Genomic DNA, 112,369 nt, shown 5'->3' on the forward strand with positions numbered 1-112,369 from the left:
CGCCTGAGACACCCGAGACGTCTGAGGCACCCGACGCCCCTGACGCACCTGACGCACCTGAGACATGCAAGGCATCTGCGGCTCCGGACGCTCCCTCTTCTCATCCCGTACGCCCCCGAAAGGACCCCCTTCCTTGGACACCATGCGTGATCGTTTCGCCCCCGTCATGACGCGGCTGCTCGACGAGGACCCTCGGGTCGCGGTCGTCCTCGCCGAGATCGGCAAGGACGGTTTCACGGAAGGCCGGCGCAGGCATCCCGATCGGGTGATCAACGTCGGGATCCGTGAACAGCTCCTGGTCGGGGCGGGCGCGGGCCTGGCGCTGACCGGTCTGCGGCCCGTCGTGCACACCTTCGCCAGCTTCCTCGTCGAGCGGCCGTTCGAGCAGGTCAAGCTGGACCTCGGACACCAGGACGTGGGCGCGGTGCTGGTGAGCGCGGCCGCGTCCTTCGACTGGCCCGCTGGAGGCTTCACTCACATGGCACCCGGCGACGTGGCCCTGCTCGACACGCTGGACGGCTGGACCGTGCACGTTCCCGGCCATCCGGACGAGGCCGAGCAGCTGCTGCGGCGGGCGGTCGCCGCCGGGGACGACAAGGTGTACGTGCGGTTGTCCGTGCAGTCCAACGCGCAGGGCCTGCCGGTCGACGGAGCCCGCTTCCGTACCGTCCGGGAAGGACGCGCAGGGGTCGTCGTCGCCGTCGGACCGATGCTCGACGCCGTACTCGCCGCCACGGAGGGACTCGACGTCACCGTCCTGTACGCGGCCACCGTGAGGCCCTTCGACGGGCAGACCCTGCGCCGCGCCACGGAGGCGGCGGGCACCGACGTCGTCCTCGTGGAGCCGTATCTGGCCGGTACGTCCACGGCCGCCGCGGGCGACGCGCTCGCCGACGTACCCCACCGTGTCCTCGGCCTCGGCGTGCGCCGACGTGAGCTGCGCCGGTACGGAACCGTCGACGAGCACCTGACCGCGCACGGCCTCGACGCGGGATCCCTCCGGGAGCGGATCGGCGGCTTCCTGAGCGCCTCGGGCCGACCGCGCCCCTGAGTCCGCCCCCCGTGCGGACACGCGCGGCCCCGTGCGGACCCGCGTGTCAGTGGCCCTTCGGAAGTCCCAGCTCCGGGTAGGCGTCGAGCAGCCGGGGCGGAGCCGCCTGGCGCCAGGAGTCGGCCAGGATGTCGCGGAGTTCGTCGCCGTCCTCCAGGGCGGCGAGCCGGACCCTGACCCAGGCGAAACCCGCTTCGTGGTCGGCGATCCAGAACTTGCCGGGCTCCGCCAGGACGAGTTCGTCGCGCTCCTCCTTCGGGCAGCGCACCGCGATGGACGTCTCCTCCTCGGGCAGCGTGGCGAACATCTTCCCCGCGACCCGGAAGGTGGGCATGCTCCAGGCGATCTTCTCCGTGGTGTCCGGCAGGGAGAGGGCGGTACGGCGTACATCGTCGGCATCCGGCATGGGAGGCACGGTAGCCAAAGACACTGACATCGACGGGGGTCGGCGGGTTCGGGCGCTCCCGGCTCCCCGCCCGAGATGGTCGATGATTGAACCAGCTGCAATCGGATCGATACTGACCGTAATATTTTTCGAGCACCGGCTGCACGTTCGGGTCAGCCCGAACGCTTCATGGGTGGAGGCGGATGGTGCCTCTGGTGCCGGGGTGGGGACACGGCACCTTCGATCAGCACAGGTACTGGGGAGGACCCCGTGCAGCAGAGCGCTGCCGCGTGGTTGTTCGAGATCGCGCTTGGCATGAGGGTGTTCGGCCCGGACGTCGTCCGCGGCTGCCGTCGGCTCCTGACGGCCGGCGTACGGATCGGCATCACCGGACTGACCGGCACCCGCGCCCCGTCCCGCGCCGCCGGGTCGACCCGGGACGTCCCGTGAACGGCGACGGCGGGCCGGAGGAGACCGGCGGGGCCGTCGGCGCACCGCGGGTGGTACCCATCGACCAGTGGGACCCCACCGTGCAGATGGCGTACTGGGGTTTCCACCACCAGCGCCGCCAGGACTACATGCGCTACGCCTATCTCCAGCTCGGCTCCGACGCCGACGCGGAGGAGGCCGTGGACCTGACCTTCGACCAGGTCATGGACCGCTGGCCGCGGATGCTGCGGATGGAGAACCTGGAGGGCTACGCCTGGACGATCCTCAAGCGCCGCATCATCGACATGCACCGCAAGCGCCGGCGCCGCCCGGAGCTGATGGAGATCGCCGCCTTCGAGGCGGCGCTCGCCGATCCGGCCGAGGATCCGTACGACACGCTCACCGACGCCATCGCCCTGTATGTCGCGGTCGGCTCCCTGAGCGAGCGGCAGCGGGACGCGATCCTCCTCTACTACGGCATAGGTTTCACGGCCGCCGAAGCCGCCGTACTCATGGGCAACGAGGAGGCCACCGTCCGCTCCCAGCTCCGCACCGGCCGGCGGCGCCTCGCCACCCTGCTCAAAGTCCGCTGCCCGGAGCACTCCGACGGGAAGAACCCCTGATGAGCACCCTGCCGTCCGACCGCCGCACCGTCGACGACCTGTTGGCCAAAGCGCGTACGCAGGATCGTTACGCCGACTACGACCTCGCGGCCTCCGAAGCCCGTCTGCGCAGTCGTCAGGCGGCCCGGCACCGCCCGCGCAACCCCGATGCCGCGCTCGTCAGAGCCGTGTGGACCACCCCCGAGGACGACCGCACCCCGGACGCGGACCGCGCCTGGTGGGACCTGAACGCCGTGAGCCTGCTGGTGCTGTTCGGGCCGGACGCCGACCGTCATCTGAGCGAGTTCATCGACAGCCAGTACGCGGACAAGACCGGCGCTCTGGTCTTCGCGTGTCTGCTGCACGTGGCGGGCGACAGCAGCGGGGCGCGCTTCTGGTGGCGCTTCGCGGCCGGGGTCGGCCACCAGGTCGCCGAGTACTGCCTGTTCCTCGAACACGCCCACAGCGGTGAGTACCACGACGCCGACCACTGGCGCATCCAGCTGGTACGCGAGCACTTCGAACCCACCTACATGTGCGGCGACCGCGTCACCGCGCCGTTGGTCGATCCGGCGTTCATCGACCACGTCCACCCGCACATCGCCCGCCTGCACCACCCGGAGATCGGCATCGTCCCGCTCCCCAGGCCACCTCTCGTGAAGGAGCTGCGCCACCTGACCTCCCTGTTGTAGCCGCGGAGGGAGCGACGGGCTCTTCACACGCCGGGGACCGTCGCTCCCACCCGCTTGTAGAAGATCGTCGTCGGGCGCAGCTCGCCCGACGGCGTCGCCGCGTAGTCGGGTATCGCCCCGAGCCGGGTCCAGCCCGCGGAGCGGTAGAGGGACTCGGCGGGGCTGTCGGTCTCGGTGTCCAGGTGCAGGAGGGTGATTCCGGCGGTGGCGGCCGCGTGCTCGGCGGTGGTCAAAAGGCCCCGGCCGAGGCCCTGTCCGCGGCCGTCGCGGTGCACCATCAGCTTCACCAGCTCGGCGCGGTGGCGGCTGTTGGGTTTGTCGGGGAAGACGAGGCTGACGGTGCCCAGGATCCGGTCCGCGGTGTGCGCCACCCACACGGCGAGGCGTCCGGCCGACACCGCGTCCACGCGCTCCTCCCACCAGGCGACGGCCGTCGCCGGCGCCAACGGGGCGAGGAAGCCGATCGAGGCCCCATCCTCCACGGTGTCGATCAGCAGCTCGGCCAACTCGCCCACCGAGGCGCGAAGGCGCGGAGCGTCCAGCCGGGAGACGGTGATCACGGCAGCACCACCAGCAGCGCGTACCGTGCGCCCTCGGGGCCGGGACACCGGAAGCGGGTGGGCCCCCACACCCGCAGCCTCAGACAGTCCCCGGCGTCTAGCCGGTGTTCGACGTCCTGCACGGTCACCTCCAGCGTTCCGTCGAGGACCCAGATGTGCTGCTCAAGGCCGGGCACGGGAGGCCGGTCGTAGGCGATGTCGGCGCCGGCCCCAAGGCGCCCCTCGACCAGTTCGCCGCGCAGCCCGGCGTGCGGCGGGGACACCGATCGCCGTACGAATCCGGAGGCTTCGTCGGCCCAGACCGTCTGGTCGGCCGCCCGCACCACCGGGGCGGGCTCCGCCTCGACCTCGCTGAGCAGCTGCGACATGGTGCGTCCGTACACGGCGCACAGCCGGTTCAGGAGCGAGGCCGTGGGGCTGATCTCGGCCCGCTCGGCGCGGGACAGCGTGGAGCGGCTCACCCCGCTGCGCTCCGCCAACTCACCGAGGGACCAGCCACGTTCGGAGCGCAGCTCGGCCAGCCGGGCCCCGAGCCGGACATCGACGACATCGAGCTCCCCATCGTTTCCCATATTCGGGATATTATCTCAGATACGAGAACAGGGGGCCTCGCCGACCGCTCCCCTCCGACCACTCCCCTCAGTCCACCGTCGCGGCCTCCGCCAGCGCATCCAGCACCGGGCGGATCAGCGGATGCCCCTCCGCGCCCCGGCGTACGGCGGCGAAGACCCGGCGCGTGGGCGCGACGCCGTCGACCGGTCGGACCTGCACGCCCGTGAGGTCCATGCCGCGCAGGGCGGAGCGAGGCACCAGGGCCACACCCGCGTCGGCCGAGGCGAGGGCGACGACAGCCCGGAAGTCGTCGGAGGAGTGTTCGAGACGGGGTTGGAATCCGGCGTTCTCGCAGGCCAGGACGACCACGTCATGACAGGGGTTGCCGGGGTACGGGCCGATCCACGGGTCCTTGGCCAGCTCGGCGAGCGGGACCTCGGCGGCGTCGGCGAGCCGGTGGCCGAGCGGGACGACCGCGTCGAAGGGCTCGGCGTACAGGGCTACGGGGGTCAGGCGCGGGTCGTCCGCGTCCGGGGCGCCCCGGTACTCGACGGCGACCGCGATGTCGACCTGCCGGTCGAGCACCATGGGCAGGCTGGCGTCGCCCTCGGCGTCCTGGACGCGGACGTGGATGCCGGGTGCCGTGCGGGCGAGCCGGGCCAGCGCGGGGGCCACCACCAGGCCGATGCCGGTCGCGAAGGAGGCGACGGTGACCGTGCCCGCCGAGCCCGCACTGTATGCGGCCAACTCCGCCTCGGCACGCTCGAGTTGAGCCAGCACCTCGTTGGTGTGGCTGAGCAGGATCTCGCCGGCCGGAGTCAGCCGTACGCCCTTGGCGCCGCGCTCGACGAGACGGTGGCCGGTCTCCTGCTCCAGCGCGGTCAGCTGCTGGGAGACGGCCGAGGGGGTGAGATAGAGCGCGGCGGCCGCCGCCGTGACCGTGCGGTGGTCGGCCACCGCACGGAGGATGTGGAGCCGCCGCGCTTCGATCATGCGACCGATTCTCTCAGGTCACAGGCGTCTTTCAGCCCTCGAGCTCCGCGCGGGCCGACACGAACGCGTCCACCGCCCGGTTCACGTCCTGCGTCGAGTGCGCGGCCGAGAGCTGGACCCGGATGCGGGCCTGGCCCTGCGGGACGACCGGGTAGGAGAAGCCGATCACGTAGACGCCGCGTTCCAGGAGGAGCTCCGCCATGCGTCCGGCGACGGACGCGTCGCCGATCATGACGGGGGCGATCGCGTGGTCACCGGGGAGGATGTCGAAGCCCTCCGCGGTCATCCGGGAACGGAACAGCGCGGTGTTCTCGGCGAGGCGGATGCGCAGGTCGTCGGCCGACTCCAGCAGGTCGAGCACCTTCAGGGAGGCCGCCGCGATCACCGGTGCGAGCGTGTTCGAGAAGAGGTACGGGCGGGAGCGCTGGCGCAGCAGCGCGACGATCTCGGCGCGGGCGGCGACATAGCCGCCGGAGGCGCCGCCCAGCGCCTTGCCGAGGGTGCCGGTGATGATGTCGACGCGGTCCATGACGCCGTGCAGCTCGGGGGTGCCACGGCCGCCGGGGCCGACGAAGCCGACGGCGTGCGAGTCGTCGACCATGACCATGGCGTCGTAGCGGTCGGCGAGGTCGCAGATCTCCTTCAGGGGCGCGACATAGCCGTCCATCGAGAAGACGCCGTCGGTGACGATCAGCCGGCGGCGCGCGTCGGACGCCTCCTTGAGCTGGGCCTCCAGGTCGGCCATGTCGCGGTTGGCGTACCGGAAGCGGCGCGCCTTGGAGAGGCGGATGCCGTCGATGATCGAGGCGTGGTTGAGGGCGTCGGAGATGACCGCGTCCTCGGCGCCGAGGAGGGTCTCGAAGACGCCGCCGTTGGCGTCGAAGCAGGAGGAGTAGAGGATCGTGTCCTCCTGGCCGAGGAACGCGGACAGGCGCGCTTCCAGCTCCTTGTGCACCTCCTGCGTACCGCAGATGAAGCGGACGGACGCCATGCCGTAGCCCCAGCGGTCGAGGGCCGCGTGGGCGGCGGCGACGACCTCGGGGTGGTCGGCGAGGCCGAGGTAGTTGTTCGCGCAGAAGTTGAGGACCTCGCCGGGGCGGCCGCCCGCGGTGACGCTCACGGTCGCGGACTGCGGGGTGCCGATGACGCGCTCGGGCTTGTGCAGACCGGCGGCGCGGATCTCGTCGAGGGTGGTGCGGAGGTCGTCGCGCACGGAGTCGAACATGGAGGGGCTCCTAGGGGGTTACGCGGTTCGGAGTGGCTCTTGCGGACGCTCACGCGCTCCAGTCGAGGATGACCTTGCCGCCACGGCCGCTCGCGGCGTCCGCGAAGGCCGCCTCGTAGTCGCGGTAGCCGTAGCGGCCGGTGATGACCGGCGCGAGGTCGAGGCCGCCTTCGAGGAGGACGGACATCGCGTACCAGGTCTCGAACATCTCACGGCCATAGATGCCCTTGATCGTGATCATGGACGTGACGATCCGGGACCAGTCGACCGGGAACTCCTCGGCGGGCAGGCCGAGCATCGCGATCCGGCCGCCGTGCGTCATGTTGGCGATCATGTCGCGCATCGCCTCGGGGCGGCCGGACATCTCCAGGCCGATGTCGAAGCCCTCGCGCAGGCCGAGGGCGCGCTGCCCGTCGGCGATGGTCGACTCCGCGACGTTCAGCGCGAGGCTGGCGCCGATCTTGCGGGCGAGGTCGAGGCGCTCCTCGCTGACGTCGGTGATGACGACGTTGCGGGCACCCGCGTGCCGGGCCACGGCCGCGGCCATCAGACCGATCGGGCCCGCGCCCGTGATGAGGACGTCCTCGCCGACCAGGGGGAAGGACAGCGCCGTGTGCACCGCGTTGCCGAACGGGTCGAAGATCGCGGCGACGTCGAGGTCGACCGGGACGCGGTGCACCCACACGTTGGCGGCGGGCAGAGCCACGTACTCGGCGAACGCGCCGTCGCGGCCGACGCCCAGGCCGACCGTGGCGCGGCACAGGTGACGGCGCCCGGCCAGGCAGTTGCGGCACTTGCCGCACACAAGGTGCCCCTCGCCGCTCACGCGGTCGCCCGCCTTGATGTCGGCGACGTCGCGGCCGGTCTCGACGACCTCTCCGACGAACTCGTGACCGAGGACGAGCGGCGTGCGGATGGCCTGCTGCGCCCAGCCGTCCCAGTTGCGGATGTGCAGGTCGGTGCCGCAGATCCCGGTCCTGAGGACCTTGATCAGTACGTCGCCGTGGCCGATCGCCGGTTCCGGGACGTCCGTCAGCCAGAGCCCGGGCTCCGCCTTCTCCTTGACCAGCGCCTTCAAGCTGCGGCTCCCGTGGTGAGGTCCCGGAGCAGGGCACGCCGAAGGGGCCCGTACCGGGGAGAGGGGTGATTTCCCGGAGAAATCTGCCGCACGGGGGCGCCGTTGGTCCATCGAGGATTTCTTAAGCGCGGCCGCAGCTTTCCTTCACGCCTCCGGCCGCGGGCGTCAGATCCCCCCGGTGTCCGCCCTGCGCTCGATCCGCTCGACCAGTTCCGCCGCCATCGACTTGATGGTCTCCAGGCCCGCCTTCCCCCACGGGCGCGGTTCGAGGTCGACGACGCAGATCGTCCCGAGGGCGATGCCGGTGTGGTCGATGAGCGGGGCCCCCAGGTAGGAACGGACGCCGATCTCGTCGACGACCGGGTTGCCGGCGAACCGCGGGTAGTCGCAGACGTCCTCCAGGACCAGCGCCTTGCGGCGGACCACCACATGGGGGCAGAACCCGTAGTCGCGGGTCATGTAGCGCCCGACGACCTTCACGGTGCCGTCCGGGGCGGCCCGGAGCGGCCGGGCGACCGAGACGTTTCCGTCCGGGGTGTGCAGGCCCGCGAAGAACTGCCGGTTCTCGTCGATGAAGTTGACCATCGAGTACGGCACCGCGGCGACCTCGGCGAGCCGGTCCGCGAAGGCGTCGAAGGCGGGTTCCGTGTGCTCCCCCAGACCCAGTCGGCGCAGCCGGCCGACCCGGGCGGGGGCGTCCTTGTCCTCCGGGGTCAGCAGCAGACGACCGGCCGGGCGCGGCGGGTCGTAACTCATCTACGGGCTCCCTGGTGTGGGGCGGGCGTCATGGTGTGTGGGCTCCGTGGCGGGGGACGTGGGACGGGTGCGGGCTCAGCGGTCGAAGGCGTACGCCGGTTGCGGGCTCAGCGGATGGGTGCGTGCGTCGGTGCGTGGGCGAGGAGGTGGCGGACCAGGGTGAGCAGGGTCTGCACGCCGGAACTGGAGATCCGGGCGTCACAGCACACGATGGGGATCTCGGGGTCGAGGTCGATGGCCGCGCGCACCTCCTCGGGGTCGTAGCGGAAGGCACCGTCGAACTCGTTGACGGCGACGATGAAGCCGAGACCGCGCTGCTCGAAGAAGTCGACGGCCGCGAAACAGTCCTCCAGGCGACGGGTGTCGGCGAGGATCACCGCACCGAGGGCGCCCTCGGACAGCTCGTCCCACATGAACCAGAACCGCTGCTGCCCGGGTGTGCCGAACAGGTACAGGACATGTTCCGGATCGAGGGTGATGCGGCCGAAGTCCATCGCCACGGTGGTCTCGACCTTGTTCTCGATGCCGTCGAGATTGTCGGTCGCGGCGCTGACCGTGGTGAGCAGCTCCTCCGTGCTGAGCGGCGCGATCTCGCTCACCGCGCCCACGAAGGTCGTCTTGCCGACCCCGAACCCTCCGGCCACCAGGATCTTCAGCGCGGTGGGGAAGGGATCAGAGCTGTCGTCGTAGTCCATCGAGCACTGCCTCCAGAAGAGACCGGTCAGTGGGGTTGTGGTGGAACTCGGGCGGCTTGGTGGTCAGTGCCCCGCAGTCGACGAGGTCGGAGAGCAGCACCTTGGTGACCGCCGCGGGCAGCTTCAGGTGTGCGGCGATCTCCGCGACCGAGACGGGCGCCCGGCACAGTTCGAGTGCCTGGGTGTGCTCGGGGCCCAGGTAGCCCAGAGGTGTTGCCCCGGTGGCCATCACCTGCGACAGCAGGTCGAGGGCGGTGGTCGGCCGGGTCCGGCCGTTGCTGACCGTGTAAGGGCGCACCAGCCGTCCGGCCGCGTCGTCGAGCCAGGGCCCGTCGCCGGCCGCGGCCACGCTCAAGGCCTCATCGCCGGCGGTTCCACGGCGGCCTGCCGGGGCGCGGTCATCAGATACGGACGGACGCTCTTGACCAGCATGGCCATCTCGTAGCCGAGCACCGCCGCGTCGGCCTCGCGGCCGGCGAGCACGGCGAGACAGGTGCCGGAGCCCGCGGTGGAGACGAACAGCAGGGTCGAGTCGAGTTCGACGACGACCTGGCGTACGTCACCGCCGTCGCCGAAGCGCACGCCCGCACTGCGGCCGAGCGAGTAGAGGCCGGAGGCGAGCGCCGCCATGTGGTCGGCGCTGTCCGGGTCGAGTCCGTGGACCGACTTCACGAGTCCGTCGCAGGAGAGGAGTACCGCGCTGTTCGTGTGCGGTACGCGCTGTACGAGGCCGCTCATCAGCCAGTCGAGATCGGATACATGGGCGTGGGCGGTCGGCGCGTCGCTCGCCATGGTGGATCGACTCCTTGAAGTACGAAGGTCTGCCGGAGCGGAGGGTGTGGGGGTGCGGAAGGGCGTGCGGGTGGGGGTCGTCAGGGGGGTGGTCATCCGGCCGTTGTGCTCCCGTCGTGCCGGGCCGTGTGGTCGTGTCCGGGCGCGGGTGCGTTGTCGCGGGTCCCGTGCGCCTCGTGCGGGGCGGGCGCGTGCGCCGCGCGGGTGTCGGCTATGCGGGGCGCGCCGCCCGTGGACGTCTGGTCGACGCGGATCACATCCAGCGGCGGCAACGGGTCCAGGTGCCGCAGGTCCGGGTGCGGCGGGTCCCGGTGCAGCAGGTCGGGGTGCGGCAGATCGGGGTGCGGCCGCTCCATGTGCGGTGCTCCGCTGTGCGGTGCCTCCGTGCGCCGTTCCTCGGCGTGCTGGGCCTCCGCGAGCCCGATCCCCCGCTGGAACGCCGCCATCAGGCCGGGGTCGTGGCCGACGACCTGCTCCGGGTCCTGGCGGGGCACGGGCCCGTCGCGCAGTTGGGGTGCGATGTGCTCCTGGGCGCGTCGTCTGGGCAGTTGGGGCTTGCCCATGGTGCCGCGCACCGCGCCGTTGCGGGGGGTGGGCGGCATCGCCGCGTTCTCCGCGACCACGGGCCGGTCGCCGGGGCGGATACCGGGCAGGGCCTCGGCCGGGTTGGGCCGCTCCGCTCGGGCGCCGCGCACGGGGAGCGGCGCCGGGCCGCTGCCGCCCGTGCCCAGCGCTGCGGGCGGCAGCTGGTCCCGCTGCGCCTGCCGCGGCACGGAGGCCACCGTCGCACCGGCGGACGGCACGAGCGCGGTCGGCCCTGCCTGTGGTCCGGCGGGCGGACGCGGACCGCCGGCCTTGGGTTGCTGGGCCTGCTGGGCCTGCTGGGCCTGCTGGGACGGTGCTTGCGATACGTCGCCGACGGCGCCCGGCGCCGCGCCCAACAGCGCCTGCGGTACGACGAGTACGGCCTGGACACCACCGTAGATGTTGCTCTGGAGCCGTACGTGGATGCCGTGCCGCCGGGCGAGCTGGGACACCACGAACAGACCGATCCGGCCGTCCTGGAGGAGGCTGGCGACATTCACCTGATCGGGGTCGGTGAGCAGCGCGTTCATCTTGTTCTGTTCGCCCAGGGGCATGCCGAGGCCCCGGTCCTCGACCTCGACCGCGAGGCCGGAGGTGACGAGATTGACGCGCAGCAGGACTTGGGTGTGCGGGGCGGAGAACACCGTGGCGTTCTCGACGAGTTCGGCCAGCAGGTGGATGACGTCGGCGACGGCGTGCCCGCGCAGGGTGCCGTCGATCGGGGGCACCAGTTTGACCCGCGAGTACTGCTCGACCTCGGCGATCGCGGACCGCAGCACCTCGGTCATGGAGACGGGGTTGCTCCACTGGCGGCGTGAGACGGCGCCGCCGAGCACGGCGAGGTTCTCGGCGTGCCGGCGGATGCGGGTGGCGAGGTGGTCGACGTGGAAGAGGCCCTTGAGCAGATCCGGGTCCTCGATCTCGTTCTCCAGCTCGTCGAGGATCGAGATCTCGCGGTGCACGAGGGACTGAAGCCGCCGCGCGAGATTGACGAAGACCTCGACCTTCTGCTCGCTGCCCGCCTGGCTGGAGAGTTGAGCTGCCTGCACGACGGCGGTGACGGCGCCGTCGTGCGCGCGGGAGAGGTCGGCGGCGAGCAGCTCGAACTCGTCGGCGTCCGGCTCGGGCCGTCGGCGCGGCTTGGGCGTGGGAGGGCTCTCGCCCCGGCGCAGGCCCTCGACGACGGCGCGCAGGTCGGCCTCGGTACGCGCGCTGCCACGGCGCAGGGCGCCGATGCGCTCCCGCACGGACGTGGCGGCCCGCTCGGCGCCCACGGCGGCGATCAGGATGCCCGCGAGGGCCACGCACCCGGCGCCGGCGAGCACCGCCCACAGGACTACGCCGGGGCGTGCGCCGGTGGAGCGGACGGTGAACAGCACGGCCGCACAGCCGCTGAGCGCCACCGCGATCGGCGGCAGGACCGCCAGGCGCAGCAACTGGGGCCGTAGCCGGGCCTCGGGCTGCGGGTGGACCGTGCGGGCGACCGGCCGCCCGTGCCGCCCGCCCTCACGGCGGTCTGCGCGTGCGGCCGGTGCGCGGAGGTGAGACATCTGCGTCCTCGTACTGGTGCGTCGGGGGCCACGGGGGGCTCCCGCGGGTCTGCGCGACTCGGGCGTGCGCCATCGCGATGCCGGTCGAGAGAGCCGAAAAATTCGGCCCCGCGTCGCCCGACGGCAACTGACAGTAGTCGCCAAGCCATCATGTGCGGTGGGCAGTTGACAAACTCCCCCGGAAGGCGTCCCGCTCTGGTATGAGGCCTCGCACGGCAGACCGATATCCCCGTCGGACGCTTGTTCCCTTGCGTCACCGATCCGATCAGAGCTGGTCAGAACCGGTCGCGAACAAACGGCGAGGGCCGGGGAGCAGCTCGCTCCCCGGCCCTCGCCGTCGATCGGACATTCAGGAAATTCAGCTCGCTGGCACCGTCTCCGGCTCTCCGGTGCCTTCGGAAGCTTCACCCACGACATCACCCGGAGTGCTGGAAACGGAGGCATTCGCTCCGGATTTTTCGACGACGGGCCAGCCACCCCTCGGCAGCACGGCCACACCGCGCCACCAGGGCTCGGCCGGGACGGTCTCCGCGGTGGGCTCGAAGGGCTGGCCGGGGCGGGGAAGCGCGACACGGGCGCCCACCGCGTGCGCGGCTGCCATCGTGCCCTCGCCGGGCTCCACCCACGGGTGGGTCGCCAGGTTGAACGTGGCCCAGTGGATGGGCAGCATCACACCGGTGGGCCGCCCGCCCTGGAGGTCCAGGTGGGTACACATGCCCTCCTCGGGCGTCATGTGGATGTCGGGCCAGAACTCGCTGTACGCCCCGATCTGGATCATCGTGATGTCGAACGGGCCGTGCTCGGCGCCGATGTCCTTGAAGCCCTCGAAGTAGCCGGTGTCCCCGCTGTGGTAGATCCGGTGCTCGTCACCCGTCACCACCCAGGAGGCCCAGAGCGTGTGCTGGGTGTTGCGCAGGCCGCGGCCGCAGAAGTGCCGGGCGGGTGTCGCGGTCAGGGAGATGCCGCCGACCTTGGTGCTCTCGTTCCAGTCCAGCTCGCGCACGCGGTCGGGCGAGACGCCCCAGTGCTCCAGGTGAGCGCCGACGCCGAGCGGCACCGCGAAGACCGTGTCCGTGTCGGCCAGGGCCTTGTTGGTGGGCAGGTCGAGGTGGTCGTAGTGGTCGTGCGAGATGACGACGACGTCGACCGGGCCGAGCGCGGCGAGCGGCAGGGGCACCGGGTGCAGCCGCTTGGGCCCGACGAAGTTGAAGGGGGAACAGCGCTCGCCCCATACGGGATCGAACAGCACCCGGTGCCCGTCTATCTCGGCGAGCACACTGGAGTGCCCCATCCAGGTGATCCGCAACCCGCTCGCCGCGGGCTTGGCGAGGTCGGCGAGCGTCGTGGGATACACCGGCACCGTGCCCGCGGGGGCGCGGTGAGCGCGCTCCTCCTTGCGAAAGAAGACCTTCGCGAACTCGAGCATGGAGCCGTCGGGGCGGGTCCGGGCACTCACCGGGTTCTGGAAGACACCGTCCGCGAAATTCGGAGATCTGCGGATACGCTCCATGCGCTCACCGCCGGGGTCCGCGCCGAAGGCGGCGGGCTGCAACGCGCGGAGCCCGGAGCTCAACGTACGGAAACCGGTCACGGTACCTCCAAGTGGAGTCGGTCAGGCCTCCCATTATGGTCGGCCCCTCTGACAGCGCCGGGTCGACGGTGTCACAGCGCGATGTCCCCGGTACACACCGCGAGGTCCGGTCCGGGCCGCCCTGGTGCGAGCCGCCTGGGGGTGACATACCTGGGGCCCGGAGTCACATCAGGCGGCCCCCATGACCCGCAATTCCCTAACCCCGCGGCGCACGCTCTTCTTCCGCTCCATGGAGTGACAGTCGAAGCGCCCCTGCGGGAAGGACCTCGCCGGCCCTCGCCCCCAGGCTCACTACTGATGATCCGTTCAGTAAATTGACAGACTTCGGGGTCCCTCCCGATACTGAATGGCCATTCAGTAAAGAAACCGGTGGGTCTTCGGTCGCGCCGCTCATTCCGCACCTGGAGGCACCATGGAGGCCGACCTGAGCACCGACCTGCGCACGGACTCGCGCACCGGCGTGCTCACCGGTGGCGAAGCCCTCGTCCGGGCGCTCGCCGCGCATGGCGTGACACAGGCGTTCGGCATCCCCGGCACGCACAACCTGGAGATCTACCGGCACCTGGCGTCGTACGGCGTCCGGCACGCGACCCCGCGCCACGAACAGGGCGCCGGGTACGCCGCCGACGGGTACGCGCGCGTGACGGGCCGCCCCGGTGTCGTGATCACGACCACCGGTCCCGCGCTCCTCAACGTCACGGCCGCCGTCGGGCAGGCCTACTCGGACAGCGTGCCCCTGCTGGTCGTCTCCCCGGGTATGCCGCTGCGCCACCCCCGGCTGTCGACCGGGCTGCTGCACGAGATGCGCAGTCAGACCGAGGCGCTGCGGGGCGTCGCCGCGTTCAGCCACCGGGTCTCCTCGGTGGCCGAGATCGGCGCCGCCGTGGCGCGCGCGTTCACCCTCTTCCGTACGCGGCGACCGCGCCCGGTGCACCTCGAGGTGCCGCTGGACCTGCTGACGGCGGCCGAGACCGCCGGGCCGGTGCGGCTCGCCCCGGCCGGCGCGCCGACCCTGCCGGACGCCGAGGCCGTACGACGGGCCGCGCGTGCCCTGCGGGAGGCGCGGCGGCCCGCACTGGTGCTCGGCGGTGGCGCGCGCGGCGCCGCGACCGCCTGTCTCACTCTCGCGGAGGCGTGCGGCGCGCCCGTCGTGACGACCGCCAACGGCAAGGGCGTCGTACCCGAGCGGCATCCGCTCTCGCTCGGCGTCTCGCTGCACACTGAGTCAGTGCAGAAGTGGCTGGCGGGTCGTGATGTCGTCCTCGCCGTGGGCACGGAGCTGGCCGAGTCCGATTTCTGGTCGCCGCCGACCGCCCTCGGGGGCACGCTCGTCCGGGCCGACCTCGACCCGGACCAGATGCACTCCGGACTGCCCACGGACATCGCGCTCGTCGGCGACGCGCGGGCCTCCCTGGAGGGGCTGTTGTCGGAAATGGGCCTCCACGCGCGCGTGCGACACGACATCCCCGAACCACGAGGCGGCATCGACGTCGACGAGGTCGCCGCGGTGCGGGACGCGCGGTACGCCGGGAGCGCCGCGCGCGACGCACGCTGGATCCCGTACCTGCGGGCGATCCGCGCCGTCCTGGCCGACGACGCGGTCATCACCTCGGACAGTGCCCAGTGCTGCTACTACGGCGCGCTCCCGCACCTCCCGCTGGGCCCGGCGGGACGTTATCTTCACCCGACCGGCTTCGGCACGCTCGGCTACGCGCTGCCCGCGGCGCTCGGCGCCAAGGTGGCGTGCCCGGAGCGCCAGGTGGTGGCGCTGAGCGGGGACGGCGGCCTCCAGTTCACGGTGCAGGAGCTGGCGACCGCCGCGCAGCTGCGACTCCCGCTGCCCGTCGTCGTGTTCGACAACGGCGGCTACGGAGAGATCCGCGACGAGATGGCCGCCCGTGGCGACCGCCCGACCGCGGTGGACCTCGCTCCGGTCGATCTGCCCGCCCTGGCCCGCGCCTTCGGAGGACAGGGCACACGCGTGTGCCACCCCGACGAGCTGGCCCTCGCCCTCACCGAGGCGCTGCGCACGCCTGGTCCCACCCTGATCGCCGTCCCCGAGGAGACCCCATGACCACGCCCGTGACCGCGCCCATGACCACACCTATGACCACGCCCCCGACCGCACCGTCGGCCGCGCCGCTCACCCCGCCTTCGACCGCACCCCTGATCACGCTCACCTGGACCGACCACGTCACGGGCAGACCGGGCTATCTCGTGGTCGACCGGCTCGTCCGCGGCGTCTCCAGCGGCGGCCTGCGGATGCGCGCGGGCTGCACCCTGGACGAGGTCGCCGGGCTCGCCCGCGGGATGACGATGAAGGAGGCCCTGCACTACAACCCCGAGGGCCGCTACATCCCGCTGGGCGGCGCCAAGGGCGGCATCGACTGCGATCCCCAGGACCCGGCGGCGTACGGCCTGCTGGTGCGCTATCTGCGCGCCATGCGCCCCTACATCGAGAGCTTCTGGACCACGGGTGAGGACCTCGGGCTCACCCAGGACCTGGTCGACCGGGCCGCCGAGGAGGCGGGGCTCGTCTCGTCCATCCAGGCCGTGTACCCGCTGCTCGACGACGAGACGACGGCCCGTCGGCGGCTCGCGGACGCCTTCGCGGTCGACGTGGACGGGATCGGGCTCGACGAACTGGTCGGCGGCTGCGGTGTCGCCGAGTCGGTGCTCGCGGCCCTGGACCGGGCCGGCGTGGCACACGCGGGGACCCGTGTGGCCGTGCAGGGCCTGGGCACCATGGGCGGAGCCACGGCCCGCTTCCTCTCCCGCGCGGGCCTCGCCATCGTCGCCGTCGCGGACGTCAAGGGCACGATCGCGAACCCGGACGGGCTGGACATCGACGCGCTGCTCGCGGCGCGGGACGCCTACGGGACGGTCGACCGCGGCGCGCTGCGCCCGGCCGACCAGGAACTCCCGGGCGACGCCTGGCTGTCCATGGACGCGGAGGTGCTGGTTCCCGCGGCGGTCTCGTACGCCATCGACACCGACAACCAGCGGCAGATCGGCGCCCGCTGGATCGTCGAGGCGGCCAACATGCCCGTACTGCCCGAGGCGGAGGAGCTGCTCGCCGTGCGCGGGGTCGTCGTGCTGCCGGACGTCGTGGTCAACTCCGGGACGAACGCCTGGTGGTGGTGGACGCTCTTCGGCGACATCGGCGCGGACGCGGACGAGGCGTTCGCGTACACCCGGCGTTCCATGCGCGACCTGATCGACCGGATGCTGGCCCGCGCGGAGGCCGACAGGACGACACCACGGGCAGCGGCGCACGCCATCGTCGCCGACCGGCTGCCGGTGATCGCGGAGCGGTTCGGGTGGTACCGCTGACGGGCACCCGTCTCGCGGCCCTCCCGGCATTCGTCTCGCGGCCCTCCCGGCATTCCTCCTGGGGAATTGAGGCGCGGGGCCGGTGACAGCAGAGTCGGTGCAGCGAGGGCGCGCGAGCGCGAGTGACCGCCCCTCCCCACACGATGTCCGACTCGTACCGGGAGCAACCATGCCCACCATCGACCCGCAGGACCTGATAGAGCGCTACATCGGCGTCTGGAACGAGCCCGATCCCGGGATCCGCCGCAAGACCGTGGACGAACTCTGGGCTCAGGACGGTCTGCACGTCCTCCGGCCGCCCCAGCAGATGCGGGACACCGCGGTGGGCCTCGGCTTCCCCACCGCCGTCCTGGAGGCCCGTGGCCACGACGAACTGCACACGCGCGTGACCCGCGCCCACGACGAATTCGTCGCCCCGGGGACCTACGTCTTCCGCATCCAGGAACCCGCCCAGCAGCTGCGGGACGTCATCACGTTCCGCTGGGAGTCCTTCCACACCGGGGAGGGCCGGGCCACGGGCGGTGGCCGGGAGTTCCTGGTCCTCGACGAGGACGGCCGCATCCGGTTTGACTACCAGTTCGTCGACTGACCCCGTCGAGCATTAGGGTTACCGCGTGGCGAGGGTGCGGTTGAGCGTGGCGGAACGGCGCGAGGAGTTGCTGCGCGCCGCCATCGAGCAGATCGAGGCGCGGGGCGTGGCGGCGGTGCGGATCGCCGACGTGGCCTCGGTGCTCGGGGTGAGCAACGCGTTGGTGCTGTACCACTTCTCCACCAAGGAGAAGCTGGTCGCCGCCGCGTTCACCTACGCGGCCGAGGACGACCTCGCCCATCTGCGCAAGCTGCTCGGCCGTCGTACGTCGGCGCTGCGCAGGCTGCGCGCCGCCGTGCGCTGGTACGCGCCGACCGGTCAGGCCAAGGGCTGGCGACTGTGGATCGAGGGCTGGGCGGCCGCGCTGCGCGAGCCCGCGCTTCAAGAGGTCACGCGTGATCTCGACAAGCAGTGGAAGGCCGCGATCACCGAGGTGATCGCGGAGGGAGTGGCGGCCGGCGAGTTCGAGTGCCCGGATCCCACGGGTGCCGCTCTGCGGCTGACGGCGCTGCTCGACGGGCTCGCCGTGCAGATGACCGCCTACACGGGAGCGGTGTCGCGGGCGCGGGCCCAGGAGTGGGTGGACGAGGCGCTCGCCCGGGAACTGGGGCTCGCGCGCGAGGCGTTGACGGCTGCGGTGCGCTGAGGCGCACGCCGGGGCACGCGCCTGGACGGTTCGGTCGGCAGCCGTCGCTGCACCGCTCACCGAGCGGATCGGTCCGGCTGCGGCCGGCCCATCGCCGAGCCACTGGCGAGGCGTGTACGGGCACGGCCGCCCGACCCGGCGACCGTCGCCGTGTCGACGCACAACGACACCGCACAACAACACCGCACGACGCCGCCGCGCCACAGGGGCCGCAGGCGCGGCGGCGAGTCCGGCCCGAACCCGCGCCCCCTCGCTCCGAGCCACCGGCACGTCGGAGACCCGTCGTTCAGGCCACGGACTCGATCCGCATCTTGATGTCGTCCGGCGAGAGGCTGCCCTTGGCGGCCACGTGGTCGCCGGAGGACTCCCCGCGCAGTCGGCGCCCGATCCACGGGACGAGGTACTCGCGTGCCCAGTGGATGTCGTCGCGCCGGACCTCGAGCGTGCCGCGGGGCGGCAGCGGAGGCCAGGGCTGGTCGGGGTCCGCGGGCACTTCGAGGCCGAGGACCTGGCCGGCGCGCAGCGCGACCCGGGTGTGGCCCTCGGGCGAGAGGTGCAGCCGGTCGCCGTCCCAGGCACGGCGGTCCTGGATGGTCTTCAGGGACCACAGGTCGAGGACCGGACAGCCGTACCGGTCCGCGATGGCCCTCACGTGCCCGTTGTACGTGGCTATCTTGCCGCGCAGATGCTTCAGTACGGGGACGGTACGGGTGTCGAAGCCGGTCGTCACCATGACGGTGCCGACGGCGGAGGTGAGGTCGGCTATCGCGCGCTCGAAGCGCTCGGCGACCTCGTCGGGGTCGGTGCCCGGCCGGATGATGTCGTTGCCGCCCGCGCAGAAGGAGACCAGGTCGGGGGCGAGCTCCTTGGCGCCCCGGAGCTGGTCCTCGACGATCTGGTCGAGCAGCTTTCCGCGTACGGCGAGGTTGGTGTAGGTGAAGTCGCCTTCGGGCCGCCGGTCGGCGAGGAGCACCGCGAACCGGTCGGCCCACCCGACGAAGGCCCCGTCGGGGCCGGGGTCGCCCACGCCTTCGGTGAAGCTGTCCCCCACCGCCACGTACGACCCGATCACTGATCTTTTGTCACTCTTCGAATCGTCTGCCACATCGGCCCATGATTCACCTTTCGATGTGAGCTACGCGACCGTAGGAAGGGGTTGACGGGTGGTGAGATAAGCCACTCGTAAAGTGTGACCGAATCCGGAATAAGGCTCTGTCAGGAGTGGTTGAACAGCCGCCACACCTGGAAGCCCTCGATCCGGAAGTGGCTCCATGTGGTCCGGAACGCGAAGTGCCCGCTCGTGTACGGCTCCGGATCGACGTAGTCGAAAACGAGCCGTCCATTGTTCCACCAGCGGACCGTGGAGCCCTCCGAGACGATCCGGACACGATGCGGCTGGTTGGCCGTGAGCAGCGGCTCCGTGTAGTCGTAGACGAGCGGGCGGACGCCCGGCTCCCCCACGTACCGGCGCAGCCGCGTGGTCGTGTTGGTGTTGGCGCCGTATCCGACGTAGTACGTCTTCAGGTAGTCGTATTCGGCCAGGGCGCCGCCCCGGGGTGTGGCGAAGAGGTCGTCCGGGGAGCGGACGTCGACGGCGTTCCAGAAGTTGTTGAGGTCGGAGACCCGGTCGTTGACGCCCCCCTCGGAGACCGGTGTGGCGGTGTACTCGATGACGTAGGGCCCTTCGAGCCGCTGCTTGAACCAGACCGTCGCACCGCTCGGTACGTCGATGTCCAGGACGCCGTGCGAGGCGGTGACCGTGCCGCCGTCCTGCAGTTCGGTGACCCACTGGCCGAGGCCGCGGCGGAAGCCGTCGTGGGCGATGAGCCGGCCACGACGATGGCGCGGCGAGGCGCTCGCGGTGGTGGCCGGGACGAGCGTCGACAGGGCGGCACCGGCGGCGAGGGTCGTGAAGGCTCTGCGGGTGGTCATGAGGTTCCTTCCGTACGAGCGGCGGCGGTGGTGATGGCGGGCTTCGGCACCCGCCGGGTCTCGGTGCCCAGGTAGTAGTCCGTGTACGTCGACTGGAGATAGCCGCGCACGGTCCGGCTGAGGCGGTAGCCGGGGTTCCGGGCGAGTGTGTAGATACGGGTCTTCGTCGGTTCGGTGGTGGTGCAGTACCAGGGAAACCTCGATACGACGCCCAGTTCGGACTGCTGGATCGCGCAGCCCTCCAGGCCGGGCCGGTCGGGGTCGAGGTCGGCGATGTCGAAACGGTCGCCGTGTCCGGCGCCGCCGACGACGTAGCGCAGCGTGCCGTCGCTGTCCACGACGTAGTTGCCGTCGGCGATCTCGTCCTTGCCGTCCTGGTCGACGTCGACGGTCCGGACCTGGTGGAAGCTGGTGGCGCCACTTCCGGCCGGGACGACGTACTTCCAACGCCGGTTCAGATCGGTGCCGTTGAAGTCCCAGGTCTGGAAGAGGATCCGGAAGGCGCCGCGTCCGGCGCCGACCCGGGTGACCAACTTCGTGACGAGGCTGGGGTGTACGCCGTCGGGGTGGGCGATGCCGAGGTGCCCGCCGGAGGGGCCGTCGGCGACGAGGTCGTCGGGCACGGGCTGCCGGGTGCGCTCGGTGCCGACCTCGGCCTTGCCGTCGCCGTCGAGGTCGTACACGGTGACGTTGTCGTCGTTGCGGTGGCCGCCGATCGGCGTCGAGCCGCTGATCGCGGCGGGCGCGGGGTCGTTGGCGCCGTTCCCGCCGACCTGGGTGTACGAGCCCGGGCCGAGGTCGACGTGCCACAGCCGCGCGCCGGTGAGCGTGTACGCCTCCAGGAGGTCGGGCTTGTCGCGGGTCTGCGCGAGCCGGCTGACGACGAATTCGTAGCGTCCGTCGCCGTCGAGGTCGCCGGGCCAGGCGTGTTGCACGGTGTATCCGTCGGCGGCGGCCGGCGGAATCCCGGCGTAGCCCCGCGCGAAGTCGAGCGCCGCCGAACTCGGCTTCCGCTCATGGCCGTTGACGACGGCACGCACGGTGCAGGTGCCGGTGCCCCGGCTGTCGTCCTGGTACGTGGTCGACCGGGTGACCGGCGCCTGGTTGAGCCGCCGTCCGCCGAGCGCGTACTCCGTGCCGAGTAACCGCCGGCTCAGGAAGGTGCCCTTGCCCGAGGGGACGGCGACCAGGCCGCGGTCCAGGTTCTCCACGATCCGGCGCGGCGGCGGATGCTGTTCGGTGGCGTGCGAGGGCGCGGCGACCAGACCGGCCGGCAGCGCGGCGGCGGTGCCGACGCCGAGTCTTCGAGGTCTCACGATGGCGTGCTCCTTGCGGTGGCGACGACGGCCGCGATGCCACCGCCGAAGGCGCAGAAAGCGCTTACGGAGATCACTGTGCAGTCACTCTCGCACCGTGTCGAGACCTCGTGCGCGGGTGCCACAAGACCGCAATGTGCCGATCATGAAAGGACCACGCCGGACGTGTGGACAAACGTCGAGGGCCGGACACCGCGATCGCGGTGTCCGGCCCTCGAAGACGTGACTCGAAGACGTGAGAGGCGCGGCAGGTGTCAGCCGACGGTGACACCGTGCGAGCGCAGGTACGCGACCGGGTCCATGTCCGAGCCGTAGTTCGGGGTGGTGCGGATCTCGAAGTGCAGGTGCGGACCGGTGACGTTGCCGGTCGCGCCGGAGAGACCGATCTGCTGGCTCTCGGTCACGGTCTGGCCCGCCGAGACGGACAGGGCGGACATGTGGGCGTACTGCGAGAACCGGCCGTCGGCGTGCTGGATGACGACCTGGTTGCCGTACGCGCCGCCCCAGCCGGCCGATACGACGGTGCCGGCGGCGACGGCCTTGATGGTGGTGCCGGTCGGGACCACGAAGTCCACGCCGGTGTGATAGCCGCTGGACCACATGCTTCCGGCGACCTTGTAGCCGGTGCCGATGGTGGCGCCCCCGACCGGCAGGGTGTAACCGGTGCCGGTGGCCCGGGGGGCGGCGGCCTCGCTCTTGGGCGCGTACTCCGCGCCGGACGACCCGGCGGCCGACTGCGCCGACGACCGCGTGGACGTCTTGGCGGACGAGTATATGGACGGCTTGGTCGACGGCTCGGTGTCGTCGGTCGACGCGGCCCTCTCGCCGATCGTGAGCTTCAGGCCGGGGTGGATCAGCGAGGGGTCGCTGCCGATGGCCTGGCGGTTGTCGGAGTAGAGCTTCTGCCAGCCGCCGCTGACGTGCTGCCGCTCGGCGATCCTGGAGAGCCAGTCGCCGACCTTCACCGAATAGGTTTTCGTCGAGACCGTGGACGTCGTCGCCGTCTTTTCCGAAACCGTCACGGTCTTTTCCGAAACCGCCGCGCCGTAAATGGACGCGGTCTTTTCCGGAGTGGACGAGACCGCGGCCGTCGGCGTCGCGGCATGGGCACCCGCGGCCCCCATCAGCGGCAGCGCGAGGGCGGCGCCACCGGTTCCGGCCACGGCGATCGAGCGTGAGAAACGCTGGGACTTGGGTCGGCGGTGCTTACCCTTCGCGGGCATGAAGAATTCCTCTCCGGCGCCTGCGAGGTGAGCTGTCGGGTGCGGGCTGGAGATGCCCGGCCACGCGGCTGCGCGGCTATACCCCTAGCCGTTCCGGAGACCGGAACAGGCGTGGTACCTGTGGGTCCCCCGCTCCTGCCGGTTACCGGTGGGTGTGCGGATACCGGGCGGCGGCAGGATTGGGCGTCCGTCCGGATTGAGGGCGAACGTAAGCGAGATGGGGGCGCATCGCCAACCATGTGGCTTTTCTGTGCGCGTGCCTTTCTTGATCCGGGCCTGAATTCCGGTCACCCTCCGTGGACAATGATCTCCGCCGATTCTCGATCCGCCCGGGAATGCGGGCGGATCGAGAAAGCGGGCCCGCAACGCATCGTCACGAATATGACGCTGCTCACGCAGGTCACACCACGGCCCTTTATTCCAGGGCCAGCTGGAATTAAGGTACCAATACGGACAGATCACTCACATACGGCATAGCCTGACAATTGCCGCATCGAAGTCCCCGCGCAGCCCTGTCCTCAGCCCGTGATGCAGCAGCACCGCACCTCGGTGAATTTCGCCCGTTTCGCGGCATTCGTACGCGGCGCTCGGATCGAGCCCGCGCAACCGGAGCGGGGCGACCGGCTCACCGTGATGCTGGGCCTGGAGCAGGGCGAGGACGACGGTCTCGTCGCCGTGGACGTACTGCACGGCGCTCAGCCCGCCCTCCGGAGGCCGCAGCCGATAGAGGTCGCCGCGCTGCACGACCGGCCGGATCTCCTTGTAGAGCTCCACCCACTCCCGCGCCTCGACGAGGTCCGCCTCGCTCCAGTCGGCCAGGTCACCGCCGACCCCCAGCACCCCGGCCATGGCGCTGACGAACCGGAAGCGCAGCGAACTGATCCGACCGTTGAGCTGCGCGTTCGGACTGTCGGTGACCCAGGCGGCCATGATCCGGGCCGGGTGGATCTGGCTGAAGCCGTGCTGGATGGCGAGCCGGTCGAGCGGGTCGGTGTTGTCGGAGGTCCACACCTGATCCGTACGCGCCATGACGCCGAGGTCGATCCGGCCGCCACCGCCCGAGCAGGACTCGAAGGCGACCCCGGGGTGCTCGGCGCGCAGCCGGTCCAGGAGCCCGTACAGGGCCTCCACGTGCTCGACCCACAGCTTCTGCGGGTACGGCTCACCGGGCCATCCGGCGTCCGTGAAGCAGCGGTTGAAGTCCCACTTCACATAGTCGATCGGGGCGCTCGAGAGCAGACCGTCGAGCTGCTCCCACAGGTACTCCTGGACATCCGGTCGGGCGAGGTTGAGTACGAGCTGGTTGCGGAACTCCGTCCTGGTCCGCCCCGGCTGGAACTGCACCCAGTCGGGGTGCGCGCGGTACAGCTCGCTGTCCGGGTTGACCATCTCCGGCTCGACCCAGATCCCGAACTGCATGCCCAGCGCGTGCACGTCGTCGGCGAGCGGCTTCAGTCCCTGCGGGAAACGGTCCGGGTTGGGGGCCCAGTCACCGAGCCCGGCGCGGTCGCTCGTCCGTGCCCCGAACCAGCCGTCGTCGACGACGAACAGCTCGACGCCCATCTCCGCGGCCCGCCGGGCCAGCTCCCGCTGCCGCTCCTCGGAGATGTCGAAGTGGGTGGCCTCCCAGGAGTTGAAGAGCACCGGCCGGTCCTGGTCCGCGTCCGGGATCACGAACGCCCGCTGGTACGCGTGCCACGTCCGGCTCGCCGCGCCGAAGCCGCCGTCGCTCCACAGCCCCGCGAAGACCGGGGTGGTGAACGACTCCCCCGGCTCCAGACGCAGCAGTCCGGAGTCGTCGTACCCCGCGCCGCCGGAGATCTGCACGCGCGCGTCGGGGAGTTGGGCCACGCAGATCCGCCACGAGCCCGACCAGCCGAGCGCGCACCCGTAGACCTCGCCGCTCTCCTCACTCGCCCCGCTGTCCAGCGCGACCCACGGCAGGTGCTGGTGCCCGGTGTGCCCGCGGCGGCTGCCGATGACCTTCTCACCGTAGGTGAGGGGGGAGCGCGCGAGCCGGGACTCGGCCGCCCACCGCCCGTGCAGCTGGGAGAGGCGCCAACCGTCGCGCTCGGGCAGCGTCCAGGTCGCGGAGTCCGCGCGCAGCAGCTCCAGGGAAGGTCCTTCGTTGGCCAGGGTCACCCAGCGCTCGACGACGTCGCCGCGCATCCGGTAGTGCAGGGTGATGCCGAGCCCGTCGTCCGCGAAGCGCAGCCGCAGTTCGTCGCCGTCGGCGTTTTGCTCCACGAAAGACGTCTCGAAACGCCACTCGGTGCCGCGCCGCTCCTGCGTCCGCACGGACAGCGCCGGGCGTACGAAGCGGGGGCCGCCCTCGACGGGATACTCCTCGCGCCCGTCGAGCCGGGACTCGAAGGGCCGGTACGGCGGGCCGGGCAGGGCGGCCAGCGACTCGGCGTCGGCGAGGGTGATCCGTGGCCCCCAGTGGAGATGGAGCAGTTCGTCGAGGTCGGTCAGCCGTAGGGCGTAGCTGCTCGTGGGACCCGAAAGAAGCCACGTACGACCATCTTCGCCGATTTCGATCATCAAACCCTCACAGATTCGAACATCCGCACTCAATCACCAACATCATCAACGGCGTCTCACCCGGGAGGCAACGGCTGTGGACAACTTCATTGCCTGAGGAACCCATGTCGTATCGTCGAAAGCGCGATTCCCGTCGGCGAGCGTCGCCGAGCAGCGCCGGCGGTCCAATGGGAGGAGCCCCCGTGACGCAGCAGGTGCCGTCGACCGAGCCGGAGCTGGCCGGAGTGCGCAACTTCCGAGACGTGGGCGGCCTGCCCACCGTGGACGGCCGGCGAGTGCGCTACGGACGGCTGTTCCGCAGTGGACATCTCGCGCACGCCACCGAGGAGGACGCCGCGTTCCTCTCCTCTCTCGGGCTGCACACGATCTTCGACTTCCGCAATGCCGCGGACCAGAAGCTGGAGGGGTCGGACGTCGAGCTGCCGGGTGTACGGAACGTGAACCTTCCGCTCACCGACCCTGCCGACGGCGGCGAGTTCTGGAAGATGGTCCGTGACGGTGACGTCGAACAGCTGCGCGGGCACCTCGGCGACGGCAAGGCGGCCAACCGGATGATCGGTTCCTACCGCACGATCATCAAGGAGCGCACGGCCGAGCACTCCCACGTGCTGCACGCCCTGGCCGAGGACAGCGTTCCCGCGCTGATGCACTGCGCGGCGGGCAAGGACCGCGCGGGCCTGTCCATAGCCGTGACGCTCCTCGCCCTCGACGTCGAGCGCGACGCGATCGTGGCCGACTACCTGGAGTCGAACGCGAAGCACCGCCGCTACAAGGTGCGCCGCAACGGCTCATCGGAAGCGGCCCGCTCCCCCGAGGTCATGGAGCTGCTCAGTCCCCTGTTCGACGCCCGCGCCGAGTATCTGACCGCGGCCTTCGACACGATCGAGGAGACCTGGGGCGGCATCGACACCTACCTGGAGCAGGGGCTGGGGGTCACGCCCGAGCAGCGTGAGCGGCTGCGCGAGCGCCTGCTGGACTGAACCCTGGGCTACTGGTTCTGTCCGCCCAGCTCGAACAGCAGATAGATGAAGGCCGCGAAGAGGTGGCCGACGGCGATGTAGATGAAGAGACGTACCCACAGGGCACGGGGGAACTTCTCGACCATGCGCCGCCGAGTGGCGGGGTCGGCCGATTCCGTGGACTCCGGGGGTTGCGTGGATTCCGTCATGACAGCTCTCCCATGGTCGGGTGTCCTGCCGCCGGGCCGAGGCACAGCGCGGCGGTGGGGCTCTGCAGCAGGGTGTGTACGAAGAGGAGGTCGGCCCCCGACTGATCGGCGGCCGCGATGCGGTGCGGGGTCAGCGAGTCGAAGTGCGCGCTGTCCCCGGGCGCGAGCACCTGCGCGGTGTCCCCGAGGCGCAGCCGCAGCCGCCCCTGGAGGACGTAGAGCCACTCCTCACCGGGATGGACGCGCACGATGTCGCCCTGCGAGCCATAGGGGACGTGCACCCGCAGGGCCTGCATTCCGCGACCCGGGGCACCGGCCTGCCAGTAGGTCCAGCCGCCCGCCTTCGTCGGCTCCATGTCGGCGGACCGGACGATCGCGTCCCGTTCGGCGACCGTCTCGCCCAGCAGCTCCGAGACCGTCGTACCGTAGATACGAGCGAGTGCGAGCAGCATCGGCAGCGAGGGCTGGCGCTGTCCCGTCTCCAGTCGGGAGAGGTGGGCAGCCGAAAGGCCGGCGGCGCCGGCCGCGGCCTCCAGGGTCAGCGAGGCCCGGCGGCGCAGCGCACGCAGCTGCGGTGCGACGGCGGGCAGCGCCTCGGCTGCTGCGGACTCGGGCGGTGTGGCGGCCGCCCCCGACTCGACAGGGCTCATGCACTCCATTGAGCCGCATCCTTGCCTCTCGGGCAAATTTCTTGCCCCAGAGGCAAAACCATCGGCCCTGGTCGGGGCGGGCCCGCACTTCGAGCCCGCCTCGATCCGGGCGGCCCCTGCTTCGAGCCCGCCCCGCCTCTGCGCGCCGCGGGGCTAGCGGTTGGCGACCGCCTGCTTGACCAGGGTTTTTCCGAAGTCCCACATCAGGCCGCCGCCGCTGTGGGCGTCGTCCATCACGGCGGTGAAGGCCTCCACGAACCGGTCCACGTCCCGTTCGCCGATGATCAGCGGCGGGATCAGCTTGATCACCTCCAGGTGGTCGCCGGAGACCTGGGTGAGGATGCGGTGCCGCTGGAGCAGCGGGACGACGACCATCTGCGCGAACAGTCCCTTGCGCGCGGCCTGCAGCATGGTCCAACGACTGCGCAGCTTGATCGACTTGGGCCGGCCGAACTCGATGCCGATCATCAGGCCCCGGCCGCGTACGTCGCTCAGCAGCTCGTACTTGTCGATGAGCGCCGCGAGCCGGGACCTGAGTTGTTCTCCCGTGGCCCGGGCGCCCGCGACGATCTGTTCGTTCTCCATCACGGAGAGCACGGCGAGGCCCGCTGCCATGGCCTGCGCGTTGGAGCCGAAGCTCGCCGAGTGCACGAGGACCCGGTCCATGGACGAGTAGACCTTCTTGAAGATCCAGTCCTTGCCGAGCGTCGCGCCGACCGGCACATAGCCGCCGGACAGCGCCTTCGCCACGCACACCAGGTCCGGTTCGACGCCCTCCTCGTGCTGGTAGGCGTAGAAGTCCCCGGTCCGCCCGAGGCCCGTCTGCACCTCGTCCGCGATGAGCAGCGCCTTGTGCCGGTGCAGCAGCTCCTGCGCGGCACGCAGATATCCGGCTGGGGCCTCGTGCACGCCCTTGCCCTGGATGGGCTCGACGATCAGCCCGGCGACATCCCCCTTCTTCAGCTCCCGGGCCAGAGCGTCCAGGTCGCCGAGCGGAACGGGGGTGTCGGGCAGCAGCGGGGCGAAGCCGTCGCGGAAGCCGTCCTCGCCGTTGACGGACAGCGAGCCGGTGGTCAGCCCGTGGAAGGCGTGGGAGCAGTAGAGGATCCTCGGCCTCCCGGTGGCGTACCGGGCGAACTTGAGCGCGGTCTCCACCGCCTCCGTACCGCTGTTGCCGAAGAACACCCGGTCCAGGTGCGGACTGTGGGCGAGCAGCCTCTCGGCGAGGAGCCCGGGCAGCGGCTGGCAGTCGAAGCGGGTGAGGTCGGCGAGCGAGGCGTCCAGGACGTCGTGCAGCGCCTTGCGGACGACGGGGTGGTGGCGGCCCAGGCCCATCACCCCGAACCCGGCGAGCATGTCCAGGTAGTCGTTGCCGTCCGCGTCCCAGAAGTGCGCGCCCTCGGCCCGCTCGTACACCTTGTCGAAGCCGATGGTGTGCAGCATGCGCGGGAGCTGGTGGTTCAGGTACTTGGTGTGCAGCTCGTAGCGCTCGGCTCCGCGCTCGGCGAGGAGCGCGCCGAGGTCGAACTCCCCCTTCTCCGCAGGGTCGGTCATTCCTGTTTCTCCTTGGACAACTCATCCTCGAACGGCGCGTCCTTCGACAGCGCGTCCTTGACGGCCAGGCCGGCACTGATCCGCCCGGCGATCTCGACGGGCGTGAGACCTATGTCGGCCAGCACTTCCCCGCGCTTGGCGTGCGCGAGGAACTGCTCGGGGATGCCGAAGCGCCGTACGGGCACGTCGACCTCGGCGTCCCCGAGCGCCAGTGCGACCGCCGCGCCGACGCCGGCCGCCCGGCTGTTGTCCTCGACGACCGCGACGAGCCGGTGCTCGGCCGCGAGGCCGGGCAACGCCGGGTCGACGGGTTTGACCCAGCGCGGGTCGACGACCGTGCAGCCGACCCCACGGGCCTCCAGCAGCTCGGCCGCCTGGAGGCAGACCGGCGCCATCACGCCGACGGCGACCAGAAGGACCTGCGGGGTGTCGTCGGAGCGGTGCAGGACGTCGAGTCCGCCCAGGTGGTCGACCGCCGGGATCTCGGGGCCCACCGACTCCTTCGGGAAGCGGATCAGCGTCGGCGCGTCGTCGACGGCGACCGCCTCCCGCAGCTGGGCCCGCAGCTGGTCGGCGTCGCGCGGCGCGGCGATCCTCAGGCCCGGCACGACCTGGAGGATCGACATGTCCCACATGCCGTTGTGCGAGGCCCCGTCGACACCGGTGACCCCCGCCCGGTCCAGCACGAAGGTCACTCCGCAGCGGTGCAGCGCGACGTCCATGAGGAGCTGGTCGAAGGCCCGGTTGAGGAAGGTCGCGTAGACGGCGACGACCGGGTGGAGACCGCCGGTGGCGAGCCCGGCCGCCGACACCGTGGCGTGCTGTTCGGCTATCCCGACGTCCCACACCCGGTCGGGGAACCGCTCGGCGAACTTCCCCAGCCCCACCGGGTGCAGCATGGCCGCCGTGATCGCCACGACGTCGTCCCGCTCCTCGCCGATCCGGAGGATCTCGTCCCCGAACACCGAGGTCCAGGACGGCCCGCCCGAGGGCGCGAGCGGCTCGCACGTCAGCGGATCCATCACACCGACCGTGTGGAAGTGGTCCTCCTCGTGCGCGAGCGCGGGCTCGTAACCGCGCCCCTTCTCGGTCAGGCAGTGCACCAGAACCGGCCCGTGGAAACGCTTCGCGCGGCGCAGCGCGGACTCCACGGCGCCGACGTCGTGCCCGTCGATCGGCCCGACGTACTTGAGCCCGAGGTCCTCGAACATGCCCTGCGGCGCGAAGGCGTCCTTGAACCCCTTCTTCGCGCCGTGCAGCGACTCGTAGATCGTGTGCCCGACGACGGGGGTGCGCAGCAGTACGTCCTTGCCCCAGGCGAGGACCTTCTCGTAACTGTCGGTCGTCCGCAGGGTCGCGAGGTGGTTGGCGAGGCCACCGATGGTCGGCGCGTACGAGCGTTCGTTGTCGTTGACGACGATGATCAGCGGGCGGTCCTTGGCGGCGGCGATGTTGTTCAGCGCCTCCCACGCCATGCCGCCGGTCAGCGCGCCGTCGCCGATGACCGCGACGACATGGCCCTTCTCGCCCTGCACCTGATGGGCCTTGGCGAGCCCGTCCGCCCAGCCGAGCGCCGTGGAGGCGTGGCTGTTCTCGATGATGTCGTGCTCGGACTCCTCACGCGAGGGATAGCCGGACAGGCCACCTTTTCCGCGCAGCTTGGAGAAGTCCTGGCGTCCCGTCAGCAACTTGTGTACGTAGCTCTGGTGGCCGGTGTCCCACAGGATGCGGTCGACGGGTGACTCGAAGACCCGGTGGAGCGCGATGGAGAGTTCCACCACCCCCAGATTGGGTCCGAGGTGACCGCCGGTCCTGGCCACCGCGTGCACCAGGAACTCCCTGATCTCATCCGCCAGTTCACCGACGTCCGCCTCGGACAGCGCCTTCAGGTCGCGTGGTCCCCGGATGCTCTCCAGAATCGTCACGCTCGGGCCCCCTCTCGGTCCGTGCTGATCAGCTCACGGTGACGGCGGGTTCGCCGGAGGCGACGCCGTCCTTCTCCATCTGCTCGGCGATCTTCATCGCTTCCTCGATGAGGGTCTCGACGATCTTCGACTCGGGCACGGTCTTGATGACCTCGCCCTTGACGAAGATCTGCCCCTTGCCGTTGCCGGAGGCGACCCCCAGGTCCGCCTCCCGCGCCTCGCCGGGGCCGTTGACGACGCAGCCCATGACCGCGACGCGCAACGGGACCTCCATCCCCTCCAGACCGGCCGTTACCTCGTCGGCCAGCTTGTAGACGTCCACCTGGGCGCGCCCGCAGGACGGACACGAGACGATCTCCAGGCGGCGCTGCTTCAGGTTCAGCGACTCCAGGATCTGGAGGCCGACCTTGACCTCCTCGGCGGGCGGGGCGCTCAGGGAGACCCGGATGGTGTCCCCGATGCCCTCGCTGAGCAGCGCCCCGAAGGCGACGGCGGACTTGATCGTGCCCTGGAACGCCGGACCGGCCTCCGTCACACCGAGGTGCAGCGGGTAGTCGCACTGGGCGGCGAGCTGCCGGTAGGCGTTGACCATCACGACCGGGTCGTTGTGCTTCACCGAGATCTTGATGTCCCGGAACCCGTGCTCCTCGAAGAGGGACGCCTCCCACAGCGCCGACTCGACCAGCGCCTCGGGGGTCGCCCTGCCGTACTTCTGCAGCAGCCGCCGGTCGAGCGACCCGGCGTTGACCCCGATCCGGATCGGGGTCCCGGCGTCCGAGGCGGCCCGTGCGATCTCGCGGACCTTGTCGTCGAACTGCTTGATGTTGCCCGGGTTCACCCGCACCGCCGCACAGCCCGCGTCGATGGCCGCGAACACGTACTTGGGCTGGAAGTGGATGTCCGCGATCACCGGGATCTGGGACTTGCGGGCGATGGTCGCGAGGGCGTCCGCGTCGTCCTGCGTGGGGCAGGCGACGCGCACGATCTGGCAGCCGGACGCGGTGAGTTCCGCGATCTGCTGCAGGGTGGCACCGATGTCCGACGTACGCGTCGTCGTCATCGACTGCACCGAAACGGGTGCTCCGCCCCCGACCGCCACCGCTCCGACCTGGATCCGCCGCGACACACGGCGTTCGGCGATCGGTCGGACCGGCACCTCGGGGAGGCCCAAGGAAACGGCGGTCATGTCGTCACCCGCGGCTTTCCGTGAAGGTCTCGCGGGCGGCGCGCAGCGACTCCTTGAGGGAGCCCATCGTGGCGAGGACGGCGGTCGGCTCGTAGCCGCAGTGCGCCATGCAGTTCGCGCACCGCTCGTCCTTGCCGCGCCCGTAGGAGTCCCAGTCGGTGTCCTCCAGGAGCTGCTTGTACGTCTGCACGTACCCGTCGCTCATCAGGTAGCAGGGCCGCTGCCAGCCGAAGAGCGAGTAGCTGGGGATCGCCCACGCGGTGCACGGGAAGTCGACCTTGCCTTCCAGGAAGTCCAGGAAGAGCGGGCTCTGGTTGAGCCGCCAGCGGCGCCGGTTGCCGCCCGAGAAGGCCTTCTTGAACAGCTCCCGGGTCTGCTGGACGCCGAGGAAGTGCTCCTGGTCGGGCGCCTTCTCGTAGGCGTAGGCGGGCGAGAGCATCATCTCGTCCACCTTCAGGTCGTCATTGAGGAAGTTGAGGACCTCGATGACGGTCTGCGGGGTGTCGGTGTTGAAGAAGGTCGAGTTGGTGGTGACCCGGAAGCCGCGCCGCTTGGCCTCCTTGATGGCCGCGACCGCCTCGTCGAAGGTGCCCTCCTTGGCCACCGACTCGTCGTGCCGCTCGCGCAGCCCGTCGATGTGCACGGCCCAGGCGAAATACGGCGAGGGCTTGAACTTGTCCATCTTCTTGCGCATCAACAGCGCGTTCGTGCACAGGAAGACGAATTTCTTCTTGGCCACCAACTGCCGTACGATCTCGTCGATCTGCGGGTGCATCAGCGGCTCGCCGCCGGCGATGGACACCATCGGCGCGCCGGATTCGAGGACCGCTCCTACGGCTTGGGCAACGGGCATGCGCTGCTTGAGCACTCCCGCCGGGTGCTGGATCTTGCCGCAGCCCTCGCATTTGAGGTTGCAGGCGAAGAGGGGTTCCAACTCGACCAGCAGCGCGAACTTGTCCCGCTTCCTGAGCTTCTGTTCAAACAGGTACGCAGCGACCTTCATGGACTGCCGAAGCGGCATGGCCATCTGGCTCACCTCCGGGGGAGCAACAAAGAACGGTGCCATTCAAAGAAAGCGGGGAGAACGGCACGAAGAACACGGAAAGCTGATATTCCACCGCGTACTGTGCCGATCCGGACGAGTTCATGTTCTGGAGCGTCCACGACCACCCGTACGGCCGCAACCGGGCGCACGCCCGCCCGCACGGCGCTGTGGAGCGTGGCCGCGGATTCCATGTCGACCGCGATCGCGCCGGTCGCGAGCAGGTCCGACCGCTCGTGACCTCGGACGACGTGATCGGAGCCGGTCAGTGGCCCGGTGTGGACGGTGCGCCCGGGCACGGTGCGCAGTAGTTCCTTGACGAGTAGTTCGGTGCCCACGCACGGGGTGCTGCCGCGTGGGTCCCGGGTCTCCTCGGCGACCACCAGATCACCGGGGTGCATGCCCGGGGCGAGCCCCGCGCAGAAGCCCGTGGCCAGGACGGCGGCCTCGCTCAGCGCCGGGTCGGCGAGGATCCGGGTGAGCGAGCGTTCGGCGGCCTTGGGCCCCATGCCGGTGCGCAGCACGGTGACGGGCCCGTCGGCCCCGGTGCGGTCGCCGCTGCGCAGGGCGAGGTGCTCGATGCCGAGCGCGCAGGCGATCAGCAGCGGGGCCGGATCGGGCTTTGTGCTCATCAACCCCCCTTGACCTCGGCGAACGACTCGCCGTGGACGAAGCTCGGTTCGCCGTGGACATAGCGGCCGAGCGCGGTGAGCGGGAAGACCTGCCGGTAGAGGTGGTAGTTGATCGAGAAGTCCCACGGGAACCCGGTGCCGGTGAAGTACGGCTCGTCCCAGGAGCCGTCCGCCAGCTGGGTCTCCGCGAGCCAGGCGATCCCGCGTTCCACCGCCTTGGAGTCGCGCTCCCCCGCGGCCAGCAGGGCGAGCAGCGCCCAGCCGGTCTGGGAGGCGGTCGAGGCGCCGCGTCCGCTCCACTCGGCGACCTCGTGGTAGGAGCGCAGGTCCTCGCCCCAGCCGCCGTCGTCGTTCTGGACGGTTTCCAGCCAGGCGACGGCCCGGCGGATCGCCGGATGCGAGGCGGGGAGCCCGGCGGCCACGAGCGCCGGGAGCACCGACCCCGTTCCGTAGACGTAGTTGACGCCCCAGCGCCCGAACCACGAGCCGTCCGGCTCCTGGTGGGCGAGCAGCCACTCGATGCCCCGGCGGGTGCGCGGGTCGTGCGAGAGTCCCTCGACCGCGAGCATCTCCACCACATGGGCGGTGACGTCGGCGGACGGCGGGTCGATGACCTCCCCGAAGTCGCAGAACGGGAGCCGGTTGGGGAAGGCGCTGGTGTTGTCGACGTCGAAGGCGCCCCAGCCGCCGTCCTTGGACTGCATACCGAGGTTCCAGCGCACCCCGCGCCCGATGGCGTGCTCGACGCGCTCCGGGTCGTGGTGGCGGACCCGGCGCAGCGCGAGGGCGACCTCGGCGGTGTCGTCGATGTCGGGGTAGTTGTCGTTGTGGAACTCGAAGGCCCAACCCCCGGGCGGAAGGTGGGGCCGCTTCACCGCCCAGTCCCCGGGCCGCACGATCTCCTCGCCGAGCATCCAGTCCGCGGCCTTCACCAGCTGCGGATGGTCGGCGGGCAGGCCCGCGTCGGCGAGTGCGATGGTGGCGAGGCAGGTGTCCCAGACCGGTGACTGACAGGCCTCGATCATCCGGGCGCCGTCCTCGCGCCAGACGGCGAACCGGTCCAGCGACGCCAACCCCTCGCGCATGACGGGGTGTTGGAGGTCGTAGCCGAGCAGGTGCAGCGCGATGACCGAGTACACCGCGGGTGGCTGGATGCCGCCCCAGCACCCGTCGTTCTCCTGCCGTTCGATGATCCAGCGCGCCGCCGTGTTCATCGCGGCCCGGCGCAACCTGCGCGGGACGACCTTGCGGTACTGGTGCAGGGCCTTGTCGAGACGCTGGAAGGCCCCGTCCCAACTCGCCACGGGAGCAAGGGGTTTGACCGGGTTGGGGTTGCTGGCATCGGTGTGCAGCTCGTCGAGCGGGAACGGCGCGGGCCGCACCGGGCGCTTCGCCGAGACGATGGTCAGCGGCACGATCGTCTGCCGCGCCCAGCAGCCGAAGTCGTAGATGTTGAGCGGCATCCACTTCGGGAAGTAGATGAGTTCCGGCGGGAGTTCGGGCAGGTCGTCCCACTTCCACCAGCCGAACAGGGCGAGCCAGATCCGGGTGAAGACGCGGGCCGAGGCGATGCCGCCCCGCTCGCGGATCCAGGCGGCCGCCCTCGCCATGTGCGGCTCGTCCGGGCCGTCCCCGGCCAGCCGCAGGGCGACGTACGCCTCGATGGTGGTGGAGAGTTCGCCGGGGCCGCCGTAGAAGGTGGCCCAGGTGCCGTCCTCGCGCTGCTCGCCGCGGATGAACAGTCCGGCGGCGCGTGTGGTCGTCTCGTCGCGGATTCCCAGGAACTGACGGAGGAGCAGGTCCTCGGCGTCCATCGTGACGTTCGTCTCGAGGTCGCCCTTCCACCAGCCCTCCGCGTCCTGCCGTGAGAGCAGGAGATCGGTGGCGCGCTGTATGGCGTGCGCGGCGACGTCTCGGGTCTCGACTGTCCCGGCCGCCACGGGAGTCGTCTCTGGGTGGATTTCGCTGGCCGCGGCAGCGCGGGGCGGCAGTGCCCCGGTGCTTCCGTCGGTCGTCGCTGTCATGGCTTCCCCTTCGTGCAGTGGTACGACTCTGCTGGGTCCGCCGTCGGCCGGTGCGTCTGTCTCAAGGGGGTCCCACCCTGCTCGAACGGAGTTGAGAGCTTGGGGGAGGCACCGGCCGGCGACTACGCGAGGTTTATTCGACCGATAGTGATCATCTCTTCCGTACGACGACGAAGTCGGCGAGCGCCACGAGCTGGGCCCGCACCTGGTCGGGCATCTCCACGGCGTCCAGGGCCTCGATGGCGATGGTGTGCTGGCGGCGTGCCTCCTGGGCGGTCCACTCGCGGCCGCCCGCCTCCTCGATGAGCGCGGCACGCACGGCGAACTCCTCCTCGGAGAAGTTCTCGAAGTCGCTGGCCTTGGCGTCCTCGGCGAGCAGTTCGCCGAGCCGCTCGGAGGCGGGCCCGCCCGCGGCGAGCGCCGCCACGACCGGCAGGGACTTCTTGCGCTGGCGCAGATCGCTCCAGGTCTGCTTGCCGGTGGCCTCCGGGTCGCCCCAGATGCCGAGGAGGTCGTCGACGGCCTGGAAGGCCAGGCCGAGGTGGTAGCCGTACTTCTCCAGGGTGTCCGCGGTGCGGTCGTCCGCGCCGCCGAGGACCGCGCCGATGGAGCAGGCGCAGGCGAGCAGGGCGCCCGTCTTGTTGCCCTCCATCTCCAGGCACTCCTCGACGCTGACGCGGTCGCGGTGCTCGTAGGAGATGTCCTGGGCCTGGCCGTCGATGAGGGCGCGGGTGGCGCTGGTCAGCCGGCGGGTGGCGCGGCCGGCCTCGACGGTGCCGAGTTCGAGGAGGATCTCGTTGGCCAGCGCGAACAGGGCGTCGCCGACGAGGATCGCCTGGGCGGGGCCGTGCACCTTCCAGACGGTGTCGCGGTGGCGGCGCTGTTCGTCGCCGTCCATCAGGTCGTCGTGCAGCAGGGAGAAGTTGTGCACCAGCTCGACCGCGACCGCGCCGGGCACGCCGACCTCGGGGGCGGCACCGGCGGCCTGCGCGGAGAGCACGGCCAGCGCGGGACGTACGGCTTTGCCGCCGTCGCCGTCCGCGGGGTTGCCCTGGGCGTCGATCCAGCCGAAGTGGTAGGCGGCGACGGTGTCCATGGGCGACGCCAGGCGGTCGACGGCCGCCTTCAGCACCGGTGTGGCCAGGGTCCGGCCGCGCTCCAGGAGCGCGGTCACGTCCACCGCGTCGGCAGCCTTGTCGGCCGGGGGCACAGTGGGCACAGTCTCTCCTCTTGTTGCGGTACCGGGGGTGCGGGGGTCTGCCGCGCGCTCGTCGAGCATCAGGCCGCCTCCTCGAATGCGAGGAGGTGGTCGCGGGGCCGGCCCAGGGCGCCCAGTGCGGCTCGCGCCGCACCGGCGCCGCTGCGGACCGCACTCTCCATGGTCGCGGGCCACCCGGTGGCGGTCCACGCGCCGGCCAGATACAGGCCGGGGGCTCTGGTGCGGGCGCCGGGCCGCAGCCGCCCGACGCCCGGGGCGGGGGCGAACGTCGCGGTGCGCTCCCTGGTCACGAAGAAGTCCTTCACCTCCGCGCCGCGCGCGGTGGGCAGCAGCCGCTCCAGCTCCGGCAGATAGCGCTCGCGCAGGACGGCGACGGGTTCGTCGATCTCGTCCTGGGCGGCCGACTGCGACAGGGCGAGGTACTGCCCTTCCCGCAGTCCGGACGCGTCGGTCCGGTCGAAGACCCACTGCACCGGGGAGCCGAGGGCGGCGAAGAACGGTCGCGCGAGCACCTTCCGGTCGTAGACGACATGGACGTTGAGGATCGGCGCGGTGCCGATCTCCAGCAGCTGTTCAGGCGCGTCGAGCGCTCCCTCGGGCAGCAGATCGTGCGCCTCGCGCTGAGGTACGGCGAGGACGACGGTGTCGGCGTCGAGCGTCTCGCCGGGAACCTGAACGCTCCAACGCCCGTTCTCGTTAAGGGAGATGGAGGTGACGCGTGTACGGACTTCGGTACGCACGCCCGCGGAGTCGAGCGCCTTGCGGGCCAGCGTGTCGTGCAGTTCGCCCAGCGGGACGCGTGCCCAGCCGATGTCGGCCGCGCCCGGGTCGGACAGCAGACCGGTCTTGAACACCACCGCGGCGAGCCCGAGCGAGGAGTCGCCGGCCACCGCGTTGAGGGTGGCGACCCCCACCAGGTCCCACAGTGCCTCGACGGCACGCTCCGACTGACCGTGATCGGCGAGCCATCGGCCGAAGTTCTGGTCGTCGAGGGCCGGATCGTCGAGATCGAGCGCTTTGAGCGCCAGTGCGGCACGGCCGACCTTGGCGCGCTCGGCGAGCGACAGATGCTGATAGGTCGCCAGGCTGCGCGCGAGATGCAGAGGTACGGGCAGCGCGCTGCGGCCGATTCTCCCGAGCCGCCGCCCGGGTTTCGCCTCGGCGTCGAGAACGGGCACGTCGAGACGATCCTGCAGGGGCGCGAGCGAGGCCCCGTCGATGCGGTCGAGGAACCAGCGGTAGGCGGTGCAGCAGCGCAGATACACATGCTGTCCGTTGTCCACGGTGAGTTCGCCGCGCTGGAAGGAGAAGGCGAGCCCGCCGAGCCGCGGCCGGCCTTCGAGCAGGGTGACACGCACCCCGGCGTCGGCCAGGGCGAGCGCGGCGGTGATTCCGGCCAGCCCGCCGCCGATCACTACGGCGCCTGCCCCTTCCGGGCGGTCCGAAGCCCCCGTGGGCTGCGTGTCCTCGCTCATCGTGCACCCTCCCCAGCGGCCGTGCCGCGGTGATTGAACGGTGCACGGCAGGCCATCGCAGTCAGGGACGCCACCCGGTGCCGGAGGGTTGCGTGCCGCTTTTCGCCGGTGGAATCACCTTGGCCCATATTGTCCATCAGGTACGCCTCCTGACGGTACGCCGGGAGACATGCCGGGCGTCCAGTCCGGAGAGGCCACGCACAGCGACGTACGCCTTCTCGCGCCCCGGCAGCGAGACGCGGCCGCGCAGCACGGCCTCCGGCTCGCGCTCGATGCGGTCGAGGAGCCGCCGGTAGATGCCGGCCATGGCCGCGACACAGGCGCCGCTGCGCCGGTCGAGCATGGGCAGCAGCCGGTAGCCCTCGGCGAAAAGGGTGCGCGCCCGTCGCACTTCGAAGTGGACGAGGCCCGCGAAATCGGAGCCCTCGGGCGGGGTCGGGCCGTTGAACCCGGCCGAGCAGCCGAACTTCGCGAGGTCGTCGGCGGGCAGATAGGTGCGCCCGCCGGCGGCGTCCTCCCGTACGTCCCGAAGGATGTTGGTGAGCTGGAGCGCGAGCCCGAGCGTGTCCGCATACTCCGGCGCGCGCTCGGCGCCGCGCGCCCCCGGTTCCGTACCGAACACGCCGAGCGAGAGCCGCCCGATCGCCCCGGCCACGCACCGGCAGTACACCTTCAGGTCGTCCCAGGTCTCGTACGTCTCACCGCGTACGTCCATCAGGACGCCGTCGATGAGTTCGTCGAGGCCGCCCAGCGGCACCGGGAAGTACGCGGCGGTGTGGCTGAGGGCGACCGCGACCGGGTCGGTGTCGTCCTCGTCGACCCGGCCCTCGCGGACCCGGGCGAGCAGAGCCCGGGTGTCCTCGAGCCGCGCCGCCTTCACGTCCGTCGGCAGCGCGCCGTCGCCGATGTCGTCGACACGCCGTGAGAACGCGTAGAGCGCCGACATCGCACGACGCTTGGGCGTCGGCAGAAGTCTGATGCCATAGGCGAAATTACGAGCCTGCTGACCGGTCACTGCCTCGCAGTAGCTGTATGCGGCGAGTACCGGTGCGGACACGTGTTGTTCCGACTCCACGGTCCGGATCACCCCTCTCCTCGCAGAGTCACTCCCACCTCGCGCAGCAGCTGGAGCTTGCCGGGCTTGGGCGGGCCGGGAAGTACGTCGTATTCGGCGGCGACGATCGCTCGGATCGCCGCCCTTCCCCCTGCCACGAACCCCGCGAGCAGCAGCTTCAACCTGCCGTGGACGCTACCCACGAGGGGGGTGCCTTCATTCAGGAGGTGGAGCGCGCGTTCTGCTTCGTATGCGACCAGCGCGCGCACCGATGCGCCCGCGGTGGCCGTGGCGAGGTCCGCCTCCTGGACATGGAAGCGCTTCATGTCCTCGGCCGGCAGGTAGATGCGGTCGCGGCCGAGGTCCTCGGCGACGTCCTGGAGGTGCTCGACGATCTGCAGCGCCGTGCACACCGCGTCCGAGCGGCGGATCCGCTCGGGCGTGGAGGTGCCGGTCACGGACAGCACCAGGCGGCCGACGGGGTTGGCGGACAGCTCGCAGTAGGCCACGAGGTCGTCATAGGTCTCGTAGCGCTTGATCAGCTGGTCCTGGCGGTTGGCCGCGATCAGGCCGAGGAAGGGTTCGGGGGTGAGGTCCGCGCGGCGGACCGTGGGCTGCAGGCGGCGCAGCAGCGGGTGGTGCGGTGTCGAGTCGAACACGCGGTGCAGATCGGCCTCGAAGGCGTCCAGGAGTACGAGACGGTCCTCGGCCTCTTCGGGCGACACGCCGAGCAGCCTGGCGTCCGCGCCGCCCGGGGCGAGGTCGCCGTCACCGATGTCGTCGACGAGGCGGGCGAAGCCGTAGACGGCCATCAGGTCGTCGCGCCAGGCCTGGGGCAGGAAAAAGGGTGCCACCGGGAAGTTCTCGCCCGCGGCCTTGTCGAGCGTTCCGCGCTCCGTCTCACCAGTGCGCGCCGTACCGGCTTGGGTCACCGCTCGCCGCCCGGCGCGGGGACGGCACACGCGTCGCGGAGCTGGAGAGTTTCCGTAGCCATTGCCGTCACATCTCCCGTTCTACACTGCCGACCCAATAGTGCCCTTTTCGGACACGCCGCCCGGGACTCCGCGCGGCGCGCCGGTGCCGGGTGTCGCGCAGTATCGCCCCACTTGCCGCGATTCAGCACCGGTACAGCTTACGTTGTACAACGCAGCAAGGTTCGTCGGGGTGTCCTGCACATCACAACAACACACCGATTGGTGTCAAGATTCCTAAGGCCAGCAGGAGTTGGCGTTTCCTTTGCAGACGCAGGGCCCCGCCGAATCGTTGCGGCGGGGCCCCGGCTACTACGAGCTACTTGCCCGTGAACTTCTCGTACTCCTTGAGAACCTCTTCGGTCGGACCGTCCATCCGCAGCTCACCGCGCTCCAGCCAGAGCACGCGGTCACAGGTGTCGCGGATCGACTTGTTGTTGTGGCTGACCAGAAACACCGTGCCCGCGCTCTTGCGCAGTTCGCGGATCCGCTGCTCGGAGCGCTTCTGGAAGGAGCGGTCTCCGGTGGCGAGGGCCTCGTCGATCATGAGGACGTCGTGGTCCTTGGCGGCCGCGATGGAGAAGCGCAGCCGCGCCGCCATGCCGGAGGAGTAGGTGCGCATCGGCAGGGTGATGAAGTCGCCCTTCTCGTTGATGCCCGAGAAGTCGACGATCTCCTGGTAGCGCTCCCTGATCTGCTCGCGGGACATGCCCATCGCGAGCCCGCCCAATATGACGTTGCGTTCGCCCGTGAGGTCGTTCATCAGGGCGGCGTTCACGCCGAGCAGCGAGGGCTGGCCGTCGGTGTAGACCTTGCCCTTCTCGGCGGGCAGCAGACCGGCGATGGCACGCAGGAGCGTGGACTTGCCGGAGCCGTTGGAGCCGATCAGGCCGATGGCCTCGCCGCGGTAGGCCGTGAAGGAGACGCCCCTGACGGCGTGCACCTTGCGTACGCCCCGCTCCTCGCCGCGCTTGATGATGCGGCTGAGGGCGGCGGTGGCGCTGCCCTTGCCGGTCTTGGCGCCGTTCACGCGGTAGACGATGTGCAGCTCGTCCGCGATCACGGTCGGGATGTGGGATGTCTGCTCAGCCACGGCCGTACCTCTCTTCCGCCTTCCAGAAGTACACGAACCCGCCGGCTGCGACGACCACGGCCCAGAAGGTGGCGATGGCCCACACATGAGGCGGCAGGTGCGAGGCGCCGTAGCCGTCGATGAGGGCGAAGCGCATCAGGTCCATGTAGATCGCGGCCGGGTTCACCTGGAGCGCGCGGATGAACCACTCGGGCCGTCCGACGAGCATGTTGCTGATGGAGAACATGACGCCCGAGGTGTACATCCAGGTGCGCAGGATGAACGGCATCAGCTGGGCGAGGTCCGGCGTCTTGGCGCCCATGCGCGCCACGATCAGCGCGAGGCCGGTGTTGAAGAGGAACTGCAGCACCAGCACCGGGACGATCAGCAGCCAGGACAGACCCGGCACGCTGCCGAAACCGATCACCACGACGAACAGCACGATCATCGAGAACAGCAGCTGCTGGAGCTGCTGGAGCGCGAAGGAGATGGGCAGCGAGGCGCGCGGGAAGTGCAGCGCGCGCACCAGCCCCAGGTTGCCCGAGATCGCACGGACGCCCGCCATGATCGAGCTCTGCGTGAACGTGAAGACGAACACACCGGTCACCAGGAACGGGATGTAGGTGTCGTGCGACATGCCCCGGCTGGCCTTGAGGATCACGCCGAAGATGAAGTAGTACACGGCCGCGTTCAGCAGCGGCGTCGCCACCTGCCACAGCTGGCCGAGCTTGGCCTGGCTGTACTGCGCGGTGAGTTTCGCCTGCGAGAAGGCGAGGATGAAGTGCCGCCGCCCCCACAGCTGACGCACGTACTCGACGAGTCCGGGCCGGGCGCCGCTCACCGCGAGCCCGTACTTGTCGGCCAGGTCGGCCGCGGAGAGCCCGTCATCGGGGGACGGACGGTCGCTCACCGCGACAGCTCCGTCATGCGTTGTCTCACTCACAAATGGAAACTTTCGTCTTCATGATGCGCACGGCCTGGTCGGGCAGGGGCTGAGGGCACGGGACACCGGGGTACGGCGAACGTGCTCCCGGGAACGAGCTTGTCAGATGGCGTAGCCGCTTGTCAGATGACAGGAGGACGACCGAGGCGGGTCAGCCGCCACACCGTACGCCACTTCATCGGGCGCCGAGGCCCGCAGGAACTGGTCCAGCCCTCCTTGAAACCGCCGAACCACGCCTTCAGGGCAGGTCCCGAGGGACGGCGGGCCAGCGTCAGGAGCATCCAGACGCCGAGGTAGACGGGGACGAGCGGCGCCGGAAGGTTTCGGCGCGCGAGCCAGACGCGGTTGCGGGCCACCATGCGGTGGTACACCGCATGCCGCGAAGGAGCGGTCGTGGGGTGGTACAGCACCATGTCGGACCGGTAGTCGATCATCCAGCCCGCGTCGAGGGCCCGCCAGGCGAGGTCGGTTTCCTCGTGGGCGTAGAAGAACTCGTCCGGAAGCCCGCCGACCTCGGCGAAGACCTTCGTACGGACCGCGTTGGCGCCACCGAGGAAGGTGGTCACGCGCGAGGAGCGCATCGGGTCGGAGGCGCGCAGCCGCGGTACGTGGCGGCGCTGGGTCTCCTTGGTCTCGGGGTCCGCGATCCGGAAGCTGATGATGCCGAGCTCGGGGTCGGCCGCGAAGGCCCGGCGGCACAGCTCGGCGGTGTCGTGGGTGGCGAGGAGGCCGTCGTCGTCGAGGAAGAGCAGGACGTCGACGTCCGTGCCACCGGGGCCGAAGGCCTCGATGCCCACGTTGCGGCCGCCGGGTATGCCGAGGTTCTCGGGCAGCTCGACCGTGCGTACACCGTCGGGAACGTCCGGGACGGGCGAGCCGTTGCCGACCACGACCACCTCGACCCGGTCGCCGTCCTGCTTGGCGACGGAGTCCAGCAGGGCTCGGAGCTCGTCGGGGCGGTTGCCCATGGTGATGATGACCGCGCCGACCTTCATCGCCGTACTCACTTCAGCCTGCTGGAGGCGAGGATGGACACGAGGTGCAGCACGGTCTGGAGGAGGGCGATGCCGGCCAGGACCGCGACGCCGAGGCGGGTGAAGAACAGGTCCCCGCGCACCGAGTCCACGATGGCCAGCACCAGGATCAGCAGGGACGCCTCGATGCCGAGGACCAGCCGGTGGAACTTCAGCGCGGCGGCGGCCTTGCGGGCCAGCGCCATGCCGGAGGAGCGCGGCTCGGACGCCGACTCCTTGACCGGCGGCAGGCCGCCCTGGTGGCGGGCGACACCGACGAGGTCGGTCTCGGCCTTGATCAGGATCGCGCCGAGGGCCGCCAGGGTGCCGAGGAAGGCCCAGAGCCAGTCGATCCGCCCGGAACCCCAGGGATCGGCGGCGCGCAGGCCGAAGCCCACGAGCACCGCGGCGTCGGTCAGATAGGCACCGACCCGGTCCAGGTAGACCCCGCCGAGCGAGAACTGCTTCTTCCAGCGCGCCACCTCACCGTCGACACAGTCGAGCAGCAGGTAGAGCTGGACCATGATCACGCCGAGCACGGCGCCCGGGATCCCCGGCACCAGCAGGGCCGGGGCGGCGAGCACGCCGAAGACAGTCATCAGGTACGTGAGCTGGTTGGGCGTGATCCTGGTGTTCACCAGGTAGCGGTCGCAGCGCAGCGAGATCTCTCGCATGTACAGGCGTCCCGCCCAATGCTCACCGCTGCGCCGGTCCTTCACCCCTGCGGGATGAACGACGGGGCGGAGTTCAGCTACTGATGGCCTTGGCATAGTCGGAGTAGATGTCCTTGATCTGGTTGGTTTTCAGGTCGAGGTGTTCGAGGATCGTGTACCGGCCCGGCCGGGTCTGCGGAGCGAACTCCACGACCTGTACGAACTCGTCCACGGTGAACCCGATCTCCTCGGGCAGCACCGGCAGCCCGTGCCGGTGCAGCACCTCGGCCATGTACGCCGACTCCTCGTGCGCCCCCCGCAGGTACATCGCGAAGGCCGCGCCAAGACCGCACTGCTCGCCGTGGCTGGCCGCGCGCTTGGGGAAGAGGAGGTCGAAGGCGTGGTTGATCTCGTGACAGGCGCCCGACGAGGGCCGTGAGTCGCCCGACACCGACATGGCGATCCCGCTGAGGACCAGTGCCTCGGCGAGCACCTGGAGGAAGTCGTTGTCGCCGATGCCGCCGGGGTGGCGCAGTACGGCCTCTCCGGCCTGGCGTGCCATCGCGGCCGCGAGACCGTCGATCTTCTCGCCGTTGACGCGATTGGCCAGCTCCCAGTCCGCGATGGCGGAGATGTTGGAGACGGCGTCGCCGATGCCGGAGCGCACGAACCGTACGGGGGCCTCACGGATCACATCGAGGTCGATGACGACCGCGATCGGGTTCGGCACACCGTAGGAGCCGCGGCCCGCGTCGTTGTCGAGGGTCGCGACGGGCGAGCACAGGCCGTCGTGCGCGAGGTTGGTGGGCACGGCGACCAGCGGGAGGCCGACGCGCGCCGCGGCGAACTTCGCGCAGTCGATGATCTTGCCGCCGCCCAGGCCCACGACCGCGTCGTAGTGGCCGGCCTTGATGGCACCGGCCAGCCGGATCGCGTCGTCGAGGGTGCCGCCGCCGACCTCGTACCAGGTGGCGCCGGGCAGGGCCGGGGCGATCCGCTCGCGCAGCTTCGCGCCGGAGCCGTTGCTCACGGCGACGGCCAGCTTCCCGGAGTGCGAGATCCGCTGGTCGGAGAGCACGCTCGCCAGGTCGTCCAGGGCACCCGCGCGGATGTCGACGACAACCGGGGAGGGGATGAGCCTTGTCAGTACTGGCACGCGATCTCCCGTCCCTTGGCGAGGTCGTCGTGGTTGTCGATCTCGACCCACTTGACGTCGCCGATCGGCGCCACGTCGATCTTGAAGCCGCGGTTGACGAGCTCCTGGTAGCCGTGCTCGTAGAACTGCTGCGGGTCCGTCTCCCACACCGTCTTCAGGGCGTCGGTCAGGTCGGCGGCGGCGTCGCCCTCGATGAGGGTGACACCGATGTACTCGCCGGTGGCCTCGGCGGGCTCCATCAGCTTGGTGATCTTCCGGACGCCCTTGTCGGGGTCCACGACGACCTTCATCTCCTCGTCGGCGAGCTTCTTCACCGTGTCGAGGGCGAGGATGATCCGCTTGCCGTCGCCGCGGGCGGCCAGCAGCGTCTTCTCGACGGAGACCGGGTGCACGGTGTCGCCGTTGGCGAGGATCACACCGTCCTTGAGGGCGTCACGGCCGCACCACAGGGAGTAGGCGTTGTTCCACTCCTCGGCCTTGTCGTTGTCGATGAGGGTGATCTTGAGGCCGTACTTGGCCTCCAGGGCGTCCTTGCGGTCGTACACGGCTTCCTTGCGGTAGCCGACGATGATCCCGACCTCGGTCAGACCGATCTCGGCGAAGTTGCCGAGGGTCAGGTCCAGGACCGTGATGCTGTCCTCTATGCCCGCGGGGCCCACCGGCACGAGAGCCTTTGGGAGGCTGTCGGTGTAGGGACGCAGACGCCGTCCGGCGCCGGCCGCCAGCACGAGGCCGATCATGCGGGTTCTCCTTCGTCGTGTACGGCGGGGGCCCCGGAGGACACCCAGAAGCGGATGCTCTCCACGAGCACCAGCAGCGCCACGGCCACGGCGAGCGCCGTGAGCGCGACCTTGAACTGTGCGGCGGTGAGCAGCGCGGCCAGGACGGTGACCAGCAGCGTCCTGCCTTCGTGCCCGCCGATCGCCCGCACCAGCCAGTGCGGGGGGGCTCCGGCGTTGCCGCGGATGCGGTACACCGTGTCGTAGTGATGGTAGGCGACGGCGGCCACCAGGCCGAAAGCCGCAGGAAGCGCTCCGTTCACATCGGCTTTGGCGGCCAGTACCAGAACGGTGAGGTATTCGGCGGCGCGGAAGAAGGGGGGCACCAGCCAGTCGAGGGCGCCCTTGAGGGGGCGGACGACGGCGAGGGCGGACAGGAGCACATAGCCGACGGCGCACAGGACGGTCTGCCAGCCGGCGCCCCAGAGCAGGGCCGAGGTCACCACGAGGACGCCGCCGACGGCGGCACTGACGGGCGCCGCGACACGGACCGTGCCGCGCGCGAGGCGCGTCAGCAGTTCGACGAGCGGTCCGCTGTCCGCGAGATCCGCCAGCGCCTGCGCCGCCCGGTCCGTGCGCCGGGCCTTGCGGGTGAGCGAGCGCAGTACGCGGCCCGCTGTGGTGTACGTCGCGGCGAACGCGCAGCCGACGAGCAACACGTAGAAGGTGATGCGGGGGGTCGTCAGCGCCGTGAGGACGGCGATCATCGCCCATCGTTCGCCGATGGGCAGGACTATCATCCGGCGCACCCAGACCGTCCAGCCGACGCTGTCGAGCTTGTCCGAGAGGGCGGCGGTGGGGCTGGTGTTGGCGGTGGCGTCGTGGTTCGCCTCGTTGAAGGAGAAGTCCACGACGTGCCGGCAGGTCTGGAGGATCATCGCGCCGAGCGCCAGGGCCCATACGTCGTCGCCGCCGCGGGCGGCTCCGAGGGCGAGGCCCGCGTAGTAGGCGTACTCCTTGGCGCGGTCGAAGGTCGCGTCCAGCCAGGCGCCGAGCGTCGAGTACTGGAGCGAGTAGCGGGCGAGCTGCCCGTCCGTGCAGTCCAGGACGAAGGAGAACAGGAGCAGCAGCCCGGCCGCGACGAATCCGGCGCGGGTGCCGGTGGCGGCGCAGCCCGCGGCGATCAGCGCGGTGAGCAGGGAGGCGGTGGTGACCTGGTTCGGGGTCAGACCGCGACGCGCGCACCAGCGGGCGATGTAGCGCGAGTACGGGCTGATGCAGTACGTGGTGAAGAAGCCGTCGCGGGCCTTGACCGCGCTGCGCAGGCGTACGGCCTCGTCGTCCACGGCGGACACGGCCTGCCGGACCTCGTTGCGCTCCTGCGGGTCGGTGGGGACCGCGGCGACGAGCGTGCCGAGCTCGGGGCGGAACACGGCGACGCCGTCCGCGTCGAGGGCCGCGGTGAGCCGCTCGGCGAGGTTGTCGGTGGCGACGGCGAGGCCGCCGGAGGCGGAGCTCTCACGGGCCACGGCACGGGTCAGCGCCCGGCGGGCCTCGGGCTGTACCGATACGGCGCCGGGCAGCGCGGAGGCCGCGAACCGTGGGTCCGTGAGGCCGAGGCGCAGCGCGTGCAGGTGCCCCACGAAGCGGGCGTCGACGACGGCGACCCGCTGGTCCGCCGGTACGGCGGCCAGCAGTGTCTCGGCGTCACCCGCTTCCCCGGCGAGCCGCACGTCGAAGCCGAGCGACCGCAGATCGCTCTCGAGCGACGATCCGGGGACCGGCTGGCCGGTGAGGATGGCGGTCGACAGCGAACTCACTCCCTGGGTGCCGACGCGGCCTCGCGCCGGGCGTGTACGTGGTGGGAAGGCCCCGGCCCCAGGCCCGAGAGGGCTCAGGCCGCTGGGCGGCATGTCGGCAGAGGCTATCGGATGATGAGAAGCAGGCGTTCACCGCCCGTTCACTGCGCGATCAACCACATCTGCGTACCGCCTCCGCCGCGATCATCATCCGTGATCCGGGGGCCCTGCCACAAACCCGCACTCGCAGAACGCATAATTCGCGTCATTGGTCACAACACCCCTCCAGACCGTTCCGTAGCGGGGCAGGGCGGTCGGATCGGCGGCCGGCAGCGGCGCCACCGGCGGCGGACCGACATAGGGTGGTCGTCCATGACATGGCTGATCACAGGCGGGGCCGGATACATCGGGGCACACGTGGCGCGGGCGATGGCGGAGGCCGGGGAGCGCGTCGTCGCCCTCGACGACCTCTCGGCCGGGGTTCCCCACCGGCTCCCGGAGAGCATTCCGCTGGTACAGGGCTCGTCGCTGGACGGGGACCTGCTCAAGCGGGTCCTCGCGGAGCACGCGGTGACGGGTGTGGTGCATCTCGCCGCACGCAAGCAGGTCGGCGAGTCCGTGGCCCAGCCGACGCGCTACTACCAGGAGAACGTCGGCGGGCTCGCGACGCTTCTGGAGGCGGTCGCCGGGGCCGGCGTCAAGCGCTTCGTCTTCTCCTCGTCCGCCGCCGTCTACGGAAACCCGGATGTGGACCTCATCACGGAGGACACCCCCTGTGCGCCGATGAGCCCGTACGGCGAGACGAAGCTCGCCGGGGAGTGGCTGGTCCGCGCGGCGGGCCGGGCCCACGGCATCGCGACCGTGTGCCTGCGCTACTTCAACGTCGCGGGTGCGGCCACGCCCGAGCTGGCCGACACCGGCGTGTTCAACGTGATCCCGATGGTGTTCGACCGCCTCACCCGCGACGAGGCCCCGCGGATCTTCGGCGACGACTACCCGACGCCGGACGGCACCTGTGTCCGTGACTACATCCACGTCGCCGACCTCGCCGAGGCACACCTCGCGGCGGCCCGGCGGCTGGCCGGCGGCGCGACGGGCGACCTCACGGCGAACATCGGCCGCGGCGAGGGTGTCTCGGTACGTGATCTGCTCACGCTGATCGGCGAGGTCAGCGGGGACACCCGGCGACCGGTCGTCGAGCCGCGCCGGCCCGGGGACGCGCCGCGCGCGGTCGCCTCGGCCGACCTGGCCGCGCGGGAACTCGACTGGAGCGCGCGGCGCGGGGTCCGGGAGATGGTGGAGTCGGCGTGGCAGGGGTGGGTGCTGCATCACTCCCGGACCCTGGATCAACGATCTTGACCACGCTCTGACCTGCGGATCGTTTCCGCAGGTCAGAGCATATGACAACGGTGTTCAGTGCCGCGTTGCCCGATACCCCCCACCCGTAGTTCACTGTGGTCCCGGGCAGAGCACAGGAGGCGGCTTCCATGGGGGCTGGACACGATCACGGGCACGCCCACGGCGCGCCCACCACCGGCACGGCGGCAGCCGCGTACCGCGGGAGACTGCGGGTCGCGCTGTCCATCACGCTCACCGTGATGGTGGTCGAGATCGTCGGCGGCCTCATGGCCGACTCCCTCGCGCTCGTGGCCGACGCGGCGCACATGGCGACGGACGCGGTGGGGCTGGGCATGGCGCTCCTCGCGATCCACTTCGCCAACCGGCCGCCCAGCGGCAACCGCACGTTCGGCTACGCGCGGGCCGAGATCCTCGCCGCGCTCGCCAACTGCCTGCTGCTGCTCGGTGTCGGCGGCTACGTCCTGTACGAGGCGATCCACCGCTTCGTGACACCCGCGGACACCGAGGGCGGTCTGACCATCGTCTTCGGTCTGATCGGTCTGGTCGCGAACACGATCTCGCTGACGCTGCTGCTGCGCGGCCAGAAGGAGAGCCTGAACGTGCGCGGCGCCTTCCTGGAGGTGGTCGCGGACGCGCTGGGTTCGGTGGCGGTGATCATCTCCGCCGTGGTGATCATGACCACCGGCTGGCAGGCGGCCGACCCGATCGCCTCGATCCTCATCAGCATCATGATCGTCCCGCGCACCTGGAAGCTGCTCCACGAGACGCTCGAGGTGCTCCTGGAGGCGGCGCCCAAGAACGTCGACATGACGGAGGTGCGCGCCCACATCCTGGCTCTGCCCGGCGTCGAGGACGTGCACGACCTGCACGCCTGGACCATCACGTCGGGCATGCCGGTCCTCTCCGCCCATGTGGTCGTCAGTTCCGACGTCCTGAACGCCATCGGCCACGAGAAGATGCTCCACGAGCTCCAGGGTTGTCTGGGCCACCACTTCGACGTGGAGCACTGCACCTTCCAGCTGGAACCGAGCGGGCACGCGGAGCACGAGGCGAAGCTCTGCCACTGAAAGGCTCCGGCGGGAGGCTCTCAATTCGCGGGTGCGGCCGGCGGCTCCGGTGCTAGCGTGGCCACCGATCCGAGGAAGAGGTGGGTTGATGACTGTCGCGTTCGGTGCCGCTGCGCGCGGCGATAGGTGCGTCCCCATCCTCCGGGTCCACGGCTGACCCACGCCGAGCGGCGTGCGCGGCGGCCCGGGCCCCCGCATCCAAAGGTTTCCCACGTTGTCCGAACATCACGACTTGTCCGAGCATCACGACTCGTCCGACCGCGACGCCCGCCACGAGGCCTTCTTCACCCTGCGCCACCGACTGCCCCGGCAGGGCCCCGGCTCCGACGCCACCACCCGTCACCTCCTCTCACTCGCGGGCCCGCTGCCCGCCCGTCCCCGCGTGCTCGACCTGGGCTGCGGCCCCGGCCGCTCGGCGCTGCTCCTGGCCGCCGAGGCCGCGGCCGAGGTGACGGCCGTCGACCTGCATGAACCGTTCCTCGACGAACTGCGGAGGGCCGCCGAGGCCCGGGGTCTCAGCGCCTCGATCGACACCGTCAACGGGGACATGGGAGATCTCACCCACCCCGACGGCTCGTTCGACCTGGTCTGGGCCGAGGGCTCGGCCTATCTGATCGGTTTCGACACCGCCCTGCGCCGCTGGCGGCGACTGCTCGCCCCCGGCGGCACGCTGGTCCTCACCCACTGCGTGTGGACCACCGACACGCCGTCCGACCGGGCCCGCGCGTTCTGGGAGGACGAGTCGTTGCGCACGACCGACCAGGACACCCGGGTCGCGCGCGACGCCGGGTACTCCGTACTGGGGGTGTACCTCCAGCCGGAGTCCGACTGGGACGAGTACTACGACGCGCTCGGCGTCCACGCCGACGTGGCTGATGTCACCCGGCCCGGCATGGCCGAGGCGGTGGCGGGCGCCCGGGCGGAGATCGCCGTGCGCCGCGCGCACAGGAGGGAGTACGGCTACGTGGGCTATGTCCTGCGCCCGGTCACCGTCGGCGTCTGACGCGCCCCGCCCCGCCCGGTGCCCGCGTCGGCGCCTGCGTCCGACGCCGTACCGCGGGTGCGCCGCGCACCGGGGTGAACCGACCGCTGACTACGGCATCCGGCCCGGGTCCGACGGGCCGGACGCGCACCGGCTCCGGGGGTCCTCGCGAACATCTGATGGCCCCTGTCCTGGACGGTTCCCCGTCCGTGGCACCGGGCACGATCAAGTGTCCGGCCGCTTTCGGTGACCGACGGACGTCGGCCGCGTGTCCCGCTCCGGGCTATCGGAGCGGGACATGCGGGGAGCCGCGAAGTGCCGGGAGTGCCGGTTTCGTACGGCAGACTTGGGGCTCGAAGACCGATGCGAAGGATGGGTATGCCGATCACACCTGCCACCGCGACGCACAGTTCGTCGAACGGCACCGTTGAAGCGATCTTGCTCGAGTTGGTCGACGAGGACGGCAACACGATCGGCACGGCGGAGAAGCTCGCCGCCCATCAGCCACCGGGACAGCTGCACCGGGCCTTCTCCGTGTTCCTCTTCGACGAGCACGGCAGGCTGCTGCTCCAGCAGCGCGCCCTGGGCAAGTACCACTCCCCCGGTGTCTGGTCCAACACCTGCTGCGGCCACCCCTACCCCGCCGAGGCGCCCTTCGCGGCGGCGGCCCGGCGGACGTACGAGGAGCTCGGCGTCTCGCCCTCGCTCCTCGCGGAGGCGGGCACGGTCCGCTACAACCACCCGGACCCGGAGTCGGGCCTGGTGGAGCAGGAGTACAACCACCTCTTCGTCGGCATGGTGCAGTCGTCGCTGCACCCCGATCCGGAGGAGGTCGGGGACACCGCGTTCGTGACCGCCGCCGAGCTCATGGAGCGGCACGCGAAGGACCCCTTCTCGGCGTGGTTCATGACGGTCCTGGACGCGGCCCGTCCGGCGATCAGGGAGCTGACGGGCCCGTCCGCCGGCTGGTGACGGACCCGTCCTCGCGAAGACTCCCCGAGAGCGCCAAGCCCTAGACGATGCTCACAGTGAGCGGCAGGGCGGCCCAGATCACCTTGCCGCCACTCGCCGTGTGCTCGACGTCGCACACCCCGCCCGACTCCCTGGCGACCTCCCGCACCAGCAGCAGCCCCCGGCCGCCGGTCTGACCGTGGTCGGCCTCCAGGGCGGTGGGACGGTAGGGGTGGTTGTCCTCCACCGAGACCCGCACCCACTCGGCTCCTACGGCCACCTCCACGGCGAGCATCGGGGACAGCAGTGCCGCGTGCCGCACCGCGTTCGTGACCAGTTCGGAGACGATCAGCAACAGCCCGTGGACGAGGTCGTCCGAAACGGGCACTTGTTGACGGAAGAGCAGGTCACGAACGGCGTGTCGTGCCTGCGGAACCGAGGCGTCGATGGCGGGAGCGGTGAACCGCCACACCCCCTCGTACGGCAGCGGACCCGGCGGTCTCCGATCAGGAGGCACATCCCCGGCGCCTTCAGGGCGGGAGTCGAACCCCCGCCCGTGGTTCTCCATCGTCCGGTCGCCACCCTTGCGCTCGATTGTCACCACACGTCGAGTGTTGGTAACGCGCTGGTCCGGACCGCATCCCTGAACAGAAGTCAGCGACTATCGACGGCTTCCGACCGTTGGCGCATGGCATGGTCGGCCGCGCGACCGTTCCTGCCCGTGTGGTGTCCGCTTCGAGAACTATTCGGGTTGTACGGGTTGGGCGCCGGGCTCCCCCGTTTCGTCCGTCAGTGGCCGCGCCCCGAGACCAGATGTACGATGCGCCGCCCGCCGAAGCCGGTGGCGATCAGGCCCAGCCCGTCGAAGAGCAGCGCGAGCGAGAAGAAGCAGCCGATGACGTACTTGCTGCTGCTCGGCCAGTTGTCCAGCACCAGGATGCCGAGGAGCAGGTCGAAGGCGCCCTGCAGCAGGGTCCAGCCGAACTGCGCACCGCGCACCACGAGACTGCCGACCACCCGGAACACCCCGCCGGTCAGGAACAGCAGGGCCGCGAACATGGTGAGCGCCTCGGCCGCCGCGTCCGGGCGGCGGATCACCACCACTCCGGCCGCGATGTTCAGGGCCGCGACCACCACGCCGAGCCAGAAGAAGTTGGTGCCGCGGGCCTGAACGGCGTGCAGCAGTCCGACCGCGCCGCCGATCAGCAGCAGCCAGCCGAACAGGATCATCGAGGTCAGGGTCGCCACGCCGGTGTAGACGAGCCCGACGAGCCCCGCGAGCACCAGGATCACGCCGAACGCGGCGGTCCAGCTGAGGCCGCGGGTCAGATTCGTGGTCGCGTCGCTCGGCGCCCTGTCCTTGGTCCTCGCCATCAGCGCCTCCTCGCGCCCGGCCCCTTCTTGATCGTACGTTCGAGGGTTGCAGATAGCATCCGGCGTATGGAGCCGCAGCTGCTGCACAGCGTGGGCGACGGGGTCGCCACCGTCGTCATTCACCACCCGGCCAAGCGCAACGCCATGACGGCCGACATGTGGAGGGCGCTGCCGCCCCTGCTCGACGGGCTCGCCGCCGACCCGGACGTCCGCGTCCTCGTGCTCACCGGCGAGGGCGGCACCTTCTGCGCGGGGGCCGACATCTCGACGCTGCGGGGCTCCTCGGACGAGGCGCAGGGGCTCGCCGCGAACGCCGAGTACGCGCTCGCCGCGTTCCCCAAACCGACGCTCGCGGCGATCCGCGGGTTCTGCGTCGGCGGCGGGTCCCAGCTCGCTGCGGCCTGCGATCTGCGGTTCGCGGAGGAGGGCGCGCGGTTCGGAGTGACGCCGGCGAAGCTGGGGATCGTCTACGCGGCCTCGGCCACCCGGCGGCTGGTGTCGCTGGTGGGTCCGGCGACCGCCAAGTACCTGCTGTTCTCGGGCGAGCTGATCGACACCGAACGGGCGTTGCGCACGGGTCTGGTGGACGAGGTGCTGCCCGAGGGCGAACTCGACAAGCGGGTCGGGGAGTTCACCCGCGTCCTGGCCGCACGGTCGTTGCTGACGCAGGCGTCCGCCAAGGAATTCGCCCAGGGACGGACCGACCGGGACGCGTACTGGGCCGAGCAGGCGCGCGGGAGCGACGACACCGCGGAGGGCGTCGCCGCGTTCCTGGAGCGCCGGCCGCCGCGCTTCACCTGGACCACGCCGGCCTCCACCGCGACCACTCGGTCCTCCACCGCGACTACTCCATGATGAAGCGGCTCTTCGCCCGCAACTCCGCCACGAGATGTGCGGGAGCCTTCTGGGGGGACCCGGCGTCGTAGGGCGGCTGCGGGTCGTACTCCGTCAGCAGCTGTACGGCCTGTGCGTGTTCGTCGCCCGCGATCCGTCCGAGCAGGGCGAGCCCCATGTCGATGCCGGACGACACGCCGGCCGCTGTGACGTACTTCCCGTCGAACACCACCCGCTCTGCGGTCGGCTCGGCGCCGAAGCGTTCGAGGTGGTCGAGGGCCAGCCAGTGCGAGGTGGCCCGGCGGCCCTCGATCAGCCCCGCGGCGGCCAGCAGCAGGGAGCCGGTGCACACGGAGGTCGTCCAGGTGCTCGTGGCGTCGGCGGCGCGCAGCCAGTCCAGCAGGACCCGGTTGTCCATCTGCGGGGTCTGGCCCGGTCCGCCGGGGACCACGACGATGTCCGGGTGCGGCACCTCGGCCAGGGTCCTGTCGGCGGTCAGGGCCAGGTTGCCGCTCTCGTTGCGGACGGGGCCGGTGTCCTCGGCGACGAAGACGGTCTCCGCGTCGGGCAGGCGGCCGAGGGTCTCGTAGGGGCCCACGGCGTCCAGGGCGGTGAAGCGGTCGAAGAGGACGATGGCGATCTGCATCGGGTTCCTTTCCACGGCTGGGTGGGGCAGGGACGTCAGGTACGGGCCGGCCGACGGGTGGGGGCCCGCCATCGGGTGGAGGCGGGGCGGAAGCGGCGTCGGTACTCCGCCGGTGCCGTGCCGAGCGTCTTCACGAAGGCGCGGCGCATCGCCTCGGGGGTGCCGTAGCCGCAGGCGCGGGAGATCTCCTCGACTCCGTCGGCGGTGTCCTCCAGGAGGCGCCGGGCGTGTTCGAGGCGGACGCGGTCGACGTACCGGCCCGGGGTCATGCCCGTCTCGGTCTGGAAGGCGCGGGCGAAGTGCCGGGGCGAGAGCCGGGCGCGGGCGGCGAGCGACTCGACGGACAGGTCGGCGCCGGGGTGCTCGGTGATCCACTGCTGGACCTCGCGGAGCGGTTCGCGCCGCGCCGTCTGCGCGGCCAGCTGGGCGCTGAACTGGGCCTGGTTGCCCGGGCGCCGCAGGAAGACGACGAGGTGGCGGGCGACCGTCAGAGCGGCCTCCCGGCCGAGGTCCTCCTCCACGAGCGCGAGGGCGAGGTCGATGCCGGAGGTGACGCCCGCCGAGGTGGACACCTGTCCGTCCCGCACGTAGATGGGGTCGGGGTCGACCTCGACGGCCGGGTGGTCGCGGGCGAGCTTGTCGCAGTACGCCCAGTGGGTCGTAGCGCGGCGACCGTCCAGGAGGCCCGCCTCGGCGAGCGGGATGGCGCCGGTACAGACGGAGACCAGACGCTCGGCGCGCGGCCCGTGCGCGCGCAGCCAGTCGGTCAGCCGGGGGTCGGGGCGCCGGGTGCCCCGGCCGCCCGGGACCAGCAGGGTGTGCGGGGCGGGCGCGTCGGCGAGGGTGTGGTCCGGAACGAGGGTGAGGCCGCTGGTGGTACGCACGGGTGCGCCGTCCAGGGAGGCGGTGTGGATGCGGTACGAGCCGCCGCGGAAGGCCTCGGCGCCCGCGAAGACCTCCACGGGACCCGTGACGTCGAGGCTCTGCACTTCGTCGAAGAGGACGACCAGGACGGTTCGCATGCTCTCGATTCTTGGCGGACGGGGTGATGGCCGCAATGACGGGTACCCCACCTTTCCTGCCATCACCTCTCCCGCCTTCCCCGCGTACCGACCAGTCGGTAACCTTCGGACATGACCACACCTCTGCCGGAGCGCGCCGGGCGGCGCTGCCACAACGTCCTCAACCCGCTGCACTCGACGCACTACTTCTCGCCGGACCTGGGCCGGGAGCTGGCCGCAGTCGGGATCGAGGACAGCAGCGGCGCGTACTTCGCCGTACGGGCCGCCGCCATGGGGCCGGTGGGTCCCGGCACGGTGACGGCGACGTTCTACAACTTCCGCCACGAGCTGGTGGCCCGGCATGTGCCCGAGGTGTGGAGGAAGGCGTCCCCGGAGACCGTCCTCGCGGCCCGCGCGCGTGCCGTCGACGCGACCTGGCGACGGCTCCTCGGCGAGGACGTCCTCGCCTCCAAGGAGATGGCCGAGGCCGCGGAGCTCGCCCTGCGGGCGGCCGAGGCCTGCGCCAGGACCGCGCGCCCGCTGTACTCCGCCCACGCGGACCTGCCCGTGCCCGACGCGCCGCACCTCGCCCTCTGGCACGGCGCCACGCTGCTGCGCGAGCACCGGGGCGACGGTCACCTCGCGGCGCTGCTCGACGCGGAACTCGACCCGGTCGAGGCTCTGGTGAGCCACACCGCGACCGGCAAGGGCATGGCCCCGAAGTGGGCACTGGGCACGCGCGGCTGGTCACGGGCGCACTGGGACGCGGCGGTCGAACGACTGCGCGAGCGCGGACTGCTCGATTCGGACGGAGAGTTGACCGAGGCAGGGGTGGCCCTGCGCCAGGAGATCGAGGACCGCACGGACCGGCTGGACCGTGCCCCGTACGAGCATCTGGGCGCCGCGGGCGTGGAGCGCCTCACCGAGCTGGCACGGGGCATCCTGATGCGGGCACTGGCGGCCGGCGCGTTCCCCGAGGGCATGACCGGCAAGGGCTGACCGCGCCGATCGGCGCCCTGATCCCCCGTTGTCGGTGCCACCTGCCACAATTGCCGCGCAACCTCAGTGGAGAAGGCGGTACGGGATCGTGACGACACCCCTCGTAGGGTCCATCGAAAGCAGGATCGCCGAGGAGCTCGGCGTACGGGAGCGGCAGGTCAAGGCCGCCGTCGACTTGCTCGACGGCGGGTCGACGGTGCCCTTCATCGCCCGCTACCGCAAGGAAGCGACCGAGATGCTCGACGATGCGCAGCTGCGCACCCTCGAGGAACGGCTGCGCTATCTGCGGGAGCTGGAGGAGCGGCGCACGGCGATCCTCGAATCGGTGCGCGAGCAGGGCAAGCTCACCGAGGAGGTCGAGGCGCAGATCCGGGGCGCCGAGACGAAGGCGCGGCTCGAGGACATCTATCTGCCGTTCAAGCCGAAGCGGCGCACGAAGGCGCAGATCGCGCGCGAGGCGGGCCTGGAGCCGCTGGCCGAGGGCCTGCTCGGCGACCCGTCGGTCGACCCGCTCGCCGCGGCGACGGCGTTCGTCGACGCGGACAAGGGCGTCGCCGACCCGCAGGCCGCGCTGGACGGCGCCCGGTCGATCCTCACGGAGCGGTTCTCGGAGGACGCCGACCTGATCGGCGAGCTGCGCGAGCGCATGTGGGTGCGCGGGCGCCTGGCCGCCAAGGTGCGGGACGGCAAGGAGGAGGCGGGCGCCAAGTTCGCCGACTACTTCGACTTCGCCGAGCCCTTCAAGGAGCTGCCCTCGCACCGCGTCCTCGCCATGCTCCGCGGTGAGAAGGAGGAGGTCCTCGACCTCGTCCTGGAGCCCGAGGAGCCCTCCGAGCAGCCCGGTCCCTCCTCGTACGAGGGGATCGTCGCCCACCGCTTCCAGATCGCCGAGCGCGGTCGTCCCGGCGACAAGTGGCTCACGGACACCGTCCGCTGGGCCTGGCGGACCCGCATCCTCGTGCACCTCGGCATCGACCTGCGCCTTCGGCTGCGTACGGCCGCCGAGGACGAGGCGGTGAACGTCTTCGCGGCGAACCTGCGGGACCTGCTGCTCGCCGCCCCGGCGGGCACCCGCGCGACGCTGGGCCTCGACCCCGGTTTCCGTACGGGTGTCAAGGTCGCCGTGGTCGACGCGACCGGCAAGGTCGTGGCCACGGACGTCATCTACCCGCACGTCCCGGCCAACAAGTGGGACGAGGCCATCGCCAAGCTCGCCCGCCTCGCCAAGGAGCACGCGGTCGAGCTGATCGCGATCGGCAACGGCACGGCGTCCCGCGAGACCGACAAGCTCGCCGGTGAACTCATCACCAAGCACCCGGAGTTGAACCTCACCAAGGTGATGGTGTCCGAGGCGGGGGCGTCGGTGTACTCGGCGTCCGCGTTCGCCTCGCAGGAGCTGCCCGACATGGACGTGTCGCTGCGCGGCGCCGTCTCCATCGCTCGCCGCCTCCAGGACCCGCTGGCCGAGCTGGTGAAGATCGACCCGAAGTCCATCGGCGTCGGGCAGTACCAGCACGACCTGTCCGAGGTGAAGCTCTCCCGGTCCCTGGACGCGGTGGTCGAGGACTGTGTGAACGGCGTGGGCGTGGACGTGAACACGGCCTCCGCCCCGCTGCTCGCCCGCGTCTCCGGCATCACCTCCGGGCTCGCGGAGAACATCGTGGCGCACCGCGACGCCAACGGCCCCTTCACGTCCCGTACCACCCTCAAGAAGGTGGCCCGGCTCGGCCCGAAGGCGTACGAGCAGTGCGCGGGCTTCCTGCGCATCCGGGGCGGGGACGACCCGCTGGACGCGTCCAGCGTGCACCCGGAGGCGTACCCCGTGGTGCGGCGGATGGTGAAGACGGCGGGCAGCGAGGTCGCCTCCCTGATCGGCAACACCGGTGTGCTGCGCTCGCTCAGGCCGACCGACTTCGTGGACGAGACGTTCGGTCTGCCGACCGTCACGGACATCCTGAAGGAGCTGGAGAAGCCCGGGCGCGACCCGCGGCCCGCCTTCAAGACGGCCACCTTCAAGGAGGGCGTCGAGAAGATCTCCGACCTGGCCTCCGGGATGGTGCTCGAAGGGGTCGTCACGAACGTGGCCGCGTTCGGGGCCTTCGTGGACATCGGCGTCCACCAGGACGGTCTGGTGCATGTCTCGGCGATGTCGAAGACGTTCGTGAAGGACCCGCGCGATGTGGTGAAGCCGGGTGACATCGTCAAGGTCAAGGTGCTCGAGATCGACATCCCGCGCAAGCGGATCTCTCTCACGCTGCGGCTCGACGACGAGGCGACCAGGTCGGACGAGCAGGGTGAGGGTGGGCGTCCGCAGCGGGGCGGGCGGCCTCCGCAGCAGCGCCAGCAGCAGCGTCAGCAGCGGGGCGGGGCGGGCGGAGGCGGTGGTGGCGGCGGTTCGCGGCAGGCCGCTCCGCCGCCGGCCAACAGTGCGATGGCCGACGCACTACGCCGCGCGGGCTTGGTGGACCCGAAGAAGGGCCGCCGTTGAGCTGCGGGTAAGTCGTGGCTGGTCGCGCAGCTCCCCGCGCCCCCGAAGGGGCGCGGCCCTGGGCCCCCGCTCCTAGAGTGACCGTATGGTCGGCTCGCGTGTCATCACCTGGGAAGTCACTGAGAGCAAGGGGCTCGAGACCTCTTGGATCACGTCCGGCGCCCGTTCGTTGCGGGCGCGCGGGCGTGCCGTCGGGAAGGTTCCCGAGCCGTACTGGATCTCTTACGAGCTCGACACCGTCGACGGGTTCGTGACCCGGCGGCTGTGTGTGAGCGCCGAGACGGCCTCGGGCACCCGCTCGCTGGACCTGCGGCACGACGGTGAGGGGCACTGGACGGCGGACGGGGACTGGCTGCCCGACCTCGGTGGCGCCCTCGACTGCGACCTGGGCCTGTGCCCGCTCACCAACACGATGCCGGTGCTGCGCCACGGGCTGCATCTCGGGCCGGGTGAGCGGGAGTTCCTGATGGCCCGGGTGTCGGTGCCGGACCTGTCCGTGCGGGCGTCGCAGCAGACGTACACGCATCTCGGGCGCGCCGGGGACGGCGGGCGCGTGCGTTTCTCGTCCGGTGACCACCGCAGCGATCTGGAGTTCGACGCGGAGGGGTACGTCGTGGACTACCCCACGATGGCGCGACGGCTGGCCACGGCGTAGGTCAGCGCTCCGTCACCTTGCCCGCCGCCACTTCCAGCCGGCGCGTGGTGTGGACCGCGTCGAGCATGCGGCGGTCGTGGGTCACGAGCAGCAGGGTGCCCTCGTACGTGTCGAGCGCCGCCTCCAGCTGTTCGATCGCGGGGAGGTCGAGGTGGTTGGTCGGCTCGTCGAGGACGAGGAGGTTGACGCCACGGCCCTGGAGGAGGGCGAGGGCCGAGCGGGTGCGCTCGCCGGGCGAGAGGGTGGCCGCCGGGCGCAGGACGTGTTCCGCCTTGAGGCCGAACTTGGCCAGCAGGGTGCGGACCTCGGCCGGTTCGGTGTCGGGGACGGCGGCGCTGAACGCGTCGAGCAGGGACTCGGAGCCGTGGAAGAGTTTGCGGGCCTGGTCGACCTCGCCGACGACGACGCCGGAGCCGAGGGTCGCGTGACCGGCGTCCAGCGGGACCCGGCCGAGCAGGGCGCCGAGCAGGGTCGACTTGCCCGCGCCGTTGGCGCCCGTGACGGCGACCCGGTCCGCCCAGTCGATCTGGAGGGTCGCGGGGCCGAAGGTGAAGTCGCCGCGCCGTACCTCGGCGTCACGCAGGGTGGCGACGACGGCGCCGGAGCGCGGTGCGGCCGCGATCTCCATCCGCAGCTCCCACTCCTTGCGCGGCTCGTCGACGACGTCCAGGCGCTCGATCATGCGCTGGGTCTGCCGGGCCTTGGCGGCCTGCTTCTCGCTGGCCTCGCTGCGGAACTTGCGGCCGATCTTGTCGTTGTCGTTGTTCGCCTTGCGCCGGGCGTTCTTCACTCCCTTGTCCATCCAGGAGCGCTGCATCTGGGCGCGGCCTTCGAGGGCGGAGCGCTTGTCGGCGTACTCCTCGTAGTCCTCGCGGGCGTGCCGGCGGGCGGTGTCGCGCTCCTCCAGGTAGGCCTCGTAGCCGCCGCCGTAGAGGGTGATCTGCTGCTGGGCGAGGTCGAGTTCGAGCACCTTGGTGACCGTGCGGGTCAGGAACTCGCGGTCGTGGCTGACGACGACGGTGCCCGCGCGCAGCCCGGAGACGAAGCGTTCGAGCCGCTCCAGGCCCTCCAGGTCCAGGTCGTTGGTGGGCTCGTCGAGCAGGAAGACGTCGTAGCGGGACAGGAGCAGGGAGGCGAGTCCGGCGCGGGCCGCCTGGCCGCCGGACAGGGACGCCATCGGCTGGTCGAGGTCGACGCCGAGCCCGAGGGTGTCGGCGACCTCCTCGGCACGCTCGTCGAGGTCGGCGCCGCCCAGGTCGAGCCAGCGCTCCAGGCTCTCCGCGTACGCGTCGTCCGCGCCCGGCGCGCCGTCGACGAGTGCCTGCGTCGCCTCGTCCATGACACGCTGGGCCTCGGCCACACCGGTGCGCCGGGCCAGGAACTCCCGGACGCTCTCGCCCTCCCGCCGCTCCGGCTCCTGCGGCAGATGGCCGACGCTCGCCGACGGCGGGGACAGCCGCAGCTCCCCCTCCTCGGGCGTGAGCAGTCCGGCGAGCATCCGCAGCAGGGTGGACTTGCCCGCGCCGTTGGCACCGACGAGTCCGATCACATCGCCGGGCGCGACCACGAGGTCGAGCCCGGAGAAGAGCGAGCGGTCGCCGTGTCCGGCGGCGAGGTTCTTGGCGACGAGGGTGGCAGTCATCAGGAGGCCGATCCTAACGGCCCGGCCGCCCCGCCTGCGCCTCCGTTTCCGTGCGGGGCCACGTCCCGGTTTCCGTGCCGGGCCGTACCCCCGTGTCCGTGCGGCCCGCTCAGTGGGCCATCGCCTCCACCAGCACACCCCCCGAGGTCCGCGCCACGAGGAAGGACTCCCCCTTCACGGCCTTGGCGTCCAGGGCGATCCGGTGTCTGCCCGCCTCCAGGATCCCGTCGAAGACCTCCTGCGTGTGCGTGCGGTACAGCCGGTCGAGGCGGTACGCGGTGATCTGGACCCGGCAGGTGGAAATAACCTCGATGCCCGCCTCGCCGTCGGCGGCGACCAGGCGGGTGAGGCGGCGCAGCTCGTGGGGACTGCGGTCCAGGGCGTTCTCGATCTGCGCGACGAGGAGCGGGACGACGGGGGCCAGGCCGTCGACGTAGGCGACCTCGACCCCGGCCCGCTCGAAGGACCGCCGTACGGCGGCGCGCTCCTGTTCGCCGACGGCGCGCCCGAAGGCCACCGCGCCGTATCCGCGGAGTTCCTCGGCCGGGACGTCGGTGGCGTCGCGGGTGATGTCGGCGCCGATGCCGATGGTGCGCAGGGCGGCGGCGAGCTTGGCGAGCACGGCGACCCTGGCGCCGATGAGCAGGACCCGGCGGCGCGCCCCGGCCTCACCCAGGAGCAGCGAGTTCAGGGCGCTGCGGTACTCGGCGCCCTGGAAGCGGAACGGCCCTATCCCGTGGTAGCCGTTGAGCTCCAGATCGGCGTGTTCGCCGGTCTGCCAGGCGAAGTCGCGCCACACGTAGTCGTCGCAGGAGTCGTCCTTCTCGATGACGGCGGTCACGGCACCGCATTCGATGCCCTCGCACTCGGGACAGCCGTAGATCACGTAGCGGCCGTCGTCGAGCGGCGCCTCGGCCTCCAGGAGGAGGCTTCGGACCTGGGCGGTGAAGATGGCGGGTGGTACGTCGGAGGCGAGCGGGGACACCGCGTCGAGGTCGGAGAGCTGGTACAGCAGCGGGCGGCCGTCGACGATGAAGTCGACGAAGTCCCGGTGCACTTGGTAGTCACCGTTGGCGAGGACTCCACCGGCACGCATCGCCGGTGCCAGGCCGAAGGTCGCGTACTCGGCAGACATGCTGTGAGTATCCCCAGACTGGGAGTGATGTGAGCACGGCATGACATATTCCGCTAACGTCCCGGCATGGACAACGCGCCCAGCGGTGACGTGATCGTGATCGGAAGCGGTGTCGTCGGGTTGACGACGGCGATCGTCCTGGCCGAGCGCGGCCGGCGGGTACGGGTGTGGGCGCGGGAGTCCGGCGAGCTGACCACCTCGGCCGTTGCCGGCGCGCTGTGGTGGCCGTACCGCATCCGGCCGAAGGCGCTCGCGGGCGAATGGGCCCTGCAATCACTCTCCGTGTACGAGGAGTTGGCCGCCCGGCCCCAGGAGACGGGCGTACGCGTGGTCGAGGGCGTACAGGGCGAGACGCGACTGGACGCGCTGGAGCCGTGGGCCGCCCGGGTGCCGGGGCTGCGCGTGGCGACGGCCGAGGAGTACGCGGGTACGGGGCTGTGGGCGCGGCTGCCGCTGATCGACATGCCGGTGCATCTGCGCTGGCTGCGCGAGCGGTTCCTGCGGGCGGGCGGAGCCTTCGAGACACGGACAGTGACGGATCTCGCGGAGGTCCAGGCGCCGGTCGTCGTCAACTGCACGGGGCTGGGCGCCCACACGCTCGTACCGGATCCGGCCGTACGGCCCGTGCGCGGGCAGCTCGTGATCATGGAGAACCCCGGGGTCCGTACCTGGCTCGTGTCGACGGACAGGGACGCCGGGACGACCACCTATGTCTTCCCGCACCCGGACCGGCTCGTGCTGGGTGGCACGACCGACGACGATGACTGGTCGCTCACGCCGGATCCGGCGGCGGCCGAAGCGATCGTCGAACGGTGTGTGGCGCTGCGGCCGGAAATCGCCGGGGCGCGCGTGCTGGGCCATCGGGTGGGGCTGCGGCCGGTGCGTGACACGGTCCGGCTGGAGCGTGAAGTACTGCCCGACGGGCGGGTGTTGGTGCACCACTACGGTCATGGCGGCGCGGGCGTCACGGTGGCCTGGGGCTGTGCGCGGGAGGCGGCCGGGCTCGCGCTGGGCGAGGAACCGGCCGCCGTGCGCCCTTGAGGGGGTCAGTGGGTCAGCGGGTCTCCCCCGGGACCCGGAGGGCACTCTTCGGATCGCGTACGCCGTCGAGGCCGGCCGTGCTCGCGGCGGCGGTGGAGCCCGCCGTGGCCCTGGCGTAGGCACCGGCGCCGCCGACGAACGGCACCTGGGCGGACGTACGGGACAGGTCCAGGGTGAGGGTCGGAGTGGTCGACGGCGGGTCGATGAGGTCCTTGTCGGTGCCCGCGACGATCAGGGCGAGCCGGTGGCCCGCCGGGACGACGTGGTCGGTGGCGGCCAGGTCGAGCGTGATCGTGTACGCCTTGCCCGGGGTGAGCGGGACGCCCTTGAGGTCGGAGGCGTAGTTGCCGAGGTCGGCCCAGCCGCGGCTGAGGACCGTGGCGGCGACGTCGGTCTTCTTCGCCTGGGTGACCTTGTAGCAGGAGCTGTCGCCGGTCGTGCTCGGACCCCAGCAGGTGCGGTCGGTGAGGGTGGTGATGCCCTCACCGCCGTCGGCGTAGTCGCGGATGGTGTCCGGGCCCAGGTCGACCAGGACCGCGGAGAGGTGGGCGGTCGAGGTGGTCGGCGTGGCGGTGACGGTCACCTTGGAGGAGCCCGACAGACGCAGGTCCCGGGTCAGCGGCTTGGTGACGAACCCGGCCTTCTCGGGGGTGGACCGGTCGATGTGGGCCGCCCAGTCGGTCTCGCTCAGCTGCGGGTCGTCGGTGAAGGCCTGGGTTCCGGAACCCGTACGTAGGCCGAGGGTGCCGACGCCCGCCTGGGTGCCCGTGCCCGGACGCAGTGTCGTCGTCTGTGTCCCGCGGGGCGGCCAGACGCTGGAGGTGACCCACTGGTCGGGGTGGCGCTCGATGTCGGCCATGGGCTCGTCGTCGATGCCGTTGTCGTAGCCGAGGAGTTCGTGGTCGAACCAGCGGTGCAGGGTGTCGACCCAGGCGGCGCGGCGGAAGTCGAAGGGGTCGACATGGCCGGTCTGGGAGAGCCAGATCTTGCGCTCGACGCCGTTCTTGGCGAGGGCGCTCCACCACTGGCCGAAGTTCTTGGTGCGGACGTTGAGGTCCTGCATGCCGTGCACAAGGAAGACGCTCGCCCTGACCTTGCTCGCGTCCTTCACGTAGTCGCGCTCGGTCCAGAACTTGGTCCAGTCACCGGTGCGCGGCGCTCCGTCGACGAGCTTCTGCTGCACGGCGGCGCACTTGGCGGTGGCCTCGGGGCTGTCGACGTAGCCGGAGAGCCAGTCCGGGCCCGAGTCGTACAGCGGGGCTCCCTTGGCGAAGTAGTAGTCGTACCAGGAGGAGATGGCGCTGATCGGCACGATGGTCTTCAGGCCCTTGACGCCGGTCGCGGCGACACCGTTGGCGATGGTGCCGTCCCAGCTCTTGCCGATCATGCCGGTTCTGCCGTTGGTCCAGGTCGCCTTGGCCCGGTCGGCGCCGGTACGCGTCGTGTAGCCCTTGGCCCGGCCGTTGAGCCAGTCGACCACGGCCTTCGCGGACTGGACGTCGGAGCGGCCGCCGACGTCGACACAGCCGTCGGAGCGATTGGTTCCGGCCAGGTCGACGCCGACGAAGGCGTAGCCGCGCGGCACGAAGTAGTTGTCGTAGAACAGCGGCATCTGGACGACGTCGCCGTTCGCGTCGTACGTCTTGAGCTGGCTCTCGTTGCCGCGCCCGCAGCAGGAGTAGTACGGGCTGGCGTCCATGATCACGGGAACCTTGCGGCCCTGCTGGGCGAGTTCTCGGGGCCGGACGATGTCGACGGCGACGCGGTCGCTCTTCCCGTCGCCGTCGCCGTCGAGGCCGGTGTCCACCCAGACGGCTTCGCGGATCGCGTTGTCGTACGAGTAGACCGGGGTGCTCTCCCGGGGTGCGCCGTGTGCGGCGGCGGGGGCGAGGAAGACGGCCATCAGGGCGGCGGTGGCCGCCGTCGCGAGCGATCTCCAGGTCGTGAAGCGCATACGGCGCGCTGGTTTCGGCATGCGCGGAAGGTACCCCGGTCAACTCCGGTACAAAAGAGGGTCGGTGGAGGCAGCCGGGCCCGAATCGGTCATGTCGGCCGAATGGCGATCGTGTGACAGGAGGGGCGATGGACAGGGGGACGGCACAGGGAGTCAATAGGCTCCGAACCGTCCTCGTTCCCCCACGACTTGGAGCTCTCCGTGCACCGCAGACTCATCGCCCCGGGCGCGCTCGCCGCCTCCCTGCTGCTGGCGATCCCGGCATCGGCGGCGGACTACACCCCCGGGGCGCCCGGTATCGGCGACCCCTACTACCCGGCCTACGGCAACGGCGGATACGACGTCTCGCACTACGACCTGCGGCTCCAGTACCAGCCGGCCACCGACGAGTTGCAGGGAACGGCGACTCTCCTGGCCACCACCACGCAGGACCTCTCCCGCTTCGACCTCGACTTCCTGCTCGATGTGAGCGAGGTGCGGGTCAACGGGGCGAAGGCCTCCTTCACCACCTCGGGCCAGCACGAGCTGGAGATCACCCCGGCGGCTCCGCTGCCGAAGGGCACGCCCGTCACGGTCGTCGTCCGTTACAGCGGGGTGCCCTCGACGAAGAGCGCGTACGGCTTCTCGACCTGGCACCGCACTCCGGACGGGGCCGTCGCGGCGGACGAGCCCGAGTCGGCCTGGTGGTGGTTCCCCAGCAACGACCACCCGAGCGACAAGGCCACCTACGACGTCTCGGTGGCCGTGCCGGACGGTACCCAGGCGATCTCCAACGGCACGCTCCAGTCGACGAGTTCACGGCTCGGCTGGACCCGCTACAGCTGGCGGTCCAGCAAACCGCAGGCGACCTATCTCGCCACGCTCGCCATCGGAAAGTTCGACATCACGACGGGCACGACGTCCGGCGGCGTCCCGGTCGTCAACGCGTACAGCAAGGACCTCGGCGACAACGACGGGGCCGCGCGGGCGAGCGTCGAGCGGACCGGGGAGATCGTCGACTGGCTGACCGGCTACTTCGGCCCGTACCCCTTCAGCTCGGTGGGCGGATACGTGCCGAACACCACCACCGGGTACGCGCTGGAGACCCAGACCCGCGTCTACTACAGCCCCCGGCAGTTCGCGAGCGGCTCCAACACCTCGGTGGTCGTCCACGAGCTGGCGCATCAGTGGTACGGCGACGACGTGTCCCTGAAGGGCTGGAAGGACATCTGGATCAACGAGGGCTTCGCGCGGTACGCGCAGTGGCTGTGGTCCGAGCACGAGGGCGAGGGGACGGCGCAGGAGCTCGCGGACTACGTGTACGCCTCGCACCCGGCGGACGACGCCTTCTGGAAGGTCGCGCCGGGTGACCCCGGTCCGGACAACCAGTTCGACACCGCGGTCTACGACCGGGGGGCGGTGGCGGTGCAGGCGCTGCGCAACGAGGTCGGGGACGACACGTTCTTCGCCATCCTGAAGGGGTGGCCGCGGGAGCACGCCTACGGGAACGCGTCGGTCGGGGACTTCCAGAAGTACGCGGAGAAGGTGTCGGGCAAGTCGCTCGCCACGCTCTTCGACACCTGGCTGTTCAAGCCGTCGAAGCCGGCGGCGCCCGCGGCACGAGGTGCGTCGATCGCGGTGGCCCCGGCCACGGCGGGGGCCCCGGCGCAGCCCAGGTCGTGGAAGAAGATCGCGGCGACCGATTCCGTCCACTCCGGCTGAACCGGCACCGCGGGCCCCTCGGCGGGGCCTTGGCCCACTCGCCCGCCCTTCCGTCTCTCAGGGCGGGCGAGTGGGGGCCGTTCGCGAACGGGCGTCAGTTGCCCTGCTCCACCGGGGCCGCGATCCGCTCGCCCACGATGCGGCTCGCCAGCTCCGAGGCCAACTCCGATACGGACATCCGGAGTTCGGCGTCGGCCGCCGCGCACTCGGACTCGATGCGGGCGCGACCGTCGGCCACCACGGCGTCACGTTCGCGCTGCCCGTCCGCGCGGGCCTCGGCGATCAGGGCGGAGCCCTGTTCGAGGGCCTGTTGGCGGATGCGGGCGGCTTCGTGGCGGGCCTCGGCCAACAGGGCCTCGGTCCCGAGACGCTCGCTCTCGGCGCGGGCGCGCACGGCTTCGGCGCGCTCCTTGGCGCCGTTGATCGCATCGTCCCGCAGTTCGAGCGCCCGGTTCATCCGCGGGAGCACGCGGGCGACGAACAGATAGATGAAGGCGAACAGCGCCAGGGCGTAGCCCAGGTCCTGAACCTTCGGGTTGAGTGGACCTATCGGGTAGGGGATGAGTTCCATGGCCGTGACTTACCCGCTCATGCGTGCGAACCAACGCGCATCTGCGCCAGAGTTGACCGAAAACAGCCCCTCTGAACGACCCTGATGGGCCCGCCACCGGCGCGAGCACCCGCGCGACCGTCCTGCGGGCCCCGCTCATGCCCCGTAGTCGTACACCGTCACCGCCACCCCCCGCTCCACCAGCCGTCGCACGATGAGCGGCTCCACCCGGGACCAGTCGCCGCCGGCCAGACCGCAGCCGATGCGGGGCATGTGGACGGACGCGTCGAGTTCGGCGGCCTTGGCCGCCACGTGGGCGAGGCCCGTGTCGATCGCCTCGTAGCGGACGGGGACCCCCTTGCTGCCCGTCCGGGTGCCCCGCTGACCTATCAGGTTCGCCACCCACACATACTTCTCGACCTGGACGAACCGGGTCGCGCCCAGCCCGAAGTCGTTGTGCGCCCGGTCCCGGTGCCACGCCCGGTACGCCGCCTCCGGCTCGGGCCAGCGGCGGGACAGGGCCAGGACGAAGCCCTTCCCCCAGCCTCCGATGTCATTGCAGACATGGACGATCAGCTTGACGCCCTTGACCGACGGAGCGGTGGCGTCACCCCGGACATATGTGATCCCCGACATGACGCCACCGTAGGCGCCGCCACTGACAGCGGCGTGCGATCTGTTACTTCGTCAGCTCGCTCAGTTCCTGGTCCGTGGCCTTCGAGACCCGGTGGCGGATCGCGAACCAGCCGCCGACCAGCAGGGCCGCGATCACCGGGATCAGGAGCAGGGTCTTGCGGCCGACCTCGGGGTCGTTGCCCATCAGGCCGAGCACGGCCAGCAGGAAGGCGATGGTGACGATCTCGGTCACGGGGCTGCCGGGGAGCCGGAAGGACGGGCGGGTGACCAGGCCGTCCTTGGCGCGGCGGACGAACACCAGGTGACAGACCATGATGATCACCCAGGTGCTGATGATGCCCAGGGACGCCACGTTCAGGACGATCTCGAAGGCCTGGCTGGGCATGAGGTAGTTCAGGCCGACGCCGAGCACGCACACCGCGCAGGTGAGCAGGATGCCGCCGTACGGGACCTGGTTGCGGTTCATCTTCGCGGTGAACCGGGGCGCGGAGCCCGCCATCGCCATGGAGCGCAGGATGCGGCCGGTGGAGTACAGGCCGGAGTTCAGGGACGACATGGCCGCGGTGAGGACGACCAGGTTCATGACGTCACCGGCACCCTGGACGCCGATCTTCGACAGGACGGTGACGAACGGGCTCTCGTCGGCCGAGTAGACCGAACCGGGCAGCAGCAGCGCGAGCAGCACGACCGAGCCGACGTAGAACAGGCCCACGCGCCACATGATCGAGTTCACCGCGCGCGGGACGACCTTCTCCGGTTCGGCGGTCTCGCCCGCGGCGACGCCGACCAGCTCCAGGGCCGCGTACGCGAAGATCACGCCCTGCATCACCAGGACGATCGGCATGATCCCGTGCGGGAGCAGACCGCCGTGGTCCGTGATGACGCTCAGGCCGGGCTTCTGGCCGCCCACGTCGTGGTGCGTGGCCAGCAGGAAGATGCCGACCAGCATGAAGGAGACGAGGGTGGCGACCTTGACGATCGCGAACCAGAACTCCATCTCACCGAAGATCTTCACCGAGATCAGGTTGACGGCCAGGACCACCGCGAGGGCGATCAGCGCCAGCACCCACTGGGGGATGTCGGTGAAGAAACTCCAGTAGTGCGTGTAGAGCGCGATCGCGGTGATGTCGGCGATACCGGTCGTCGACCAGTTGAGGAAGTACATCCACCCGGCGACGTACGCGCCCTTCTCGCCGAGGAACTCGCGCGCGTACGACACGAAGGACCCGGAGGAGGGCCGGTAGAGGACCAGCTCACCGAGGGCGCGCACGACGAAGAAGGCGAAGACGCCGCAGACGAGGTAGGCGATCGCCAGCGCGGGTCCCGCGTTGTGGAGGCGGCCGCCGGCGCCGAGGAAGAGTCCGGTGCCGATCGCGCCGCCGATGGCGATCATGTTGACGTGGCGGGCCTTGAGGTCCTTGCTGTAACCGGCGTCGCCCGCGTCCGCGGGCGTGCGGGCCGCGTCGGTGCGGGATGCGGCCTTGGCCGTGTCTACGGCGTCCTTGCTCACGCGTGGATCTACTCTCTGGTGCGCCCACGCACCGAGTACGCGGGTTTCCGGATGTGCCTCGGCCCGCACCACCCCTGACGCGGCGCAGACCAAGGAGCCACCTTCCCCGAGGGATCACCCTGATGCGATGGCACAGCTCACACCGCGGAACATCTCACATGGTGATCAAAGGGTGCAGAACTCGTCGACAGCGCTTTCACAGGACCGGTGAGACAGCAATACTGTTGCACCTGATCACTGCACCATCGAAGAGGCGAGGACCTGCCATGACGACGGACACCGAGGAGCCGACGCTCACGGTCGACGAGCTGGCGGCACGCGCGGGCGTCACGGTCCGTACGGTCCGCTTCTACAGTTCCAAGGGGCTGCTCCCGCCGCCCGTGATCGGACCCCGCCGGGTGGGGCACTACAGCCAGGAGCATCTGGCCCGGCTCGCGCTCATCGAGGAGCTGCAGCGCCAGGGCATGACGCTGGCCGCGATCGAGCGCCATCTTCAGCAGCTGCCGGCCGACCTGAGCGCCCAGGATCTCGCCCTTCACCGTGCCGTGGTCGCCTCCTGGGCGCCGGACGCGGCGGAGGACGTGACACGCGAGGAACTGGAACGGCGGGCGGGACGCCCCCTGGGCGAGGAGGCCCTGGAGCGGCTGGTCGCGATGAACGTCATCGAGCGGGCCGAGGGCACATCCGACAGCCCGGACAGCTCGGACTCCCCCGGCTCCTTCCGCGTGGCCCCGGCGCTGCTGGCGCTCGGCATCCAGCTCCTCGACGTACCGCTCGCGCACGAGTCGATCCTCGCCGCGCGCGGCGTCCTGCTGGAGCACTCCCGCGCCGCGGCACGCGAGCTGTCCGCGTTGCTGCGCGAGGCGGTGGGCGAGCACGAGTCGGTGGCGGCGGTGAAGTCCCTGTCCGCCCACATGCAGCCGCTGGTGGTGCAGGCGCTGCTGACCACGTTCCAGCGTTCCCTGAAGGCGGAGCTGCGGGAGTGGCTCAAGGAGTCCTGAGCCACTGAGGACTCCTGGACCCACACCCGCGCGCCTCCCGCCCGGCGATACGTCAGCTGTCGCTGAACCTCTCACCCTTCTCCGCCTTCTCGACGAGCAGCGCGGGCGGCGTGAACCGCTCCCCGTAGCGCTCGGCGAGCTCACGCGCGCGTGCCACGAATCCGGACGGACCTCCGTCGTAGCCGTTGATGTATTGGAGCACGCCGCCGGTCCAGCCCGGGAAGCCGATCCCGAAGATGGATCCGATGTTGGCGTCGGCGACGGACGTCAGCACGCCCTCCTCCAGGAGCCGGACGGTGTCCAGCGCCTCGGAGAAGAGCATGCGCTCCTGCATGTCCTTGAACGGGATCTCGTGGCCGGGCTTGGTGTAGTGCTCGCGCAGGCCGGGCCAGAGCTTGCCGCGCTTGCCGTCCTCGCCGTACTCGTAGAAGCCCGCGCCGCCGCTGCGCCCGGTGCGGCCGAACTCGTCGACCATACGGTCGATGACCGCCTCCGCCGGGTGCGTCTGCCAGGTGCCGCCCGCCTCCTCGACGGCCTGCCTGGACTCCTTGCGGATCTTGCGCGGCAGGGTGAGCGTCAGCTCGTCCATCAGGGAGAGGACCTTGGCCGGGTAGCCCGCCTGGGCCGCCGCCTGCTCGACGGAGGCGGGCTCGATGCCCTCGCCCACCATCGCGACGCCCTCGTTGATGAAGTGGCCGATGACGCGGGAGGTGAAGAAGCCGCGCGAGTCGTTGACGACGATCGGGGTCTTCTTGATCTGGCGTACGAGGTCGAAGGCGCGCGCCAGCGCCTCGTCGCCGCTCCGATCGCCCTTGATGATCTCGACGAGCGGCATCTTGTCGACGGGTGAGAAGAAGTGCAGCCCGATGAAGTCCTCCTGCCGCTCCACGCCCTCGGCGAGCACGGTGATCGGCAGCGTCGAGGTGTTCGAGCACAGCAGCGCGTCGGGCTCGACGACGTTCTGGATCTCCTGGAACACCTTGTGCTTGAGGGCCGTGTCCTCGAAGACGGCCTCGATCACGGCGTCGCAGCCGGCCAGGTCGTTCGGGTCGGCGGTGGGCGTGATGCGGGCGAGCAGCTCGTCGGCCTTCGCCTGGGTCGAACGGCCCCGGGAGACGGCCTTCGCGCAGAGCTTCTCGGAGTACGCCTTGCCCTTGGCCGCCGCGTCCGCCGACACGTCCTTCAGGACGACGTCGATGCCCGCGCGGGCGCACGAGTAGGCGATGCCGGCGCCCATCATCCCGGCGCCGAGGACGGCGACCTTGCGGACCTGGCGCGGCTCGATGCCCTGGGGGCGGTTGGCGCCGGAGTTGACCGCCTGGAGGTCGAAGAAGAACGCCTGGATCATGTTCTTCGAGGTCTGCCCGGTGACCAGCTCGGTGAAGTAGCGGGCCTCGATGACCAGCGCGGTCTCGAAGTCGACCTGGGAGCCCTCGACGGCGGCCGCCATGATGTTGCGCGGGGCCGGGTAGGGGGCGCCGTTGAGCTGCTTCCTCAGGTTGGCCGGGAAGGCGGGCAGGTTGGCCGCGAACTTCGGGTTCGACGGCGTGCCGCCCGGGATCTTGTAGCCGGGCTTGTCCCAGGGCTGCCGCGACTCGGGGTTGGCGTCGATGAAGGCGCGGGCCTTGGCGAGCATCTCCTCGGAGGTGGCCGCCACTTCGTGGACGAGCCCGTTCTCCAGGGCCCGCTGCGGGGAGTACTGGGTGCCCTGGAGGAGCACCTTCAGCAGGGCGTCGGTGATGCCCATGAGGCGGACGGTGCGGGTGACGCCGCCGCCCGCGGGCAGCAGGCCGAGGGTGACCTCGGGCAGGCCGATCTTGGAGCCGGGGGCGTCGAGGGCGACACGGTGGTGGGAGGCGAGGGCGATCTCGTAGCCGCCGCCGAGGGCCGCGCCGTTGATGGCGGCGACGACCGGCTTGCCCAGGGTCTCGATACGGCGCAGGGAGGACTTGATGGCCGTGCCGGTGTCGAAGGCCTCCTGGGCGTTCTCCGGGCCTGCCTTGATCATGTCCTTGAGGTCGCCGCCCGCGAAGAAGGTCTTCTTGGCGGAGGTGTAGATGATGCCCCGGATGGAGTCCTTCTGGGCCTCGGCGCGTTCGGCGATCGCCGCGATCGAGTCCTTGAAGGCCTGGTTCATGGTGTTGGCGGACTGGTTGGGGTCGTCGAGGACGAGGGTGACGACACCGGTCTCGTCCTGTTCCCAGCGGATGGTGGTGCTCTCGGTCATGAGGAGGGTCTCCGTAGAAGCCGTTTAAGCCGTGGAAGTCTGGGGGTCCCGCCGGGGGTTACAGGCGCTCGACGATGGTCGCGATGCCCATGCCGCCGCCCACGCACAGCGTGGCCAGGCCGTAGCGCTTGTCCTGGCGCTCCAGTTCGTCGACGAGGCTGCCGAGGATCATCGCGCCGGTGGCGCCGAGCGGGTGGCCGAGCGCGATCGCGCCGCCGTTGACGTTGACCTTGTCGAGGGACAGGCCCATGTCCTTCACGAAGCGCAGGACGACCGCGGCGAAGGCCTCGTTGATCTCCACGAGGTCGATGTCGTCGATGGTCAGCCCGGCCTTGGCGAGCGCCTTGCGGGTCGCGGGCGCGGGGCCGGTGAGCATGATGGTGGGCTCGGAGCCGGAGACGGCCGCGGCGACGATCCGGGCGCGCGGGGTGAGGCCGTGGCGCTCACCGACCTCCTTGGAGCCGATGGCGACCAGGGAGGCGCCGTCGACGATGCCGGAGGAGTTGCCCGCGTGGTGGACGTGGTCGATCCCCTCGACCCAGTGGTACTTCTGCAGCGCCACGGCGTCGAAGCCGCCCAGCTCGCCGATGTCCGCGAACGAGGGCTTCAGCTTGCCGAGCGAGTCGGCGGTGGTGCCGGGGCGCATGTGCTCGTCGTGGTCGAGGACGACAAGCCCGCTGCGGTCCTTCACGGGGACGACGGACCGGTCGAAGCGGCCGTCCTTCCAGGCGGCGGCCGCGCGCTCCTGGGAGAGGGCCGCGTACTCGTCGACGTCCCGCCGTGAGAAGCCCTCGATGGTGGCGATGAGGTCGGCGCCGATGCCCTGGGGCACGAAGTTGGTGGCGATGTTGGTCATCGGGTCGGCGAACCAGGCGCCGCCGTCCGAGGCCATGGGCACGCGGGACATCGACTCGACGCCGCCCGCGAGCACCAGGTCCTCCCAGCCGGAGCGGACCTTCATCGCGGCCAGGTTGACGGCTTCCAGGCCCGAGGCACAGAAGCGGTTCTCCTGGACGCCGGCGACCGTGTCGGGCAGTCCGGCGGCGATCGCGGAGATCCGCGCGATGTCGGAGCCCTGGTCGCCGACCGGGCCCACGACACCGAGCACGATGTCGTCGATCGCGGCCGGGTCCAGGCCCGGCAAGCGGCGCTGGATCTCGTGGATGAGGCCGACGACCAGGTCGATGGGCTTGGTGCCGTGCAGGGCGCCGTTCGCCTTGCCGCGCCCGCGCGGGGTGCGGATCGCGTCGTACACGTACGCTTCGGTGCTCACTGATAAGCCTTTCGGGGAGGGTGCGGAGGATCAGCCGAGCAGGGAGCGGCCGATGATCTCCTTCATGATCTCTGTGGTCCCGCCGTAGATGGTCTGGATGCGGCCGTCGGTGAAGGCCCTGGCGACGCGGTACTCCGTCATGTAGCCGTAGCCGCCGTGCAGCTGGAGGCAGCGGTCCGCGACGCGCTTTTGCAGTTCGGTGGCCCACCACTTGGCCATCGAGGCGTGCACGGCGTCGAGTTCGCCGTTCGTGTGGTCGACGATGCAGCGGTCGAGGAACGTACGGGTGACGGCGCACTCGGTCGCCATCTCGGCTATCTCGAAGCGGATGTGCTGCAGCTTGGCCAGCGGCCGTCCGAAGGCCTCGCGCTCCTTGACGTACTGGGTGGTGATCTCCAGCAGGTGCTCGGCCGCCGCGATCCCGGCGACGGCGATGCCCATGCGTTCCTGCGCCAGGTTCGTCATGAGGTGCACGAAGGCGCCGTTGAGCTCCCCGAGCAGGTTCTCCTTGGGGACGCGTACGTCGTGGAAGAACAGCTCGGCCGTGTCCTGCGCCTTCTGCCCGATCTTGTCGAGATTGCGGCCACGTTCGAAGCCTGCCATGCCGCGCTCGACGACGAGCAGAGACAGACCGTGGGCGCCGCCCTCCGGGGTCGTCTTCGCGACGACGATCACCAGGTCGGCGAGGATCCCGTTCGAGATGAAGGTCTTGGAGCCGTTGAGCAGCCAGTGGTCGCCCCGGTCCTCGGCGTGCGTCCTGATGCCCTGGAGGTCGGATCCGGCGCCGGGCTCGGTCATCGCGATCGCCGTGATGAGCGAACCGTCGCAGAACCCGGGCAGCCAGCGCCGCTTCTGCTCCTCGGTGGCGAGGTCCGTCAGATACGGCCCGATGATGTCGTTGTGCAGCCCGAGGGCGAGACCGGCGGCCCCCGCGCGCGTGAACTCCTCGGCGAGTACGGCGCTGTAGCGGAAGTCGGCGTTGCCGCCGCCTCCGTACGCCTCCGGTACGGCGAGGCCGAGCAGCCCCTGTTTCCCGGCGGCGCGCCAGGCCTCGCGCGAGACGATGCCGTCCTTCTCCCACTGTTCGTAGTACGGCGTCACCTCCTTGGCGAGGAAGGTGCGCACGGTCTCCCGGAACGCGTCGTGCTCGGCGCCGAAAATCTGCCGCTTCATGCGCGAATGCCCTCCTAGAGCCAGCTCTTGACGGTCTCGACCAGCCGGGCCGGCTCCGGCCCCACGGGAGTGATGTTGAGCATGTCGACCCCGGCCTCCCGGAAGGCCTCGACACGCTCGCGCACATAGCCCTCCGGCCCGCACAGCGAGATCAGCTCGCAGAACTCGGCCGGTACGGCGGCCTCGGCCTCCTTCTTGCGGCCGGAGAGATACAGCTCCTGGATGAGCCGCGCTTCCTTCTCGTAGCCGTAGGCCACCGCGAGGTCGTTGTAGAAGTTCTTGCCGGGGGCGCCCATGCCGCCTACGTAGAGGGCGATATTGGGTCGCGCGAGTTCCCGTACGGCCGCCGCGTCCTCGCCGATGGCGAGCAGGCCGCCCGCGACGGTCCGCAGCGGGCCGAGCGCCGGGTCCCGCAGTGCGGCGCCCTCCGCGAGGGGGCCGCCCCACACCTGGTGGGCCTTCTCCGGGATGAAGAGGGTGGGCAGCCAGCCGTCGGCGAGTTCGGCGGTCATCCGGACGTTGGCGGGGCCCAGGGAGGCCACGTACAGCGGGATGTCGGGGCGCACCGGCTTGGTGAGGAGCTTCAGGGGCTTGCCCAGGCCGCCGGGGCGGGGCATGTCGGTGATGCCGTGGTGGTCGATGACCTCGCGGCGCAGGATGCGGCGGGTCAGCTCGATGGCCTCGCGGGTGCGGCCCAGCGGCTTGTCGTAGGCCTTCCCGTGCCAGCCCTCGACGACCTGCGGGCCCGAGGCGCCGAGCCCCAGCATGGCGCGGCCGCCCGAGAGCGCGTCGAGTCCGGCGGCGGTCTGCGCGAGGAGCGCCGGGGTGCGCGAGTAGACGTTGAGGATCCCGGAGCCGATCTTCATGCGTTCGGTGCGGGCGGCCAGATAGCCCATGATCGTGGGCGCGTCGAAGCCGTAGGCCTCCGCGACCCAGACGGCGTCCAGACCCGCGGACTCCAGGGCGGCGACCTCGTCGGCGGCCTGCCGGGGGTCGCCCGCGTAGTCGAGCGGGAGGGAGAGCTCCATCAGTCGCCGTCCTTCATCGAGTCGTCCTTCATGAGGTCGTGCCGCGTCAGCCGTGGTACGTCCCAGTCGCGGGCCACGTCCGCGGTGTCGGCGCCCGGCAGCGCGGGGCCGGTGCGGACGGAGGTGCGGGTCAGGGAGAAGCGGGGTGCGGGGGCGGGCTGGGTGATGCCGCCGTGGTCGGTGAAGGTGCCGCGGGCGGCGAGGTGGGGGTGGGCCGGGGCCTCCCGCAGCGACAGGACGGGGGCCACGCAGGCGTCGGAACCCTCGAAGACCGCGGTCCACTCGTCCCTGGTGCGGGTCTTGAAGCGAGCGGCGACCGCCTCGCGCAGCTCGCCCCAGCGGGCCAGGTCCTTGCGGGCGTCGGCGTACTCCTCGATGCCGAGCAGTTCCACGAACTCGGCGTAGAACTGCTGCTCCAGGGCGCCCACCGCCATGTACTTCCCGTCGGCCGTCTCGTACGTGCCGTAGTACGGGCAGCCGCCGTCCAGGAGGTTGGCGCCGCGCCGGTCCCGCCAGCCGCCCGCGGCGAGCATGCCGTGGATCATCGAGGCGAGGTGCGCGGCGCCGTCGACGATCGCCGTGTCCACGACCTGCCCGGCGCCGGTGGCGCGCGCGTGGTGGAGCGCGGCGAGGACGCCGACGACGAGGTAGAGCGAGCCGCCCGCGTAGTCGCCGACGAGGTTCGCGGGGACCGCGGGCGGCTCGTCCGGCCTGCCGATCATGCCGAGGGTGCCGGTGAGCGCGATGTACGCGATGTCATGCCCGGCACGCGGGGCGAGCGGGCCCTGCTGGCCCCAGCCGGTCATCCGGCCGTAGACGAGCCGCGGGTTGCGGGCGTGACAGGCCTCGGGGCCGACGCCGAGGCGCTCGGCGACGCCGGGGCGGTAGCCCTCGACGAGGATGTCCGCGCGCTCGACCAGATCGAGGACGCGGGCGGGGCCGTCCTCGGCCTTCAGGTCGATCACGACCGACCGCTTGTTGCGGTTGGTGATGTCGTACTCCGGGTCGACGGCGAGCCCCGTGCCGCCGGGCCGGTCCACGCGGACGACGTCCGCGCCGAGATCGGCCAGGAGCATGGCGGCGAACGGGCCGGGGCCGATGCCCGCCAGCTCCACCACACGCACTCCGGCCAGCGGGCCGTACGCCGGCGTCCCTGCCACTGCCATCGAGCCCCCAGCACTGTGACACCACTGATGTGACATCAGAGATGTTAAGAACGTGTTCCACGCCGGGCAAGCCCCCAGCGAGCAAGCGCTTAGTTAAATCCCGGGTGGTGGATCATGCCGAAAGGTCATAAAACAGGGCACGTCAGCGACGTATGCCGCCGCACGGCCGGCGCGCGTTCCCCTGCACGGTCACGGCCACCTCCGACCTCTATGCCGACCTCATCGTTCGGCTGCTCGTACCTCACGCTAGCCTCAGCCACCGACAACGGCGCTTCGCGCACGACAGATGGGGTGTCATGAGCAGGCTGAACGGGACGGATCGCACGTACGACATCGTGCTCTTCGGAGCCACCGGGTTCGTCGGGGCCCTCACCGCGGAGTACCTCGCCGCCCACGCGCCCGAGGGGCTGCGCTGGGCGATCGCGGGCCGCGACGAGGAAAAGCTGGCACGGCTGCGGGAGCGGCTGTCCGGTGTCCCCGACGTGCTCGTGGCGGATGTCGCCGATCCGGCGTCGCTGCGCGAACTCGCCCGCGGCGCGCGCGTGGTGGCGACGACCGTCGGGCCGTACATCCTGCACGGCGAGGAGCTGGTCGCCGCCTGCGCCGACGCGGGCACCGACTATCTGGACCTCACCGGCGAGCCCGAGTTCGTGGACCTGATGTACGTCCGGCACGACGCACGCGCGCGGGAGACCGGGGCCCGCCTCGTGCACGCCTGCGGCTTCGACTCGATTCCGCACGACCTGGGCGCCTACTTCACGGTGCGGCAGCTGCCCGAGGACGTGCCGCTGCGGGTCGACGGTTTCGTCCGCGCACAGGCGATGTTCTCGGGCGGCACGTTCGCCTCCGCGCTCACCCAGTTCGCGCGCGGGCGGCGCATCCTGGCCGCGGCGCGGGATCGCGGACGGCACGAACCACGGCTGGTCGGACGGCGGGCACACGCGCCGCTGAGCACGCCGCGGTTCGCCAAGGAGGTCGGAGCATGGGCGCTGCCGCTGCCCACCATCGACGCCCAGATCGTGCAGCGTTCGGCGCGGGCGCTGGAGCGCTACGGGCCCGACTTCCGCTACCGCCACTACGCGGCCGTCGAACGGCTGCCGGTCGCGGTGGGCGGGGTCACGGCCGTCGGCGCGGTGTTCGCGGCGGCCCAGGTGCCGCCCGCGCGACGCTGGCTGTCCGACCGGATCAAGCCGGGCGAGGGCCCCAGTGCCTCGCGGCGGGCGAAGAGCTGGTTCTCGGTGCGATTCGTGGGCGAGGGCGGCGGGCGCCGCGTGTTCACGGAGGTCGCGGGTGGCGACCCCGGCTACGGCGAGACCGCCAAGATGTTCGCGGAGTCCGCGCTGTCGCTCGCCTTCGACGACCTGCCGGAAACGGCCGGACAGGTCACGACGGCGGTGGCGATGGGCGACGCGCTCATCGAACGGCTGCGCGGGGCGGGGATCACCTTCCGGGTGGCCGCGTCCCGGTAGGACCGTCCGGAACGTCCCCTCTAGAGCGGCCAGCCCAGCACCGTGTAGATCATCCCGCCGATCCAGCCGACCCCGGCGAGGACGGAGAGGACGAGCGCGGCCATCACGGTGCGCTCGACGGGCTGGGTGGCTCCGGTGGCGGGCTTCGGGGAACCGTGCGTCGTCATGCGCAACAGCCTGCCGATCATGACGGCGCCCGCACATCCGTACAAGTACTCAGAACACGTACTCAGGGCACCTGCTCAGTCAACGGGTGAGGCCCCTGAGGGAGTTGCCTCCTTCAAGGCCCGTCGACACAGAAAGTCCGCACTTCGGGTGGTCTGCGGGAGGCGGTATTCCGGGGTGAGCGCGAGGGTGTGCGCGCAGGCGTTGTCGAGGCTCACCCGGTGGCCGACCGAGACGAAGACCGGCTTGACGCCGTCCTGGGTGCGCAGTGCGCGACCGACCTCCTCCGGACCCGTCGGTTCGCCCGCGAGCAGCGGGGAGGCGCTGCCGCGCCGGGCGCCGGGCTCCTCGTAGGAGAAGGTGAACGGGTTCTTGGCGACCCCGATCGTGGGGAGCCCGGTGAGGACGCCGAGGTGGCTGGCGAGGCCGAAACGGCGGGGGTGGGCGAGACCGTAGCCGTCGCAGACCACGAGACCCGGCGGGCACGGCAGCGCGTCGAGCACGGCCAGCACGGTCGGGATCTCGCGGAAGGCGAGCAGCCCGGGGACGTAGGGGAAGGAGACCTGTCCGACGGCGGTGGCCTCGGCGACGACGGCGAGGGTCGCCGCGTCGAGCACGACGGCCGCGGCCACGACGACGTCCCGCTCGTCGTCGTACGCCACGTCCACGCCCGTCACTCTGCCGCTGCCGGGTGGTGGCCCGGGCTCGTCGAGCACCACACGCCCCCGCAGTTCGTCCTGCACGGCGCGGGCCTGCTCCTCGGTCACGGGCCAACCCGAGGGAATCGGTACGGTGTTCAACGAGGTGTTCATGGTGCCGACGAGCCTAAGCCCACAGCACCGGAAGAGGTCTCTGGGCGGTCACTTGTCGCCCAGCGCGCGCTTCAGCTCCTCCTTGTTCATGTCCGACCGGCCGCGGATGTCGGCGCCGCGCCTGCCGGAGGAGATGTCCTGGGTGGACGTGCGGCTCACTTCCTTCCGTGTCGCCGATCGCCTGCTTGCGCGTCGGCGACACGGGTACCCCGCTCGCCTCGGGGCACGCGACGGTCAGCGTTCCAGACGTGCGACCCGGCCCTTCTCCCCGGACGCCCAGCAGCCCAGGTCGGGGGTGCAGTCCACGGTGTCGTACGAGCCGGTGTCCAGGGTGCGCCAGGTGCGGCCGCCGTCGGTCGTGAGGTCGGTGCCGGTCGGGCCGACCGCGAGCGCGGAGGTGCGGCTGTGCGGGAGCCAGGCGACACCGGAGCGGTAGGCGGGCGGCGGCTGGGCGGCGGGGGTCCAGGTGCGCCCGCCGTCGGGGGTGAGGGCGGCCGCCTGGGGCGATGGCTGGTCGGCGCGGTAGTCGCCGCCGACCGCGAGGCCGTGGGCGCGGTCCCGGAAGGCGAGGGCGAAGACGCCACGCGCCGGGTCGCCCGCCGGGATCGGCGTCTCGGCCGCCTTCCAGGTCAGTCCCCGGTCGGTGGAATGCAGCACACGCGCGTGTGCGCCCCCGCCGGTGGCCAGCCAGGCATCGTGCGATCCCGCGCTCACGAGGCACTGTCCACTGGCGGCGAAGCCCGCCTCGCCGTCCTGCGCGGCGGGCATGCCGTCGCTGGGCAGCAGCTTCCAGGAGCGTCCGCCGTCGCTGGTGGACAGGATGCGGAACCTGCCGTCCACGGGGTCGCTCATCGCGAGGCCGTGGCGCCTGTCGAAGAAGGTCAGACAGTCGTAGAAGGCCTTCGCGTCGGTGTTGCGGAAGGACTCGGTCCAGGTCGCGCCCGCGTCGTCGGTCCTGAAGACCCGGGAAGCCTCGCCCTCCCCGATGGCGAGGACCACCGCGCGCCGCGCGTCGAACGCCTCGATGTCGCGGAACTCCAGGTCGGCGGCGCCCGGCGGCGAGACGTTCCGCCAGCCGGCGCCGCCGTCGGTGGTGCGCAGGACGGTGCCCTTGGCGCCGGCCACCCAGGCGGTGTCCCAGCTGACGGCCGAAAGCCCGCGGAAACGAACGTCGGTGCCGCTGTCCTTGAGCGCCCAGTGGGCCGCCTTCCCCGCCTCGTGTGCCTGCGCGGGCGCCGCCGTCAGCGCGGCGGCGAACGCCGCCGCGCACAGTCCCACGGTGACCGCCCGACTCGTACGTCTCGACTTCCCCAAGCCCCTCATGGCGGGCGAAGCTAGCCCACTCCCCGGGCGCCGTCCAGATGCCCTCGGCGGGAACCCGGGGGCCCCGGTTGGTGTCCTCTCCGGTATCGCGGGCATGTCGGAACGAGAAATGGATCACTACGTGTCACCGAGGTGAATGAACTCGGTGACAGAGGTCACTTGCGTTTCAGGTGCACTGAATGGCTCATTCCGTCGTCTCATACATTGCCCGGCCTCATCCGCCCGGAGTTCGTCCAGCCGTCACAAGGGAGCAAGGCGTTGTCCACCGTCATCGAGCAGCCCGTAGAGGCCCGCCTCGTCGCCGCCGCCCCGCGGATGCCGAGCATTCCCGCAACGCTCCACTACGACCGGAGCGACCCCTTCGCCGTCCGTATGACCTTCCCCGCCCCGGCCACTCTGGAGGGCGTGGAGGTCTGCTGGACGTTCGCGCGCGAGCTGCTCACGTCCGGCATGGAGGACTCCGTGGGGTACGGCGACGTACGGGTGCGGCCGTACGGCTACGACCGCACCGTTCTGGAGTTCCACGCCCCCGAGGGCACCGCCGTGGTGCATGTGCGCTCGGGCGAGGTGCGGAAGTTCCTCCAGCGCACGACCGAGCTGGTGCCCGTCGGACTCGAGCATCTCCAGGTCGACCTGGACCACGACCTGGAGGAGCTGATGCGGGGCACCTGCTGAGCGGCGCCCCCGCCCTCAGCGAGCGCCGCCCAGCAGGGTGTTGAGCTCGGCGTAGGCGAGTCCACCGGTCAGCGAGTCGTAGGTTCCCGCGCTCAGCAGCTCCCGCGCGGCACGGCGGACCACGGCGTGCGCGGCCTCGGCGATGCTCGAGCCCGTGCTGATCCGGGCGACCCCGAGCGCGGCCAGCTCGGCGACGGACGGTGCACCGGGACCGACCAGCACATTGAGCGGGCCCTCGACACCCGCCACGAGCGACTTGACCGTCCCCGGGTCGACGGCCCCGGGAACGAAGATCCCGTCGGCTCCGGCAGCGAGGAAGGCGGCGGCTCGCTCCAGGGTCTCCTCGACCCCTCCCGCGCTCCTCAGCACGGTGTCGATGCGCGCGTTGATGAACAGCGGGACACCCGCCGCATCGGCTGCGGCACGGGCCACGGCGATACGCTCCGCCTGCTCGGCGACCGGACGCAGCGGGCCACGTCCGCCGTCACCGTCGCCGTCGTCACCTTCGCCGTCGTACAGCGCGTCCTCGATGTTCACGCCCACGGCGCCGGCCGCGAGCACCGCGCGGATCGTGTCCCCGACGCCCGCGGCGTCCTTCGCGTAGCCGCTCTCGATGTCCGCGCTCACCGGGACCCGGACCGCGGCGGCGATGCGAGCGACCGCGCCGAGGGCCCGGTCCCTGTCCAGCCGGTCCCCGTCGGCCGTTCCCAGGGCCCAGGCGAGCCCCGCGCTGGTCGTCGCCACGGCGGCGGTCCCCGCCTCCTCGACCAGGCGCGCACTCGCCGTGTCCCAGGCGTTCGGGAGGACGAGAGGGCGGCCGGGGATGTGCAGGGCGCGGAAGGCGAGGGCGGTTTCGTGGGTGGGGTTCTGGTTCGTCATGGGGACGATCCCATCACCGGGGGCGGGGCGGGGGCTGGCAGGAATGCGACATGTGCGTGGGGGCCGGGAAGCATGGCCGGATGCGGGTCGCCGGGGGTTGCTCGCGCGGTCCCCCGCGCCCCTTCCCCCGCCTCTTCCCCTCCTCTTCCCCTCCCCCCCCCGCCCGTTCCCCCGGCCCCTTCCCGCGCGCCTCAGCCCCCAGTCGCCGCGCCCGACGTCGATGCCGCCGTGGCCGCCACGACGATCGCGGTGCGCACCTCCTGGATGACCTTCTTCAGCGCCGGTGCCGCCGCTCCGCTGCGGTCGGTCAGCTCCTCGATGCGCTGCTTGTACAGCTTGCGGTCCTTGCCCGACGCCAGCGTGCGCAGTTCGGCCGCGGCGGCGAGGGCGACGAGGGCCGCGTCGCGGTCGGAGACCTGCTCGACGGGCACGGGCCCCTCCAACACGCTCCGTGCCTCCTCCCGCAGCGCCTCCACCGCGGACACCCGCTCCAGCTCGTACTCCACGGACGGGAAGAGCCCGAGCACCCGTTTCTTCTCGGCCTTCAGGTATCCCTCGGCGGCGAGCTGCGCGCGGACCGCGTCCAGGGTGACGCGCGCCCGCAGGGTCACCCACGCCTTCCACTTCCGGGGCCGGGACTCCTCCACCAGCTCCAGCAGTCCGTCGAGCACGAGGTCCCCCGTATGGGCGTCGGCGTCGACCGGTGTGGCGATGCCGTCCACGTCGGCGAGCAGTCCGCGCTGGGCGAGCTCCGTGAGCGCGCCGGCGCGCACCAGGTGGTGGAGGTGGGTCGCCCCCGTGACCTTGAGCCTCGTGGTGTCCCAGGCCAGCAGATAGAGCCGGGCGGGCAGCGACAGCGAGCCGTTGGGCACGGCGTCTCCTTCGGGGTCGAGGTCGGGGCCACGTTAATGCGTTGACAGCGTTGAGGGCCGTTCCTACGGTGTAGAGCGGTCCTGTTGTCGTCGATCGGAGAAGGACGTTGCTCGTCTGAGGTCTGAGACACCGCGTCACACCGTGGGCTTTGTCGCCCCCGTGTGCGCAGCGTGCGACCTCGGCGTATGAGCCGTCCTCTGGTTCACAGGGCCTTCTTTCCGCCCTCCTGACCGGATCGTCGTCACCTCGCGGTGTCCCGAACGCGTGCCCCTGACCGCACCCAGTAATCGCGAGGCCCTCATGTCTACTTTCCCCACCTCTCTCAGCTGCACCTCCCTCTCCTTCGCCTGGCCGGACGGAACCACCGTCTTCGACGACCTTCAGATCGCCTTCGGCCCCGGCAGGACCGGACTCGTCGGCGTCAACGGATCAGGGAAATCCACCCTGTTGAAGCTGATCGCGGGCGAACTGACCCCGGCCGACGGCACGATCCGCGTCACCGGCGAGGTCGGCTGTCTGCCGCAGAACGTCACGCTCGACACCGCCCTGCGGGTCGACGAGGCGCTCGGCATCGCCGCCACGCGTGCCGCGCTGCACGCCATCGAGGCGGGCGACGCGGCCGCGGAGCACTTCGACGTCGTCGGCGACGACTGGGACGTCGAGGAGCGGGCGCTCGCCATGCTCGGCGAACTCGGGCTCGGGCACGTCGAGCTGGACCGCACCATCGGCGAGGTCTCGGGCGGCGAGTCGGTTCTGCTGCGCCTGGCCGCGCTGCTGCTGCGCCGGCCGGACATCCTGCTGCTGGACGAGCCCACCAACAACCTCGACCTGTATGCGCGCAGGCGGCTGTACGCGGCCGTCGAGGCCTGGTCCGGGGTCATGGTCGTGGTCAGCCACGACCGCGAACTGCTGGATCTGGTCGACCAGATCGCCGATCTGCGGTCGGGCGAGGTCACCTGGTACGGGGGCAACTTCTCCGCGTACGAGGAGGTCCTCGCCGGCGAGCAGGAGGCGGCGGAGCGCATGGTGCGCGTCGCCGAGGCCGATCTGAAGAAGCAGAAGCGCGAGCTGGTCGACGCGCAGGTCAAGCTCGCACGTCGCAAGCGCTACGGGCAGAAGATGTTCGAGCAGAAGCGCGAGCCGAAGATCGTCATGGGTGCGCGCAAACGGGCCGCCCAGGAGTCGGCGGGCAAGCACCGCATCATGCATGAGGAGAAGCTCGCCGAGGCGAAGGACCGGCTCGACGACGCGGTGGAGGCCGTACGGGACGACGACGAGATCCGTGTCGACCTGCCGTACACGGCCGTACCGCCGGGCCGCACCGTGCTCACGCTGGAGAACCTGGAGCTGAGGTACGGCGCGCGCGTGCACGGTGTGTTCGATCTGCGCGGGCCCGAGCGGATCGCGCTGATCGGGCGCAACGGCGCGGGCAAGACGACGCTGCTGCGGACGATCGCCGGGGAGCTGGAGGCCGTGTCCGGCCAGGCGCTGGCCCATGTGCCGCTCCGGTTCCTGCCCCAGCGGCTCGATGTGCTCGACGGGGAGCTGACCGTGGCCGAGAACGTCGCCCGCTTCGCGCCCGCCGCCACCAACAACCGGGTCCGGGCGCGGCTCGCCCGCTTCCTGTTCAAGGGGGCGAAGGCCGACCAGCGGGCGGCGACGCTCTCCGGCGGCGAACGATTCCGGGCGGCGCTCGCGGCGCTGATGCTCGCCGAGCCCGCTCCGCAGCTCCTGATGCTCGACGAGCCGACCAACAACCTCGACCTGGCGAGCGTCCGTCAGCTCACCACGGCGCTCGAGTCCTACGAGGGCGCGCTGATCGTCGCCAGCCATGACCTGCCGTTCCTGGAGTCGATCGGAATCACACGCCGGCTGTTGCTGGAAGGAGGAGAACTGAAAGAAACCACGGCGGAAGCTGTCGGGTATCCGACATAGCGCCGGGCCCGGAGGCTGACTAACGTCGCCTCCGGGCACCGCCCCGCGTCACATTCGGACACGGGTCCGCCCGCCGTCCGGTCCGGGGGTGCCGAGTCGGGGGCTGTTGTGCGCGCGAACGGCGCTGCATGATGTGCGCCGACGCACCCTGCCGATTCGGAGACCGCACGTGCCCAGCCAGAAAGCCCTCATCCGCAGGCCCAGTCCCCGTCTCGCCGAGGGACTGGTGACGCACATCGAGCGCGAGAAGGTGGACGTCGACCTGGCCGTCGAGCAGTGGGAGGCGTACGCCGAGGCGCTGCGCACGCACGGCTGGGAAACCGTAGAGGTCGATCCGGCCGACGACTGCCCCGACTCGGTGTTCGTCGAGGACGCCGTGGTCGTCTTCCGCAATGTCGCGCTGATCTCCCGCCCCGGCGCCGAGTCCCGCCGCGCCGAGACCGCCGGGGTCGAGGAGGCCGTGGCCCGGCTGGGCTGCTCGGTGAACTGGATCTGGGAACCGGGCACCCTGGACGGCGGCGACGTCCTGAAGGTCGGCGACACGGTGTACGTGGGCCGCGGCGGGCGCACCAACGCGGCCGGGGTCCAGCAGCTGCGGGCGGCCCTCGAACCGCTCGGGGCGCGGGTCGTGGCCGTACCCGTGAACAAGGTGCTGCATCTGAAGTCGGCGGTCACCGCGCTGCCCGACGGGACGGTCATCGGCCATGAGCCCCTGGTGGACACGCCTTCGCTGTTCCCGCGCTTCCTGCCGGTGCCGGAGGAGTCCGGGGCGCACGTCGTGCTGCTCGGTGGCGGGAAGCTGCTGATGGCGGCGAGCGCCCCGAAGACGGCGGAGCTGCTCGCGGGCCTCGGTCACGAACCGGTTCTCGTGGACATCAGCGAGTTCGAGAAGCTCGAGGGGTGTGTGACATGCCTCTCGGTACGGCTTCGAGAGCTGTACGTCTGAGCACGCCCGATCGCTGCTGAGACCCCCACTGATCAGGCACTCTTTACAGCGAACTTAACCTACGGTTTCGTAACCTACGGATACGTAGCCTACGATGCCGTAGGTTTCGTCTCCGGCTCGGTGACCCGCCGGGCAACACCCTCGGTAAGACACCCGGCAACACCCTCAGTAACTCGCTCGGTATTTTCACGTCCCCCTGGAGCACCCGTGACGATCACTTCTCCCCACCTTGGCAGCCCGTCCGCCGCCTGGACCGACGCTCGGCTGCTCTACGCGTTGGAAGAAGTCGTCGAGACCGAGCTCAACCGCCACCTCAAGGTCGCCAAGGACTGGATGCCGCACGAGTACGTGCCGTTCAGCGACGCCCGGAACTTCCCCGGCTTCTTCGAGGACGGCGAGGCCTGGGACAAGGGGCAGTCCAAGGTCACGGAGATCGGCCGGATCGCGCTGGTCGTCAACCTGCTGACCGAGGACAACCTGCCGAGCTACCACCACGAGATCGCCGCGCTCTTCGGCCGTGACGGCGCCTGGGGCACCTGGGTGCACCGCTGGACCGCCGAGGAGGGCCGACACGGCATCGTGATGCGCGACTACCTGCTCGCCTCGCGCGCCGTCGACCCCGACAAGCTCGAGGCGTTCCGTATGGCGCACATGAACGAGGGCTTCGAGTCGGACAACCGCCACTCGATGCTGCACACGGTCGCGTACGTCGCCTTCCAGGAGCTCGCGACCCGCGTCTCGCACCGCAACACCGGTCACCAGTCGGGCGACCCGGTCTGCGACCGCATGCTGGCGCGCATCGCGACCGACGAGAACCTGCACATGGTCTTCTACCGGAACCTTCTCAAGGCCGCGTTCGAGCTGGCCCCCGACCTGGCCATGCAGTCCGTCCGCGACGTCGTCGTCAACTTCCGGATGCCCGGTCACGGCATGCCCGGCTTCGAGCGCGCCGCCGCGCAGATGGCCATCGGCGAGGTCTACAACATGCGCATCCACCACGACGACGTGCTGCAGCCGGTGCTGCGCCACCTGAAGGTCCTGGAGATGGACGGCCTCGGCCCCGAGGGTCTGCAGGCCCAGGAGGAGCTCGGCTTCTTCATGGGCGGCCTGGACGCGGAGGCCTCGAAGTTCGACGAGAAGCTCGCGGCCCGCAAGGCGCGGATGGCCGCGCGCGCCGCCGGCTGACCCCTTTCCGGTCGAAGCCGCCTCACTCGTACGCCGTCACCTGGTCCAGTGCCACGTCCCGCACGTCGGCCACCGGGTGGCGGCGCAGTGCTCTCAGCCGCTCCCGCCAGGGCGCGGCCCAGCCCGTGCGGGCGCCGATCGCCCCGGTGACGGCCGCCGCGAGCAGCCCCTCGCCGTGTCCGCCGTGCGCGCCCAGCCGCCGCGCCACCTCCAGCAGGACGTCGGGATCCCCCTCGTGTGCCTGCCGTCGCAGTCGCTCCCCGAGCTCCCGGGCCGTCCGTGCGGCCAGCGCCGGGCGTCCCTCGGTGAGGGCGGCCAGGCGCCCCAGGTCCCCCGGTTCCCCGTCGAGGTCCAGGTGGAACGCCGTGATTGCGGCCGCCTGCGGTACGAAGGCGTCGTACCCGGCGAGCAGCTCGCCTGCGGCGAGGGCCGCCGGCCGGATGGGTCCCGGGGCCGTTCTGGCCTGCTGGGCGAGGCGCACGACGAGGTAGTCGACGCGCTGCCTGGCCGGTCGGTCGCGCCGCTCGTCGGCATCGGCGCGGCCGATCTCCTCCGTCGCCGCGGCCGTCTCCGCCTCCGCCAACGCGCGCAGCGCCTGTTGCAGGCCCCGGCCGCCGCGTGGTGAGCCCATCGCCGCGGTCACCAGACCATTGGCCGCCGCGCGCCAGCTGACGCGCCCCGTCAGATCGGTGACGGCGTCGGCGAGGACCGTCGGCGACTCGGGGGACCAGGGCGCCCAGCGGGCCAGGGCGTCGAAGGCCAGGGTGGCGGTCTCGGGATCGTCGGTGGACGACACCTCGCGGACCAGTCCGGCGTACCGCTCGCGGTGGGGCTCGGGCAGGTCAAGCGGGGTGACGCGCAGGATCGCTGTGCGCAGTACCGGCTCGGCGCCCGCGGCGTCGCGCAGCAGTCCCCAGACCGGCTCCTCGGCGAGCAGGCCGCCCGCGAAGGCCACGATGGCGGCGCGGACGTCGACGTGGGTGCCCGGCGCCGCGTACGCCTCGGTCAGCAGCGCCGCCGCCCGTGGCATCGGGAGGCGTACGGCGGCGAGCCGGGCGGCCTCCTTGCGGCTGGTCACCTTGGCGCGCGGCGCGAAGAGCACCGCGCGCAGCTGCGCGGCCAGGAGCGAGGGCGCCGCGTACCGGGACGCCTGGGTGGCCGCGTAGACGGCGACCCGCGCCCGCTCGCCGCCCGCGTGCGCCAGCAGCTCGGGCAGCGCGTCGGCGGGCCGGTCCGTACGCGCGAGTGCGGCGAGCGCCGCCTCGGCGAGCAGTACGTCCGGGGACCCGGTCCAGTGGCGTACGAGATCGGTGCCGCTGCCGGGGACGAGGGCGCCCTGCTGGACGGCGGCGGCCCGCTCGAAGAGCGGCAGCGCGACGTCCTCGGTCCGGTCCGCCAACTGTCGTGCCACCGCGTGCTGTTGGCGTGGCGCCCAGCGCCGTACGTCGCGATCCACCGGTACGGTCCAGGGGGTGCCCTTGGTCAGAAAGCGGCCGTACGGAGGGGTCTCGGCGAGCAGCGGGTCGAGCAGGTCGGTGCGGTGCCGGGTGACGATCCCCAGGACCGGCCACAGCGTGCCCGCGGACGGTTCGAACGCGAGGATGCGGGCCACCCGTTCGTCGCGGGTCGCGGGCGGCTCGAGCCACAGTTCGACCGCGTGGCGCATGGTCGCGTCATTGCCGTACCGGATGGCCTGCCAGAGGAGTTCCTGAAGTTCGGGCATGCCGGCGGCGCGCCGCCCGACCGCGCGGGCGAGCGTGAAGGCGAGGCTGTAGTCGGCCTTTTCGGCACCCGCCTCGATCCAGGGGCGCAGGGCCTCGTACACCTGGTGCTCCTGGCCGCGCCGCAGGGTCGTGTCGAGACGGCCGAGGTCGGCGCCACCGGTGTTGCCGGAGATCCGGACCAGGGTGCGCAGGGCCCAGTTCACCAGCTCACGCTGTCCGCCCGCCGCGTGCTCGCGCAGTACGGACAGGGCGAGGTCGCTGAGGTTCTCCCGGGTGGCGGGCGAGGAGTCGCGGGCCTCGACGGCGTCCGCCGTGATGCGGTCGAGGTGCGGCTCGGCGTCCTCGGTGAACAGCGCGGGCCGCACCCTGGACAGTGCGTCGAGCGCGGCCGAGCGCACCGGGTCGTGTTCGTTGCGCAGCCGGCCCATCTCCTCCAGGACGGACGTGACGGCCGTGTGGTCGCCGGAGCGGGCGGCGTTGCGGATGAGCAACGTCCAGGCTTCGGCGCGGTCTTCGGCGGACGGGCGGCGGGTGGCCTGGACGAGCCGTTCGCGTGCTTCCTCGACGGGCAGGAAGGACTCGGCGAGCAGCAGGGCGTTCCACGGGGCACCGTGCTCGCGTGCGACGGCCGCCGCGCGTCGGGCCTCTTCGGTGACACTGCTGCGTGGCAGCACCGCGAGGATCATCGTGTCGATGGTGGCGTGTCCGGCTCCTCGGCCTTCCTGTGCGGCCTGGTAGAAGGCGTGGCGTCGCGCCGGCGGCAGTGCCTTCACGAGCGGCGCGAGATCACCCCAGTCGGCCAAGACCCTGCTGAATGCAGGGAGTTCGGGCGCGTCGGAACGGGCCAGCCTGCGCAGCACGGCGGGGCGCAGGGCGCGGTAGCGGCGCGCGGCGAATCCGGTGGGGGTGAGCAGCAGTCGCAGCAGCCGGCTCGGGTCGGCCGCCGCGAACCGCGGGAAGTGGTCGTGCAGCGGGCGGGGCAGGATGGCGGGCCCGAAGCGTACGAGAAGGTCGAGCACGCGCAGGGGCTCCGTCGCGACGGTGGCGGCCACGCCCGGGACGTACCGGCCCCACCAGGTGTCCCGCAGGGCCTCGGGGAGCGCCGCCAGCTCGCCTTCCGCGACATCGAGAAGGGTGCCGGGATGCCGCCTGGCGAGGGTCTTCCAGCCGGTGACGGCGTGGAAGAGTTCGGGCAGCAGCCGGGCGACCGTCTCCGGCGCGCAGCCCGGCAGCAGACGGGCCGCCTCGGCGTCGCCCCAGTCCCGCCGCAGCCCCGGCAGCAGCCGGTCGGCCAGTGCCGTGCGCCGTCCCGCGACGATCGCGCGCAACAGCTCCCTGCGGACCGCCTCCGGGACGTCGTCGAGTGCCGACTCGTAGGCGGAGTCCGGCACTTGGAGGCTGTCCGCGACCCGGAGGGCGTGTCCGCGCACGAAGGCGTCCGGGTCGGCGATGCGGTCCGCGATCCACTCGGCGTCGCGGCCTATGGCGGCCGCGACGACGGCGATCCCCCGTTCGTACGGTCCGCGGGATTCGAGTTCCTCCAGCATGGGCCGCAGCGGGGCCTGTTCCTTCACCCGCAGGGCGAGTTCGCGCATGCGCTGGGGGAAGGGCAGCGGGTCGAGGGCGTTGAGCAGACTGTCGGCGTGCCGCTGCGGGGTGCGATCCATGCGGGGATTGTGCCTGCTGGAGCGCGCGTGGCGTACTGGTTTCCCGGTGTGCTCCGGCGGGCCGGGGGCATCGTCGGGAAACCTGAGGGGCAGGGGGCGGGGCGGCTGGATTCGAACCAGCGTGTTCCGGTTTTGGAGACCAGGTGCGCCTGCCTCTGCGCTACGGCCCCGCCCTTGAGTCCGAGCGTAGCGGCGCCGTGCGGTGGACGCTGCGTACGGCGGCGACGTCGGCCGGGACCGACGGCATCGGGAGGTGTGCGCTGAGCGCGTCCAGGCGCCGCTTCACACTGGTCGCGATGGACTGCCCCAGCACGAACCGGGTCGCGGTCGCGGCGCGCGGGGCGGTGTCGAGGAGACGGTGGGCCTCGCGGCTGCGCATGCCGGTGTGGGCGAGGACGAGGTGGGTGAGGCGGTGTCCGGCGCTCGCGAGGGTGTGGGCGATGTCGGTGGCCGCCGTGAGGTCGACGCGGTTGTCGGCGGCACCGAGCACCGCGGCCGCCCGCACCCGCCCGAGGTCGAGCAGGGTGACTCCCGCCGTGGTCGCCGCCGCCACCAGCCGGGCGGCGGCGCTCGGCCCGATGCCGTTGCTGGCGACGGAGAGCCGGGTGAGCCGTCCGTGCGGTGCCCGCGCCAGCGCGTCGGCCAGACGCAGCGCGCCCTCGTCTCCCAACCCTGCCGCGGATACGTAGAGTTCGTCGACCGCGCCCTCGGCGATGAGCGCGGACAGCGGCACCGCGCCCGCCGCGCCGAGCGGATTGCCGCCCACGAACAGCCGCTCGACGCGGCGGCCGTTCTCCGTCGCGGCGAGGAGGGCGTCGGCGAGGACGACGGCGCCCGTCGCGTCGAGCCCGGTCTGCACGAGGTCCAGCGTGCGCAACGATCGTACGGCTTCGACGAGTTCGGCTGCGGCCCGCCCTCCCCCGCTGCCCAGCGGGTTGCGTTTGAGCCAGACGCCCGTGACGACCCGCGGCGAGGCGCGCAGGTTGTCGGCGATACGGCAGGCGCCGCCCGCGGTGATCCCGTTGCAGCCGAGGTAGAGCGTCTCGACCTCGGCACGCGCGGCGACCGCGGCGGCTCCCTCGTCGCCGAGCCCGTCGGTGCCGAGCAGCAAGTGCCGTACGGGAGAGGGCCTCTCGGAGACGCCGGACATCTCGGAGAGGGCCTCGGCGACCAGCGCGGCGCCCCGCGCTCCGAGTCCCTGCTTGCACAGGTCGAGGCGCCCGTCGGGCAGCGCCGTACCGGCCGTGAAGTCCAGCCGCTCGCCGGCCGGGCGGCCGTCGCGCAACCAGTCGAGCAGCGGGGCGAGTTCGGTCAAGGGGCGCGGTACGACCGCCGGTACGCCCGCGAACCGCGGGTCCGGCTGCCGCTGCGGCTCGGTCACCATTCCGCCTCCCGGTAGTCCTTGAGGAACACCCCGGACACGGGTGTGCCCGCCTCGCCCCGCACGATCGGGTCGTACACCCGGGCCGCTCCGTCCACGATGTCGAGGGGGGTGCGGAACCCCGCGCCCGCCATCCGCTCCTTCTTGGGAGCGGGGTTCTCGTCGGTGATCCAGCCGGTGTCGACGGCGCACATGTGTACGCCCTGTTCGGCGAGTTCGGCGGCGCTGGTGCGCGTGAGCATGTTGAGGGCGGCCTTGGCCATGTTGGTGTGCGGATGGCCGGCCATCTTGTTGCGTACGGCGAAGCGGCCCTCGACGGCGGTCACGTTGACGACATATCGCCGCGGGTGGGGCGAGGCGAGCAGCAGGGGCAGCAGCCGGTCGCAGAGCAGCGCCGGGGCGAGCGCGTTGACCAACTGGGTCTCCAGGACCTCGGCCGGGTCGAGTGCGCCCAGCCGGGCCGACCAGGAGTTCTCCGGGGAGGGGTCGGGCAGCAGCCCTGCCTCGTCGGCCTCCCGCAGCGCCGCGGGGAGCGCGGAGGGACCACCACCGGCCAGCGCCCGCATCGGGGTGAACCCCGGTGCCTCCCGGGCCCCTTCGGGCAGTCCGGCGCGCTCCCCGGCGGCCAGCAGCGCGTAGGAGTCGGCGGGCCGCCGTACCGTCTGCGCGGCGTTGTTGACCAGGATGTCGAGAGGCTCGCCCTCCTGCCTCAACTGCTCGCAGATCCCCAGCACCTGGCGCGGATCACGGAGATCCACCGCCAGCACCGTCAGCCGGTCCAGCCACTTCGCGCTGCCCGGTTCGGCGCGGAAGCGACGCATGGTGTCGTGCGGAAAGCGGCTGGTGACCAGGAGTTCTGCGCCGTCGCGCAGCATCATCAGGGCCAGCTGGAAGCCGATCTTGACCCGGCCTCCGGTGAGCAGCGCGCGACGGCCGCTCAGGTCGGTGGTGAGCGCACGCCGGGCGGTGTTGTCCGAGGCGCAGTCCGGGCACAGCCGGTGGTAGAAGGCGTCGACCTGTCGATAGGGCGTCTTGCAGACATAGCAGGAACGGGGCCTCACGAAGACGCCGCCGCCCCCGGGACGGTCGAGCGGTGCGTCCTCCCGCCGGTCGAGCGCTCCCGTCGCGGTCGCGGCCATCACGGCCGCGTCGGCGGCGCAGAGTTCGGCGCCGCGCACCTTGCGCCTGCGCACCCGCCCGTCCCGCGCGAAGGACGCGGCGACCTGCTCGGCGCGCAGCCTCACCGGGTCGTCGACGGGCAGTGCCCGCAGCTTGCCGACCGTACGGTGGAACGCCGCCAGTTCGTCCTGCGTGATCGCGCCGCCGTCACCCATGTGTCCCCGCCCCGCGTGTGCGCCGCCGTGGTCCTGACCGGATTCGAACCGGCGTATCCGCCTTGGACGGGCGGTGAGTCTGCCTCTGCTCCACAGGACCTTGCTGTCCCGGTCCACCCGGCCGGACGCAGCCCGGACGACCGGATTCGAACCGGCGTATCCGCCTTGCCAAGGCGGCGAGTCTGCCTCTGCTCTACGCCCGGGTGCGCCACGGCGATCGTAACCACCGCCGCCGGATCGCCCCACCGAATTACGGCAGGGCTCCGGACCGGGACCGATTACGGCAGGGCCCTGGACCGGGGCAAGGCGCCGCCCGGACGCGGCTGTTCACGGCGACCGGCGCGGGGCCCGGCCTCGTAGGGGCCGTTTCGGCGTCGTGGAGGTCAGTTCTGGTCCGCGCGCCGGAGGCTGAGCCGTTCCTTCTCGGACAGGCCGCCCCAGACGCCGAAGCGTTCGTCGTTGTTCAGCGCGTACTCGAGGCAGGCGGGGCGCATCTCGCACATCCCGCAGATGCGCTTCGCCTCACGCACCGAGCTGCCCGGCTCGGGAAAGAAGAAATCGGCCCCGGTCTGCGCGCACAACGCCTGCTCCTGCCAGGCGGAGTCGGCCGGGGTCATGGTGTCGGTGTGCATGACGAGAATCGTGCCGCGCCGCGAAAAACGTTCGATCAACGCGGGATCAACGCCATGTACCGAGGCACCAGGCGGCTCGCCGCAGAGTATGAAAACAAAACAAACATAACCGATCACCCAGGGTAATCACAATGGTCCCTCCTGCCCGCGGTGGGAGTCCTGGCGGCGATTGTCAGTGGGCGGTGCCAGACTCGGCAGTACAGGCAACGGGACCCCTTAGAGGAGGGCACAACATGCTCACCACCCGCTTTGTCACCGGCGCTCCGAACTGGCTCGATGTCGGCACCCCCGACATCGAAGGCGCCTCGTCCTTCTATGGCGGCCTCTTCGGCTGGCAGTTCCAGTCGGCAGGCCCCGACGCCGGCGGCTACGGTTTCTTCCAGCTCGCCGGAAAGACCGCCGCGGGCGGTATGCAGACCACCGAGGAGCAGGGCCCGCCCTCCTGGACGGTGTACTTCCAGAGCCCCGACGCGCAGGCCACGGCCAAGGCCGCCGAGCAGGCCGGCGGCAGCGTGCTCTTCCAGCCCATGGACGTCATGGGCCAGGGCCACATGGCGATTCTCGCGGACGAGGCGGGTGTGTCCTTCGGCATCTGGCAGCCGGGCCTGAACAAGGGCATCGACGTGGCGGGTGACCCGGGTTCGCTGTGCTGGGTCGAGCTCTACACCCCGGACGAGCCGGCGGCCGCCGCGTTCTACAACTCCGTGTTCGGCTGGGAGACCTCGGCCGCTTCGTTCCCCGGCGGCACGTACACCTGCATCAACCCCGCCGGGGCGGAGGAGACGGACATGTTCGGCGGCGTCGTCCCGCTGGCCGACGACCCGACCGAGGCCCAGACGGGCGCGTACTGGCTGCCGTACTTCGAGGTCACCGACACGGACGCCACCGTCAGCAAGGCCCAGGAGCTGGGCGGCACGGTCCGTATGCCCGCCACGGACCTGGAGGGCGTCGGCCGCATGGCGAAGCTCGCCGACCCGTACGGGGCGCGCTTCGCGGTCATCAAGAGCGCCACGCGAGAGAGCTGAGCGTACGGGCGAGGCCGGTGGGGCTCCTGCACGGGGCCTCACCGGCCCCCTCTTCAGTTCTGCCCTGGTCTGCCTTCAGCTCTGACCTGGTCTGCTGCCCTCCGCCCGGAAAACGGGGAAAACTCCCCAGTTCTCGGTTCGACGCTACCATCAGTTCCGGGGAGCGCTCCCCGGAACTTCCGAGAGGCGACATGATGAAGGTCGACGTGAACGGGCCCGGTCCGGTGCGGCGGCGCGACGCGCGGCGCAACCGCGAGCTGCTGGTCGAGGCGGCTCGCGAGGTGTTCGCCGTGCAGGGCCTGGACGCGCCGCTCGATGTGATCGCACGCCGGGCCGGTGTCGGAAACGCCACGCTCTACCGGCACTTCCCCAGCCGCGCCGCGCTGGTCGACGCGGTCTTCAGCGACTCGCTCACACAGACCATGGACGCCGGAGACCGGGCCCGGACCGCCGACGACGCCTGGGCGGGTCTGCTGGGATACGTCGAAGAGGTCTTCGAGGGCCTCGCCACCGACCGCGGTGCCAACGATCTGATGACCACGCATCTGGAGGGCGTCCACTCCCTCGACTCCGTGCACGCCCACAACCGGGAGACGGTGGAGGTGCTCCTGCGCCGCGGCCGCGAACAGGGCACGGTCCGCGACGATCTCACCACCGAGGACCTCCTCGTGGCGCTCGCCGTACTCGGCCGCGCCGTCCCGGCCCTCACGAGCACCGCCCCGGACGCCTGGCGCCGCCCCCTCGCCCTCCTCCTCGACGGACTGCGCGCCTCCCCCACCGCCGCCCCGCTGCCCGAGCCGTCGCTCACCGCGCCCCAACTCGGCACCTTCCTCGGCAATTTGGGCCCGCACCGGGATTGAAGTAGGCGAAGGGATGCGAACCGGAGCGGGCGGGCGCACCACGGGAGCGACGCCCTACGCGGAAACCCGTCGCACCAACGTCGTCGGCAGCACCACGCCGGCCGGGCCACCGTCCGCCCCCTGCCCCTGCTTGCCCGCCCGGCGATCGAGGTCGCGCAGCAGCAGCCGGGCCATCAACCGGCCCATTTCCTCTATGTCCTGACGGACCGTCGTGAGAGGTGGGTCCGTCTGTTCGGCGACCGGCAGCATGTCGTCGAACCCGATCACGGCGACGTCGTCCGGCACCCGCCGCCCCCGTTCGCGCAGCACCCGCAGGGCTCCCGAGGCCGTCAGGTCGTTCGCCGCGAACACCGCGTCGACGTCCGGGCAGCGATCCAGCAGCTCCCGCATCGCACGCTCGCCGCCCGCGGGCGTGAAGTCGCTCTCGACGACGAGCCGCGGATCGGCGTCGCCCATGACGTCCCGGAAGCCGTCGAGCCGGTCGACGGCGGAGGTCTGGTCGAGGGCGCCGGTGATGTGCGCGACGCGGGTGCGGCCGAGTCCGACGAGATGGCGTACGGCCTCGCGGGCGCCGCCCCGGTTGTCGCTGTCGACGTAGACGGCCCGCCGTGCACCGTCGCCCCAGCCGGGTCGCCCGCCGAACACGGTCGGCACGCCCGCGCCGTGGATCAGCTCCGGCAGCGGGTCGTCGAGGTGCAGCGAGAAGACGAGCGCGCCGTCGACATGGCCGCCGGCGAGGTACCGGCCGACGCGCGCGTGGTCGTCGCGGCCCTCGGTGAGCAGCAGGACGAGCTGCGAGTCGTGTGCGGTCAGCTCCTTGCTGATGCCACGGAGCTGGAGGGCGAAGAAGGGGTCGGCGAAGACCCTGGTCTCCGGTTCGGCGATGACGACGGCGACGGCGTCGTGACGCCGGGTGACCAGGCTGCGGGCGGCCTGGTTGGGGACGTAACCGAGCTCCTCGACGGCCCGTCTGACCCGCTCGACGAGCGGTTCGCGCACCCCGTCGCCGCCGTTGACGACGCGTGAGGCGGTCGCCCGTGAGACCCCGGCTCGCGCGGCCACGGCCTCCAGCGTGGGGCGCGACGCTGTCTCGGTCACCTCAGGGCTCCTCCTCGGCGGTTGCCAAGAAGGATAGCCCCGGCCAGCACGCGTTGAGAGCGCTCCCCGACCGCGTCAGCTCCGCCCGCGGGACCGCCGACCGGAGCCGCCGGGCAGGATCTCAGGCCCTGTCGTCCTCGCGCTTGGCCCGGCTCGGTTGCACCCGTTTGGGCTCGCCCGGCATCTTCGGGTACTCGGGGGGATACGGCAGGTCCCCGAGGCCGTGGTCGTGTTCATCGCGGCTGGCCAACTCCAGGAGCGCTTCGAGGGAGAAGGCGTGGTCGTCCATGTCGGCGTGCACATCGCCGAGTTCGGCGAAGCGCTTGGGCATGGTCGCCAGGTCGAAGTCCCGGGGACGCGCGTCGGCCACCTCGTCCCAGCGCAGGGGCGCGGAGACGGGGGCGTGCGGGCGGGGCCGTACCGAATAGGCGGAGGCGATCGTGCGGTCGCGCGCGGTCTGGTTGTAGTCGACGAAGATCTTCTCGCCGCGTTCCTCCTTCCACCAGGCGGTGGTCACCTGGTCGGGCATCCGGCGTTCGAGTTCGCGCCCGGCGGCGATCGCGGCCCGGCGGACCTGGGTGAAGGTCCAGCGCGGCGCGATCGGGACGAAGACATGCAGCCCTCGTCCGCCGGAGGTCTTGGGCCAGCCGCGCAGATCGCCGTACTCGTGCAGGACCTCGCGCAGCTCATGGGCGGCGCGCACGGCGTCCTCGTAGTCCGTGCCGGGCTGTGGGTCGAGGTCGATGCGGAGCTCGTCGGGGTGGTCGACATCGTCGCGGCGCACCGGCCACGGGTGGAAGGTGAGGGTGCCGTACTGCGCGGCCCACACCACGGCCGCGACCTCGGTGGGGCACATCTCGTCGGCGGTGCGCCCGCTGGGGAAGGTGATGTGCGCGGTCGGGATCCAGTCGGGCATGTTCTTGGGCGCCCGCTTCTGGAAGAAGCTCTCGCCCGTGACGCCCTCCGGGTACCGCTCCAGGGTGGTGGGGCGGTCGCGCAGGGCACGCAGGATGCCCTCGCCGACGGACAGGTAGTACTGGGCGAGGTCCAGCTTCGTGAAGCCGCGCTCCGGAAAGAAGATCCTGCCCGGGCTGGACAGACGTACGGTCCTCCCGGCTGCGTCGAGTTCCACCGCATCGGCCATGCGAGCCACGGTAGGCCCAGCCCGTACAGCTCGCACACCGGGCGAAAGGCATCGTGTCGCCGCAGAATCGGAGCATGGATCTGCCGGTGATGCCGCCCGTGAAGCCGATGCTCGCCAAGTCCGTGGCGAAGATCCCGCCGGACATGCAGTACGAGGCGAAGTGGGACGGCTTCCGCGCGATCGTGTTCCGCGACGGCGACGAGGTCGAGCTCGGCAGTCGTACCGGCAAGACGCTGACCAGGTACTTCCCCGAGCTGGTGGCGGCGTTGCGGGAGCGGCTGCCGGAGCGCTGTGTGATGGACGGCGAGATCGTGATCGCCAGGGAGGGACGGCTCGACTTCGACGCGCTCACCGAGCGCATCCATCCCGCGGACTCCCGGGTGCGGATGCTGGCGGAGAAGACTCCCGCCTCCTTCGTGGCCTTCGATCTGCTGGCACTGGCCGACGAGTCGCTGCTCGACGTGGCCCTCGGCGACCGGCGGGCCCTGCTGACGACGGCGCTGTCGGGGGTGACGGCCCCGGTTCACGTGGCACCGGCGACCACGGACCGCGAGGTGGCGGAACGGTGGTTCGAACAGTACGAGGGCGCGGGCCTCGACGGGATCATCGCCAAGCCGCTCAACCTGCGCTACCGGCAGGACGAGCGGGCCATGTTCAAGATCAAGCACGAGCGCACCGCGGACGTCGTCGTCGCGGGGTACCGCCTCCACAAGAGCGGGCCCGTCGTCGGTTCCCTGCTGCTCGGTCTGTACGACGACCGGGGCACTCTCCAGCACGTGGGGGTGAGCGCCGCCTTCCCGATGAAACAGCGGGCACAGCTGGTGGAGGAGCTGGAGCCGCTGCGCATGGAGGACGTCGAGCGGCATCCCTGGGCGGCCTGGTCGCAGGAATCGGCGCACGAGTCCGCGCGGCTGCCGGGCGCGCCCAGCCGGTGGTCGACGAAGAAGGACTTCTCCTGGGTGCCGCTGCGGCCCGAGCGCGTGGCTGAGGTGGCGTACGACCACATGGAGAACGGCGCGCGGTTCCGTCACACCGCCCGCTTCCGCCGCTGGCGCCCGGACCGGACCGCGGAGAGCTGCACGTACAGCCAGTTGGACGAGCCCGTCGGGTACGACCTCGCGGAGATCCTCGGCCCGCAGAACTGACGCTGTCACCCGCACAACCGACCCGCGGCCCGATCGGTCCAACAAGTGGGCTGATCGGCCCAACTCGACGCGCGCGTGCAGAAGTGGGCGGGTATGGCCACCGATGAACATATGAGCGCACAATCGATGGCACGGGACAGGGTGGCACGTTGAGCATGCGACAGATGGCGCGGACGCGGTGCGGCGCGATGACGGCGGCGCTGCTGACCGTCGCCGCGGCGGGCTCTCTGCTGACGGGCTGCTCCTCGGGCAGCAGCGCTACCGACGACGGACGCGCCCCGGCACCGAGCCACAGCCAAGGGCAGGAGACGGGGCCGCCCCAGAGCCCCTCCAGTACCGCCGGCGCCGGTCCCGTGCTCGCCGTGAAGATCGACAATGTGAGCGCGGCGCGCCCCCAGACGGGTCTCGACGTGGCGGACGTCGTCTACGCGGAGCAGGTCGAGGGCGGTCTGAGCCGGCTGATGGCCATCTACGCGAGCAAGCTGCCCCAGGCCGTCGGGCCGGTGCGCAGTGCGCGCGAGTCGGACCTGGAGCTGCTGCGCCAGTTCGACATGCCGACGCTCGCCTTCTCGGGTGCCCAGCACAAGCTGCTGCCGGTCATCGCCAAGGCACCCGTGCATGCGGTGTCGGCCGATCAGGGCTCCAGCGCGTATTACCGCAGTGCCTCCAAGGTCGCCCCCCACAACCTCTTTCTGCACCCGAAACAGCTCATGCGCTCCGCGCCGGGGGCCGCCGCCCTCACCACCGGGTTCCACTTCGGTGCCGCCCCGGCGGGCGGCAGCCCGGAGACCTCGCGCACGGTGCGCTTCCCCTCGGCCCGCTTCACCTTCGCCTGGTCGGCGAGCAAGCACCGCTGGCTGGTGTCGATGGACGGGACACCGACGGTGACGACGGACGGGAAGCGGGTGGCGCCCGCGACCGTGGTCGTGCAGTACGTGAAGGTGCGCAACTCCAAGTACCACGACGTCCTCGGCAACAACACGCCGTACACGCAGACGGTGGGCTCGGGGACGGCGAAGGTACTGCGCGACGGCAAGGTCTTCGACGTCGACTGGAAGCGCCCGACCGCCGGCGACGGCACGGACTTCACGACCACCGACGGCGCGCCGATGAACTTCGCGAAGGGGCAGGTGTGGGTGGTCCTCGCCAAGGCATGACGACGAAACCATGACGACTGAGCCGTGACGACGAAGCCGTGACCGTGGCGGGGGCTATCCGATGACTACCACCCGTGCCCACGCGGGCGGTGCGTCCGGTGCGTAGTCGGGATCGTCCTCGCCCCCCGACCCGGCTGCCGGCTCCCGGGGGAACAGCCCCACCACCGTCCGGCACGGTGGCCGGTCCGGCCACGGCGTCTGCCCGTCCGTCAGGACCACGACGACGTCCGGCCGGGGCTGCGCCCTGAGCGCCTTCGCGAAGCCCGTGCGCAGGTCCGTACCCCCGCCGCCCACCAGCGGAATTCCCTCGGCACGGCACAGCGGGTGCGCGATCGGGGCCGCGGCGTCGCAGGGCACCACGGTGACCAGGTCGCGGCGGCCGCCCACGGCGCGGGAGATGGCGGTGACCTCGAGGAGCGCGCTGCCCAGTTCGGCGTCACTGACCGACCCGGAGGTGTCGATGACCACGCAGACCCGTGGCGGCCTGCGTCGCAGGCTCGGCAGCACCGCGCCGGGCACCCCGGCCGAGCGCCGCGACGGCCGGCCGTAGGTGTAGTCCTCGCCCACGCCGGAGCTGGAGGCCGCCGAGCGGACCGCCGCGCCCAGCAACTCGCGCCAGGGCTGCGGCGGGTGGAACGCTTCGTCCGCCCACCGCCGCCACCCGTTCGGGGTGTCCCCCGGGCGGGCGGTGATGCCCTGCGCCACCCGGAACCGCACCGCGTCCCGTTCCTGCGGGCTGAGGCCGTGCGCGCCGTCCGGGCCGAGGTCCCACTCCCGTTCGAGTCCGTCGGCGCCGCTTCCGCAGTCGAGCCAGGCCAGGCTCTGGGTGAGCGCCCCGAGGCGGAACTGGCTCAGGTAGTCCTCCATGAGCTGTCCCTCGGGCAGCTTCAAGAATCCCGGCGTGACGACGCCTTCGGGCCGGAGCAGTCCGTCGCCGAACGCGTCGTCGTTGATCTCGCAGTCCGCGGCGATGTTCATCCGCAGCCGTTCCCCCGGGCCGGTCAGTCCGCGCTCCCGCGCGACCCTGTCCCCGCGCCCGTGGTGGTCGCGCAGGAGGTGCGACACCTCGTGCACCCACACCCCGGCCAGTTCCTCCACCGGGGTCCGGTCCACGAACGCCGGCGAGGCGTAACAGCGCCAGTGCCGGTCGACGGCCATCGTCGGCACGCGCCGCGACTCCACGGTGTGCAGGGCGAACAGCGCCGTGGCCAGGTAGGGCCGGACCCGGGCGGCGTGCAGCCGGGCGGCGAAGAGCTTGTCGAGGTCCAGTGTCCCCGGTGCGGGCGCGGTCATCGTCCGGCCTTCGCGGCGGCGGTCCTGACCGCCGCCCGGTCCGCCCGCCGGGACAGGGACACCGCGCCGGCAAGCCGCTCGATCGCGGCCGGAACGTCCCAGTCCTCCTGGCGCAGCGAGGCGAGTGTGGTCGCCGGGACGACCACCAGGTCCGGGGCTCCGGTCTCCAGCGCCCGCACCAGGAGCGCCCATGCCGCGTCCCAACGGGACTTCTCCGGACGCCCGCGGACCGCGGCCACCACACCGTCGAGCACGGCTTGGCGGAGGTCCCCCCGCTCGGGCAGGTCGGCACCCGCCGGGTCGGCGAGCAGCGTCTCGGGGTCCGGGAGGTCCATCCGGTCCAGGCTTGCCAGCAGCTCCAGCCCAGGACCGTCCCCCACCGTGCCCCTGACCAGCAGGGAAAGCACTTCTCGGGAGGAGCCGGCCGCGGTGGCGAAGGCGACGAGACCCAGGGTCATCTCCCAGCTTCGGGGCGACGGCCAGGGACCGCCCCGGCGCGTTTCATTGCTGGGCAGCCTGTGCACGAGTCCGGGGCGGGCGGAGAGGAGCCCGCACACCGCGCGGCGGGCGAAGTCCACGGCCTCCGGCAACCGCTCCGGGTCGAGCCGGGGCAGTGTCGCCCGCGGCCATGTCCCCCCGAGGCCGCGCACCACGACCTCGTGGTCGTGGGTCCACTGAAGATGCACGAACCGGTTGGCCAGCGGCGGGCTCAGCTCCCAGCCGTCGGCGGCCGAGGACCGCGGATTGGCGGCAGCCACGATCCTGACCTCGGGCGGCAGTTGAAGGGCGCCGATCCGCCGCTCCAGGACGAGGCGGAGCAGGGCGGCCTGGACGGCCGGTGGCGCGGTGGACAGCTCGTCCAGGAACAGCAGCCCGCGGCCCGCCCGTACCAGTCGCACCGCCCAGTCCGGCGGGGCCATCGGGACACCCTGCTGCGCGGGGTCGTCGCCGACGATGGGCAGTCCCGAGAAGTCGGACGGCTCGTGCACGCTGGCGATCACGGTGGTCAGCGGAAGGTCCAGGGCCGCGGCGAGCTGGGTCAGGGCCGCGGTCTTGCCGATCCCCGGCTCACCCCACAGGAGGACGGGCAGGTCGGCGGCCACGGCCAGCGTCAGGGCCTCCAGCTGGATGTCGGGGCGCGGTTCGGTGCCGGCGTCACGCAGCAGGGCCAGCAACGCGCCTGCTACGTCGATCTGAGAGGCGGGGGCCGGGTCGGCAGGAGTGTCGGTCGCGACGAGCGGTGTACATGTAGACATATTTCATCACCTTTAGGTCGTGGAGGAACTAGTGGGTGAATGCGCTTGGCGGGTGCGCTTGGCGGCCAGGTGGGCGCAGGGGGCGGGCGTCCCCGGGTCAGCGAGCGGTCGTGTGGCGCGGGTGCGCCCGGTGCCCTCGGGGGCGGTCGGGGCCGGGGAGCAGGCGGCCGGATCCGGGGCCGGGGCCGGTCATGCCCGCTCTGAACAGGCCGTACGTGATCCGCCGTAGCGCGGCCGCCTCGAGTTCGTCCCGTAGCGGGCCGCTGCGCAGCACCGCGTCCGGACCCAGCAGGCCCTCGACGACGTTCAGCGCACCGGCGGTGTCGCCATGGATCAGGCGTTCGCGGACCCCGGTGAGGCAGTCCGGACGACGGTGCGCCTCGTCAATGGCCCGCAGGCAGGGAAGCGGCGTGCCGGTCAGCGCGACCAGCAGTTCCTCCCGGCGGATCTCGGCCGGGTCGTGGTCCAGCGGCGCCAGCACCCCGTCGACCAGGCCGATACGGTGCTGGGCTCCCCGGCAGTCCACGAGGCGTGGCTGCCCGGCCCGGCCCGGTGTCCGGGAGGGACCGGCCGGGGCATCCTCCCGCGCCCGGGAGGAAGCGGTCGGCGAGTGATCCGGTACGAGTGCCGAGGCGACCAGCGGATGCAGCCGATCGACCTCGATCGAACCGGTGCGGATCAGTTCCAGGTCGGGCAGCAGCCAGGTGGCCGCGTCGGGCAGGACGGGCAGCGCGGAGACGCTGCCGTCCAGGGGCGCCGCCGCGATCCGCACACCCGGCGGCCCGACGCCGTCCCGGTCCGCGACCACCTCCAGGACCAGCCGGTCCCGGGCCCCGAGCCGCACGGCGACGGTACCGGCCGTCCGCCCCTGGACCTGCGCCTGGGACTCGGCCTGGGCCTGGGCCTGGGCCTGGGCCTGGGCCTGGAGCACAATCCCCGCCTCGGCCGCCCAGCGATCCACGGCACACCCGCGCCCCCGCAGCGCGATTCCCGGCGGATCCGGGTTCTCGGGGCGGCCGTCGTCGGGCGCCAGGTCGGCCCCGGACCGCACGCGCAGCTCATCGGTCCTGCGCGCGTCCCACAGATGGCGGTGCAGGTCGAGGCGGAAGCGGCGACTGGGACGGGGGTGCGGATGCCGACGGACACCGGCCTCGAAGGGGGACCGGTCGTGAGATCCGTCGTGCGATCCATCGCGGGATCCGGCCTGCGGTGCGGCCCACACCGCGAGGCTGATCCGCTGACCGCCGTCCGCCCAGGCCGGTGGAGTGCGCACGACGAGGTGCACCGGGCCTGCGCCGTCACGCCCTTGGGTGCCGTACCGAGCCAGGGCGATGGTCAGACCCGGGCGCAGCAGCCCGTGCGGAGCGATCCTCGGCATGTGCCAGCGCAGCAGGTCGGGAGCCAGATGGCGGAGATCGGCCCGGACCCGAGCGGCGAGGTCGTGGCCGTAAGTACGCGCCACGGAACGCAGGTTGAGATCGACATCGATGCCTGCGGCGGCGCACGCCCCCGCCCAGTCCCCGGCACGGCGGCGGGCGGTCGCAGTATCGATCATGGCGGGCGGCACGGCGAACTCTCGCACGGGCAGCCAGAAGGAAAGGCGGGAATCCCCATTCGCGGTCCGAGTGAGCATCAGCACTCACCTTGCGCGGACGGGACCCCCATTCTGCCGACAGAGTGAGTCATCATCGCGGGGAGCCTAGCGCTCCTGACCGTGATCTGTCAGATGTTTTCGCCCGGCGTCGGCTGGTGAAGGACCGCCTGGCGTTGCGCGGCGAGGGGTTCCGTCGGGTTGCGCAGCCCCTCCGCGGCGTCCGAGACACGCTGGATGAGGTCGAAGAAGACGGCCTGCTCCTCGGCGGAGAGCGGGGCCAGGAAGACCTGGTTCATACGCGCCGTGCGCACGGTCAGCTTGCGGTGCGTACGCGTCCCCTCGTCCGTGAGGCGCAGCAGGAAGCGGCGGCCGTCCTGCGGATCGCGCACCTTGTCGAGCAGGCCCCGGCGACTGAGCCGGCTGATGACCTCGGCGATGGTCGACCGGTCCAGGCCCACTCGCTCCCCCACCGTGCGCTGATCCAGTCCCGGCTCCGCGACCAACGCGTTCAGGACCGCGAACTGCGGTGAGGTGATCTCCTCGGAGACCATCGTGTTCCACAGCAGATAGTGGGCCTGCTGGAGTCGCCGGGCGAGGTGCCCGGGGTGGGTGGTGAGGTCCACCGCGGCCATGTGCGCTCCCCCTGGGTGAGTCCGTCATTTCGTTGGTGCACTGAACGATACCGCGCATCACCGGGATGGGTGCCAGCGCGTTCACGGCCGCTCACCTGCCGATCTCATGGAAGTCTTGACGACACGGGCCGCTGGTGGCAGCGTGAGTGAAACCTCGCAGAAATAATCAGTGCCCTGAGTAATTGAGGGTCTGGACGCTTGGAAGAGATGGGGCTTCACTGATGGACAAGGTGGTCGCCACGGCCCTGGAGGCGGTGGCCGATGTGCCGGACGGCGCGACCCTGGCGGTCGGCGGTTTCGGGCTGAGCGGTGTGCCGAACGTGCTGATCGAGGCGCTGTACGAGCGCGGAGTCGGCGGTCTGGGCGTGGTGTCCAACAACTGCGGGGCGATGGAGTCCGGGCTCGCGGTGCTGCTGTCCGCCGGGCGGATCGCACGGGTGACCGGCTCCTACATCGGGGCGAACAAGGAGTTCGCGCGGCAGTATCTGGCGGGTGAGCTGGAGGTGGAGATGATCCCGCAGGGCACGCTCGCGGAGCGGTTGCGTGCGGGTGGTGCGGGGATCCCCGCCTTCTTCACCCCGGCCGGGGTCGGCACCCAGGTCGCGGACGGCGGCCTGCCCTGGCGCTACGACGGCTCCGGCGGGGTGGCGCTGGCGTCGCCGCCGAAGGAGGTGCGCGAGTTCGACGGCACCGAGTACGTGCTGGAGCGCGGCATCCGCACCGACTTCGCGCTGGTCCGGGCCGCGAAGGGCGACCGGCACGGCAACCTCGTCTTCAGCAGGTCCACCCGGAACTTCAACCCCCTCGCGGCGATGGCGGGCAGGGTGACGATCGCCGAGGTGGAGGAACTGGTCGAGCCCGGCGGGATCGACCCGGACGCGGTGCATCTGCCGGGGATCTTCGTACAGCGGGTCGTCGCGCTGACTCCGGAGCAGGCCGCCGCGAAGATGATCGAGAAGCGGACGGTGAGCGGCTGATGGCGTGGACACGCGAGGAGATGGCGGCCCGTGCGGCACGCGAACTCCAGGACGGGCAGTACGTCAATCTCGGCATCGGGCTGCCGACGCTGATCCCCAACTACCTCCCGGCCGGCGTCGAGGTGATCCTGGAGTCGGAGAACGGGATCCTCGGCACCGGCCCCTATCCCACCGAGGACCAGGTCGACCCGGACCTCATCAACGCCGGCAAGGAGACCGTGACGGTCCTGCCGGGCGCCTCCTTCTTCGACTCGGCGCTGTCGTTCTCGATGATCCGGGGCGGGCACATCGACGTGGCCGTGCTCGGCGCGATGCAGGTGTCCGCGGGCGGTGACCTGGCGAACTGGGCCATCCCCGGGAAGATGATCACCGGGATCGGCGGCGCGATGGACCTGGTCCACGGTGCCCGCACCGTCATCGTCGTCATGACCCACACCGCCAAGGACGGCACCGCGAAGATCCTTCAGGAGTGCGCGCTGCCGCTCACCGGAAAGGCGTGCGTCAACCGGATCATCACCGACCTCGGCGTCCTCGACGTCACCGACGAGGGGCTGGTGCTCATCGAGACCGCGCCCGGCGTCACGGTCGAAGAGATCGTGGCCAAGACCGCCGCGAAGATCCGCGTCGCCGCCGAACCCACCGAGGAGACCCAACCGTGAAGGACGTCTACATCGTCGATGCGGTCCGCACCCCCATCGGCAAGTACAACGGAGGCCTCGCGTCCGTCCGCCCGGACGACCTCGCCGCCCACGCCATCCGGGAACTCCTGGCCCGCACCCCGGACCTGGACCCCGCACGGATCGAGGACGTCTACCTCGGCAACGCCAACGGCGCCGGTGAGGAGAACCGCAACGTCGCCCGTATGGCCGCCCTGCTCGCGGGACTGCCCACCTCCGTGCCGGGCGTGACGGTCAACCGCCTGTGCGCCTCCGGACTCGAAGCGGTCATCCAGGCCGCCCGCGCGATCGCCGTCGGCGACGCCCACATCGCCCTGGCCGGCGGCGTGGAGTCCATGACCCGCGCCCCCTACGTCCTGCCCAAGAACGACCGGCCCTTCCCCGCCGGGCACACCGAGCTGTACTCCACCACCCTCGGCTGGCGCATGGTCAACCCGAGGATGGACCCCCAGTGGACCATCCCGCTCGGCGAGTCCGCCGAACTCATCGCCGACAAACACAAGATCAGCCGCGAGCAGCAGGACGCATACGCCCTCGGCAGCCACCGCAAGGCGGCGGGCGCCCAGCAGGAGGGCCTGTTCGACCGCGAGATCACCCCGGTGCCGATCCCGCAGCGCAAGGGCAACCCGGTCGTCCTCGCCGCCGACGAATCCGTCCGCCCCGACGCCTCACCCACCGCCATGGCCAGGCTCAAGCCGTCCTTCCGCACCACCGACGGCACAGTCACCGCGGGCAACGCCTCCCCCCTCAACGACGGCGCCGCCGCCCTCCTCCTGACCGACGAGGAAGGCCTCAAGGCCACCGGCCGCGAACCTCTCGCCCGCATCCGGGCCACCGGCGTCTCCGCGACCGACCCCCAGTACTTCGGCCTCGCCCCCGTCGAGGCCGTCACCCGCGCCCTCGCCAAGGCCGGCAAGACCTTCGCGGACCTGTCCGTCCTCGAACTGAACGAGGCCTTCGCCGCCCAGGTCCTCGGCTGCCTCGCCGAATGGCCCGAGTTCGACCCCGCGATCCTCAACCCGCAGGGCGGCGCGATCGCCCTCGGCCACCCCCTCGGCGCCTCCGGCGCCCGCCTCGCCGGCACCGTCGCCCACCAGCTCGCCCGTCAGGGCACCGGAACCGGCATCGCCACCCTCTGCATCGGCGTCGGCCAGGGCCTCGCCCTCGTCCTCGAACGATAGGAAGTCGACCATGGCCCTCACTCAGTCGGACATCGACGTCGAGATCAAGGATCTCCAGGACGCGTACGACAAGGCGGTCGCCGGCGGAGCGCCGGTTCGCAACCACCCGTCGCGCGACTACCCCCCGTACCGCAGCTCCCTGCTGCGCCACCCCGAGCAGCCGCTGGTCGCCGTCGACGGCGGCGACCCGGAGACGGTCGAGCTGTCGGGTCCGGTGTTCGGCGTCACCGACATCACCGAGCACGACAGCGACCTGACCATCCAGCACCGGGGCGAGCCGATCGGCGAACGCATGACGGTCTCGGGCCGGCTGCTCGACCGCGAGGGGCGTCCCGTGCGCGGTCAGCTCATCGAGATCTGGCAGGCCAACGCCGCCGGTCGCTACGCCCATCTGCGCGAGCAGCACCCGGCGCCGCTGGACCCCAACTTCACCGGTGTCGGGCGGACCCTGACGGACGATCAGGGCCGGTACAGGTTCACCACGATCAAGCCGGGCCCCTACCCGTGGGGCAACCACACGAACGCGTGGCGGCCCGCGCACATCCACTTCTCGGTCTTCGGTACGGCGTTCACCCAGCGGCTGATCACCCAGATGTACTTCCCGAGCGACCCGCTGTTCCGCTACGACCCGATCCTGCAGTCCGTGACGGACCAGGCGGCCCGGGACCGTCTGATCGCCACCTACCAGCACGATCTCTCCCAGCCCGAGTTCTCCATGGGCTACGAGTGGGACATCGTCCTCGACGGTCCCTCCGCCACCTGGATCGAGGAAGGCCGTTGACCATGACCGAGCGGTTGCTCCCCACCCCGTCCCACACCATCGGCCCCTTCTACGGGTACGCGCTGCCCTTTCCCGACGGCGGTCAGGTCGCGCCGCAGGGCCACCCCGAGGCGATCACCCTGCACGGGTACGTGCGCGACGGCGCGGGCGAGGTGATCCCGGACGCCCTGCTGGACTTCTGGCAGGCGGCTCCCGACGGCTCCCTCAGGGGTGCCCCCGGTTCGATGCGCCGCGACCCGTCGACGGGCGGCTTCCTCGGCCGGCGCGGCATCGACTTCACGGGCTTCGGCCGGGTCGCCACGGACGCCGACGGCCGGTACGCGCTGCACACCCTGCCGCCGGGCAACGCCGGGCTTCCGTACATCAGCGTGTGTGTGTTCGCGCGCGGTCTGGTGCACCACCTCTTCACCCGGGCGTACCTCGCCGACGGCGCCGACCCGCTGCTCGACTCGCTCCCTGCCGACCGGCGCGCCACGCTGATCGCGACCGAGGGCGCGAACCGGACATACCGTTTCGACATCCGCCTTCAGGGCGAAGGCGAAACGGTCTTCCTGGAGTTCCAGTGACAGTTGCCGGCCCGGTCCGTTCCGAGTCCGATGCCGATATCGGGCTGCTCGCCCCTGGGTGGGCGGGCTCCCCGGCAGCGTCCGCGACCTCGGACGGCGCGCTTCTGCGGGCGCTTCTCGACGCGGAGGCGGCACTGACCCGCGCGCAGGCGGGACTCGGGCTCGCGCCGGACGCGGCGGCGTCGGCGGTGTCCGCCGTGGCCTCGGCGGACCTCGACGTGAGGTCGATCGCGCTGCGCGCCCGAGGCGGCGGCAATCCGGTGATTCCGCTGGTCGCGGATCTGACAGCGGCGGTCGGCAAGGAGTACGGGCCCTACGTCCACCGTGGCGCGACCAGCCAGGACATCCTGGACACGGCGCTGATGCTGGTCGCCTGTCGCGCACTGGACCTGGTCCTGGCGGATCTCGAGCGGACGGCACGCGCCCTGGCCCGCCTTGCCGCCGCCCACCGGGACACGGTGATGCCGGGGCGGACCCTCACACAGCACGCCGTACCGACGACCTTCGGGCTGAAGGCGGCGGGGTGGCGGTCGCTGGTGCTGGACGCGCGGGACCGGCTCATGGGTGTCCGGATCCCTGCCCAACTGGGCGCAGCCGCCGGGACGCTGGCCGCCTTCGCGGCCTTCGGCGCCGAGGATCCGGGCGCGCTCGTGGCGGCGTACGCCGGTGAACTCGGGCTCGCGGAACCGGCGTTGCCCTGGCACACCCTGCGGACGCCGATCGCCGACCTGGCCGGCGGCCTGGCCTTCACGGCCGGGGCCCTCGGCAAGATGGCGGCCGATGTGCTCACCCTCTCCCGCACGGAGATCGCCGAGGTCGCGGAGGGGAGCGGTGGCGGGTCGTCCGCGATGCCGCACAAGGCCAACCCGGTGGCGGCCACGGTGATCGCCGCATCCGCGCGCCGCGCGCCGGGGCTCGCCGCCACGCTCTACGGGTCGATGGTCGCCGAGGACGAGCGGCCGGCCGGTGCCTGGCACGCCGAGTGGGAGCCGTTGCGCGAACTGCTGAGGCTGGTCGCGGGCGCCGCCAGGAACGCCGCCGAGCTGGCCGAGGGGCTTCGGGTGAACGCGGACGCCATGCGCGAGCACCTCGCTCTCACCCATGGGTTGATCGTCTCCGAGCGCCTGGCAGTCGAACTCGCTCCGGTGCTCGGGCGGGCCCGCGCCAAGGAGCTGCTGACCCGGGCCGCCGGGCGGGCCGTCGCCGAGGGGCGGCCCCTCGTGGACGTACTCGGCGAGGAGCCGGAGCTCAAGGAGCTCGACCTCGTGGAACTCACCGACCCCACCCGCTACACGGGCTCCGCGGGAGCCCTCACCGACCGTGCTCTGGAGCGAACGTGACCCGCACCCTGCTCAACCACCGCGCCGAGGGCCCCCAGACCGCTCCCCCCTTGCTCCTCGGGCCCTCGCTCGGCACCTCCCACGCCCTGTGGGACAAGGTCGCGCCCGAGCTGTCCGTCACCCACCGGGTGGTTCGCTGGGATCTGCCGGGACACGGAGGGTCGGCGCCGGACCTGATCGGACCGGGGGCCACCGTCGGCGACCTCGCCGCCCTGGTCCTCGCCCTCGCCGACTCGCTCGGCATCGAACGCTTCGCCTACGCGGGCGTCTCGCTCGGCGGCGCGGTCGGTCTGCACCTCGCCGTCCACCACCCGGAGCGTGTGTCGTCCCTCGCCGTCATCTGCTCCTCGGCGCACTTCAACGGCGCCAAGCCGTGGGAGGAGCGTGCGGAGCTGGTACGCAGGGAGGGGCTGGCCGCGCTCGCCGAGAACGCGAACTCCCGTTGGTTCACGCCCGGTTTCACCGTGCCGCGGTTGATCGAGGACCACCGGAACGCGGACCCGGAGGCGTACGCCGCCTGCTGTGACGCGCTGGCCGCCTTCGACCTGCGCGACCGGCTCTCCGACATCTCCCTGCCCACCCTGCTGATCGCGGGCCGCCAGGACCCGGCGACGCCGCCCGCCCATCTGCGGGAGATCGCCGACGCGGTGGCGAGCGCCACGCTCGTCGAGCTCCCGGGAGCCTCGCACCTGGCGCCCGCGCAGTGTCCGGCGGCGGTCCTGACGGCGCTGCGGGCCCACTTCGACGGGGGCGCCGGGCGGGGCATGGAGGTGCGGCGTGAGGTGCTGGGCGACGCCCATGTGGACCGGGCGCAGGCCCGGCAGACCCCCTTCACCGCCCGCTTCCAGGACTTCATCTCGCGCTATGCCTGGGGCG

The 112,369-nt window shown here is 71.3% G+C and carries 103 protein-coding genes, 3 tRNA genes, 1 pseudogene and 1 riboswitch (2 of these 108 only partly in view); of the genes and pseudogenes, 37 read left to right on the forward strand and 70 right to left on the reverse strand.

The annotated features are described in order from the left end of the window. Both ACZ69M_RS07865 and ACZ69M_RS07870 read left to right on the forward strand, forming a co-directional pair. Positions 1-7 carry the final stretch of a transketolase gene (locus ACZ69M_RS07865; protein WP_470047658.1) on the forward strand. The gene continues 698 nt to the left of window position 1, outside the view, so 7 of the gene's 705 nt are visible here — the last part of the coding sequence; its start codon lies beyond the left edge, outside the window; its stop codon occupies positions 5-7. 126 nt (positions 8-133) lie between these two features. Then, a complete protein-coding gene (locus tag ACZ69M_RS07870) occupies positions 134-1,051 on the forward strand; it encodes a transketolase family protein (protein ID WP_470047660.1) in 918 nt (305 codons plus the stop codon). A gap of 46 nt (positions 1,052-1,097) precedes the next feature. On the opposite strand, the gene ACZ69M_RS07875 is transcribed toward ACZ69M_RS07870, so the two are convergent. Next, positions 1,098-1,457, reverse strand: a complete 360-nt coding sequence (locus ACZ69M_RS07875) for an MmcQ/YjbR family DNA-binding protein (RefSeq protein ID WP_403703503.1) — start codon at positions 1,455-1,457, stop codon at positions 1,098-1,100. Positions 1,458-1,706: 249 nt separating this feature from the next. On the opposite strand from ACZ69M_RS07875, the gene ACZ69M_RS07880 reads away from it, so the two are divergent. Genes ACZ69M_RS07880 through ACZ69M_RS07890 form a run of 3 tightly spaced genes read left to right on the forward strand, consistent with a single transcriptional unit; the run spans position 1,707 to position 3,159 of the window. Continuing rightward, positions 1,707-1,886 carry a hypothetical protein gene (locus ACZ69M_RS07880; RefSeq protein ID WP_470047662.1) on the forward strand — a complete coding sequence of 60 codons (180 nt, stop codon included), beginning with the start codon at positions 1,707-1,709 and terminating at the stop codon, positions 1,884-1,886. Beyond that, positions 1,883-2,488, forward strand: coding sequence for an RNA polymerase sigma factor (locus ACZ69M_RS07885; RefSeq protein WP_470047664.1), 606 nt, complete (start codon positions 1,883-1,885; stop codon positions 2,486-2,488). Before ACZ69M_RS07880 ends, ACZ69M_RS07885 begins: the two co-directional genes overlap by 4 nt. Further along, on the forward strand, positions 2,488-3,159 hold the full coding sequence (locus tag ACZ69M_RS07890) for a hypothetical protein (protein ID WP_470047665.1): 672 nt from the start codon (positions 2,488-2,490) through the stop codon (positions 3,157-3,159). Before ACZ69M_RS07885 ends, ACZ69M_RS07890 begins: the two co-directional genes overlap by 1 nt. Positions 3,160-3,182: 23 nt before the next feature. Here ACZ69M_RS07890 and ACZ69M_RS07895 read toward each other — a convergent pair whose 3' ends face one another. The 11 genes from ACZ69M_RS07895 to ACZ69M_RS07945 form a co-directional block, all read right to left on the reverse strand. Next, positions 3,183-3,716, reverse strand: a complete 534-nt coding sequence (locus tag ACZ69M_RS07895; protein WP_470048366.1) for a GNAT family N-acetyltransferase — start codon at positions 3,714-3,716, stop codon at positions 3,183-3,185. Next, the gene (locus ACZ69M_RS07900; RefSeq protein ID WP_470047667.1) at positions 3,716-4,291 is read right to left on the reverse strand and encodes a helix-turn-helix domain-containing protein; all 576 of its coding nucleotides are present in this window, start codon (positions 4,289-4,291) and stop codon (positions 3,716-3,718) included. The genes ACZ69M_RS07895 and ACZ69M_RS07900 overlap by 1 nt, the downstream gene beginning before the upstream one ends. 67 nt (positions 4,292-4,358) lie before the next feature. Then, complete coding sequence (locus tag ACZ69M_RS07905; protein WP_060894667.1) at positions 4,359-5,264, reverse strand: LysR family transcriptional regulator; 906 nt, start codon at positions 5,262-5,264, stop codon at positions 4,359-4,361. A 31-nt stretch (positions 5,265-5,295) separates the two neighbouring features. After that, positions 5,296-6,489 (reverse strand): glycine C-acetyltransferase, encoded by a 1,194-nt coding sequence (locus ACZ69M_RS07910; protein WP_099919479.1) that lies wholly within the window; start codon positions 6,487-6,489, stop codon positions 5,296-5,298. 49 nt (positions 6,490-6,538) lie between these two features. Continuing rightward, positions 6,539-7,567, reverse strand: a complete 1,029-nt coding sequence (tdh, locus tag ACZ69M_RS07915) for an L-threonine 3-dehydrogenase (RefSeq protein WP_470047670.1) — start codon at positions 7,565-7,567, stop codon at positions 6,539-6,541. 165 nt (positions 7,568-7,732) lie between these two features. Next, positions 7,733-8,323, reverse strand: a complete 591-nt coding sequence (locus tag ACZ69M_RS07920) for a GAF domain-containing protein (RefSeq protein WP_470047671.1) — start codon at positions 8,321-8,323, stop codon at positions 7,733-7,735. A gap of 107 nt (positions 8,324-8,430) precedes the next feature. Further along, positions 8,431-9,018, reverse strand: a complete 588-nt coding sequence (locus ACZ69M_RS07925) for a GTP-binding protein (RefSeq protein WP_470047673.1) — start codon at positions 9,016-9,018, stop codon at positions 8,431-8,433. Beyond that, positions 8,996-9,367, reverse strand: coding sequence for a DUF742 domain-containing protein (locus tag ACZ69M_RS07930; RefSeq protein ID WP_054232708.1), 372 nt, complete (start codon positions 9,365-9,367; stop codon positions 8,996-8,998). Before ACZ69M_RS07930 ends, ACZ69M_RS07925 begins: the two co-directional genes overlap by 23 nt. Positions 9,368-9,369: 2 nt before the next feature. Next, positions 9,370-9,810 (reverse strand): roadblock/LC7 domain-containing protein, encoded by a 441-nt coding sequence (locus ACZ69M_RS07935; protein ID WP_319752085.1) that lies wholly within the window; start codon positions 9,808-9,810, stop codon positions 9,370-9,372. A 92-nt stretch (positions 9,811-9,902) separates the two neighbouring features. Beyond that, positions 9,903-11,945 carry a sensor histidine kinase gene (locus ACZ69M_RS07940; RefSeq protein ID WP_470047676.1) on the reverse strand — a complete coding sequence of 681 codons (2,043 nt, stop codon included), beginning with the start codon at positions 11,943-11,945 and terminating at the stop codon, positions 9,903-9,905. 358 nt (positions 11,946-12,303) lie between these two features. After that, complete coding sequence (locus ACZ69M_RS07945) at positions 12,304-13,536, reverse strand: MBL fold metallo-hydrolase (RefSeq protein ID WP_470047678.1); 1,233 nt, start codon at positions 13,534-13,536, stop codon at positions 12,304-12,306. A gap of 412 nt (positions 13,537-13,948) precedes the next feature. Here ACZ69M_RS07945 and ACZ69M_RS07950 point away from each other — a divergent pair, with 412 nt between their 5' ends. The 4 genes from ACZ69M_RS07950 (at position 13,949) to ACZ69M_RS07965 (ending at position 18,104) form a co-directional block, all read left to right on the forward strand. Next, positions 13,949-15,610 (forward strand): 5-guanidino-2-oxopentanoate decarboxylase, encoded by a 1,662-nt coding sequence (locus ACZ69M_RS07950; RefSeq protein WP_470047680.1) that lies wholly within the window; start codon positions 13,949-13,951, stop codon positions 15,608-15,610. A 32-nt stretch (positions 15,611-15,642) separates the two neighbouring features. Further along, positions 15,643-16,869, forward strand: coding sequence for a Glu/Leu/Phe/Val dehydrogenase dimerization domain-containing protein (locus ACZ69M_RS07955; RefSeq protein WP_470048368.1), 1,227 nt, complete (start codon positions 15,643-15,645; stop codon positions 16,867-16,869). 169 nt (positions 16,870-17,038) lie between these two features. Continuing rightward, a complete protein-coding gene (locus ACZ69M_RS07960; protein WP_470047682.1) occupies positions 17,039-17,458 on the forward strand; it encodes a hypothetical protein in 420 nt (139 codons plus the stop codon). A gap of 25 nt (positions 17,459-17,483) precedes the next feature. Next, positions 17,484-18,104: a TetR/AcrR family transcriptional regulator gene (locus ACZ69M_RS07965; protein ID WP_256258563.1), complete on the forward strand. Its 621-nt coding sequence runs from the start codon at positions 17,484-17,486 to the stop codon at positions 18,102-18,104. Positions 18,105-18,390: 286 nt separating this feature from the next. On the opposite strand, the gene ACZ69M_RS07970 is transcribed toward ACZ69M_RS07965, so the two are convergent. The 5 genes from ACZ69M_RS07970 to ACZ69M_RS07990 all read right to left on the reverse strand — a co-directional run bounded on the left by ACZ69M_RS07970 (position 18,391) and on the right by ACZ69M_RS07990 (position 25,119). Next, the gene (locus ACZ69M_RS07970) at positions 18,391-19,176 is read right to left on the reverse strand and encodes an SGNH/GDSL hydrolase family protein (protein WP_067361236.1); all 786 of its coding nucleotides are present in this window, start codon (positions 19,174-19,176) and stop codon (positions 18,391-18,393) included. A 143-nt stretch (positions 19,177-19,319) separates the two neighbouring features. Then, on the reverse strand, positions 19,320-20,036 hold the full coding sequence (locus ACZ69M_RS07975; RefSeq protein WP_470047685.1) for a DUF6250 domain-containing protein: 717 nt from the start codon (positions 20,034-20,036) through the stop codon (positions 19,320-19,322). Continuing rightward, positions 20,033-21,352: a rhamnogalacturonan lyase family protein gene (locus ACZ69M_RS07980; protein WP_470047687.1), complete on the reverse strand. Its 1,320-nt coding sequence runs from the start codon at positions 21,350-21,352 to the stop codon at positions 20,033-20,035. The genes ACZ69M_RS07975 and ACZ69M_RS07980 overlap by 4 nt, the downstream gene beginning before the upstream one ends. Positions 21,353-21,606: 254 nt before the next feature. Further along, positions 21,607-22,575: a M23 family metallopeptidase gene (locus tag ACZ69M_RS07985; RefSeq protein ID WP_470047689.1), complete on the reverse strand. Its 969-nt coding sequence runs from the start codon at positions 22,573-22,575 to the stop codon at positions 21,607-21,609. A gap of 2 nt (positions 22,576-22,577) precedes the next feature. Further along, a riboswitch (cyclic di-AMP (ydaO/yuaA leader) is annotated at positions 22,578-22,736 on the reverse strand. A 301-nt stretch (positions 22,737-23,037) separates the two neighbouring features. After that, a complete protein-coding gene (locus ACZ69M_RS07990) occupies positions 23,038-25,119 on the reverse strand; it encodes an alpha-galactosidase (RefSeq protein ID WP_470047691.1) in 2,082 nt (693 codons plus the stop codon). A 182-nt stretch (positions 25,120-25,301) separates the two neighbouring features. Here ACZ69M_RS07990 and ACZ69M_RS07995 point away from each other — a divergent pair, with 182 nt between their 5' ends. Next, on the forward strand, positions 25,302-26,099 hold the full coding sequence (locus ACZ69M_RS07995; RefSeq protein WP_470047693.1) for a tyrosine-protein phosphatase: 798 nt from the start codon (positions 25,302-25,304) through the stop codon (positions 26,097-26,099). 8 nt (positions 26,100-26,107) lie between these two features. Here ACZ69M_RS07995 and ACZ69M_RS08000 read toward each other — a convergent pair whose 3' ends face one another. The 20 genes from ACZ69M_RS08000 to ACZ69M_RS08095 all read right to left on the reverse strand — a co-directional run bounded on the left by ACZ69M_RS08000 (position 26,108) and on the right by ACZ69M_RS08095 (position 47,386). Continuing rightward, positions 26,108-26,224 (reverse strand): DUF6126 family protein, encoded by a 117-nt coding sequence (locus ACZ69M_RS08000; RefSeq protein ID WP_054232722.1) that lies wholly within the window; start codon positions 26,222-26,224, stop codon positions 26,108-26,110. A 59-nt stretch (positions 26,225-26,283) separates the two neighbouring features. After that, positions 26,284-26,937 (reverse strand): helix-turn-helix domain-containing protein, encoded by a 654-nt coding sequence (locus ACZ69M_RS08005; protein WP_470047695.1) that lies wholly within the window; start codon positions 26,935-26,937, stop codon positions 26,284-26,286. Positions 26,938-27,090: 153 nt separating this feature from the next. After that, entirely contained in the window at positions 27,091-28,491 is a 1,401-nt protein-coding gene (locus ACZ69M_RS08010; RefSeq protein WP_470047697.1) for an aspartate aminotransferase family protein, read from the reverse strand. After that, positions 28,488-30,416 carry a 1-deoxy-D-xylulose-5-phosphate synthase gene (gene dxs, locus ACZ69M_RS08015; protein WP_470047699.1) on the reverse strand — a complete coding sequence of 643 codons (1,929 nt, stop codon included), beginning with the start codon at positions 30,414-30,416 and terminating at the stop codon, positions 28,488-28,490. The genes ACZ69M_RS08010 and dxs overlap by 4 nt, the downstream gene beginning before the upstream one ends. A 28-nt stretch (positions 30,417-30,444) precedes the next feature. Then, on the reverse strand, positions 30,445-31,602 hold the full coding sequence (gene ispG / locus ACZ69M_RS08020; protein WP_168513724.1) for a flavodoxin-dependent (E)-4-hydroxy-3-methylbut-2-enyl-diphosphate synthase: 1,158 nt from the start codon (positions 31,600-31,602) through the stop codon (positions 30,445-30,447). 4 nt (positions 31,603-31,606) lie between these two features. Beyond that, positions 31,607-32,629 carry an adenosyl-hopene transferase HpnH gene (hpnH, locus tag ACZ69M_RS08025; RefSeq protein WP_075030350.1) on the reverse strand — a complete coding sequence of 341 codons (1,023 nt, stop codon included), beginning with the start codon at positions 32,627-32,629 and terminating at the stop codon, positions 31,607-31,609. Positions 32,630-32,634: 5 nt separating this feature from the next. Then, positions 32,635-33,276 carry a phosphorylase family protein gene (locus ACZ69M_RS08030; RefSeq protein WP_355432764.1) on the reverse strand — a complete coding sequence of 214 codons (642 nt, stop codon included), beginning with the start codon at positions 33,274-33,276 and terminating at the stop codon, positions 32,635-32,637. After that, positions 33,276-35,300, reverse strand: coding sequence for a squalene--hopene cyclase (gene shc / locus ACZ69M_RS08035; protein WP_470047702.1), 2,025 nt, complete (start codon positions 35,298-35,300; stop codon positions 33,276-33,278). The genes ACZ69M_RS08030 and shc overlap by 1 nt, the downstream gene beginning before the upstream one ends. Positions 35,301-35,451: 151 nt before the next feature. Beyond that, the gene (locus tag ACZ69M_RS08040; RefSeq protein WP_079064752.1) at positions 35,452-36,579 is read right to left on the reverse strand and encodes a polyprenyl synthetase family protein; all 1,128 of its coding nucleotides are present in this window, start codon (positions 36,577-36,579) and stop codon (positions 35,452-35,454) included. Further along, entirely contained in the window at positions 36,579-37,994 is a 1,416-nt protein-coding gene (gene hpnE, locus ACZ69M_RS08045; RefSeq protein ID WP_470047704.1) for a hydroxysqualene dehydroxylase HpnE, read from the reverse strand. The genes ACZ69M_RS08040 and hpnE overlap by 1 nt, the downstream gene beginning before the upstream one ends. Further along, a complete protein-coding gene (locus ACZ69M_RS08050) occupies positions 37,991-38,131 on the reverse strand; it encodes a DUF6380 family protein (protein ID WP_219934041.1) in 141 nt (46 codons plus the stop codon). Before ACZ69M_RS08050 ends, hpnE begins: the two co-directional genes overlap by 4 nt. After that, positions 38,131-39,081, reverse strand: coding sequence for a presqualene diphosphate synthase HpnD (hpnD, locus tag ACZ69M_RS08055; RefSeq protein WP_352047742.1), 951 nt, complete (start codon positions 39,079-39,081; stop codon positions 38,131-38,133). Before hpnD ends, ACZ69M_RS08050 begins: the two co-directional genes overlap by 1 nt. Next, complete coding sequence (hpnC, locus tag ACZ69M_RS08060; RefSeq protein ID WP_470047707.1) at positions 39,078-39,980, reverse strand: squalene synthase HpnC; 903 nt, start codon at positions 39,978-39,980, stop codon at positions 39,078-39,080. The genes hpnD and hpnC overlap by 4 nt, the downstream gene beginning before the upstream one ends. A 358-nt stretch (positions 39,981-40,338) precedes the next feature. Continuing rightward, on the reverse strand, positions 40,339-41,112 hold the full coding sequence (locus ACZ69M_RS08065; RefSeq protein ID WP_351431203.1) for an ABC transporter ATP-binding protein: 774 nt from the start codon (positions 41,110-41,112) through the stop codon (positions 40,339-40,341). Further along, on the reverse strand, positions 41,105-42,034 hold the full coding sequence (locus ACZ69M_RS08070) for an ABC transporter permease (protein ID WP_470047709.1): 930 nt from the start codon (positions 42,032-42,034) through the stop codon (positions 41,105-41,107). Before ACZ69M_RS08070 ends, ACZ69M_RS08065 begins: the two co-directional genes overlap by 8 nt. A 122-nt stretch (positions 42,035-42,156) precedes the next feature. After that, complete coding sequence (locus ACZ69M_RS08075; protein WP_382042572.1) at positions 42,157-43,029, reverse strand: glycosyltransferase family 2 protein; 873 nt, start codon at positions 43,027-43,029, stop codon at positions 42,157-42,159. A gap of 8 nt (positions 43,030-43,037) precedes the next feature. After that, positions 43,038-43,817 (reverse strand): CDP-alcohol phosphatidyltransferase family protein, encoded by a 780-nt coding sequence (locus ACZ69M_RS08080; RefSeq protein ID WP_352047739.1) that lies wholly within the window; start codon positions 43,815-43,817, stop codon positions 43,038-43,040. Beyond that, complete coding sequence (locus tag ACZ69M_RS08085; protein ID WP_450478591.1) at positions 43,795-44,856, reverse strand: iron-containing alcohol dehydrogenase family protein; 1,062 nt, start codon at positions 44,854-44,856, stop codon at positions 43,795-43,797. The genes ACZ69M_RS08080 and ACZ69M_RS08085 overlap by 23 nt, the downstream gene beginning before the upstream one ends. Continuing rightward, positions 44,844-45,596: a phosphocholine cytidylyltransferase family protein gene (locus ACZ69M_RS08090; RefSeq protein WP_190168309.1), complete on the reverse strand. Its 753-nt coding sequence runs from the start codon at positions 45,594-45,596 to the stop codon at positions 44,844-44,846. Before ACZ69M_RS08090 ends, ACZ69M_RS08085 begins: the two co-directional genes overlap by 13 nt. Further along, the gene (locus ACZ69M_RS08095) at positions 45,593-47,386 is read right to left on the reverse strand and encodes a DUF5941 domain-containing protein (RefSeq protein WP_470048371.1); all 1,794 of its coding nucleotides are present in this window, start codon (positions 47,384-47,386) and stop codon (positions 45,593-45,595) included. The genes ACZ69M_RS08090 and ACZ69M_RS08095 overlap by 4 nt, the downstream gene beginning before the upstream one ends. 360 nt (positions 47,387-47,746) lie before the next feature. Between ACZ69M_RS08095 and galE the strand changes: the two genes are divergently transcribed. The 4 genes and pseudogenes from galE to idi all read left to right on the forward strand — a co-directional run bounded on the left by galE (position 47,747) and on the right by idi (position 51,754). Next, positions 47,747-48,733 (forward strand): UDP-glucose 4-epimerase GalE, encoded by a 987-nt coding sequence (galE, locus tag ACZ69M_RS08100; RefSeq protein WP_470047712.1) that lies wholly within the window; start codon positions 47,747-47,749, stop codon positions 48,731-48,733. 128 nt (positions 48,734-48,861) lie between these two features. Beyond that, positions 48,862-49,800, forward strand: coding sequence for a cation diffusion facilitator family transporter (locus ACZ69M_RS08105; RefSeq protein ID WP_470047714.1), 939 nt, complete (start codon positions 48,862-48,864; stop codon positions 49,798-49,800). Between the two features lie 232 nt (positions 49,801-50,032). Then, a pseudogene (locus ACZ69M_RS08110) lies at positions 50,033-50,785 on the forward strand (class I SAM-dependent methyltransferase); the annotation flags it as partial. Positions 50,786-51,160: 375 nt separating this feature from the next. Continuing rightward, positions 51,161-51,754 (forward strand): isopentenyl-diphosphate Delta-isomerase, encoded by a 594-nt coding sequence (gene idi, locus ACZ69M_RS08115; protein ID WP_054232743.1) that lies wholly within the window; start codon positions 51,161-51,163, stop codon positions 51,752-51,754. 40 nt (positions 51,755-51,794) lie between these two features. On the opposite strand, the gene ACZ69M_RS08120 is transcribed toward idi, so the two are convergent. Together ACZ69M_RS08120 and ACZ69M_RS08125 are read right to left on the reverse strand one after the other, a co-directional pair. Then, positions 51,795-52,301, reverse strand: a complete 507-nt coding sequence (locus ACZ69M_RS08120; protein ID WP_190168511.1) for an ATP-binding protein — start codon at positions 52,299-52,301, stop codon at positions 51,795-51,797. Positions 52,302-52,522: 221 nt separating this feature from the next. Beyond that, on the reverse strand, positions 52,523-53,107 hold the full coding sequence (locus tag ACZ69M_RS08125; RefSeq protein WP_470047716.1) for an HdeD family acid-resistance protein: 585 nt from the start codon (positions 53,105-53,107) through the stop codon (positions 52,523-52,525). Between the two features lie 66 nt (positions 53,108-53,173). On the opposite strand from ACZ69M_RS08125, the gene ACZ69M_RS08130 reads away from it, so the two are divergent. After that, positions 53,174-53,962 carry an enoyl-CoA hydratase/isomerase family protein gene (locus tag ACZ69M_RS08130; RefSeq protein ID WP_470047718.1) on the forward strand — a complete coding sequence of 263 codons (789 nt, stop codon included), beginning with the start codon at positions 53,174-53,176 and terminating at the stop codon, positions 53,960-53,962. Here ACZ69M_RS08130 and ACZ69M_RS08135 read toward each other — a convergent pair. Both ACZ69M_RS08135 and ACZ69M_RS08140 read right to left on the reverse strand, forming a co-directional pair. Further along, positions 53,952-54,587, reverse strand: coding sequence for a DJ-1/PfpI family protein (locus tag ACZ69M_RS08135; RefSeq protein ID WP_470047720.1), 636 nt, complete (start codon positions 54,585-54,587; stop codon positions 53,952-53,954). The two genes, ACZ69M_RS08130 and ACZ69M_RS08135, sit on opposite strands and share 11 nt — an antisense overlap. 35 nt (positions 54,588-54,622) lie before the next feature. Next, positions 54,623-55,609: a GlxA family transcriptional regulator gene (locus tag ACZ69M_RS08140; protein ID WP_470047722.1), complete on the reverse strand. Its 987-nt coding sequence runs from the start codon at positions 55,607-55,609 to the stop codon at positions 54,623-54,625. A gap of 111 nt (positions 55,610-55,720) precedes the next feature. Here ACZ69M_RS08140 and ACZ69M_RS08145 point away from each other — a divergent pair, with 111 nt between their 5' ends. The 3 genes from ACZ69M_RS08145 to ACZ69M_RS08155 all read left to right on the forward strand — a co-directional run bounded on the left by ACZ69M_RS08145 (position 55,721) and on the right by ACZ69M_RS08155 (position 59,730). Beyond that, the gene (locus ACZ69M_RS08145; protein ID WP_470047724.1) at positions 55,721-56,587 is read left to right on the forward strand and encodes an SCO6745 family protein; all 867 of its coding nucleotides are present in this window, start codon (positions 55,721-55,723) and stop codon (positions 56,585-56,587) included. Positions 56,588-56,675: 88 nt separating this feature from the next. Beyond that, on the forward strand, positions 56,676-59,075 hold the full coding sequence (locus tag ACZ69M_RS08150; protein ID WP_470047726.1) for a Tex family protein: 2,400 nt from the start codon (positions 56,676-56,678) through the stop codon (positions 59,073-59,075). A gap of 85 nt (positions 59,076-59,160) precedes the next feature. Further along, positions 59,161-59,730 carry a putative glycolipid-binding domain-containing protein gene (locus tag ACZ69M_RS08155; protein ID WP_470047728.1) on the forward strand — a complete coding sequence of 190 codons (570 nt, stop codon included), beginning with the start codon at positions 59,161-59,163 and terminating at the stop codon, positions 59,728-59,730. Between the two features lies 1 nt (position 59,731). Here the strand turns inward: ACZ69M_RS08155 and ACZ69M_RS08160 are convergent, their stop codons facing one another. Together ACZ69M_RS08160 and ACZ69M_RS08165 are read right to left on the reverse strand one after the other, a co-directional pair. Continuing rightward, on the reverse strand, positions 59,732-61,372 hold the full coding sequence (locus ACZ69M_RS08160; protein WP_470047730.1) for an ABC-F family ATP-binding cassette domain-containing protein: 1,641 nt from the start codon (positions 61,370-61,372) through the stop codon (positions 59,732-59,734). A 109-nt stretch (positions 61,373-61,481) separates the two neighbouring features. Next, the gene (locus ACZ69M_RS08165; RefSeq protein WP_470047732.1) at positions 61,482-62,507 is read right to left on the reverse strand and encodes an oxidoreductase; all 1,026 of its coding nucleotides are present in this window, start codon (positions 62,505-62,507) and stop codon (positions 61,482-61,484) included. Positions 62,508-62,573: 66 nt separating this feature from the next. On the opposite strand from ACZ69M_RS08165, the gene ACZ69M_RS08170 reads away from it, so the two are divergent. Further along, positions 62,574-63,548 (forward strand): FAD-dependent oxidoreductase, encoded by a 975-nt coding sequence (locus ACZ69M_RS08170; RefSeq protein ID WP_470047734.1) that lies wholly within the window; start codon positions 62,574-62,576, stop codon positions 63,546-63,548. Positions 63,549-63,561: 13 nt separating this feature from the next. Here ACZ69M_RS08170 and ACZ69M_RS08175 read toward each other — a convergent pair whose 3' ends face one another. After that, positions 63,562-65,523, reverse strand: a complete 1,962-nt coding sequence (locus ACZ69M_RS08175; protein ID WP_470047736.1) for a Xaa-Pro dipeptidyl-peptidase — start codon at positions 65,521-65,523, stop codon at positions 63,562-63,564. A gap of 180 nt (positions 65,524-65,703) precedes the next feature. Between ACZ69M_RS08175 and ACZ69M_RS08180 the strand changes: the two genes are divergently transcribed. Next, a complete protein-coding gene (locus ACZ69M_RS08180; protein ID WP_470047738.1) occupies positions 65,704-67,203 on the forward strand; it encodes a M1 family metallopeptidase in 1,500 nt (499 codons plus the stop codon). Between the two features lie 94 nt (positions 67,204-67,297). Here the strand turns inward: ACZ69M_RS08180 and ACZ69M_RS08185 are convergent, their stop codons facing one another. From ACZ69M_RS08185 to ACZ69M_RS08195, 3 genes are all read right to left on the reverse strand, one after another. After that, complete coding sequence (locus tag ACZ69M_RS08185) at positions 67,298-67,774, reverse strand: F0F1 ATP synthase subunit B family protein (RefSeq protein ID WP_470047740.1); 477 nt, start codon at positions 67,772-67,774, stop codon at positions 67,298-67,300. Positions 67,775-67,909: 135 nt separating this feature from the next. Continuing rightward, positions 67,910-68,389: a macro domain-containing protein gene (locus ACZ69M_RS08190; RefSeq protein WP_470047742.1), complete on the reverse strand. Its 480-nt coding sequence runs from the start codon at positions 68,387-68,389 to the stop codon at positions 67,910-67,912. 43 nt (positions 68,390-68,432) lie between these two features. Then, a complete protein-coding gene (locus ACZ69M_RS08195; protein ID WP_470047744.1) occupies positions 68,433-69,899 on the reverse strand; it encodes an amino acid permease in 1,467 nt (488 codons plus the stop codon). A gap of 266 nt (positions 69,900-70,165) precedes the next feature. Here ACZ69M_RS08195 and ACZ69M_RS08200 point away from each other — a divergent pair, with 266 nt between their 5' ends. Continuing rightward, on the forward strand, positions 70,166-70,900 hold the full coding sequence (locus ACZ69M_RS08200) for a MerR family transcriptional regulator (RefSeq protein ID WP_470047746.1): 735 nt from the start codon (positions 70,166-70,168) through the stop codon (positions 70,898-70,900). A gap of 52 nt (positions 70,901-70,952) precedes the next feature. On the opposite strand, the gene ACZ69M_RS08205 is transcribed toward ACZ69M_RS08200, so the two are convergent. Genes ACZ69M_RS08205 through ACZ69M_RS08225 form a run of 5 tightly spaced genes read right to left on the reverse strand, consistent with a single transcriptional unit; the run spans position 70,953 to position 77,767 of the window. Then, a complete protein-coding gene (locus ACZ69M_RS08205) occupies positions 70,953-73,127 on the reverse strand; it encodes a 3-hydroxyacyl-CoA dehydrogenase NAD-binding domain-containing protein (protein WP_470047748.1) in 2,175 nt (724 codons plus the stop codon). A gap of 58 nt (positions 73,128-73,185) precedes the next feature. After that, positions 73,186-74,400, reverse strand: a complete 1,215-nt coding sequence (locus ACZ69M_RS08210) for an acetyl-CoA C-acetyltransferase (protein ID WP_470047750.1) — start codon at positions 74,398-74,400, stop codon at positions 73,186-73,188. Between the two features lie 30 nt (positions 74,401-74,430). Beyond that, positions 74,431-75,573: an acyl-CoA dehydrogenase family protein gene (locus ACZ69M_RS08215; RefSeq protein ID WP_470047752.1), complete on the reverse strand. Its 1,143-nt coding sequence runs from the start codon at positions 75,571-75,573 to the stop codon at positions 74,431-74,433. A gap of 14 nt (positions 75,574-75,587) precedes the next feature. Continuing rightward, entirely contained in the window at positions 75,588-76,601 is a 1,014-nt protein-coding gene (locus ACZ69M_RS08220; protein WP_470047754.1) for an LLM class F420-dependent oxidoreductase, read from the reverse strand. Next, the gene (locus tag ACZ69M_RS08225; RefSeq protein WP_470047756.1) at positions 76,601-77,767 is read right to left on the reverse strand and encodes a CaiB/BaiF CoA transferase family protein; all 1,167 of its coding nucleotides are present in this window, start codon (positions 77,765-77,767) and stop codon (positions 76,601-76,603) included. Before ACZ69M_RS08225 ends, ACZ69M_RS08220 begins: the two co-directional genes overlap by 1 nt. A gap of 296 nt (positions 77,768-78,063) precedes the next feature. On the opposite strand from ACZ69M_RS08225, the gene ACZ69M_RS08230 reads away from it, so the two are divergent. Then, positions 78,064-79,236 (forward strand): saccharopine dehydrogenase family protein, encoded by a 1,173-nt coding sequence (locus ACZ69M_RS08230; protein ID WP_470047758.1) that lies wholly within the window; start codon positions 78,064-78,066, stop codon positions 79,234-79,236. Positions 79,237-79,256: 20 nt separating this feature from the next. Here the strand turns inward: ACZ69M_RS08230 and mmpA are convergent, their stop codons facing one another. From mmpA to ACZ69M_RS08245, 3 genes are all read right to left on the reverse strand, one after another. Then, positions 79,257-79,403 (reverse strand): morphogenic membrane protein MmpA, encoded by a 147-nt coding sequence (mmpA, locus tag ACZ69M_RS08235; RefSeq protein WP_470047760.1) that lies wholly within the window; start codon positions 79,401-79,403, stop codon positions 79,257-79,259. 75 nt (positions 79,404-79,478) lie between these two features. Then, positions 79,479-80,201 carry an endonuclease V gene (locus ACZ69M_RS08240; protein WP_470048373.1) on the reverse strand — a complete coding sequence of 241 codons (723 nt, stop codon included), beginning with the start codon at positions 80,199-80,201 and terminating at the stop codon, positions 79,479-79,481. Between the two features lie 246 nt (positions 80,202-80,447). Next, complete coding sequence (locus ACZ69M_RS08245) at positions 80,448-81,536, reverse strand: WD40/YVTN/BNR-like repeat-containing protein (protein WP_470047762.1); 1,089 nt, start codon at positions 81,534-81,536, stop codon at positions 80,448-80,450. Between the two features lie 258 nt (positions 81,537-81,794). Here ACZ69M_RS08245 and ssgD point away from each other — a divergent pair, with 258 nt between their 5' ends. After that, positions 81,795-82,211, forward strand: a complete 417-nt coding sequence (ssgD, locus tag ACZ69M_RS08250; RefSeq protein WP_384914978.1) for a spore wall synthesis regulator SsgD — start codon at positions 81,795-81,797, stop codon at positions 82,209-82,211. A gap of 15 nt (positions 82,212-82,226) precedes the next feature. On the opposite strand, the gene ACZ69M_RS08255 is transcribed toward ssgD, so the two are convergent. Then, the gene (locus ACZ69M_RS08255; protein ID WP_470047764.1) at positions 82,227-83,090 is read right to left on the reverse strand and encodes an isocitrate lyase/PEP mutase family protein; all 864 of its coding nucleotides are present in this window, start codon (positions 83,088-83,090) and stop codon (positions 82,227-82,229) included. Between the two features lie 191 nt (positions 83,091-83,281). Next, positions 83,282-83,962, reverse strand: coding sequence for a GOLPH3/VPS74 family protein (locus tag ACZ69M_RS08260; RefSeq protein WP_470047766.1), 681 nt, complete (start codon positions 83,960-83,962; stop codon positions 83,282-83,284). Positions 83,963-84,263: 301 nt separating this feature from the next. On the opposite strand from ACZ69M_RS08260, the gene ACZ69M_RS08265 reads away from it, so the two are divergent. From ACZ69M_RS08265 to ACZ69M_RS08275, 3 genes are all read left to right on the forward strand, one after another. Continuing rightward, positions 84,264-85,898 (forward strand): ABC-F family ATP-binding cassette domain-containing protein, encoded by a 1,635-nt coding sequence (locus ACZ69M_RS08265; RefSeq protein ID WP_470047768.1) that lies wholly within the window; start codon positions 84,264-84,266, stop codon positions 85,896-85,898. A gap of 169 nt (positions 85,899-86,067) precedes the next feature. Then, on the forward strand, positions 86,068-86,844 hold the full coding sequence (gene ddaH, locus ACZ69M_RS08270) for a dimethylargininase (protein ID WP_470047770.1): 777 nt from the start codon (positions 86,068-86,070) through the stop codon (positions 86,842-86,844). Between the two features lie 207 nt (positions 86,845-87,051). Beyond that, positions 87,052-88,029: an acyl-ACP desaturase gene (locus tag ACZ69M_RS08275; protein WP_470047772.1), complete on the forward strand. Its 978-nt coding sequence runs from the start codon at positions 87,052-87,054 to the stop codon at positions 88,027-88,029. 22 nt (positions 88,030-88,051) lie between these two features. On the opposite strand, the gene ACZ69M_RS08280 is transcribed toward ACZ69M_RS08275, so the two are convergent. The 7 genes from ACZ69M_RS08280 to ACZ69M_RS08310 form a co-directional block, all read right to left on the reverse strand. Beyond that, positions 88,052-91,420 carry a hypothetical protein gene (locus ACZ69M_RS08280; protein ID WP_470047774.1) on the reverse strand — a complete coding sequence of 1,123 codons (3,369 nt, stop codon included), beginning with the start codon at positions 91,418-91,420 and terminating at the stop codon, positions 88,052-88,054. Positions 91,421-91,515: 95 nt separating this feature from the next. Continuing rightward, positions 91,516-91,592, reverse strand: a tRNA-Trp gene (locus ACZ69M_RS08285). After that, positions 91,581-92,804 (reverse strand): leucine-rich repeat domain-containing protein, encoded by a 1,224-nt coding sequence (locus ACZ69M_RS08290; protein WP_470047776.1) that lies wholly within the window; start codon positions 92,802-92,804, stop codon positions 91,581-91,583. Before ACZ69M_RS08290 ends, ACZ69M_RS08285 begins: the two co-directional genes overlap by 12 nt. After that, complete coding sequence (locus tag ACZ69M_RS08295) at positions 92,798-94,135, reverse strand: SDR family NAD(P)-dependent oxidoreductase (protein WP_470047778.1); 1,338 nt, start codon at positions 94,133-94,135, stop codon at positions 92,798-92,800. Before ACZ69M_RS08295 ends, ACZ69M_RS08290 begins: the two co-directional genes overlap by 7 nt. A 28-nt stretch (positions 94,136-94,163) precedes the next feature. Continuing rightward, a tRNA-Gly gene (locus ACZ69M_RS08300) sits at positions 94,164-94,235 on the reverse strand. A 31-nt stretch (positions 94,236-94,266) separates the two neighbouring features. Then, positions 94,267-94,338: transfer RNA gene (locus ACZ69M_RS08305), tRNA-Ala, on the reverse strand. Positions 94,339-94,518: 180 nt separating this feature from the next. Further along, positions 94,519-94,767, reverse strand: a complete 249-nt coding sequence (locus ACZ69M_RS08310; RefSeq protein WP_470048375.1) for a WhiB family transcriptional regulator — start codon at positions 94,765-94,767, stop codon at positions 94,519-94,521. A gap of 233 nt (positions 94,768-95,000) precedes the next feature. Here ACZ69M_RS08310 and ACZ69M_RS08315 point away from each other — a divergent pair, with 233 nt between their 5' ends. Further along, the gene (locus ACZ69M_RS08315; protein ID WP_470047780.1) at positions 95,001-95,792 is read left to right on the forward strand and encodes a VOC family protein; all 792 of its coding nucleotides are present in this window, start codon (positions 95,001-95,003) and stop codon (positions 95,790-95,792) included. 194 nt (positions 95,793-95,986) lie between these two features. Beyond that, on the forward strand, positions 95,987-96,652 hold the full coding sequence (locus ACZ69M_RS08320) for a TetR/AcrR family transcriptional regulator (protein WP_470048377.1): 666 nt from the start codon (positions 95,987-95,989) through the stop codon (positions 96,650-96,652). Between the two features lie 54 nt (positions 96,653-96,706). Here the strand turns inward: ACZ69M_RS08320 and ACZ69M_RS08325 are convergent, their stop codons facing one another. Further along, on the reverse strand, positions 96,707-97,750 hold the full coding sequence (locus ACZ69M_RS08325) for a LacI family DNA-binding transcriptional regulator (RefSeq protein ID WP_470047782.1): 1,044 nt from the start codon (positions 97,748-97,750) through the stop codon (positions 96,707-96,709). A 121-nt stretch (positions 97,751-97,871) separates the two neighbouring features. Beyond that, positions 97,872-98,894: a non-homologous end-joining DNA ligase gene (ligD, locus tag ACZ69M_RS08330; RefSeq protein ID WP_470047784.1), complete on the reverse strand. Its 1,023-nt coding sequence runs from the start codon at positions 98,892-98,894 to the stop codon at positions 97,872-97,874. Positions 98,895-98,968: 74 nt separating this feature from the next. Between ligD and ACZ69M_RS08335 the strand changes: the two genes are divergently transcribed. Together ACZ69M_RS08335 and ACZ69M_RS08340 are read left to right on the forward strand one after the other, a co-directional pair. After that, positions 98,969-100,039, forward strand: coding sequence for an ATP-dependent DNA ligase (locus ACZ69M_RS08335; protein WP_470047786.1), 1,071 nt, complete (start codon positions 98,969-98,971; stop codon positions 100,037-100,039). A 155-nt stretch (positions 100,040-100,194) separates the two neighbouring features. Then, a complete protein-coding gene (locus ACZ69M_RS08340) occupies positions 100,195-101,196 on the forward strand; it encodes a DUF3048 domain-containing protein (protein WP_470048379.1) in 1,002 nt (333 codons plus the stop codon). A 54-nt stretch (positions 101,197-101,250) separates the two neighbouring features. Here ACZ69M_RS08340 and ACZ69M_RS08345 read toward each other — a convergent pair whose 3' ends face one another. The 4 genes from ACZ69M_RS08345 to ACZ69M_RS08360 form a co-directional block, all read right to left on the reverse strand. Then, the gene (locus ACZ69M_RS08345) at positions 101,251-102,489 is read right to left on the reverse strand and encodes a vWA domain-containing protein (RefSeq protein ID WP_470047788.1); all 1,239 of its coding nucleotides are present in this window, start codon (positions 102,487-102,489) and stop codon (positions 101,251-101,253) included. Continuing rightward, positions 102,486-103,745 carry an AAA family ATPase gene (locus ACZ69M_RS08350; protein WP_470047790.1) on the reverse strand — a complete coding sequence of 420 codons (1,260 nt, stop codon included), beginning with the start codon at positions 103,743-103,745 and terminating at the stop codon, positions 102,486-102,488. The genes ACZ69M_RS08345 and ACZ69M_RS08350 overlap by 4 nt, the downstream gene beginning before the upstream one ends. A 97-nt stretch (positions 103,746-103,842) precedes the next feature. Beyond that, positions 103,843-105,378: a hypothetical protein gene (locus tag ACZ69M_RS08355; protein WP_470047792.1), complete on the reverse strand. Its 1,536-nt coding sequence runs from the start codon at positions 105,376-105,378 to the stop codon at positions 103,843-103,845. Positions 105,379-105,467: 89 nt separating this feature from the next. After that, a complete protein-coding gene (locus ACZ69M_RS08360; protein WP_470047794.1) occupies positions 105,468-105,971 on the reverse strand; it encodes a MarR family winged helix-turn-helix transcriptional regulator in 504 nt (167 codons plus the stop codon). 221 nt (positions 105,972-106,192) lie between these two features. Between ACZ69M_RS08360 and ACZ69M_RS08365 the strand changes: the two genes are divergently transcribed. The 7 genes in view from ACZ69M_RS08365 to pcaDC are tightly spaced (at most 10 nt apart) and all read left to right on the forward strand, a layout consistent with a single transcriptional unit that may run on beyond the window. Beyond that, positions 106,193-106,948, forward strand: coding sequence for a CoA transferase subunit A (locus tag ACZ69M_RS08365; RefSeq protein ID WP_470047796.1), 756 nt, complete (start codon positions 106,193-106,195; stop codon positions 106,946-106,948). After that, positions 106,948-107,607, forward strand: coding sequence for a CoA transferase subunit B (locus ACZ69M_RS08370; protein WP_470047798.1), 660 nt, complete (start codon positions 106,948-106,950; stop codon positions 107,605-107,607). The genes ACZ69M_RS08365 and ACZ69M_RS08370 overlap by 1 nt, the downstream gene beginning before the upstream one ends. Further along, positions 107,604-108,806 carry a thiolase family protein gene (locus ACZ69M_RS08375; protein WP_470047800.1) on the forward strand — a complete coding sequence of 401 codons (1,203 nt, stop codon included), beginning with the start codon at positions 107,604-107,606 and terminating at the stop codon, positions 108,804-108,806. Before ACZ69M_RS08370 ends, ACZ69M_RS08375 begins: the two co-directional genes overlap by 4 nt. Positions 108,807-108,816: 10 nt before the next feature. Beyond that, positions 108,817-109,587 (forward strand): protocatechuate 3,4-dioxygenase subunit beta, encoded by a 771-nt coding sequence (pcaH, locus tag ACZ69M_RS08380; RefSeq protein ID WP_470047802.1) that lies wholly within the window; start codon positions 108,817-108,819, stop codon positions 109,585-109,587. 2 nt (positions 109,588-109,589) lie between these two features. Next, positions 109,590-110,153: a protocatechuate 3,4-dioxygenase subunit alpha gene (gene pcaG, locus ACZ69M_RS08385; RefSeq protein ID WP_470047804.1), complete on the forward strand. Its 564-nt coding sequence runs from the start codon at positions 109,590-109,592 to the stop codon at positions 110,151-110,153. Further along, positions 110,150-111,493, forward strand: a complete 1,344-nt coding sequence (pcaB, locus tag ACZ69M_RS08390; RefSeq protein WP_470047806.1) for a 3-carboxy-cis,cis-muconate cycloisomerase — start codon at positions 110,150-110,152, stop codon at positions 111,491-111,493. Before pcaG ends, pcaB begins: the two co-directional genes overlap by 4 nt. Further along, positions 111,490-112,369 carry the 5' portion of a bifunctional 3-oxoadipate enol-lactonase/4-carboxymuconolactone decarboxylase PcaDC gene (gene pcaDC / locus ACZ69M_RS08395; RefSeq protein ID WP_470047808.1) on the forward strand. 254 nt of this gene lie beyond the right edge of the window, so only the first 880 of its 1,134 coding nucleotides appear in the window; it begins with the start codon at positions 111,490-111,492; its stop codon lies beyond the right edge, outside the window. Before pcaB ends, pcaDC begins: the two co-directional genes overlap by 4 nt.

The organism is Streptomyces sp. NPDC107454 (genome assembly GCF_055582885.1).

Bases quoted from the DNA above. Each gene is read 5' to 3' on its own strand.
- ACZ69M_RS07875 (WP_403703503.1), bottom strand. From the start codon at position 1,457: ATGCCGGATGCCGACGATGTACGCCGTACCGCCCTCTCCCTGCCGGAC.
- ACZ69M_RS07890 (WP_470047665.1), top strand. From the start codon at position 2,488: ATGAGCACCCTGCCGTCCGACCGCCGCACCGTCGACGACCTGTTGGCC.
- ACZ69M_RS07900 (WP_470047667.1), bottom strand. From the start codon at position 4,291: ATGGGAAACGATGGGGAGCTCGATGTCGTCGATGTCCGGCTCGGGGCC.
- ACZ69M_RS07905 (WP_060894667.1), bottom strand. From the start codon at position 5,264: ATGATCGAAGCGCGGCGGCTCCACATCCTCCGTGCGGTGGCCGACCAC.
- ACZ69M_RS07910 (WP_099919479.1), bottom strand. From the start codon at position 6,489: ATGTTCGACTCCGTGCGCGACGACCTCCGCACCACCCTCGACGAGATC.
- ACZ69M_RS07920 (WP_470047671.1), bottom strand. From the start codon at position 8,323: ATGAGTTACGACCCGCCGCGCCCGGCCGGTCGTCTGCTGCTGACCCCG.
- ACZ69M_RS07925 (WP_470047673.1), bottom strand. From the start codon at position 9,018: ATGGACTACGACGACAGCTCTGATCCCTTCCCCACCGCGCTGAAGATC.
- ACZ69M_RS07935 (WP_319752085.1), bottom strand. From the start codon at position 9,810: ATGGCGAGCGACGCGCCGACCGCCCACGCCCATGTATCCGATCTCGAC.
- ACZ69M_RS07940 (WP_470047676.1), bottom strand. From the start codon at position 11,945: ATGTCTCACCTCCGCGCACCGGCCGCACGCGCAGACCGCCGTGAGGGC.
- ACZ69M_RS07950 (WP_470047680.1), top strand. From the start codon at position 13,949: ATGGAGGCCGACCTGAGCACCGACCTGCGCACGGACTCGCGCACCGGC.
- ACZ69M_RS07955 (WP_470048368.1), top strand. From the start codon at position 15,643: ATGACCACGCCCCCGACCGCACCGTCGGCCGCGCCGCTCACCCCGCCT.
- ACZ69M_RS07960 (WP_470047682.1), top strand. From the start codon at position 17,039: ATGCCCACCATCGACCCGCAGGACCTGATAGAGCGCTACATCGGCGTC.
- ACZ69M_RS07975 (WP_470047685.1), bottom strand. From the start codon at position 20,036: ATGACCACCCGCAGAGCCTTCACGACCCTCGCCGCCGGTGCCGCCCTG.
- ACZ69M_RS07985 (WP_470047689.1), bottom strand. From the start codon at position 22,575: ATGCCCGCGAAGGGTAAGCACCGCCGACCCAAGTCCCAGCGTTTCTCA.
- ACZ69M_RS07990 (WP_470047691.1), bottom strand. From the start codon at position 25,119: ATGATCGAAATCGGCGAAGATGGTCGTACGTGGCTTCTTTCGGGTCCC.
- ACZ69M_RS08000 (WP_054232722.1), bottom strand. From the start codon at position 26,224: ATGGTCGAGAAGTTCCCCCGTGCCCTGTGGGTACGTCTCTTCATCTAC.
- ACZ69M_RS08005 (WP_470047695.1), bottom strand. From the start codon at position 26,937: ATGAGCCCTGTCGAGTCGGGGGCGGCCGCCACACCGCCCGAGTCCGCA.
- ACZ69M_RS08010 (WP_470047697.1), bottom strand. From the start codon at position 28,491: ATGACCGACCCTGCGGAGAAGGGGGAGTTCGACCTCGGCGCGCTCCTC.
- ispG (WP_168513724.1), bottom strand. From the start codon at position 31,602: ATGACCGCCGTTTCCTTGGGCCTCCCCGAGGTGCCGGTCCGACCGATC.
- hpnH (WP_075030350.1), bottom strand. From the start codon at position 32,629: ATGGCCATGCCGCTTCGGCAGTCCATGAAGGTCGCTGCGTACCTGTTT.
- ACZ69M_RS08030 (WP_355432764.1), bottom strand. From the start codon at position 33,276: ATGAGCACAAAGCCCGATCCGGCCCCGCTGCTGATCGCCTGCGCGCTC.
- shc (WP_470047702.1), bottom strand. From the start codon at position 35,300: ATGACAGCGACGACCGACGGAAGCACCGGGGCACTGCCGCCCCGCGCT.
- ACZ69M_RS08040 (WP_079064752.1), bottom strand. From the start codon at position 36,579: ATGCTCGACGAGCGCGCGGCAGACCCCCGCACCCCCGGTACCGCAACA.
- hpnE (WP_470047704.1), bottom strand. From the start codon at position 37,994: ATGAGCGAGGACACGCAGCCCACGGGGGCTTCGGACCGCCCGGAAGGG.
- ACZ69M_RS08050 (WP_219934041.1), bottom strand. From the start codon at position 38,131: ATGGACAATATGGGCCAAGGTGATTCCACCGGCGAAAAGCGGCACGCA.
- ACZ69M_RS08075 (WP_382042572.1), bottom strand. From the start codon at position 43,029: ATGAAGGTCGGCGCGGTCATCATCACCATGGGCAACCGCCCCGACGAG.
- ACZ69M_RS08080 (WP_352047739.1), bottom strand. From the start codon at position 43,817: ATGCCAAGGCCATCAGTAGCTGAACTCCGCCCCGTCGTTCATCCCGCA.
- ACZ69M_RS08090 (WP_190168309.1), bottom strand. From the start codon at position 45,596: ATGATCGGCCTCGTGCTGGCGGCCGGCGCCGGACGGCGTCTGCGTCCC.
- galE (WP_470047712.1), top strand. From the start codon at position 47,747: ATGACATGGCTGATCACAGGCGGGGCCGGATACATCGGGGCACACGTG.
- ACZ69M_RS08105 (WP_470047714.1), top strand. From the start codon at position 48,862: ATGGGGGCTGGACACGATCACGGGCACGCCCACGGCGCGCCCACCACC.
- idi (WP_054232743.1), top strand. From the start codon at position 51,161: ATGCCGATCACACCTGCCACCGCGACGCACAGTTCGTCGAACGGCACC.
- ACZ69M_RS08120 (WP_190168511.1), bottom strand. From the start codon at position 52,301: ATGGAGAACCACGGGCGGGGGTTCGACTCCCGCCCTGAAGGCGCCGGG.
- ACZ69M_RS08125 (WP_470047716.1), bottom strand. From the start codon at position 53,107: ATGGCGAGGACCAAGGACAGGGCGCCGAGCGACGCGACCACGAATCTG.
- ACZ69M_RS08130 (WP_470047718.1), top strand. From the start codon at position 53,174: ATGGAGCCGCAGCTGCTGCACAGCGTGGGCGACGGGGTCGCCACCGTC.
- ACZ69M_RS08135 (WP_470047720.1), bottom strand. From the start codon at position 54,587: ATGCAGATCGCCATCGTCCTCTTCGACCGCTTCACCGCCCTGGACGCC.
- ACZ69M_RS08140 (WP_470047722.1), bottom strand. From the start codon at position 55,609: ATGCGAACCGTCCTGGTCGTCCTCTTCGACGAAGTGCAGAGCCTCGAC.
- ACZ69M_RS08145 (WP_470047724.1), top strand. From the start codon at position 55,721: ATGACCACACCTCTGCCGGAGCGCGCCGGGCGGCGCTGCCACAACGTC.
- ACZ69M_RS08155 (WP_470047728.1), top strand. From the start codon at position 59,161: ATGGTCGGCTCGCGTGTCATCACCTGGGAAGTCACTGAGAGCAAGGGG.
- ACZ69M_RS08160 (WP_470047730.1), bottom strand. From the start codon at position 61,372: ATGACTGCCACCCTCGTCGCCAAGAACCTCGCCGCCGGACACGGCGAC.
- ACZ69M_RS08165 (WP_470047732.1), bottom strand. From the start codon at position 62,507: ATGTCTGCCGAGTACGCGACCTTCGGCCTGGCACCGGCGATGCGTGCC.
- ACZ69M_RS08170 (WP_470047734.1), top strand. From the start codon at position 62,574: ATGGACAACGCGCCCAGCGGTGACGTGATCGTGATCGGAAGCGGTGTC.
- ACZ69M_RS08175 (WP_470047736.1), bottom strand. From the start codon at position 65,523: ATGCCGAAACCAGCGCGCCGTATGCGCTTCACGACCTGGAGATCGCTC.
- ACZ69M_RS08185 (WP_470047740.1), bottom strand. From the start codon at position 67,774: ATGGAACTCATCCCCTACCCGATAGGTCCACTCAACCCGAAGGTTCAG.
- ACZ69M_RS08190 (WP_470047742.1), bottom strand. From the start codon at position 68,389: ATGTCGGGGATCACATATGTCCGGGGTGACGCCACCGCTCCGTCGGTC.
- ACZ69M_RS08200 (WP_470047746.1), top strand. From the start codon at position 70,166: ATGACGACGGACACCGAGGAGCCGACGCTCACGGTCGACGAGCTGGCG.
- ACZ69M_RS08205 (WP_470047748.1), bottom strand. From the start codon at position 73,127: ATGACCGAGAGCACCACCATCCGCTGGGAACAGGACGAGACCGGTGTC.
- ACZ69M_RS08215 (WP_470047752.1), bottom strand. From the start codon at position 75,573: ATGAAGCGGCAGATTTTCGGCGCCGAGCACGACGCGTTCCGGGAGACC.
- ACZ69M_RS08220 (WP_470047754.1), bottom strand. From the start codon at position 76,601: ATGGAGCTCTCCCTCCCGCTCGACTACGCGGGCGACCCCCGGCAGGCC.
- ACZ69M_RS08225 (WP_470047756.1), bottom strand. From the start codon at position 77,767: ATGGCAGTGGCAGGGACGCCGGCGTACGGCCCGCTGGCCGGAGTGCGT.
- ACZ69M_RS08230 (WP_470047758.1), top strand. From the start codon at position 78,064: ATGAGCAGGCTGAACGGGACGGATCGCACGTACGACATCGTGCTCTTC.
- mmpA (WP_470047760.1), bottom strand. From the start codon at position 79,403: ATGACGACGCACGGTTCCCCGAAGCCCGCCACCGGAGCCACCCAGCCC.
- ACZ69M_RS08245 (WP_470047762.1), bottom strand. From the start codon at position 81,536: ATGAGGGGCTTGGGGAAGTCGAGACGTACGAGTCGGGCGGTCACCGTG.
- ACZ69M_RS08255 (WP_470047764.1), bottom strand. From the start codon at position 83,090: ATGACGAACCAGAACCCCACCCACGAAACCGCCCTCGCCTTCCGCGCC.
- ACZ69M_RS08265 (WP_470047768.1), top strand. From the start codon at position 84,264: ATGTCTACTTTCCCCACCTCTCTCAGCTGCACCTCCCTCTCCTTCGCC.
- ACZ69M_RS08280 (WP_470047774.1), bottom strand. From the start codon at position 91,420: ATGGATCGCACCCCGCAGCGGCACGCCGACAGTCTGCTCAACGCCCTC.
- ACZ69M_RS08290 (WP_470047776.1), bottom strand. From the start codon at position 92,804: ATGGTGACCGAGCCGCAGCGGCAGCCGGACCCGCGGTTCGCGGGCGTA.
- ACZ69M_RS08295 (WP_470047778.1), bottom strand. From the start codon at position 94,135: ATGGGTGACGGCGGCGCGATCACGCAGGACGAACTGGCGGCGTTCCAC.
- ACZ69M_RS08310 (WP_470048375.1), bottom strand. From the start codon at position 94,767: ATGCACACCGACACCATGACCCCGGCCGACTCCGCCTGGCAGGAGCAG.
- ACZ69M_RS08315 (WP_470047780.1), top strand. From the start codon at position 95,001: ATGCTCACCACCCGCTTTGTCACCGGCGCTCCGAACTGGCTCGATGTC.
- ACZ69M_RS08320 (WP_470048377.1), top strand. From the start codon at position 95,987: ATGAAGGTCGACGTGAACGGGCCCGGTCCGGTGCGGCGGCGCGACGCG.
- ligD (WP_470047784.1), bottom strand. From the start codon at position 98,894: ATGGCCGATGCGGTGGAACTCGACGCAGCCGGGAGGACCGTACGTCTG.
- ACZ69M_RS08335 (WP_470047786.1), top strand. From the start codon at position 98,969: ATGGATCTGCCGGTGATGCCGCCCGTGAAGCCGATGCTCGCCAAGTCC.
- ACZ69M_RS08340 (WP_470048379.1), top strand. From the start codon at position 100,195: ATGCGACAGATGGCGCGGACGCGGTGCGGCGCGATGACGGCGGCGCTG.
- ACZ69M_RS08345 (WP_470047788.1), bottom strand. From the start codon at position 102,489: ATGACCGCGCCCGCACCGGGGACACTGGACCTCGACAAGCTCTTCGCC.
- ACZ69M_RS08350 (WP_470047790.1), bottom strand. From the start codon at position 103,745: ATGTCTACATGTACACCGCTCGTCGCGACCGACACTCCTGCCGACCCG.
- ACZ69M_RS08355 (WP_470047792.1), bottom strand. From the start codon at position 105,378: ATGCTCACTCGGACCGCGAATGGGGATTCCCGCCTTTCCTTCTGGCTG.
- ACZ69M_RS08360 (WP_470047794.1), bottom strand. From the start codon at position 105,971: ATGGCCGCGGTGGACCTCACCACCCACCCCGGGCACCTCGCCCGGCGA.
- ACZ69M_RS08365 (WP_470047796.1), top strand. From the start codon at position 106,193: ATGGACAAGGTGGTCGCCACGGCCCTGGAGGCGGTGGCCGATGTGCCG.
- ACZ69M_RS08370 (WP_470047798.1), top strand. From the start codon at position 106,948: ATGGCGTGGACACGCGAGGAGATGGCGGCCCGTGCGGCACGCGAACTC.
- pcaH (WP_470047802.1), top strand. From the start codon at position 108,817: ATGGCCCTCACTCAGTCGGACATCGACGTCGAGATCAAGGATCTCCAG.
- pcaG (WP_470047804.1), top strand. From the start codon at position 109,590: ATGACCGAGCGGTTGCTCCCCACCCCGTCCCACACCATCGGCCCCTTC.